General features: G+C 69.6%; 105 protein-coding genes and 2 pseudogenes (1 of these 107 only partly in view). 44 read left to right on the forward strand and 63 right to left on the reverse strand.

Going from position 1 to position 113,253, the window contains the following annotated elements; genetic code table 11:
- Nucleotides 1-601: 601 nt before the first annotated feature.
- Nucleotides 602-1,600, forward strand: coding sequence for a tryptophan--tRNA ligase (gene trpS, locus ACYVO6_RS06635; protein ID WP_461058246.1), 999 nt, complete (start codon nt 602-604; stop codon nt 1,598-1,600).
- Nucleotides 1,601-1,670: 70 nt separating this feature from the next.
- On the opposite strand, the gene proC is transcribed toward trpS, so the two are convergent.
- The 5 genes from proC to ACYVO6_RS06660 form a co-directional block, all read right to left on the reverse strand.
- A complete protein-coding gene (proC, locus tag ACYVO6_RS06640) occupies nt 1,671-2,483 on the reverse strand; it encodes a pyrroline-5-carboxylate reductase (protein ID WP_461058248.1) in 813 nt (270 codons plus the stop codon).
- 267 nt (nt 2,484-2,750) lie between these two features.
- Nucleotides 2,751-3,542 carry an ABC transporter permease gene (locus ACYVO6_RS06645; protein ID WP_461058250.1) on the reverse strand — a complete coding sequence of 264 codons (792 nt, stop codon included), beginning with the start codon at nt 3,540-3,542 and terminating at the stop codon, nt 2,751-2,753.
- On the reverse strand, nt 3,539-4,339 hold the full coding sequence (locus tag ACYVO6_RS06650; protein ID WP_461058252.1) for an ABC transporter ATP-binding protein: 801 nt from the start codon (nt 4,337-4,339) through the stop codon (nt 3,539-3,541). The genes ACYVO6_RS06645 and ACYVO6_RS06650 overlap by 4 nt, the downstream gene beginning before the upstream one ends.
- A gap of 282 nt (nt 4,340-4,621) precedes the next feature.
- The gene (locus tag ACYVO6_RS06655) at nt 4,622-5,401 is read right to left on the reverse strand and encodes a class I SAM-dependent methyltransferase (RefSeq protein WP_461058254.1); all 780 of its coding nucleotides are present in this window, start codon (nt 5,399-5,401) and stop codon (nt 4,622-4,624) included.
- Between the two features lie 221 nt (nt 5,402-5,622).
- A complete protein-coding gene (locus ACYVO6_RS06660) occupies nt 5,623-6,114 on the reverse strand; it encodes an EamA/RhaT family transporter (protein WP_461058256.1) in 492 nt (163 codons plus the stop codon).
- A 125-nt stretch (nt 6,115-6,239) separates the two neighbouring features.
- On the opposite strand from ACYVO6_RS06660, the gene ACYVO6_RS06665 reads away from it, so the two are divergent.
- On the forward strand, nt 6,240-8,474 hold the full coding sequence (locus tag ACYVO6_RS06665; RefSeq protein ID WP_461058258.1) for a serine/threonine-protein kinase: 2,235 nt from the start codon (nt 6,240-6,242) through the stop codon (nt 8,472-8,474).
- Nucleotides 8,475-8,560: 86 nt separating this feature from the next.
- Here ACYVO6_RS06665 and ACYVO6_RS06670 read toward each other — a convergent pair whose 3' ends face one another.
- The 5 genes from ACYVO6_RS06670 to ACYVO6_RS06690 form a co-directional block, all read right to left on the reverse strand.
- Nucleotides 8,561-8,893, reverse strand: coding sequence for an SH3 domain-containing protein (locus ACYVO6_RS06670; RefSeq protein ID WP_461058260.1), 333 nt, complete (start codon nt 8,891-8,893; stop codon nt 8,561-8,563).
- Between the two features lie 144 nt (nt 8,894-9,037).
- Nucleotides 9,038-10,891: a dihydroxy-acid dehydratase gene (gene ilvD, locus ACYVO6_RS06675; RefSeq protein ID WP_461058262.1), complete on the reverse strand. Its 1,854-nt coding sequence runs from the start codon at nt 10,889-10,891 to the stop codon at nt 9,038-9,040.
- Nucleotides 10,892-11,038: 147 nt separating this feature from the next.
- Nucleotides 11,039-11,653 carry a TetR/AcrR family transcriptional regulator gene (locus ACYVO6_RS06680; protein WP_461058264.1) on the reverse strand — a complete coding sequence of 205 codons (615 nt, stop codon included), beginning with the start codon at nt 11,651-11,653 and terminating at the stop codon, nt 11,039-11,041.
- Nucleotides 11,650-12,474 (reverse strand): sugar phosphate isomerase/epimerase family protein, encoded by an 825-nt coding sequence (locus tag ACYVO6_RS06685; protein WP_461058266.1) that lies wholly within the window; start codon nt 12,472-12,474, stop codon nt 11,650-11,652. Before ACYVO6_RS06685 ends, ACYVO6_RS06680 begins: the two co-directional genes overlap by 4 nt.
- Nucleotides 12,475-12,677: 203 nt before the next feature.
- Nucleotides 12,678-13,610, reverse strand: a complete 933-nt coding sequence (locus tag ACYVO6_RS06690) for a Ppx/GppA family phosphatase (protein WP_461058268.1) — start codon at nt 13,608-13,610, stop codon at nt 12,678-12,680.
- Between the two features lie 71 nt (nt 13,611-13,681).
- Between ACYVO6_RS06690 and ACYVO6_RS06695 the strand changes: the two genes are divergently transcribed.
- On the forward strand, nt 13,682-14,599 hold the full coding sequence (locus tag ACYVO6_RS06695; protein WP_461058270.1) for a hypothetical protein: 918 nt from the start codon (nt 13,682-13,684) through the stop codon (nt 14,597-14,599).
- 34 nt (nt 14,600-14,633) lie between these two features.
- Here the strand turns inward: ACYVO6_RS06695 and ACYVO6_RS06700 are convergent, their stop codons facing one another.
- Nucleotides 14,634-16,361 (reverse strand): BACON domain-containing protein, encoded by a 1,728-nt coding sequence (locus ACYVO6_RS06700; protein ID WP_461059298.1) that lies wholly within the window; start codon nt 16,359-16,361, stop codon nt 14,634-14,636.
- Between the two features lie 232 nt (nt 16,362-16,593).
- Here ACYVO6_RS06700 and radA point away from each other — a divergent pair, with 232 nt between their 5' ends.
- Together radA and disA are read left to right on the forward strand one after the other, a co-directional pair.
- A complete protein-coding gene (radA, locus tag ACYVO6_RS06705) occupies nt 16,594-18,003 on the forward strand; it encodes a DNA repair protein RadA (RefSeq protein ID WP_461058272.1) in 1,410 nt (469 codons plus the stop codon).
- Between the two features lie 81 nt (nt 18,004-18,084).
- Complete coding sequence (disA, locus tag ACYVO6_RS06710) at nt 18,085-19,209, forward strand: DNA integrity scanning diadenylate cyclase DisA (RefSeq protein WP_461058274.1); 1,125 nt, start codon at nt 18,085-18,087, stop codon at nt 19,207-19,209.
- 361 nt (nt 19,210-19,570) lie between these two features.
- On the opposite strand, the gene ACYVO6_RS06715 is transcribed toward disA, so the two are convergent.
- On the reverse strand, nt 19,571-20,413 hold the full coding sequence (locus tag ACYVO6_RS06715) for a hypothetical protein (protein WP_461058276.1): 843 nt from the start codon (nt 20,411-20,413) through the stop codon (nt 19,571-19,573).
- A 177-nt stretch (nt 20,414-20,590) separates the two neighbouring features.
- Here ACYVO6_RS06715 and ACYVO6_RS06720 point away from each other — a divergent pair, with 177 nt between their 5' ends.
- Complete coding sequence (locus ACYVO6_RS06720) at nt 20,591-21,184, forward strand: phosphatase PAP2 family protein (protein WP_461058278.1); 594 nt, start codon at nt 20,591-20,593, stop codon at nt 21,182-21,184.
- 22 nt (nt 21,185-21,206) lie between these two features.
- Here the strand turns inward: ACYVO6_RS06720 and ACYVO6_RS06725 are convergent, their stop codons facing one another.
- The gene (locus ACYVO6_RS06725; RefSeq protein WP_189327606.1) at nt 21,207-21,866 is read right to left on the reverse strand and encodes a response regulator transcription factor; all 660 of its coding nucleotides are present in this window, start codon (nt 21,864-21,866) and stop codon (nt 21,207-21,209) included.
- Nucleotides 21,863-23,407 (reverse strand): sensor histidine kinase, encoded by a 1,545-nt coding sequence (locus tag ACYVO6_RS06730; protein ID WP_461058280.1) that lies wholly within the window; start codon nt 23,405-23,407, stop codon nt 21,863-21,865. Before ACYVO6_RS06730 ends, ACYVO6_RS06725 begins: the two co-directional genes overlap by 4 nt.
- A 671-nt stretch (nt 23,408-24,078) precedes the next feature.
- Between ACYVO6_RS06730 and ACYVO6_RS06735 the strand changes: the two genes are divergently transcribed.
- The 5 genes from ACYVO6_RS06735 to cseC all read left to right on the forward strand — a co-directional run bounded on the left by ACYVO6_RS06735 (nt 24,079) and on the right by cseC (nt 28,656).
- The gene (locus ACYVO6_RS06735) at nt 24,079-24,963 is read left to right on the forward strand and encodes an HhH-GPD family protein (RefSeq protein WP_461058282.1); all 885 of its coding nucleotides are present in this window, start codon (nt 24,079-24,081) and stop codon (nt 24,961-24,963) included.
- A 341-nt stretch (nt 24,964-25,304) separates the two neighbouring features.
- Nucleotides 25,305-25,871, forward strand: coding sequence for a SigE family RNA polymerase sigma factor (locus ACYVO6_RS06740; RefSeq protein ID WP_461058284.1), 567 nt, complete (start codon nt 25,305-25,307; stop codon nt 25,869-25,871).
- Nucleotides 25,859-26,518, forward strand: a complete 660-nt coding sequence (locus tag ACYVO6_RS06745; RefSeq protein ID WP_461058286.1) for a hypothetical protein — start codon at nt 25,859-25,861, stop codon at nt 26,516-26,518. The genes ACYVO6_RS06740 and ACYVO6_RS06745 overlap by 13 nt, the downstream gene beginning before the upstream one ends.
- 52 nt (nt 26,519-26,570) lie before the next feature.
- Nucleotides 26,571-27,287 (forward strand): two-component system response regulator CseB, encoded by a 717-nt coding sequence (cseB, locus tag ACYVO6_RS06750; protein WP_461058288.1) that lies wholly within the window; start codon nt 26,571-26,573, stop codon nt 27,285-27,287.
- A gap of 70 nt (nt 27,288-27,357) precedes the next feature.
- Nucleotides 27,358-28,656, forward strand: a complete 1,299-nt coding sequence (gene cseC, locus ACYVO6_RS06755) for a two-component system sensor histidine kinase CseC (protein WP_461058290.1) — start codon at nt 27,358-27,360, stop codon at nt 28,654-28,656.
- 225 nt (nt 28,657-28,881) lie between these two features.
- On the opposite strand, the gene ACYVO6_RS06760 is transcribed toward cseC, so the two are convergent.
- Nucleotides 28,882-30,462, reverse strand: a complete 1,581-nt coding sequence (locus ACYVO6_RS06760) for an MDR family MFS transporter (protein ID WP_461058292.1) — start codon at nt 30,460-30,462, stop codon at nt 28,882-28,884.
- Nucleotides 30,463-30,614: 152 nt separating this feature from the next.
- Between ACYVO6_RS06760 and ACYVO6_RS06765 the strand changes: the two genes are divergently transcribed.
- Nucleotides 30,615-31,196 (forward strand): TetR/AcrR family transcriptional regulator, encoded by a 582-nt coding sequence (locus tag ACYVO6_RS06765; protein ID WP_461058294.1) that lies wholly within the window; start codon nt 30,615-30,617, stop codon nt 31,194-31,196.
- On the opposite strand, the gene ACYVO6_RS06770 is transcribed toward ACYVO6_RS06765, so the two are convergent.
- A complete protein-coding gene (locus ACYVO6_RS06770; RefSeq protein ID WP_461058296.1) occupies nt 31,193-31,876 on the reverse strand; it encodes a M23 family metallopeptidase in 684 nt (227 codons plus the stop codon). The two genes, ACYVO6_RS06765 and ACYVO6_RS06770, sit on opposite strands and share 4 nt — an antisense overlap.
- A 456-nt stretch (nt 31,877-32,332) precedes the next feature.
- Here ACYVO6_RS06770 and ACYVO6_RS06775 point away from each other — a divergent pair, with 456 nt between their 5' ends.
- Complete coding sequence (locus ACYVO6_RS06775) at nt 32,333-35,338, forward strand: NACHT domain-containing protein (protein ID WP_461058298.1); 3,006 nt, start codon at nt 32,333-32,335, stop codon at nt 35,336-35,338.
- A 31-nt stretch (nt 35,339-35,369) separates the two neighbouring features.
- Here the strand turns inward: ACYVO6_RS06775 and ACYVO6_RS06780 are convergent, their stop codons facing one another.
- Nucleotides 35,370-35,774, reverse strand: coding sequence for an ATP-binding protein (locus ACYVO6_RS06780; RefSeq protein ID WP_461058300.1), 405 nt, complete (start codon nt 35,772-35,774; stop codon nt 35,370-35,372).
- 325 nt (nt 35,775-36,099) lie between these two features.
- Here ACYVO6_RS06780 and ACYVO6_RS06785 point away from each other — a divergent pair, with 325 nt between their 5' ends.
- Both ACYVO6_RS06785 and ACYVO6_RS06790 read left to right on the forward strand, forming a co-directional pair.
- The gene (locus ACYVO6_RS06785; protein ID WP_461058302.1) at nt 36,100-36,987 is read left to right on the forward strand and encodes a helix-turn-helix domain-containing protein; all 888 of its coding nucleotides are present in this window, start codon (nt 36,100-36,102) and stop codon (nt 36,985-36,987) included.
- A gap of 11 nt (nt 36,988-36,998) precedes the next feature.
- Entirely contained in the window at nt 36,999-37,193 is a 195-nt protein-coding gene (locus ACYVO6_RS06790; protein ID WP_461058304.1) for a DUF397 domain-containing protein, read from the forward strand.
- 182 nt (nt 37,194-37,375) lie between these two features.
- On the opposite strand, the gene ACYVO6_RS06795 is transcribed toward ACYVO6_RS06790, so the two are convergent.
- Nucleotides 37,376-37,867 carry a helix-turn-helix domain-containing protein gene (locus tag ACYVO6_RS06795; protein WP_461058306.1) on the reverse strand — a complete coding sequence of 164 codons (492 nt, stop codon included), beginning with the start codon at nt 37,865-37,867 and terminating at the stop codon, nt 37,376-37,378.
- Nucleotides 37,868-38,061: 194 nt separating this feature from the next.
- On the opposite strand from ACYVO6_RS06795, the pseudogene ACYVO6_RS06800 reads away from it, so the two are divergent.
- Nucleotides 38,062-38,400 (forward strand): annotated as a pseudogene (locus tag ACYVO6_RS06800) (STAS domain-containing protein); the annotation flags it as partial.
- Nucleotides 38,401-38,480: 80 nt separating this feature from the next.
- Here ACYVO6_RS06800 and ACYVO6_RS06805 read toward each other — a convergent pair.
- On the reverse strand, nt 38,481-39,983 hold the full coding sequence (locus tag ACYVO6_RS06805) for a carboxylesterase/lipase family protein (RefSeq protein WP_461058308.1): 1,503 nt from the start codon (nt 39,981-39,983) through the stop codon (nt 38,481-38,483).
- A 118-nt stretch (nt 39,984-40,101) separates the two neighbouring features.
- Between ACYVO6_RS06805 and ACYVO6_RS06810 the strand changes: the two genes are divergently transcribed.
- Nucleotides 40,102-43,230 carry an NACHT domain-containing protein gene (locus ACYVO6_RS06810; RefSeq protein ID WP_461058310.1) on the forward strand — a complete coding sequence of 1,043 codons (3,129 nt, stop codon included), beginning with the start codon at nt 40,102-40,104 and terminating at the stop codon, nt 43,228-43,230.
- A 190-nt stretch (nt 43,231-43,420) separates the two neighbouring features.
- Nucleotides 43,421-44,065, forward strand: a complete 645-nt coding sequence (locus ACYVO6_RS06815) for an HAD family acid phosphatase (RefSeq protein ID WP_461058312.1) — start codon at nt 43,421-43,423, stop codon at nt 44,063-44,065.
- A gap of 82 nt (nt 44,066-44,147) precedes the next feature.
- Here ACYVO6_RS06815 and ACYVO6_RS06820 read toward each other — a convergent pair whose 3' ends face one another.
- Nucleotides 44,148-46,673 (reverse strand): ATP-dependent Clp protease ATP-binding subunit, encoded by a 2,526-nt coding sequence (locus ACYVO6_RS06820; RefSeq protein ID WP_461058314.1) that lies wholly within the window; start codon nt 46,671-46,673, stop codon nt 44,148-44,150.
- A 433-nt stretch (nt 46,674-47,106) separates the two neighbouring features.
- On the opposite strand from ACYVO6_RS06820, the gene ACYVO6_RS06825 reads away from it, so the two are divergent.
- Nucleotides 47,107-47,769: an SCO3374 family protein gene (locus tag ACYVO6_RS06825; RefSeq protein WP_461058316.1), complete on the forward strand. Its 663-nt coding sequence runs from the start codon at nt 47,107-47,109 to the stop codon at nt 47,767-47,769.
- On the opposite strand, the gene ACYVO6_RS06830 is transcribed toward ACYVO6_RS06825, so the two are convergent.
- The 10 genes from ACYVO6_RS06830 to ACYVO6_RS06875 form a co-directional block, all read right to left on the reverse strand.
- On the reverse strand, nt 47,748-48,083 hold the full coding sequence (locus ACYVO6_RS06830; RefSeq protein WP_461058318.1) for a histone-like nucleoid-structuring protein Lsr2: 336 nt from the start codon (nt 48,081-48,083) through the stop codon (nt 47,748-47,750). The genes ACYVO6_RS06825 and ACYVO6_RS06830 overlap by 22 nt on opposite strands.
- A gap of 239 nt (nt 48,084-48,322) precedes the next feature.
- Nucleotides 48,323-48,895 (reverse strand): amino-acid N-acetyltransferase, encoded by a 573-nt coding sequence (locus tag ACYVO6_RS06835; RefSeq protein ID WP_461058320.1) that lies wholly within the window; start codon nt 48,893-48,895, stop codon nt 48,323-48,325.
- Between the two features lie 9 nt (nt 48,896-48,904).
- Entirely contained in the window at nt 48,905-49,387 is a 483-nt protein-coding gene (locus tag ACYVO6_RS06840; RefSeq protein ID WP_461059300.1) for a BlaI/MecI/CopY family transcriptional regulator, read from the reverse strand.
- Nucleotides 49,388-49,508: 121 nt separating this feature from the next.
- Nucleotides 49,509-49,700 carry a hypothetical protein gene (locus ACYVO6_RS06845; RefSeq protein ID WP_461058322.1) on the reverse strand — a complete coding sequence of 64 codons (192 nt, stop codon included), beginning with the start codon at nt 49,698-49,700 and terminating at the stop codon, nt 49,509-49,511.
- A 49-nt stretch (nt 49,701-49,749) separates the two neighbouring features.
- Nucleotides 49,750-50,370: a hypothetical protein gene (locus ACYVO6_RS06850; protein WP_461058324.1), complete on the reverse strand. Its 621-nt coding sequence runs from the start codon at nt 50,368-50,370 to the stop codon at nt 49,750-49,752.
- A 485-nt stretch (nt 50,371-50,855) separates the two neighbouring features.
- Nucleotides 50,856-51,653, reverse strand: a complete 798-nt coding sequence (locus tag ACYVO6_RS06855) for a type III pantothenate kinase (protein WP_461058326.1) — start codon at nt 51,651-51,653, stop codon at nt 50,856-50,858.
- Nucleotides 51,654-51,662: 9 nt separating this feature from the next.
- Nucleotides 51,663-52,655, reverse strand: coding sequence for a carboxylating nicotinate-nucleotide diphosphorylase (gene nadC, locus ACYVO6_RS06860; protein ID WP_461058328.1), 993 nt, complete (start codon nt 52,653-52,655; stop codon nt 51,663-51,665).
- A gap of 5 nt (nt 52,656-52,660) precedes the next feature.
- Nucleotides 52,661-54,427, reverse strand: coding sequence for an L-aspartate oxidase (locus ACYVO6_RS06865; RefSeq protein ID WP_461059302.1), 1,767 nt, complete (start codon nt 54,425-54,427; stop codon nt 52,661-52,663).
- Between the two features lie 11 nt (nt 54,428-54,438).
- Nucleotides 54,439-55,431: a pantoate--beta-alanine ligase gene (panC, locus tag ACYVO6_RS06870; RefSeq protein ID WP_461058330.1), complete on the reverse strand. Its 993-nt coding sequence runs from the start codon at nt 55,429-55,431 to the stop codon at nt 54,439-54,441.
- Nucleotides 55,428-56,357: a Rossmann-like and DUF2520 domain-containing protein gene (locus ACYVO6_RS06875; RefSeq protein ID WP_461058332.1), complete on the reverse strand. Its 930-nt coding sequence runs from the start codon at nt 56,355-56,357 to the stop codon at nt 55,428-55,430. Before ACYVO6_RS06875 ends, panC begins: the two co-directional genes overlap by 4 nt.
- A 157-nt stretch (nt 56,358-56,514) precedes the next feature.
- Between ACYVO6_RS06875 and ACYVO6_RS06880 the strand changes: the two genes are divergently transcribed.
- On the forward strand, nt 56,515-57,723 hold the full coding sequence (locus ACYVO6_RS06880) for a threonine aldolase family protein (RefSeq protein WP_461058334.1): 1,209 nt from the start codon (nt 56,515-56,517) through the stop codon (nt 57,721-57,723).
- Nucleotides 57,724-57,741: 18 nt separating this feature from the next.
- Here ACYVO6_RS06880 and ACYVO6_RS06885 read toward each other — a convergent pair whose 3' ends face one another.
- The 3 genes from ACYVO6_RS06885 to ACYVO6_RS06895 all read right to left on the reverse strand — a co-directional run bounded on the left by ACYVO6_RS06885 (nt 57,742) and on the right by ACYVO6_RS06895 (nt 60,398).
- Complete coding sequence (locus tag ACYVO6_RS06885; RefSeq protein ID WP_461058336.1) at nt 57,742-58,374, reverse strand: AAA family ATPase; 633 nt, start codon at nt 58,372-58,374, stop codon at nt 57,742-57,744.
- A gap of 70 nt (nt 58,375-58,444) precedes the next feature.
- Entirely contained in the window at nt 58,445-59,116 is a 672-nt protein-coding gene (locus ACYVO6_RS06890; protein WP_461058338.1) for a response regulator, read from the reverse strand.
- Nucleotides 59,117-59,198: 82 nt separating this feature from the next.
- A complete protein-coding gene (locus ACYVO6_RS06895; RefSeq protein ID WP_461058340.1) occupies nt 59,199-60,398 on the reverse strand; it encodes a sensor histidine kinase in 1,200 nt (399 codons plus the stop codon).
- A gap of 118 nt (nt 60,399-60,516) precedes the next feature.
- On the opposite strand from ACYVO6_RS06895, the gene ACYVO6_RS06900 reads away from it, so the two are divergent.
- Nucleotides 60,517-61,653 (forward strand): SAM-dependent methyltransferase, encoded by a 1,137-nt coding sequence (locus ACYVO6_RS06900; RefSeq protein WP_461058342.1) that lies wholly within the window; start codon nt 60,517-60,519, stop codon nt 61,651-61,653.
- On the opposite strand, the gene ACYVO6_RS06905 is transcribed toward ACYVO6_RS06900, so the two are convergent.
- Nucleotides 61,618-62,769: an NADH-quinone oxidoreductase subunit D gene (locus tag ACYVO6_RS06905; protein ID WP_461058344.1), complete on the reverse strand. Its 1,152-nt coding sequence runs from the start codon at nt 62,767-62,769 to the stop codon at nt 61,618-61,620. The two genes, ACYVO6_RS06900 and ACYVO6_RS06905, sit on opposite strands and share 36 nt — an antisense overlap.
- 31 nt (nt 62,770-62,800) lie before the next feature.
- Here ACYVO6_RS06905 and ACYVO6_RS06910 point away from each other — a divergent pair, with 31 nt between their 5' ends.
- Entirely contained in the window at nt 62,801-63,319 is a 519-nt protein-coding gene (locus ACYVO6_RS06910) for a PH domain-containing protein (protein ID WP_461058346.1), read from the forward strand.
- A complete protein-coding gene (locus ACYVO6_RS06915) occupies nt 63,316-64,650 on the forward strand; it encodes a PH domain-containing protein (protein WP_461058348.1) in 1,335 nt (444 codons plus the stop codon). Before ACYVO6_RS06910 ends, ACYVO6_RS06915 begins: the two co-directional genes overlap by 4 nt.
- A 90-nt stretch (nt 64,651-64,740) precedes the next feature.
- On the opposite strand, the gene ACYVO6_RS06920 is transcribed toward ACYVO6_RS06915, so the two are convergent.
- Nucleotides 64,741-66,198, reverse strand: coding sequence for a hypothetical protein (locus ACYVO6_RS06920; protein WP_461058350.1), 1,458 nt, complete (start codon nt 66,196-66,198; stop codon nt 64,741-64,743).
- Between the two features lie 296 nt (nt 66,199-66,494).
- Between ACYVO6_RS06920 and ACYVO6_RS06925 the strand changes: the two genes are divergently transcribed.
- The 6 genes from ACYVO6_RS06925 (at nt 66,495) to ACYVO6_RS06950 (ending at nt 71,590) form a co-directional block, all read left to right on the forward strand.
- Nucleotides 66,495-68,342 carry a phosphatidylglycerol lysyltransferase domain-containing protein gene (locus tag ACYVO6_RS06925; protein WP_461058352.1) on the forward strand — a complete coding sequence of 616 codons (1,848 nt, stop codon included), beginning with the start codon at nt 66,495-66,497 and terminating at the stop codon, nt 68,340-68,342.
- Between the two features lie 106 nt (nt 68,343-68,448).
- A complete protein-coding gene (gene folP, locus ACYVO6_RS06930) occupies nt 68,449-69,327 on the forward strand; it encodes a dihydropteroate synthase (protein ID WP_461058354.1) in 879 nt (292 codons plus the stop codon).
- Nucleotides 69,324-69,854: a nuclear transport factor 2 family protein gene (locus ACYVO6_RS06935; protein ID WP_461058356.1), complete on the forward strand. Its 531-nt coding sequence runs from the start codon at nt 69,324-69,326 to the stop codon at nt 69,852-69,854. The genes folP and ACYVO6_RS06935 overlap by 4 nt, the downstream gene beginning before the upstream one ends.
- 236 nt (nt 69,855-70,090) lie before the next feature.
- Nucleotides 70,091-70,450 carry a dihydroneopterin aldolase gene (folB, locus tag ACYVO6_RS06940; RefSeq protein ID WP_461058358.1) on the forward strand — a complete coding sequence of 120 codons (360 nt, stop codon included), beginning with the start codon at nt 70,091-70,093 and terminating at the stop codon, nt 70,448-70,450.
- Nucleotides 70,447-71,058: a 2-amino-4-hydroxy-6-hydroxymethyldihydropteridine diphosphokinase gene (gene folK / locus ACYVO6_RS06945; protein WP_461058360.1), complete on the forward strand. Its 612-nt coding sequence runs from the start codon at nt 70,447-70,449 to the stop codon at nt 71,056-71,058. Before folB ends, folK begins: the two co-directional genes overlap by 4 nt.
- 46 nt (nt 71,059-71,104) lie before the next feature.
- The gene (locus tag ACYVO6_RS06950) at nt 71,105-71,590 is read left to right on the forward strand and encodes a DUF3180 domain-containing protein (RefSeq protein ID WP_461058362.1); all 486 of its coding nucleotides are present in this window, start codon (nt 71,105-71,107) and stop codon (nt 71,588-71,590) included.
- A 244-nt stretch (nt 71,591-71,834) separates the two neighbouring features.
- Here the strand turns inward: ACYVO6_RS06950 and folE are convergent, their stop codons facing one another.
- The 6 genes from folE to dacB all read right to left on the reverse strand — a co-directional run bounded on the left by folE (nt 71,835) and on the right by dacB (nt 79,614).
- Nucleotides 71,835-72,440: a GTP cyclohydrolase I FolE gene (gene folE, locus ACYVO6_RS06955; protein ID WP_461058364.1), complete on the reverse strand. Its 606-nt coding sequence runs from the start codon at nt 72,438-72,440 to the stop codon at nt 71,835-71,837.
- 148 nt (nt 72,441-72,588) lie between these two features.
- A complete protein-coding gene (ftsH, locus tag ACYVO6_RS06960) occupies nt 72,589-74,637 on the reverse strand; it encodes an ATP-dependent zinc metalloprotease FtsH (RefSeq protein ID WP_461059304.1) in 2,049 nt (682 codons plus the stop codon).
- A 206-nt stretch (nt 74,638-74,843) separates the two neighbouring features.
- Nucleotides 74,844-75,404, reverse strand: a complete 561-nt coding sequence (gene hpt, locus ACYVO6_RS06965; protein WP_461058366.1) for a hypoxanthine phosphoribosyltransferase — start codon at nt 75,402-75,404, stop codon at nt 74,844-74,846.
- Nucleotides 75,405-75,483: 79 nt separating this feature from the next.
- Complete coding sequence (tilS, locus tag ACYVO6_RS06970) at nt 75,484-76,548, reverse strand: tRNA lysidine(34) synthetase TilS (protein ID WP_461058368.1); 1,065 nt, start codon at nt 76,546-76,548, stop codon at nt 75,484-75,486.
- A gap of 172 nt (nt 76,549-76,720) precedes the next feature.
- Nucleotides 76,721-77,848 carry a zinc-dependent metalloprotease gene (locus tag ACYVO6_RS06975; protein WP_461058370.1) on the reverse strand — a complete coding sequence of 376 codons (1,128 nt, stop codon included), beginning with the start codon at nt 77,846-77,848 and terminating at the stop codon, nt 76,721-76,723.
- 197 nt (nt 77,849-78,045) lie between these two features.
- Nucleotides 78,046-79,614, reverse strand: a complete 1,569-nt coding sequence (gene dacB, locus ACYVO6_RS06980) for a D-alanyl-D-alanine carboxypeptidase/D-alanyl-D-alanine endopeptidase (RefSeq protein ID WP_461058372.1) — start codon at nt 79,612-79,614, stop codon at nt 78,046-78,048.
- A gap of 79 nt (nt 79,615-79,693) precedes the next feature.
- Here dacB and ACYVO6_RS06985 point away from each other — a divergent pair, with 79 nt between their 5' ends.
- Nucleotides 79,694-80,185 (forward strand): inorganic diphosphatase, encoded by a 492-nt coding sequence (locus ACYVO6_RS06985; protein ID WP_033321679.1) that lies wholly within the window; start codon nt 79,694-79,696, stop codon nt 80,183-80,185.
- Nucleotides 80,186-80,359: 174 nt separating this feature from the next.
- Nucleotides 80,360-82,012: a threonine/serine exporter family protein gene (locus ACYVO6_RS06990; RefSeq protein ID WP_461058375.1), complete on the forward strand. Its 1,653-nt coding sequence runs from the start codon at nt 80,360-80,362 to the stop codon at nt 82,010-82,012.
- A 151-nt stretch (nt 82,013-82,163) separates the two neighbouring features.
- Here the strand turns inward: ACYVO6_RS06990 and ACYVO6_RS06995 are convergent, their stop codons facing one another.
- The 14 genes and pseudogenes from ACYVO6_RS06995 to ACYVO6_RS07060 all read right to left on the reverse strand — a co-directional run bounded on the left by ACYVO6_RS06995 (nt 82,164) and on the right by ACYVO6_RS07060 (nt 93,353).
- A complete protein-coding gene (locus tag ACYVO6_RS06995) occupies nt 82,164-83,114 on the reverse strand; it encodes a DedA family protein (RefSeq protein WP_461059306.1) in 951 nt (316 codons plus the stop codon).
- Nucleotides 83,115-83,296: 182 nt separating this feature from the next.
- Nucleotides 83,297-83,401: pseudogene (locus tag ACYVO6_RS07000) on the reverse strand (TipAS antibiotic-recognition domain-containing protein); the annotation flags it as partial.
- Nucleotides 83,402-83,415: 14 nt separating this feature from the next.
- Nucleotides 83,416-83,925: a hypothetical protein gene (locus tag ACYVO6_RS07005; RefSeq protein WP_461058377.1), complete on the reverse strand. Its 510-nt coding sequence runs from the start codon at nt 83,923-83,925 to the stop codon at nt 83,416-83,418.
- Complete coding sequence (locus tag ACYVO6_RS07010) at nt 83,891-84,127, reverse strand: hypothetical protein (protein WP_461058379.1); 237 nt, start codon at nt 84,125-84,127, stop codon at nt 83,891-83,893. Before ACYVO6_RS07010 ends, ACYVO6_RS07005 begins: the two co-directional genes overlap by 35 nt.
- Nucleotides 84,108-85,640: a hypothetical protein gene (locus ACYVO6_RS07015; RefSeq protein WP_461058381.1), complete on the reverse strand. Its 1,533-nt coding sequence runs from the start codon at nt 85,638-85,640 to the stop codon at nt 84,108-84,110. The genes ACYVO6_RS07010 and ACYVO6_RS07015 overlap by 20 nt, the downstream gene beginning before the upstream one ends.
- Nucleotides 85,637-86,353, reverse strand: a complete 717-nt coding sequence (locus ACYVO6_RS07020; RefSeq protein WP_461058383.1) for an ATP-binding cassette domain-containing protein — start codon at nt 86,351-86,353, stop codon at nt 85,637-85,639. Before ACYVO6_RS07020 ends, ACYVO6_RS07015 begins: the two co-directional genes overlap by 4 nt.
- Before the next feature lie 107 nt (nt 86,354-86,460).
- Entirely contained in the window at nt 86,461-86,793 is a 333-nt protein-coding gene (locus ACYVO6_RS07025) for a hypothetical protein (protein WP_461058385.1), read from the reverse strand.
- A 67-nt stretch (nt 86,794-86,860) separates the two neighbouring features.
- Nucleotides 86,861-87,091 carry a response regulator transcription factor gene (locus ACYVO6_RS07030; protein ID WP_461058387.1) on the reverse strand — a complete coding sequence of 77 codons (231 nt, stop codon included), beginning with the start codon at nt 87,089-87,091 and terminating at the stop codon, nt 86,861-86,863.
- 585 nt (nt 87,092-87,676) lie between these two features.
- On the reverse strand, nt 87,677-88,405 hold the full coding sequence (locus ACYVO6_RS07035; protein ID WP_461059308.1) for an ABC transporter permease: 729 nt from the start codon (nt 88,403-88,405) through the stop codon (nt 87,677-87,679).
- 86 nt (nt 88,406-88,491) lie between these two features.
- A complete protein-coding gene (locus ACYVO6_RS07040) occupies nt 88,492-89,469 on the reverse strand; it encodes an ATP-binding cassette domain-containing protein (protein WP_461058389.1) in 978 nt (325 codons plus the stop codon).
- Between the two features lie 130 nt (nt 89,470-89,599).
- The gene (locus ACYVO6_RS07045) at nt 89,600-90,241 is read right to left on the reverse strand and encodes a PadR family transcriptional regulator (protein ID WP_461058391.1); all 642 of its coding nucleotides are present in this window, start codon (nt 90,239-90,241) and stop codon (nt 89,600-89,602) included.
- Nucleotides 90,242-90,265: 24 nt separating this feature from the next.
- The gene (locus tag ACYVO6_RS07050) at nt 90,266-90,814 is read right to left on the reverse strand and encodes a DinB family protein (RefSeq protein ID WP_461058393.1); all 549 of its coding nucleotides are present in this window, start codon (nt 90,812-90,814) and stop codon (nt 90,266-90,268) included.
- A 97-nt stretch (nt 90,815-90,911) separates the two neighbouring features.
- Entirely contained in the window at nt 90,912-92,372 is a 1,461-nt protein-coding gene (locus tag ACYVO6_RS07055) for an aldehyde dehydrogenase family protein (RefSeq protein ID WP_461058396.1), read from the reverse strand.
- A 156-nt stretch (nt 92,373-92,528) separates the two neighbouring features.
- Nucleotides 92,529-93,353, reverse strand: coding sequence for a helix-turn-helix domain-containing protein (locus ACYVO6_RS07060; protein WP_461059310.1), 825 nt, complete (start codon nt 93,351-93,353; stop codon nt 92,529-92,531).
- A 355-nt stretch (nt 93,354-93,708) separates the two neighbouring features.
- Here ACYVO6_RS07060 and ACYVO6_RS07065 point away from each other — a divergent pair, with 355 nt between their 5' ends.
- Nucleotides 93,709-94,212 carry an ATP-binding protein gene (locus tag ACYVO6_RS07065; protein ID WP_461058397.1) on the forward strand — a complete coding sequence of 168 codons (504 nt, stop codon included), beginning with the start codon at nt 93,709-93,711 and terminating at the stop codon, nt 94,210-94,212.
- 66 nt (nt 94,213-94,278) lie between these two features.
- Here ACYVO6_RS07065 and ACYVO6_RS07070 read toward each other — a convergent pair whose 3' ends face one another.
- From ACYVO6_RS07070 to rpmG, 5 genes are all read right to left on the reverse strand, one after another.
- The gene (locus tag ACYVO6_RS07070) at nt 94,279-94,500 is read right to left on the reverse strand and encodes a DUF397 domain-containing protein (RefSeq protein ID WP_461059312.1); all 222 of its coding nucleotides are present in this window, start codon (nt 94,498-94,500) and stop codon (nt 94,279-94,281) included.
- Nucleotides 94,501-94,846: 346 nt separating this feature from the next.
- Nucleotides 94,847-95,080, reverse strand: coding sequence for a 30S ribosomal protein S18 (gene rpsR, locus ACYVO6_RS07075; RefSeq protein WP_461058399.1), 234 nt, complete (start codon nt 95,078-95,080; stop codon nt 94,847-94,849).
- A 3-nt stretch (nt 95,081-95,083) separates the two neighbouring features.
- Nucleotides 95,084-96,208: a CobW family GTP-binding protein gene (locus tag ACYVO6_RS07080; RefSeq protein ID WP_461058401.1), complete on the reverse strand. Its 1,125-nt coding sequence runs from the start codon at nt 96,206-96,208 to the stop codon at nt 95,084-95,086.
- The gene (locus ACYVO6_RS07085; protein ID WP_033321691.1) at nt 96,208-96,462 is read right to left on the reverse strand and encodes a type B 50S ribosomal protein L31; all 255 of its coding nucleotides are present in this window, start codon (nt 96,460-96,462) and stop codon (nt 96,208-96,210) included. Before ACYVO6_RS07085 ends, ACYVO6_RS07080 begins: the two co-directional genes overlap by 1 nt.
- A gap of 5 nt (nt 96,463-96,467) precedes the next feature.
- Entirely contained in the window at nt 96,468-96,632 is a 165-nt protein-coding gene (rpmG, locus tag ACYVO6_RS07090) for a 50S ribosomal protein L33 (RefSeq protein WP_003999141.1), read from the reverse strand.
- 62 nt (nt 96,633-96,694) lie between these two features.
- Between rpmG and rpmB the strand changes: the two genes are divergently transcribed.
- From rpmB to ACYVO6_RS07105, 3 genes are all read left to right on the forward strand, one after another.
- The gene (gene rpmB, locus ACYVO6_RS07095) at nt 96,695-96,931 is read left to right on the forward strand and encodes a 50S ribosomal protein L28 (protein WP_165338562.1); all 237 of its coding nucleotides are present in this window, start codon (nt 96,695-96,697) and stop codon (nt 96,929-96,931) included.
- Nucleotides 96,931-97,236, forward strand: a complete 306-nt coding sequence (gene rpsN, locus ACYVO6_RS07100; protein WP_461058404.1) for a 30S ribosomal protein S14 — start codon at nt 96,931-96,933, stop codon at nt 97,234-97,236. The genes rpmB and rpsN overlap by 1 nt, the downstream gene beginning before the upstream one ends.
- 70 nt (nt 97,237-97,306) lie before the next feature.
- A complete protein-coding gene (locus ACYVO6_RS07105) occupies nt 97,307-97,825 on the forward strand; it encodes a hypothetical protein (RefSeq protein ID WP_461058406.1) in 519 nt (172 codons plus the stop codon).
- A gap of 99 nt (nt 97,826-97,924) precedes the next feature.
- Here the strand turns inward: ACYVO6_RS07105 and ACYVO6_RS07110 are convergent, their stop codons facing one another.
- Nucleotides 97,925-99,052 carry a DUF2786 domain-containing protein gene (locus tag ACYVO6_RS07110; protein WP_461058408.1) on the reverse strand — a complete coding sequence of 376 codons (1,128 nt, stop codon included), beginning with the start codon at nt 99,050-99,052 and terminating at the stop codon, nt 97,925-97,927.
- 255 nt (nt 99,053-99,307) lie between these two features.
- On the opposite strand from ACYVO6_RS07110, the gene ACYVO6_RS07115 reads away from it, so the two are divergent.
- Together ACYVO6_RS07115 and ACYVO6_RS07120 are read left to right on the forward strand one after the other, a co-directional pair.
- A complete protein-coding gene (locus ACYVO6_RS07115; RefSeq protein WP_461058410.1) occupies nt 99,308-99,877 on the forward strand; it encodes an RNA polymerase sigma factor in 570 nt (189 codons plus the stop codon).
- On the forward strand, nt 99,870-100,874 hold the full coding sequence (locus tag ACYVO6_RS07120) for a CU044_5270 family protein (RefSeq protein ID WP_461058412.1): 1,005 nt from the start codon (nt 99,870-99,872) through the stop codon (nt 100,872-100,874). Before ACYVO6_RS07115 ends, ACYVO6_RS07120 begins: the two co-directional genes overlap by 8 nt.
- 446 nt (nt 100,875-101,320) lie before the next feature.
- Here the strand turns inward: ACYVO6_RS07120 and ACYVO6_RS07125 are convergent, their stop codons facing one another.
- Nucleotides 101,321-101,671 carry a hypothetical protein gene (locus ACYVO6_RS07125; RefSeq protein ID WP_461058414.1) on the reverse strand — a complete coding sequence of 117 codons (351 nt, stop codon included), beginning with the start codon at nt 101,669-101,671 and terminating at the stop codon, nt 101,321-101,323.
- A gap of 291 nt (nt 101,672-101,962) precedes the next feature.
- Here ACYVO6_RS07125 and ACYVO6_RS07130 point away from each other — a divergent pair, with 291 nt between their 5' ends.
- The 4 genes from ACYVO6_RS07130 to ACYVO6_RS07145 all read left to right on the forward strand — a co-directional run bounded on the left by ACYVO6_RS07130 (nt 101,963) and on the right by ACYVO6_RS07145 (nt 106,208).
- Nucleotides 101,963-102,592, forward strand: coding sequence for a LysE family translocator (locus ACYVO6_RS07130; protein ID WP_461058416.1), 630 nt, complete (start codon nt 101,963-101,965; stop codon nt 102,590-102,592).
- 321 nt (nt 102,593-102,913) lie between these two features.
- Nucleotides 102,914-103,522: a Uma2 family endonuclease gene (locus ACYVO6_RS07135; RefSeq protein ID WP_461058418.1), complete on the forward strand. Its 609-nt coding sequence runs from the start codon at nt 102,914-102,916 to the stop codon at nt 103,520-103,522.
- A 172-nt stretch (nt 103,523-103,694) separates the two neighbouring features.
- On the forward strand, nt 103,695-104,426 hold the full coding sequence (locus tag ACYVO6_RS07140; RefSeq protein WP_461058420.1) for a Clp protease N-terminal domain-containing protein: 732 nt from the start codon (nt 103,695-103,697) through the stop codon (nt 104,424-104,426).
- Nucleotides 104,427-104,519: 93 nt separating this feature from the next.
- Nucleotides 104,520-106,208: a bifunctional 3'-5' exonuclease/DNA polymerase gene (locus tag ACYVO6_RS07145; protein WP_461058422.1), complete on the forward strand. Its 1,689-nt coding sequence runs from the start codon at nt 104,520-104,522 to the stop codon at nt 106,206-106,208.
- A 147-nt stretch (nt 106,209-106,355) separates the two neighbouring features.
- Here the strand turns inward: ACYVO6_RS07145 and ACYVO6_RS07150 are convergent, their stop codons facing one another.
- Nucleotides 106,356-107,204 (reverse strand): glycosyltransferase family 2 protein, encoded by an 849-nt coding sequence (locus ACYVO6_RS07150; protein ID WP_461059314.1) that lies wholly within the window; start codon nt 107,202-107,204, stop codon nt 106,356-106,358.
- A 364-nt stretch (nt 107,205-107,568) separates the two neighbouring features.
- Between ACYVO6_RS07150 and ACYVO6_RS07155 the strand changes: the two genes are divergently transcribed.
- The 3 genes from ACYVO6_RS07155 to ACYVO6_RS07165 all read left to right on the forward strand — a co-directional run.
- Nucleotides 107,569-109,911 carry an ATP-binding SpoIIE family protein phosphatase gene (locus ACYVO6_RS07155; protein WP_461058424.1) on the forward strand — a complete coding sequence of 781 codons (2,343 nt, stop codon included), beginning with the start codon at nt 107,569-107,571 and terminating at the stop codon, nt 109,909-109,911.
- Between the two features lie 225 nt (nt 109,912-110,136).
- Nucleotides 110,137-112,467, forward strand: a complete 2,331-nt coding sequence (locus tag ACYVO6_RS07160; RefSeq protein ID WP_461058426.1) for a WD40 repeat domain-containing protein — start codon at nt 110,137-110,139, stop codon at nt 112,465-112,467.
- Between the two features lie 5 nt (nt 112,468-112,472).
- Nucleotides 112,473-113,253: the 5' portion of a hypothetical protein gene (locus tag ACYVO6_RS07165; RefSeq protein ID WP_461058428.1), read on the forward strand. 1,535 nt of this gene lie beyond the right edge of the window; 781 of the gene's 2,316 nt are visible here — the first part of the coding sequence; the start codon lies at nt 112,473-112,475; the stop codon falls past the right edge of the window.

Raw genomic sequence — 113,253 nt, forward strand, 5'->3', positions numbered from 1 at the left:
ATCTGGCGTTGATTTTTGGCACGCTGTTGAGTTCTCAAGGAACGGACGCTTCCTTTGTACTCACCCTCGCGGGCTTTCCTCCGGGCTTCCCTTCGGTCTTGCGTTTCCGACTCTACCAGACCCTTTCAGGCCCGATTCCCAGTCGAATGTGGGTTGTCTTCGCGGCCGTTCGGGCCGTTCCGACGAGTGAGACTTTAGCGGAATCTCCGGCCCCGAGCTAATCGGGGGTCACGCCCTTTCGAACGCGGATTCCTCATTCCGTAAACACGCATGAAAACGAGCCGACGACGGGTCGTCGATCGTTAGGTGCTTACTGCGGAATGGCTGTCCGGGGACCGACCGGAGTCGGCGCTCACGTCGGACAACTCGGAGAACAGTACGGAGCGGGTTGGGGCGTGTCAACTTGACGCCGGAGAGCACCCCCGAGGGGTAGTCTCGGGCGTATGACGACGCATGCGTGCACCCAGTTGTGGTGGGCCGCCTGAGGGCGGCCGTGCTCACGTATGTACTCAACGGCCGCCGCCTCGGCGGCCGTTCTCGTATCTCCCTCCTGGAGACCCCGGCCGGCGGGCAGCGGCGGTCCTGACCAGGAGGTGGAGAGATGACGCGGATCTTCAGTGGGGTCAAGCCGACGGGGCATCTGACGCTGGGGAACTACTTGGGGGCCGTACGGCGTTGGGCCGATGTCGATCAGCACCGAGCCGACGCGCTGTTCTGTGTCGTCGACCTGCATGCGCTGACCGTGGAGCACGCTCCAGGGCGGGTGCGCAGGCTCAGTCGGCAGGCGGCCACGCTGTTGCTGGCCTCGGGGCTCGATCCCAAGCTGTGCACCGTCTACGTACAGAGTCATGTGGATGAGCACGCGCGGCTGTCGTATCTGCTGGAGTGCGTCGCTTCGGACGGCGAGATGCGGCGGATGATCCAGTACAAGGAGAAGGCCGCGCGCGAGCGGACGCGGGGTGGGAGCGTACGGCTGTCGCTGCTGACGTATCCCGTGCTGATGGCGGCGGACATCCTGGCGTACGGGACGGATGAGGTGCCGGTCGGGGACGACCAGACGCAGCATGTGGAGCTGGCACGGGATCTGGCGGTGCGGTTCAACCAGCGGTACGGGCATACGTTCGTGGTGCCTCGGGCCACGCGTCCGGTGGTGGCGGCGCGGGTGATGAACCTGCAGGAGCCGACGTCGAAGATGGGGAAGTCCGAGGATGTCGGGCCGGGGATCGTCTATCTGCTCGACGAGCCGGATGTGATCCGGAAGAAGATCATGCGGGCGGTGACCGACAGCGGGCGAGACGTCGTGTACGACCGGGAGGGGCGGCCGGGGGTCTCGAATCTGCTGGAGATCCTCGCGGCCTGTGAAAGTGGGAACCCCGAAGGCCTGGCCGGTGTATATGAGTCGTACGGATCTTTGAAGAAGGACACCGCCGAGGCTGTGGTCGAGCTCCTCAGGCCCGTACAGGAGAGGCACAGGGAGTTGTGCGCGGATCCTGCGTATGTGGAGGGGGTGTTGCGGGATGGTGCGGAGAAGGCCAGAGAGATGGCGAGGCCGAGGGTGGACGCGGCGTACCGGGCGATCGGGTTGCTGCCGTCGGCGTGACCGCTGAGTCACTGTGCCCTTGGCGCCGGGTGTCTGGACGGGGGGCCAGCCCCGGCGCCGGGGGGCGGCGTCAGGTGTTGTTGCCTGATGCCAGTTCGCGGCCGCGGTCGCGGGCTGCCTCGATTGCGGCGATGAGGGCGGCTCGTACGCCGTGGTTCTCCAGTTCGCGGATGGCGTTGATCGTGGTGCCCGCGGGGGATGTGACGTTCTCGCGGAGTTTCACGGGGTGTTCGCCGCTGTCGCGGAGCATCACGGCGGCGCCGATCGCGGACTGGACGATGAGGTCGTGTGCCTTTTCGCGGGGCAGGCCGAGGAGGATGCCCGCGTCGGTCATGGCCTCGACCAGGTAGAAGAAGTACGCCGGTCCCGAGCCGGAGAGGGCGGTGCAGGCGTCCTGCTGGGACTCGGGAACGCGGAGCGTCTTGCCGACGGCGCCGAAGATCTCCTCGGCGTGGGCGAGGTGCTCGGCGGTGGCGTGGCTGCCGGCGGAGATGACGGACATGGCCTCGTCGACGAGGGCAGGGGTGTTCGTCATGACACGGACGACGGGGGTGCCCTGGGCGAGGCGCTCCTCGAAGAAGGAGGTGGGGATGCCCGCTGCGCCGCTGATGACCAGGCGGTCGGCGGGGACGTGTGGGGCCAGTTCGACGAGGAGGGTACCCATGTCCTGGGGCTTCACCGTGAGGATCAGGGTGTCGGCGGTCTTGGCTGCCTCGGGGTTGGTGACCGGGGTGACGCCGTAGCGGGTGCGGAGCTCTTCGGCTCGCTCCGGGCGGCGTGCGGTGACCAGGAGGTCGGCGGGGGACCAGCCGGCTCGGATCATTCCGCTGAGCAGGGCTTCGCCGATCTTGCCGGTGCCGAGCACTGCGACTTTCTGGGTCATGTTCGGTTGCCCTCCGGGCGGGGGTGCGTCGTCCAGGGCCCATCCTCGCATCGGGCTCGCGGAGTGGGCCGCCGTGTCCGCTGGGCGGGATGGATGGCGAACCGAGGCGGGCGCTGAGCGGCCTTGCCGCAGGCCGGTGCGGTACGCGCCCCGAGAGGGCCGCAGGCCCCCAGGGGCGCGGGGCTGTGACACATATGCGGCTCCGCCGCGTGGGCGTGACCAGCCACGACGGACCCGCAGCTTCGAACCGCATTTCCAGCGGAGCGCTTACGCCGTGCGGCGGCGGAGGGTGGCGGCGCCGAGGGTGAGGACCAGGAGGGCGCAGGCGGCGACGATCAGGACGTCGCGGATGAAGTCGGCGGTGACGTCGGTGTGCATGAGGACTTCGTTCATGCCGTCGACGGCGTACGACATGGGGAGGACGTTGGAGATGCCTTCGAGGACGGGGTGCATGTTGGGACGGGGAGTGAAGAGGCCGCAGAGCAGGAGCTGGGGGAAGATCACCGCCGGCATGAACTGCACGGCCTGGAATTCCGAGGAGGCGAAGGCCGAGACGAAGAGGCCGAGGGCCGTTCCGAGGAGTGCGTCGAGGAGAGCCACGAGCAGGAGAAGCCAGGTCGAGCCCGTGACGTCGAGACCCAGGGCCCAGACGGCGAGACCGGTGGCGAGGGCGGACTGGACGATGGCGAGGGCGCCGAAGGCCAGGGCGTAGCCCGCGATGAGGTCGGCCTTGCCGAGGGGCATGGCGAGGAGGCGTTCCAGGGTGCCGGAGGTGCGTTCGCGGAGGGTGGCGATGGAGGTCACCAGGAACATCGTGATCAGCGGGAAGATGCCGAGGAGGGAGGCGCCGATGTTGTCGAAGGTGCGCTGGCTGCCGTCGAAGACGTAGCGCAGCAGGAACAGCATCACGCACGGGATGAGGATCATCAGCGCGATGGTGCGCGGGTCGTGGCGGAGTTGGCGCAGGACCCGGGCCGCGGTGGCGGTGGTGCGGGAGGCGTTCAGCGCACTCGTCGGGGCGGGCGCCATCGTCGTACGCGTACTCGTGGTCGTGCTCATCGCGTCGTCTCCTTCTTGCGGCCCGCCGCGACCGCCTCGTCCACCAGGTGCAGGAAGGCCGCCTCGACCGTCTCGGAGTCGGTGCGGTGGCGCAGGGCGTCGGGGGTGTCGTCGGCGAGGATCTCGCCCTCGCGCATGAGGAGGAGGCGGTGGCAGCGCTCGGCCTCGTCCATGACATGGGAGGAGATCAGGAGGGTGGCGCCGCGCTCTGCGGCGATGGAGTGGAAGAGGTTCCACAGGTCACGGCGGAGGACGGGGTCCAGGCCGACCGTGGGCTCGTCGAGGACCAGGAGTTCGGGGGTGCCGAGGAGGGCCACGGCCAGGGAGACGCGGCTGCGCTGGCCGCCGGAGAGGTTGCCGGCCAGGGCGTCGGCGTGGCTGGTGAGGTCGACGTCGGCGATGGCGTGGGTGACGTTCTCGTGCCGTCGCTCGGCGGAGGCGCGGCCGGGGTCCAGGATCGCGGCGAAGTAGTCGAGGTTCTGGCGGATCGTCAGGTCGTCGTAGACGGAGGGGGCTTGGGTGACGTAGCCGATGCGGGTGCGGAGGGTGGGGTGGCCGGCGGGGCGGTCGAGGACGTCGAGGGCGCCGGTGACCTTGGCCTGGGTGCCGACGATCGCGCGCATCAAGGTCGACTTGCCGCAGCCGGAGGGGCCGAGGAGGCCGGTGACCTGGCCGCGCGGAACGGTGAAGTCGAGGTCGCGGAGTACTTGGCGGGTGCCGCGTACGACGTTCAGGGCCTCGGCTCGGATGGCGGGGTTGTCGGGGGGTTCGGACCGAACGGAAGAGTAATTCATCATGTGATGAATAATGCTCCGGTGAGGGTACGGCGTCAAGCGCCGCGGGGGGGGCGCGGGGTGGGGCGAGAGACGGCTGGGTGGGTCGGGTACCCCGGGCGGCGGGGCCGACTGCATCCTGCGGGGAGGTGATTGCGCGCGGGGTCGTGAGGGTGTACATGCCAGGCACGCAGTTCGCCCGCCCTGCCTGGCTCGGCGCTGCGCTGGTGTCCGAGGCCGTATGGGGAGGGCGAGCGTGAGGAGGGGCCGATGACGCTCGGTGGTCGTGGTGGGGCGAGGGGGTGTTCAGGAGGTGATGGCGACCAGCAGCTCTACGTCGTAGACCTCCTGCACAATCCCGTCCGGGAAGACGGCCAGCAGGCGGACCCGCTCCTCGGTAAGAAAGGCGCAGCTGTACTCCTCGCCCCGGACCAGGAAGGCCGAGTGGCTGCCGATGTTGGCCAGGTGCGTGTCGACCGGGACGCGGCGGCTCCAGCGGACCCGGCGGTGCGCGAAGTCGAGGCGCCCGGAGGGGTCGGCCACGCCGGAGTCGCTCGCGTCTTTCTTCCAACGGGCGGCGTCTGCGTCGAAGCGCTGCTGGATCCGCAGCTGCTGCTCGCCGATCCACGGCACGTCGAGGGCGCTGGTGTTCCACCACAGCGCGAGCGCGCCGCCCGGGCGCAGGACGCGGAGCGTCTCTGGGACCGAGCGGGCCGGGTCGGTCCAGTGCCAGGACTGGGCGTAGGTGAGGAAGTCGAGGGAGGCGTCGGTGAAGGGGAGGGTGTTGCCGTTGCCGCGGATGATCGGGAGGTCGGGGAGGGCGCGGCGGAACTGGGCCGCCATGCCGTCGCCGGGCTCTACGGCGACGACGTCGGCGCCGCGGGCGTGCAGCAGGGCGGTCGCTATGCCGGTGCCGGCGCCGATGTCCGCGACGCGGGAGCCGGTGAGGGGGTGGCCGGCCAGGTCTTCGATCGCGTCGAAGAGGGCGGGCGGGTAGGAGGGGCGGTTGGCGGCGTACTGGGCCGCGGCGGCGTTGAAGGAGTGGGCTCGGGTGGGTGTGGGGAGTGGCGGGGGCGTCGTGGGCATAGGGCCATGGTGGCCGGAGGTAGGTGCAGCTGACAGTGAGTTTTCGGTGAGAGATGGAGGGGGCGGTGGCTGGTCGGCGAAAGCTGCGGGCCCTCCGTTGCTGGGTGCTACCCCACTCTCGGCTTCGCTCGAGGGGGACCCCCATCGCGGCGGAGCCGCATGTGTCACAGCTTCGCGCCCCTGAACGGTCGCGGTACCGCGCCGGACTTCGGCGAACCTGCTCAGGAGCGGCGGCGTTTCTTCGTTGGGTTGCCCGTGCGGCGGGTGGTGCGTTTCTCGTGCTGCTTGCGGGCCGTCTCGTATTCCTCACGGTGGAGTTTTTCGCCCGGGGCCTCGGTGAGGGAGCGGAAGAAGTACGCGAGGAGCGAGCCGACGAACCCGATGGCCATCAGGCCCCGCAGGCGCGCCTGCGTCTCCGGGTCGGCCCGCTCGCGGAACCCCTCCCAGGTGCGGCGGAAGGCGATCGCGCTGCACACCGCGAACATTACGACGACGAGCAGGTTCACCAGTCCGCCGACGGCCGCGATCTGCAGCCCTTCGTGGGCGAGCCGCAGCACCAGGCTCGCGGCAGCGGCCGCCGCGAGCGCCCCGACGGCGACCCCGGCGCGGCGCGCCGCGTATCCACCGTCGTGCTGCACCCAGGTCGTGCCGAAGAAGCGGAGGGGTTCGGGCTGAGGGCCCGCGGGGACGCCGGGCCCGGTTTCGTCGCTCATGGGCCGATTATCGTCCCCGCAGCTGGATGTCGAGCCGTCCTCCGACCCGGGCGATGGCCCTGCCGACCGATGGGGACGCTAGTTTGGGTGGGCACGATGTGACGTACGGGGAAGGTGGAGCGGCTGTGCATCTCCGCGCAGGAGATCCGGAGGAGATCGGCGGCTACCCGCTGGAGGCGCGCCTGGGCGCGGGCGGGATGGGCACGGTCTTCCTGTCGCGTACGGCATCGGGCCGACCGATCGCGATCAAGCTGATCCATCAGCAGTTCGCGGGCGACGAGGAGTTCAGGACCCGCTTCCGGCAGGAGGTGTCGGCTGCCCGGCGGGTCAGCGGTGTCTTCACCGCCGCCGTGGTGGACGCGGACGTCGAGAGCCACCACCCGTGGATGGCCACGGCGTACATCTCGGGCCCCACACTGGCCCAACGCATCAGTGCGGACGGTCTGCTGGGCGGAGCCGAGCTGCGCACGCTCGCCATCGGGCTGACCGAGGCACTGCGCGACATCCACCGCGCCGGGGTGGTGCACCGCGACCTCAAGCCGTCCAACGTCGTGCTGTCGCCGGAGGGACCACGCGTCATCGACTTCGGCATCTCGCGCGCCGCCGACCACCAGACGCTGACCATGACGGGCCGGGTCATCGGCACTCCCCCGTACATGTCGCCCGAGCAGTTGCAGGCGCCGCGGGAGGTCGGCCCCGAGTCGGACGTGTTCTCGCTGGGCACGCTGCTGGTCTACGCGGCGACCGGGCAGGGCCCCTTCGACGCCGACAGCCCGTACATGACGGCGTATCAGGTCGTGCACGAGGCGCCGGCGCTGGACCGGGTGCCCGACGCACTGCGCGCGCTCGTCGAGCCCTGTCTCGCCAAGGAGCCGAAGAACCGCCCCTCCGCCGACGAGTTCCTGAAGCAACTGCGTACCCTCCCGAAGGACTTGGGGCAGCCGGAGTCAGAGGGCCTCGCCGGGCCAGGCACGGATACGGACACCCGGCTGCTCTCCGCGCGTCCCAAGGAGCCCACGAAGGACCCCGCGGATCCTGCGGGCGCCCGCGATGGCGGTCCCCTCGTCGGCCGTACGCTGCGCCGCCGCTGGCGCACCGTCGTCGCGTGCGCCGCGGCGGTGGCCGCCATTGCGGGCGGGGCCGCTGTGCTGCAGTCCGGCACCGGGACGACGGCGGGGCAGGACACCGTCCCCGACGGCGACCGCCGGACCGTCAGCGCGTCCGACGCCCAGTTGCCCGACGGGTTCCGGCCGTGGCAGGTGACGGTGCGCGGCGGACGGAACATCCCCGACGAGATGCGCTGTGCGGCGCGGGGCGACTCCGTGTACTGCGGGGGCGGCGGGGTCGTCGCCACGCGGATCAATATCGCGGACGGCACCCGGGTGTGGAGCCGTACGAATCCCGGGGTGCCCGTGCACAACATGCACTTCGTCGGCGTTTCCGGGGACACCGTGCTCGGTTACCGCACCGGGGACGACGGCGGCGCGGAGGAGGTGGTCGCCCTGACCGCCGCGGACGGCGAGGAGCTGTGGTCGGCGCCGCTGGGGAGCGACGCGACCGCTCTCGTCGGGCAGCCCGCCGAGGCCGTGCTGCTGGGCTTCTCGGTGTACGCGGCCGACGCGTCCGAATCCCGGTTGGTGGCCCGCGAAGCCGCCACCGGGAAGACGCAGTGGAGGACGCCCTTCCCGGCCGGTTCCACGTGCACGCCGCTGGTCGCGGGCGAGCGCGTCTACGCGGTGTGCGCCCAGCGGTCCGAGGTCGACGCGCTCGAGGTGACCAACAAGTCCTTCCATACGGTCGACGTCGCGACGGGACGGCTGGGGAAGGCCATGCGGGTCACGGGCGACGTGCTGCCGCTGGGCGGCGCGGCCGACGGCTCACTCGTCCTGCTGGAGGAGCACCGCACGGGCGTCGCAACCGACGGGTTCTCCAAGGTGATACGCCTCGATCCGCGGACCGGCCGGGTCACGTCCGCGGCGCTGCCGAGCCGGTACTCCGGCGCGGTTCCGGGGCTGGCCGGAAACAGCGTCTACTTCTCCGGGACCGCGGGTCTGATCACCGCGGTGGCCCCGGCGACCGGCAAGGAGGTCTGGGCCCGCCAGACGGGCGTGGAGGCCGCGTCCGGTCCGACGGCCTCCGGCGGCGTCCTGCACTTCAGCTCGGCCAGCGGGCGCGTGACCGCCCTCGATCCCGACGACGGCCGCGTCCTGTGGACGTCGGACCCGCAGGGGGCGGGCGGCGGTCTCGCCGACTCCATGACCAGCGGGCGCGTCGTGTTCTCCGGGCGGGCGCTGATCGGGACGGCGAGCGGCAACACGGTGTTCGGCTTCGACGTGCGGAAGCCACCGAGGGCGGGGTGACGCCCCGGCGGCCCCCCACAGCCGAACGGCCGAGCGTCCGGTGTCAGCAGCGCGGCGGTCCCGTGTCAGCAGCGCGGCGTCCGGTGTCAGCAGCGCGGCGCGACGTAGCCACTGCTTCCGGTCCGGACATAGGTGTCGCTGACGTAGCGGCCGCTGCCTACGCGGTCCCAGATGTTGGAGGTCCCCAGCGGGCCCGTGATGTTCTGACCCGGGGTCTGGCAGTAGATGGTGACCCTGGTTCCGGCTGACAGGCGCCCCACGATGGCGTACGAGGTGCTGGGACCGGAGCGCACGTTCACATCGGCGACCACGGTATAGGTGGCCGCTGCCGTCGCCGTGGCGGACAACTCCTCGGTGCCCGTCTCCCCCGCGGTGCCTGCCTGACTCTCGGTTCCTATCCCGGCGAGCTGCTCACTCATTCTGTTCTCCCCCGTTTGCGGACGATACGCGGAGACGTACCGTCACTTGGCATGCTCTGCACACATAAGACGCCCCTCGCAGCGGCACAGTTGCGCTGCGAGGGGCGTCTTTTTACCTACGTCTTACGAGGGGCGTACGGGACGTCAGCCCAGCATCGAAACGTCCCGCACCGCGCCCTTGTCCGCGCTCGTCGCCATCGCGGCGTACGCGCGGAGGGCGGCCGAGACCTTGCGGTCGCGGGCGGCGGGGGCGTAGACACCGTTCAGGGCGGCGCGGCGGGTTGCCAACTCCTCCTCCGGGACGAGGAGGTCGATCGAGCGGTTCGGGATGTCGATGCGGATGCGGTCGCCGTCCTGGACCAGGGCGATCGTGCCGCCGGACGCCGCCTCCGGGGAGGCGTGGCCGATCGACAGGCCCGAGGTGCCGCCGGAGAAGCGGCCGTCGGTGATGAGGGCGCAGGCCTTGCCGAGGCCGCGGCCCTTGAGGAAGGACGTGGGGTAGAGCATCTCCTGCATGCCGGGGCCGCCCTTGGGGCCCTCGTAGCGGATGACCACCACGTCCCCTTCGCGCACCTGCTTGGCGAGGATCTTCTCGACGGCCTCCTCCTGCGACTCGCAGACCACCGCCGGACCCTCGAAGGTCCAGATCGACTCGTCGACGCCGGCCGTCTTCACGACACAGCCGTCCACGGCGAGGTTGCCCTTGAGGACGGCCAGGCCGCCGTCCTTCGAGTACGCGTGGGCGACATCGCGGATGCAGCCGTTCGCCGCGTCCGTGTCGAGTTCCTCCCAGCGCTCGGACTGGGAGAAGGCCTCGGCGGAACGCTTGCAGCCGGGGGCCGCGTGCCACAGCTCCATGGCCTCCTCCGAGGCCGAGCCGCTGCGGATGTCCCACGCGTCCAGCCACTCCTTGATGGAAGGGCTGTGGACGGTGTGGACGTCCTCGTTCAGCAGTCCGCCGCGGTAGAGCTCGCCGAGGATCGCGGGGATGCCGCCGGCGCGGTGCACGTCCTCCATGTAGTACGTCCGCGTCGCCGCGACGTTGGGCGCGACCTTCGCCAGGCAGGGGACGCGGCGGGAGACGGCGTCGATGTCGTTCAGGTCGTAGCCGGCCTCGGCCTCCTGGGCGGCGGCCAGCAGGTGCAGGATCGTGTTGGTGGAGCCGCCCATGGCGATGTCGAGGGCCATGGCGTTCTCGAAGGCCGCGTGGGTGGCGATGGCGCGCGGGAGGACGGAGGCGTCGTCCTCGTCGTAGTAGCGCTTGGTCAGCTCGACGACGGTGGCGCCTGCCCGCTCGTACAGCTCCTTGCGGGCCGTGTGCGTGGCCAGGACCGAGCCGTTGCCGGGGAGGGACAGGCCGATGGCCTCGGTCAGGCAGTTCATGGAGTTGGCGGTGAACATGCCGGAGCAGGAACCGCAGGTCGGACAGGCGTTCTCCTCGATACGGAGGATGTCCTCGTCCGAGACCTTGTCGTTGACCGCGTCGGAGATCGCGTCGATCAGGTCGAGCGTACGGACCGTGCCGTCGACCAGCGTCGCGCGGCCGGACTCCATGGGGCCGCCAGAGACGAAGACCGTCGGGATGTTCAGGCGCAGGGCTGCCATGAGCATGCCAGGGGTGATCTTGTCGCAGTTGGAGATGCAGATCAGGGCGTCGGCGCAGTGGGCCTCCACCATGTACTCGACGCTGTCCGCGATCAGGTCGCGGGACGGCAGGGAGTACAGCATGCCGCCGTGGCCCATCGCGATGCCGTCGTCGACGGCGATCGTGTTGAACTCGCGCGGGATGCCGCCGGCGGCCGTGATGGCCTCGCTCACGATCCGGCCGACCGGCTGGAGGTGCGTGTGGCCGGGCACGAACTCGGTGAAGGAGTTGGCGACCGCGATGATCGGCTTCCGGCCGATGTCCGCGCCCGGTACACCGGAGGCGCGCATAAGGGCGCGTGCGCCCGCCATATTGCGGCCGTGGGTGACTGTGCGGGACCTCAGCTCGGGCATCGTCGCTCGCTCCTTCGGAGAGTTCTGGCAGGTTTCGAGCGTACGCCGGTGCTCCAGGTTCCCGACGCCTCGTCCGGAATACGGGATACGTGTCTCGGTCGGCGGCCGGGGTGAGGGGGCTCCGGAAGCCGTACCGCGAGGGCTCGTTCACGGCCCCGTCAGATGCCCCTGAACCACCGGCGCGATCCGCGCGATGACCTGTTCCGGGTCCGCCGACGCCAGTGGCTCGATCTTGATCACGTACCGCATCATCGCGACCCCCACGAGCTGGGCGGCCGCGAGTTCGGTGCGCAGTTCCGCGTCCGGGACGTCGAGCCGGCCGGCGATGCGGCGCATCAGCTGCGCGGCGACGAGGCGGCGGAAGACGGCGGCCGCGGTCTCGTTGTTCACCGCCGATCGGACGATCGCGAGGAGCGGCGTCCGGGTCACCGGGTTCTCCCAGAGGCCGAAGATGACGCGGGTCATGCGCTCACCGACCTCGTCGAGGGAACCCTCGAGCACTACGTCCCGCACCTTCAGGGCGGGCGCGAAGGCGACCTCCACGGCCGCCTCGAAGACCTGCTCCTTGGTGCCGAAGTAGTGGTGCACGAGGGCGGAGTCCACACCCGCCGCCTTGGCGATGGCGCGTACGGAGGTCTTGTCGTAGCCACGCTCGGAGAACTCCTCGCGGGCCGCCGTCAGGATGCGGTCACGTGTCGCGGGGGCGTCCCCCGACTGCGTACGGGAGGGCCGTCCGCGGCGTCGGGGAGCCGTGTCGGTCATGAGCCGGCGACCCGCAGCGCCGAGGCGAGGTGGAGCCGGGTGAAGGCCAGGGCCTCGGCGAGGTCGGCCTCGCGTTCGGCGCTGGACATGGCCCGGCGGGTGTTGACCTCGATGACGACATGGCCGTCGAAGCCGCTCAGGGCGAGCCGCCCCAGGAGCTCGGCGCAGGGCTGGTGGCCGCGCCCCGGGACAAGGTGCTCGTCCTTCGCCGAGCCCCGGCCGTCGGCCAGGTGGACGTGGCCGAGGCGGTCGCCCATGCGGTCGACCATCTGCATGGCATCGCTGCGGGCCGTGGATGCGTGGCTCAGGTCGATCGTGAAGTGCCGGTAGTCGTCCTTCGTCACGTCCCAGTCGGGGGCGTACGCGAGCATCTCGCGGTCGCGGTAGCGCCAGGGGTACATGTTCTCGACGGCGAACCGTACGTCCGTCTCGTTGGCCATCCGCCAGATCCCGGTGACGAAGTCGCGGGCGTACTGGCGCTGCCAGCGGAACGGCGGATGCACGACGACCGTGGAGGCGCCCAGCTTCTCGGCGGCGGACCGGGCGCGCTGGAGCTTGACCCAGGGGTCGGTGGACCAGACGCGCTGGGTGATGAGCAGGCACGGGGCGTGGACGGCCAGAATCGGGATCTGGTGGTAGTCGCTGAGCCTGCGCAGCGCCTCGATGTCCTGGCTGACCGGGTCGGTCCACACCATGACCTCGACCCCGTCGTACCCGAGGCGCGCGGCGATCTCGAAGGCCGTCGCTGTCGACTCCGGATAGACAGAGGCCGTCGACAGCGCGACCTTCGCATCCGGGATGCGGACCACTGGTTCTGCCACGAGGGACAGAGTACGGGGTGCCTCCGGCGGTTGTGCGGGGGCGGCTCGCCTTAGCCGAAGGGTGCCGGTTTCTTGTCGCTGGGTTCGCCTAATCGCCGTTGGGGTTTGCGCCGCGGGTGCGTGCGGGTTCGTTGTGGCTTGTCGCGCAGTTCCCCGCGCCCCTGTCGGGGCCCCGGCCCCTTCGGGACCAAGGGCCCCTCCTCCTACGCCGAAGCCATGTGATCCAGGCGCCGGAGGATCACTCCCTCCCTCAGTGCCCACGGGCAGATCTCCAGCGTCTCCACGCCGAACAAGTCCATCGCGGCCTCTGCCACCAGGGCGCCTGCCGGGAGTTGGCCTGCTCGGCCCTCGGAGACACCTGGGAGTTCGGCGCGTTGGTCTGTGGTCATGGTGGCCAGCTGGGGGACCCAGTCCTCCAGGGACCTGCGTTTGAGTTCGCGTTGTACGTAGAGGCCGTCTGCCGAGCGGGCGGCTCCCGCGATGCGGGCCAGCTGGCGGAACGTCTTGGAGGTGGCGACCACGTGGTCGGGGGAGCCGAAGCGGCTGAACTCGCCGACCGTGCGGGCGATCTGGGCGCGTACATGCCGACGCAGCGCCTTGACGTCCGCGGGGTCCGGTGGATCGCCGGGCAGCCAGGCGGCCGTCAGGCGTCCCGCGCCGAGCGGCAGTGACACCGCCGCGTCGGGTTCCTCGTCGATGCCGTACGCGATCTCCAGGGAGCCGCCGCCGATATCGATGACCAGCAGCTTTCCGGCCGACCAGCCGAACCAGCGGCGGGCGGCGAGGAAGGTGAGCCGGGCCTCCTCCGCGCCGGTGAGGACCTGTAGTTCGACGCCCGTCTCGGCGCGTACCCGGTCCAGTACGTCGTCGGCGTTGCTCGCCTCGCGCACGGCGGAGGTCGCGAACGTCAGGAGGTCCTCGACGCCCTTGTCCTCGGCCGCGTCGAGCGCCTCCCGGACGACGGAGATCAGTTTGTCGACGCCCTCGGGGCCGATCGACCCGTTCTCGTCGAGGAGTTGGGCGAGCCGCAGCTCCGCCTTGTGCGAATGCGCGGGCAACGGGCGCGCGCCAGGGTGTGCATCCACCACCAGCAGATGCACCGTGTTCGAACCCACGTCGAGGACACCGAGTCTCATGTACGAACGCTACTGCGAGCCGGCCCCCCTGCTGGTCCCCGGAGTGGTTCCCAGCGACTTACCCTGGACACGTGCCAAAGACGAAAAAGGCGAAGACCGACAAATCGGCAGGCTCGGCCACCTCAGCCAAGGGTTCTTCGCAGGCGAAGGCGCCCGGCAAGACCAAGAAGTCCCCGAAGCAGTCTCCGAAGAACTCATCCAAGAACTTCCCGAAGAAGGCCGCTGTCCCGGCGTCCGAGCCGGACGAGAAGGGGCTCGACTTCGCGCGGGCGTGGGTGGAGTTCCCGGATCCGGCCGACGACGAGCAGGTGTTCCGCTGCGATCTGACCTGGCTGACCTCTCGCTGGAACTGCATCTTCGGCAGCGGCTGCCAGGGCATCCAGGCGGGTCGCGCGGACGACGGGTGCTGCACGCTCGGCGCCCATTTCTCGGACGAGGACGACGAGAAGCGCGTAGCAGGGCATGTGGCGAGACTCACGCCGGAGATCTGGCAGAACCACGACGTCGGCATGGAGACCGGCTGGGTCTCGAAGGACGAGGAGGGCTCCCGGCAGACCCGCCCGTACCAGGGCTCGTGCATCTTCCAGAACCGCCCCGGCTTCCAGGGCGGCGCCGGCTGCTCGCTGCACATCCTGGCGCTGAAGGAAGGCCGCGAGCCCCTGGAGACCAAGCCGGACGTCTGCTGGCAGCTGCCCGTGCGACGGACGTACGACTGGATAGACCGGCCCGACGACACGCGCGTACTCCAGATCTCGATAGGCGAGTACGACCGCCGCGGCTGGGGCCCGGGCGGCCACGACCTGCACTGGTGGTGCACGTCGGCGACGTCCGCGCACGGCTCGGGCGAACCGGTGTACGTCACATACCGGCCCGAGCTCATCGAGATGATGGGCAAGGCCGCGTACGACCGGCTGGTGGAGCTGTGCGAGGAGCGGCTGGCGTCCCAGCTGCCGCTGGTGGCACCGCATCCGGCGGATCCGGTTGGCTGACGGGGGTTGTGGGGCGTACCGCGTCCCCTGGGGGCTAGCTTTCCGAAGGGCTCGGGGTGCTGCCGTCGCTCGGTGGCGGGGGCGAGTCCGTGGGTTCCGTGGGGGCCGGGTCCGGCTCGGACGGGGGCGGGCTGGTGGGCGTGGGCTCGGGGGCCGAGGGGGTCGAGTCGCTTGGCGTGGGGCCGGGGGCGGACGGCGCGGGAGCGCTCGGGGTCGCGTCCGGAGCAGGGGCCAGGTGTGACGGGCCCGCCGTTCCGTAGCCGCCGATGAAGACCACCGCGCTCGCGGGTGCGATCGACACCCGCGCGCTCCAGGGGCCGTTCGGCTCGCGGAGATGATCGACGTACACCTTGATCGTCAACGACTCGCCGGGCCGCAGCGTTCCCGACGACTGGCTCAGATAGAGCCAGGAGGCGCCGGTGCGCGCGGACCAGTGGACCGGTGAACTGCCGGATGCCCTCAAGGTGATCAGCGTCGTGTCGCCGCTGGAATCGGCCTCTACGGAGAGGCCACTTTTCTGCTCGCCGGTGACCTGGACGGAGACAGGGACTTCGGACGAACGTTTTCCCTCGCCGGTTCCCCCACTGAGCTGCGCGTCCGGCTTCGCGCTGGCGCTGCCCGCGTTCTCGTAGTCGCCCGCGTGCTCGCCGCCGAGTGCGTCGGGGCCGTGCGCCTCGCTCGCGGTGATCGGACGGCCCGGCGAGCCCTCTCCGGTGAGGGGGGCGCCGCGGTAGGCCACCCACAGGGCGAGTACGGGAGCCGCCACGACGGTGGCGACGACCGTCGTCGTGATGGCACGCGCGCGCAGGCGGTTACGGCGGGCCGCGTCGTCCTTGGGGTCCAGCGGGAAGCCGCGCCGGTCGAAGCGCGGAGTGCCGCCCCGCGCGCGTGGGGCATGCGCCATCGCCATGTGGAGGGCGGCGCGTGGGGCTTCGAGTACGGGGAGCTCGGCGGGCGTGACGTTGGTGCCGGGCCAGGAGCCGGGGATCGCGCGCTCGGCGGTACGGCGGCAGCGCGGACAGTCGTCGACGTGCCGGACCAGTTCGCGGCGCAGGGGCGTGCTGAGGACCAGCCTGTCGCCGGTGAGCCGGGCGACGGCCGGGCAGGCGCCGGTCTCGACGACGGCGAGGGCCGCGCGGGTGCGCTCGACCTCGCAGGCGGCGGCGGCGAGGAGTTCGCGGGCGGCGAGCAGGTCCATGCCGAGGACGGCGGCGACCTCGCGGACGGCGAGCTGGTGCCGTATGGCGAGTTCGAGCGCTTCGCGCTGCTCGGGCGTGGTTCCGGCGGCTTCCGGCCAGGCGAGCAGGGTGAGTTCGCGACGGCGACGGTCTTCTTCGGCGTCCGGCGCGCGCGTCCCACGACGTTTCTGCCGGACGGGCTTGGCCTGCCGGAACTGGCGATTGGGCTGCCGGCTGTTGCCCTGCCGGTTGTCGCCCTGCCGGTCCTTGTCCGTGGCCTCGGCGAGCTTGCGCAGGCAGGCCCAGCGGGCGAGGGCGTACAGCCAGGCCCTGCGCTCGTCGGATGCCTGCACGCCGCGCGGGCCACGGCGCTCGGCGAGCGCGAGGGCGTCACCGAGGGCGGCGACCGCGGCGTCGTGGTCGCAGAGCACTGAAAGGCAGTACGTGAACAGGCCGTCCAGATACGGCTCGTAGCGCGGGGGCGGGCACTGCGCCGACGTACGGACCGCCGCCCGGTCGGGTGCGGCACGGGGCGCCCGGCTCGCGCCGGTGGTGTGCATGGTGGTTTCCGGACTGCGGCTCATCACGCGAGCGACCGTAGGCGCCGGGCGGCGACCCCTTCTCCCTGCGTGAGCACTTTTAATCCATACGGGTGAAACGATCCCCCATAAGGGTACAGGAACCTTCAATTCCGCTGCGCGTTCCGGATCGGTTGCGGCCGGTTTGCGAAGGGTGCCCTGATCTTGGCGACGGGGCCGGAAGCACGTGGTGGTGGGCGGGGACGGCGTTGTCAGTGGTGGCGGTTACGGTTCGTGCATGGCTGCCCGTACGAAGACCGCGAAGGACCGGCCGTCCTACCGCTGCACCGAATGCGGCTGGCAGACGGCCAAGTGGCTCGGCCGCTGCCCCGAGTGCCAGGCCTGGGGGACGGTCGAGGAGTACGGCGCGCCCGCGGTCCGTACGACGGCACCCGGCCGGGTCACGACGTCCGCGGTGCCCATCGGCCAGGTCGACGGCCGCCAGGCGACCGCCCGCCCCACCGGCGTACCGGAGCTGGACCGGGTGCTCGGCGGCGGACTGGTGCCGGGCGCGGTCGTGCTCGTCGCGGGCGAGCCGGGCGTCGGCAAGTCCACACTGCTGCTGGACGTGGCGGCCAAGTCGGCAAGTGACGAACATCGCACGCTCTACATCACCGGCGAGGAGTCCGCGAGCCAGGTCCGCCTGCGGGCCGACCGCATCAAGGCGATCGACGACCACCTGTATCTCGCCGCGGAGACCGATCTGGCCGCCGTCCTCGGCCACTTGGACGCGGTGAAGCCGTCCCTCCTGATCCTCGACTCCGTACAGACCGTGGCCTCTCCGGAGATCGACGGCGCCCCCGGAGGCATGTCCCAGGTCCGCGAGGTGGCCGGCGCCCTGATCCGCGTCTCCAAGGAGCGCGGCATGTCCACACTCCTTGTGGGCCATGTCACCAAGGACGGCGCCATCGCGGGCCCCCGCCTCCTGGAGCACCTCGTGGACGTCGTCCTGAGCTTCGAGGGCGACCGGCACGCGCGCCTGAGGCTCGTACGAGGCGTCAAGAACAGATACGGCACGACGGACGAGGTCGGCTGCTTCGAGCTGCACGACGAGGGCATCACCGGACTCGCCGACCCCAGCGGCCTGTTCCTCACCCGCCGCGCCGAGCCGGTCCCCGGCACCTGCCTGACCGTCACCCTCGAAGGCCGCCGCCCCCTGGTCGCCGAGGTCCAGGCGCTCACCGTCGACTCGCAGATCCCCTCCCCCAGGCGTACGACCTCGGGCCTGGAGACCTCCCGCGTCTCGATGATGCTCGCCGTCCTGGAGCAGCGCGGCCGGATCAGCGCCCTGGGAAAGCGGGACATCTACTCCGCGACGGTCGGCGGCGTGAAGCTCTCCGAGCCGGCCGCGGACCTGGCGATCGCCCTCGCCCTGGCCTCCGCCGCGAGCGACACCCCGCTCCCCAAGAACCTCGTGGCGATCGGCGAAGTGGGCCTCGCGGGCGAGGTCAGACGGGTCACGGGCGTCCAGCGCAGACTCGCCGAAGCCCACCGTCTGGGCTTCACGCATGCGCTCGTACCGGGCGATCCCGGCAAGATCCCTCCCGGTATGAAGGTCCTGGAAGTGGCCGACATGGGGGACGCTCTGCGGGTGCTTCCGAGGTCGCGTCGTCGAGAGGCCCCACGGGACGAGGAGGAGCGCCGGTAGACTTTGCCCAGGTCTCGACCGTCCGTACGAACGAAGTATGCGAAACGGGAGCGCCCCAGAACCTGCGACCGGAGGAGTGCAGTGGCAGCCAATGACCGGGCGGCAGCTCCCGGAAAGTCCGGTGGGAGCTCCGGTGCCGATGGGCTGATGCGCGCCTCGCTGAGCGCCGTGGCACCCGGCACGGGTCTCCGCGACGGCCTGGAGCGGATTCTCCGCGGCAACACCGGCGGGCTCATCGTGCTCGGCTGGGACAAGACGGTCGAGTCGATGTGCACGGGCGGCTTCGTCCTGGACGTCGAGTTCACGGCGACCCGGCTGCGCGAGCTGTGCAAGCTCGACGGCGGCATCATTGTCGACAAGGACATCACCAAGATCCTGCGGGCGGGCGTACAGCTGGTACCCGACCCCACCATCCCCACCGAGGAGACGGGCACCCGGCACCGCACGGCCGACCGGGTCTCCAAGCAGGTCGGCTTCCCCGTCGTCTCCGTCTCCCAGTCCATGCGCCTGATCGCGCTGTACGTGGACGGACAGCGCCGCGTCCTGGAGGACTCGGCGGCGATCCTCTCCCGCGCCAACCAGGCCCTGGCCACCCTGGAGCGCTACAAGCTCCGCCTCGACGAGGTCGCGGGCACGCTGTCGGCGCTGGAGATCGAGGACCTGGTCACCGTCCGGGATGTCTCGGCGGTGGCCCAGCGTCTGGAGATGGTGCGCCGGATCGCCACGGAGATCGCCGAGTACGTGGTGGAGTTGGGCACGGACGGCCGCCTTCTCGCCCTCCAGCTGGACGAGTTGATCGCCGGCGTCGAGCCCGAGCGCGAGCTCGTCGTACGGGACTACGTTCCGGAGCCCACCGCCAAGCGCTCCCGCACGGTCGACGAGGCCCTCTCCGAACTCGACGCGCTCACCCACGCCGAGCTGCTCGAACTGCCCACGGTGGCACGGGCGTTGGGCTACACCGGCTCACCCGAGACGCTCGACTCCGCGGTGTCACCGCGCGGTTACCGGCTCCTCGCCAAGGTGCCGCGGCTGCCCGGCGCGATCATCGACCGCCTGGTCGAGCACTTCGGCGGCCTGCAGAAGCTACTCGCCGCGAGCGTCAACGACCTCCAAACGGTGGACGGCGTCGGCGAGGCGCGGGCACGGAGCGTTCGGGAGGGGCTTTCGCGGTTGGCGGAGTCGTCGATTCTGGAGCGGTACGTCTAGCCGACGGCTGGGCGGGGTGCCTACGGGGGTGGGGTGTTGGGTTCATGGGCGACCGCGGGTCCGTCGTGGCTGGTCGCGCCCACGCGGCGGAGCCGCAAATCGACACAGCCCCGCGCCCCTGAAAAGCCTGCGACTGTCCGCGCCCCGAAAGCACGCGCCCCGGAAGAGCCCGCACCCCCCACGTGCCCGCAGCCTGCCACCGGCGGGAGGGGCCGTGGGCCGGTGCGTCGTATGCCCGTCGCTTAGGTTCTGTCTCAGGCCACCCGCACCCTGTACCAGCAAAGGGCCGTACGCCCCGCCTGCGACGGGCTGACGCACCGGCCCACGGCCCCGACCCACCCACCGGACCCCAGGGGCGCCCCTAGTCCTTCTCCAGGACGAATGACGTCCGGGCCGTTGTCAGGCCCGGAGCCGTGGCCTCCACCAAGTACGTGCCCGCGCTTGCCGAACCCGCCGGGGGCGTCGCGCACTCGGGGGCGCTCGCCTTGCGGTTCCACTCCAGGTTGCGGGTGACGCTGTCGTTCGCCGGGATGCGGTACAGGACGCTGCCGGCGCCCGTCGGGCAGTCGGCCGAGGACCACAACTCGTCGTCGCCGCCCGCCTGAGTGATCGTCAGCACCGCTTCCTTCGGGCCGAGATCGAGCTTGCAGTCGGTGGCGGAGGAGTTCGTGACGATCAGCTCCAGCTCGGGCTGCTCGTCGGGGGAGTACGCGTTCTGGACGCTGCGCAGCGTCAACTGCACCGCTCCGGGCGTGCAGTTGGGAAGGCTCGACCCGGCAGGAACCGTATCCCCGGAGACACCGCCACCCCCGACGCCGGCCGAGCCACCACCGGTACCGCCCGCGCCACCGGAGGAGCCGTCCGCCCCACCGGAGCCCGCGGAGCCACCACCGGAGTCCTCGGACCCGTCGCTTCCTCCGCTCCCCCCACTGCCACCGCTCCCGCCAGTCTCGTCGCCCGACTCGTCGCGTCCGCCCGGGGCTTCGCTGATCGCGGGCCCCGAACTGGTGGGGCCGGGTGTGATGGAGGGCGCGGGGTTCTTGCCGTTGGTCCCGTTCGCGTCGTTGTTGCCGCCTCCGTCGCCGGAGGTGACGATCCAGGTGACCAGCAGCGCCAACAGCGCGGCCAGGGACAGCAGAACGGCCCTCCGACGCCAGTAGATGGAGGAGGGAAGCGGCCCGACAGGATTGCGCAGAGATCCCACGGCGCAAACCTTACGAGAGATCCGCGAGTTCGCTGTCCCCACCCGCCGCCCTGAGCCCCAACTTTTCCGGATCATCATCCTGGACAACGGCCAGGCCCACCCCTGTCTTTCGTCAGGTCGAGGTCCCGACGATCGCAGGATGTGACGACGAACGACCCTCGAATACCGTCCGTGACCATGGACGCCGACCTTTACCGAGAGATCACCGACGCCGCCCACGACACCCCGACGTGGCTACAGCACTTGGCCGAGTTATGGACGGAGGCCGGACTGCTGTTCTACGGCGTCCTCTTCGTCGTCGCCTGGTGGCGTCGGCGGCGGAGCGAACCGGGGGCTTTCGCGATTGCGGTCCTCGCGCCTCTGGCCACGGCCGTGGCGTACGTGTGCAGCGAACTGCTCAAGTCCGCTGTCGACGAGGAACGCCCGTGCCGAGCCGTCGCCGACGCGACCGCCCCACTCGTCGACTGCCCGCCGCACGGCGACTGGTCCTTCCCCAGCAACCACGCCACGATCGCGGGCGCCGCGACGGCAGCGCTCGCGCTGACCTGGCGGGGCATCCTGTGGCTGACGGCTCCGACGGCCCTGCTCATGGCCTTCTCCCGGGTGTTCGTCGGCGTGCACTACCCGCACGACACGGTGGCGGGCCTGGCCCTCGGCACGCTCGTCGCCTTCACCTTCGTACGCCTGACGACGCGTCCGGCGGCACGGGTGGCGGAGGCGATGCGGGGATCGGCGGCGGGGCCGGTGCGGTGGTTCGCGGGCCGAAGCTGAGGGGACGTCACTTGCTCGGCACTTACTCGGCCAAGCCCGCCTCATACGCCACGATCGCCGCCTGGACGCGGTTTCTGACCTCCAACCGGTCGAGAATCGCGCTCACATACGCCTTCACCGTGCCCTCCACGAGATGCAGGCGGGCGGCGATCTCGGGGTTCGAGAGGCCGGCTCCGAGCAGCCCGAGGACTTCGCGTTCGCGGGGAGTGAGCGACGCGACGCGATCACGGGCGGCTGCCTCGCGACTCAGCCGCCGCCCGGCGCCGAAACCGTCGATCACGTGCCGGGCCACCTTCGGCGAGAGGAACGCGGCCCCGTCGGCGACCGCCCGCACCCCCGCGACGAGTTCGTGCGGATCACCGGACTTCAACAGGAAACCCGTGGCACCGCCGCCCAGCGCCCGGGCCACGTACGCGTCCTCCGAGAAGGTCGTCAGGATCGCAACCGCCGTTCCGGGCACGGTCCGTACGATCTCCTCCGCGGCCGCGAGCCCGTCCAGGCGCGGCATCCGGATGTCGAGCAGCGCCACGTCGGGCCGGTGAGCCTGCGTCAGCGCGACAGCCTCGCGTCCGTCGGCGGCCTCCGCGACGACCTCGATGCCGCCCCCGCCTCCGGCGTCGAGGATCGCCTTCACACCGGCGCGGACCATGGCCTCGTCGTCGGCCAGCAGTACGCGGATCACCGCACCCACTCCTCCTTCTCCTCCTCAGGCACCTGTCCGGCCGAACTGCCTCTGGGGACCACGTCCTTGGCGACCAGCCGCCCCCTGTCGTCGAAGCACAGTCTGAAGTGTTCGACGGGGACGAAGAGTTCGCCGCTCGCGCGGTAGTAACGGCAGTCGGTCCCCTTCGGCGCGGCGGGGGCGCGTTCCACCGGTGGGTCGCTCACCGTGCGGTCGGGCAGTACGTGTTCGGCCTCGTCGAGCGGGGTTCCGAGGCGCAGTTCGGCGTAGTCGCCGGGCTTCAGGATCGAGTGCGTCTTCGTGTACGCGTACCAGGCGAAGGCTCCGCCGAGGAAAACGGCTCCAGCGGCGACGGCACCCGAGAACGCCAGGAGCACGCGGCGACGGTCATGCGCGGGCGGGCTCGGTGGGAAGTACGCGACGGCCTCCTCGCCCGGAACGATCGGCGCGGCAGGTACGTACGCCACGACCCGGAACCCCTCCCCGTACGGCCCCGCCTCGAACCGACCACCGACACCCTCGACCGCCGTCCGCAGCCCCAGCAACCCCGTACCCCCGGACGACGACGAACCCCCTTCCGTGGACGCCGCCCCGTTGACCACGCTCACCTCCGTACCGTCGGCCTCTCGCCGCACCGCGACGGTGACAGCCGCGCCGGGCGCGTGCCGGGCGGCGTTGGTCAGGGCCTCGCGTACGACCCGGTGGACGATCCGCTCGACGAGCGAGTACGCACCGGCCGGCCCCGTCCCCTCCCAGTGCACCCGGAGGCCCGACTCCGCCGCCCGCGCCACGAGTTCCTCGACACTCTCGTCGGCCGGGGTCAGCGGGGCCGGCTCGTCGTCCTCCTCCCTCAGCAGGCCGATGATGCGGTGGAGCCGTTCCGTGGCGTCGGAGGCGGCCTCGCGGAGGTCGGCGACGGCCGTGCGGTGGTGCTCCGCGAGGTCGGGGGCGAGTTGGAGGGCGCCGGCGCGCAGGGCGATCAGGCTCAGTTCGTGGCCGAGGGAGTCGTGCATGTCCTGGGCGATACGGGCCCGTTCGCGCAGTCGCGCCCGGTCCTCGGCGAACCGTTGCTCCCGCTCCAGTTGTTCGCGGCTCTGGCGCCAGTACCGGCCGCCGAGCCAGGGGAACACGACGCCGAAGAGCAACGTGCCGATGAGTACGGGGTATTGGGCCGCCGGGTCGACTCCTCGTACCGCGATCTGGAACGTGCCGAGGACGCCGACCGCGCCGAATGCCGTCAGTGCGGGGCGGGTTTGCTGTGCGTGCCGGCCGAGTAACAGGGCGAAGGCGGCGAGGGCTGGGCCGTACGAGAGGGTGAGCAGGGCGGGTTCCGAGGCGAGGCTGAGGGCTGCGGTTGCCGCGAAGGCCGTCAGCGGGCTTCTGCGCCGTATCGCTACGGCTGCGGCCAGGGTTGCGATGCCCGCGAGTTGCTCCGCCGGGGTACGGGGTTCGTTCAGGCCGATGCGGTCGACTGTGACGACCGGCACGGCCAGTGCCGCCCACAGCAGGGCGTCCGCGGCCCTCCTCCGACGACGTTCCATTTCCCCGACGCTACAAGCGGGCGGGCGGCTGCCGCCCCTGCCGATCGTCAGGGGTTCCGCCGCCGCGGGGGCTGGGCTGAAGGGTTTTTCTTCCCCAACCCCGCCCCTTCCCGAAACGGGGGGGGCTGCCGCCCCCGGGCCCCGCAGTCGGCCTGACGGCCTCGTCCTCAAGCGCCGGACGGGCTGGTTGTGCCTGGGCGGTGGGTGGGGCGCCTATCGGGGTGGGGCGTTGGGATCGTGTGCGGCTGCGGGTGCATTGTGGCTGGTCGCGCAGTTCCCCGCGCCCCTGAAGGGGCGCGTCCCTGGAGCCGCCAGCCATCATGTTCACCAGCCACCACGTGCCCGCAGCTTCCCACCGGCGGGAGGGGCCGTGGGCCGGTGCGTCGTATGCCCGTCGCTTAGGTTCGGTCTCAGGCCACCCGCACCGTGTACCAGCAAAGGGCCGTACGCCCGGCCTGCGACGGGCTGACGCACCGGCCCACGGCCCCGACCCACCCACCGGACCCCAAGGGGCGCGGGGAACGGCGCGACCAGCCACAACGCACCCGCAGCCGCCCAACCGCCGGAGGCACCCCGCGGGGAACGGCGCGACCAGCCACCCACAAACCCGCACAAGACAACGAACCCATTCCGCCCAACCGCCGGAGGCACGTGGCAGGATCGGTGCCGTCATGACTGCGCCCACCGAAACCCTCCACACCCCCGTAATCCACTGGTTCGAAGAACACGCCCGCGACCTCCCCTGGCGCCGCCCCGAAGCCGGCCCCTGGGGCGTCATGGTCAGCGAGTTCATGCTGCAACAGACGCCGGTCAACCGCGTGCTGCCGGTCTACGAGCAGTGGCTCAAACGCTGGCCCCGCCCCGCCGACCTCGCCAAGGAGTCCCCGGGCGAGGCCGTCAGGGCCTGGGGACGCCTCGGTTACCCACGGCGCGCACTGCGCCTGCACGGAGCCGCCACCGCCATAGCGGAGCGCCACGGCGGGGACGTACCCACGGATCACGCGAAGCTGCTCGCCCTGCCCGGCATCGGCGAGTACACAGCCGCCGCCGTGGCCTCGTTCGCGTACGGGCAGCGCCACGCAGTCCTCGACACGAACGTGCGCCGCGTGCTCGCGCGAGCCGTCACCGGCGTGCAGTACCCCCCGACCGCCACCACCGCCGCCGAACGCAAGCTCGCCCGCGCCCTGTTGCCCGAGGACGAGCACACGGCCTCGCGCTGGGCCGCCGCCTCCATGGAACTCGGCGCGCTGATCTGCACGGCGAAGAACGAGAGCTGCGTACGGTGTCCGATCGCGGCCCAGTGCGCCTGGCGCCTGGCCGGCAAACCCGCGTACGAGGGCCCGCCGCGCCGCGGCCAGACGTACGCGGGCACGGACCGCCAGGTGCGCGGCCGGCTCCTCGCGGTCCTGCGCGACACGCCCGGCCCGGTCCCGCAACCGGTCCTCGACCGCGTCTGGGACGAGCCCGTCCAACGCGCCCGCGCCCTGGACGGCCTGGTCGCCGACGGCCTGGTCGAACCCCTCCCCGGCGGCCTGTACCGACTCCCCCTCACCTGACGCGTACCACCTCTCCCCCCTCAATCGATCTCAGCCGACCCACAGGTTCCGCAAGGCGAATCACAGGTTCCCCTCAGCCCACTGACACACAACGCGGCAACACCCCCGGTAACCCCGGCAGGCAAATCACCTCATTCACACCCAATCCCCCGCGCCTCTTTACTCCCGCCCTACTTCCGTTACACAACCGACGGACAGCCGAGCGCTCGCCGCAGGCTCGCTCGGACAACCCCGTGACAAGCCCTCCGTAGCTTCATTGGCGTACCGCGAACCAGCGGCACACGAAGCGGAGTACAGCCGACAGCAGGCAGGTCGGAAACGGGGATCGGAGGCGGTTGGACATGGCGCACGGCGAGGTGCTCGAGTTCGAAGAGTACGTACGCATCAGGCAGGACGCGCTGCTGCGCAGTGCCCGCCGCTTGGTGCCGGACCCGGTCGACGCCCAGGACCTGCTCCAGACGGCGCTGGTCCGCACGTACGGCCGCTGGGACGGAATCGCGGACAAGCGCCTCGCGGACGCCTATCTGCGCCGCGTCATGATCAACACGCGTACGGAGTGGTGGCGGACCTGCAAGCTGGAGGAGGTCCCCACCGAGCAGCTGCCGGACGCGAGCGTGGACGACTCGACCGAGCAGCACGCGGACCGTGCGCTGTTGATGGACATCCTGAAGGTGCTGGCTCCGAAGCAGCGCAGTGTCGTGGTGCTGCGACACTGGGAGCAGATGTCCACGGAAGAGACAGCCGCCGCCCTCGGTATGTCGGCCGGAACGGTCAAGAGCACGCTGCACCGGGCCCTGGCCCGGCTCCGCGAGGAGCTGGAGAGCCGCGGCTATGAGGGGCGCGCGCTCGAACCGGGCAAGGCGGGCAGGGACAAGGCGGGTAAGGAGCGGGAGCGTTGCGCGGCCTAGGCACAGGCCCGGACACGGAGCCCTCACGGGCCCGTGGGGCGCTGAAGGCGGCGATCACGGCAGTGGCCGTGATCGCCGCCATCGGCCTGTTGGTATCCGCCTGCGGGACGGGTGGCACCGGCGCCCGGGACGAGGGCCCGGCCCGTTCCGACTCGGTGTCGGTGGGCGCCGCGACGCCCTCCGCCTCGCCCTCCACGGCCGCGCCGAGCGTGGACGCGGTCCGGCTCCTGCGGGCCGACCCGGAGGTCAGCGCGGCGGTCAAGCGCGATCTGCGGCCGTGCGTCGCCGACGAGTACCCGGTCGACGTCTCGTACGGCAAGCTGACGGGCGGGTCCGCGAACGACATCGTGGTCAACGTGCTGACCTGCGGCGACGCTGTCGGAGTCGGCTCGTATGTGTATCGCGAGCAGGGCGATGAGTACAAGAACGTCTTCAAGGCCGAGGAGCCTCCGGTCTACGCGGAGATCGACCGGGGCGACCTGATGGTCACCCAGCAGGTGTACGAGAAGGGCGACTCGGTGGCGCTCCCGTCCGGCGAGGAAGTGATCACGTACCGCTGGACCACGGACCGCTTCATAGAGCGGGACCGCCAGCACAACGACTACAGCAAGGTGGGCGGCGAGACGCCGACCCCGGCCGAGGACTGACCGACAACTGACTCTGACCGACAACTGACCGACGGAGAACTGAGAGCACCGGATGGCAGAGCAGACCCACGTCCTGTTCGTCGAGGACGACGACGTCATCCGCGAGGCCACCCAGCTCGCGCTGGAGCGCGACGGCTTCGTGGTCACCGCCATGCCCGACGGACTGGCCGGCCTGGAGGCGTTCCGTGCGGACCAGCCCGACATCGCGCTCCTCGATGTGATGGTGCCGGGCCTGGACGGCGTCTCGCTGTGCCGCCGGATCCGTGACGAGTCCACGGTCCCGGTGATCATGCTGTCGGCCCGCGCCGACTCCATCGATGTCGTACTGGGCCTGGAGGCGGGCGCCGACGACTACGTCACCAAGCCCTTCGACGGGGCCGTCCTGGTCGCCCGTATCCGCGCGGTGCTGCGGCGCTTCGGGCACGCGAGCGGGCAGCGGGCCGCCGCCGAGGCCGAGCGTTCCTCGTCCGTCGACGGCGGTGTGCTGTCGTTCGGTGACGGCGAGCTGGAGATCGACACGGAGGGCATGGAGGTCCGCAGGGGCGGTACGCCGGTGGCGCTGACGCCCACCGAGATGCGGCTGCTCCTGGAGTTCTCGTCCGCCCCGGGGACCGTGCTTTCGCGCGACAAGCTGCTTGAGCGGGTGTGGGACTACGGCTGGGGCGGCGACACCCGCGTCGTCGACGTCCATGTGCAGCGGCTGCGTACGAAGATCGGCCAGGACCGGATCGAGACGGTCCGCGGTTTCGGCTACAAGTTGAGGGCCTGACCGGATCATGCGGGGGACGAGCAAGAATCCGAGCGGGACTCCGGAACGCCGCCGGAGATTCACGCGGCCGATGCTGCGTACGGGCCTCAGGTGGAAGCTCAGCGCGGCGATCGCCGCGGTCGGGGCGCTGGTGGCCATAGCTCTGAGCCTGGTCGTGCACAACGCCGCCCGGTACTCGATGCTCTCCAACGCGCGTGACCTGGCGGACGAGCGTGTGCAGATCGCGCAGCGGAACTACGAGACCTCCGGGCGGGCCAACTTCCCCGGCATCAAGATCGACGATCCGGACCTGCCGAAGGACCTGCTGGCGAAGGCCACGGCCGGCCGGCGGGCGACCTATGTGGCGGACGGACCCAGCGGAGTGCCCGACATCTGGGCCGCCGTACCGCTCAAGGACGGCCGGATCCTGTCGCTGCACACGGGGTTCACCGACCGCAGTGCCGCAGTGCTGGACGACCTTGACGAGGCGCTGCTGATCGGTTCGATCGTGGTCGTCTTCGGCGGCTGCGCGCTCGGCGTCCTCATCGGCGGCCAGCTCTCGCAGCGGCTGCGCAAGGCGGCCACGGCGGCCCGGCAGGTCGCGCGGGGCGAGACGGACGTACGGGTGCGGGACGCCATCGGCGGAGTCGTACGCGACGAGACCGATGACCTCGCGCGGGCCGTGGACGCGATGGCGGACGCGCTCAGCCGACGCCTGGAGGCCGAGCGTCGGGTGACCGCCGATATCGCGCACGAGCTGCGTACGCCGGTGACCGGGCTGCTCACGGCGGCCGAGCTGCTGCCGCCGGGGCGGCCGACGGAGCTCGTACGGGACCGGGCGCAGGCGATGCGTACGCTCGTCGAGGACGTCCTTGAGGTGGCGCGGCTGGACAGCGCGTCGGAGCGGGCCGAGCTGCAGGACATCCTGCTGGGCGAGTTCGTGGCCCGGCGGGTGGCGGCGCGGGACGCGGACATCAAGGTGCGGGTGGTGCACGAGTCGCAGGTCACCACCGACCCGCGGCGCCTGGAGCGGGTTCTCATCAACCTGCTGGTCAACGCCGCCAAGCACGGCAGGCCGCCCATCGAGGTCACGGTGGAGGGCCGGGTCATCCGCGTACGCGACCACGGGCCCGGCTTCCCCGAGGAGCTGCTCGCCGCCGGGCCGAGCCGCTTCCGCACCGGGAGCAAGGACCGGGCGGGCCACGGCCACGGCCTTGGCCTGACCATCGCGGCAGGCCAGGCCCGGGTGCTCGGCGCGCGGCTCACCTTCCGCAACGTACGCCCCGTGGCTGCGCCGGAGGACGTGCCCGCGGAGGGGGCGGTGGCGGTGCTGTGGCTGCCGGAGCACGCGCCGACGAATACGGGGAGCTATCCGATGCTGCCGGAGTAGGGCGTCTGTGCGGCACCCCGCTTCAGCACTTCCTCGGGGCTGCGCCCCTGGACCCCGCTGGGGGCTGCGCCCCCCAGACCCCCATCGGCCTGAACGCCTCGTCCTCAAACGCCGGACGGGCTGAAATCAGCCCGTCCGGCGTTTGAGGACGAGGGGGCCGGGGGCTGGCCCCCGAAACGGGGTCCGGGGCCAGGCCCCGGGACGGGTAAGGGCGGCGGGGCGAAATCAGACGGTCTCCGCCACCGTCCCCTTCGCCGAAACGTCGTCCCCCGCGTCCTCTCCCGCCTGCTGCGCCGCCCCCTTCAACGGCACCTCCTTCACGAACACCGCCGCCACCAGAGCGACAACAGCCACGACCGCCCCCAGCAGGAACGCCGTATGCGTACCGGAGGACACCGCATGCTTATAGGCCTCCTGAGCCGCCTCCGGCAGCCTCGCCATACTCGCCGCATCCAACTGCGCCGACTGCTCGGTGACCGCGGACCCCACTGCCCCGGCCCGCTCGGCCATCACATCCTGGACCCGGCTGTTGAACAGCGCCCCCATGATCGCGACCCCGAAGGACGCCCCGAGCGTACGGAACAGGGTCGTGGAGGAGGACGCGACGCCCATGTCCTTCATCTCGACGCTGTTCTGCGAGACCAGCATGGTGATCTGCATCAGACACCCCATGCCCGCGCCAAGGACCGCCATATACACACCGGACGTGACCCGCGACGTATCCGTGTCCATCTGCGCGAGCAGGAACAGCCCGACGACCATCAGCACACTGCCCACGACCGGGAACACCTTGTACCGCCCGGTGTTCGTGGTCACCCGCCCAGCGACCATCGACACGATGAGCATCGCCCCGAGCATCGGCAGCAACAGCAAGCCGGAGTTCGTCGCGGACGCCCCCTGCACGGACTGCTGATACAGCGGCAGGAACAGCACGGCCCCGAACATCACGAACCCGGTGATGAAGCCGATCACCGACATCAGCGAGAAGTTACGGCTGCGGAAGATGTGCAGCGGCATCACCGGCTCGGCCGCCTTGGTCTGCACGAAGACGAAGCCCACCAGCGCCGCGACCCCGATCGCGATCAGCTCCATGATCACGGCGGAGCCCCAGGCGTACTCGCTGCCACCCCACGTGGTGACCAGCACGATCGCGGTGATCCCCACGGCCAGCAGCCCGGCACCCAGGTAGTCGATCCGAGCCTGCGCCCGCTTCTTGGGCAGATGCAGTACGGCACTGATGGCGAGGAGCGCCACGGCGCCGAGCGGCAGGTTGATGTAGAAGGACCAGCGCCAGCCCCAGTTGTCGGTGATGGTGCCGCCGACGAGTGGACCGCCGATCATGGCGAGCGCCATCACGCCGGCCATCATGCCCTGGTACTTGCCGCGTTCCCGGGGCGGTATCAGATCGCCGATGATCGCCATGACGCCGACCATCAGACCCCCGGCACCGAGCCCCTGTACGGCCCGGAACCCGATCAACTGCCCCATGTCCTGGGCCATACCGCTCAGGGCCGACCCGATCAGAAAGAGCACGATCGAGGTCATGAAGACGCCCTTGCGCCCGTACATGTCGCCGAGCTTGCCCCAGATCGGGGTGGAGGCGGCGGTCGCGAGCGTGTACGCGGTGACGACCCACGACAGATGCTCGAGTCCGCCCAGTTCGCCGACGATGGTCGGCATGGCGGTCCCGATGATCATGTTGTCGAGCATCGCGAGCATCATCGCGATCATCAGCGCGCCCAGGACGACGCGTACGCTCCGGGGTTGCTTGCCCCCGTCGTCCACCACTGCCTCGGTGTCCGCCATTGTCCCCACTCCCCTGATGACCGCCCCGCTACTTACTTGCCGACCGGCAAGTTGACTACACTCGGAACGTAGGTCCGCAACTAGCCGGGCGTCAAGTAAGTTTTTCTTTACCCGCCTCTTTACCCACCTATGAAGCGCTAGGAGCAGCCACGATGGGCGCCAGCAGGCAGCAACGGGGACACACCCGCCAGCGCATCCAGGACGTGGCCCTCGAACTCTTCGCCGAGCAGGGCTACGAGAAGACGTCCCTGCGGGAGATCGCGGAGCGGCTGAACGTCACGAAGGCGGCGCTCTACTACCACTTCAGGACCAAGGAAGACATCCTCATCAGCCTGTTCCAGGATCTGACGAAGCCGATGGACGAGCTGATCGAGTGGGGCAAGCAGCAGCCGCGCACCCTGGAGACGAAGCGCGAGATCCTCAACCGTTACAGCGAGGCCCTCACCGAGGCGGCCCCCCTGTTCCGCTTCATGCAGGAGAACCAGGCGACCGTGCGTGAGCTGCGTTCCGGCGAGGACTTCAAGGACCGCATGCTCCGCATGGTGGACCTGCTCAGGGAGCCGGACGCCACGATGACCGACCAAGTCCGCACCGTCACCGCGCTGTTCTCCATGCACGCCGGGATGTTCGCCCTGCGGGACCTCGAAGGCGACCCCGAGGAGAAGCGCAAGGCCGTCCTCGAGGTCGCCACCGAACTGATCACCCAGGCCAACACTCCCAAGGAGTCCGCTTAGAGAGTGACGCCCTTGGTGCGCAGGAAGCGTACGGGGTCTATCGCGGAGCCGTAGTTGGCGGACGTACGGATCTCGAAGTGCAGGTGCGGACCGCTGGAGTTGCCGGTGTTGCCGGAGAGCCCGATGCGCTGACCGGTCGCGACGATCTGGCCGGCCTGCACCTCGACGCGCGACAGGTGGGCGTACTGCGAGTAGGTCCCGTTGCCGTGCCGGATCACGATGGCGTTGCCGTACGCGGGCCCGTCACCGGCGCCGTTGCCGCCGGCCTTGACGACGGTGCCGCCGTGCGTGGCGAAGACCTTGGTGCCGGAGGCGACGGCGAAGTCCTGGCCGGAGTGGGTCGAGTTCCACAGATTGCCGGCCTGGTTGAAGCTGGCGGAGAGCTTGTACTTCTGGACCGGGTCGACCCAGGAAGGCTTCGAGGCCTTCTTGACGGCGGCCTTCTTCGCGGCCTCGGCGACCTTGGCCTTCGACGCCGCCTCGCCCTGAGCCGCGGCCTGCTCCCGCACGGACGCCGCAGCGCTCCCCTGCACCGCCCCGGCGCTCGCCCCATTACCGGCGGCGACCGCGACCCCGGCCCCCAGCGCGACCGACACCCCCAGCCCGGCGGCCATGACAGCCGCCCGGGCACGGAGCGGGGACGTACGGAGAACGTGGGACTTGGTGATGCGCTGCGACATGGGGACTACCTCCGGAGGGATGGGCACGAACGCACCCGGCGCGCTGTCGATGCGCCGGGTGAGGTCCCTTGGTAACCCGCGATCCCGCTGTCCCACAAAAGGCTCATCTACGACTCAAAGTCGTACTTGACTCCGAAACTTCCACCTTCTTGACACGAACACCATCCCGTATTGAATCCTCCGTGTTTTCTACTGGAAGTCTGGTTTAACCCCACTTCACAGCCATCCGCTTGCGCCCGAACACGCCCCTCCGAGCCAGGTCCGGCCGACACCGAGGCGCCCACCCACCCCTCGACCCAAAGGTCCGTTTTGCCCCATCGCGCGTCACCACTACTCGCCCTAGTACCGGACAAATCGCCTGTGCGTCATGTCACCGATCGGCAAGATCCAGACGCTCTGGGATGTGACGCGCACTACGCTGAGCGGTCTGGTTCACGGCTCTCGGGGGGACGTCGCATGGATCCCGCGGTCATCGGCATGCGCCTGGCGTCAAGCGTGGTCGCTCCGCTGGTGAAGAAGCTGTTCCTAAGGGATGGCCCAGGCGCAGGGCTGGTCGACAGGCCCGTACGGCTGTCCGCGCTGGTGTCCTTCCGGGGCGAGCAGCGGACGCTGACGGAGAAGGACGTACGCAGGCTCGCCGCCTCTCTCGTACGGGAAGCGCTGGATTCGCCGGGCGAGCGCCCGTTCCCTGCAGACGAGGACACTGCGGTCACCGACGCCCTCGCCGACATGCTGCTTGCGCTGGGCGATCTGGACATGGACGACGTCCAGGCCGTGAATGTCGGCTACCGCCAGCTGGCCCGCAATCTGCACAGCCGCGCACCCACACGGGGACTGTCCGCGGACGCCTCCTACTTCCTGGACTCCCTCACGGAATGGGCCTGCGTCCACATCATCAACTTCTTTACCCAAAGATCCACCTTCGTGGCCCGCACACTGGTGGAGCAAAGCCGGGGTCAGACCGAACTCATCACCAAGCTGGATGAGTTGATCACGCGCACACCTCGGCAGGACGCCAGGGACACGGCCTTCGAGCGCCGTTATCTGTCACACATCGCCAAGAAGCACAGCAAGCTGCTGATCTATGGCATCGACCTGGTCAACTCGCCGGGGCGGTGGCCGCTTGACGCAGCGTATTTGAGTCTGGAGGCGACGGCCCAGGAGACATCGGAGATCAACGCCTTCTTACTCAGAGATGTCGAAGCAGGCCGCAATGCCGCAGAAGCGACTCACGCGGCAGCTCTCGCAGAACAGCAGGCCACTTCCCCCGACGAACGATGGGCCGCCCAGCGCAAAGCGCAGGATCTGGTCGCCGCCCTCGAGATATCCAGGGCCCGCTTCGCCGCTCTCCAGGGCCCCCAACCCGCCGACCAGGCCCTGACCCATCACGAACGCATCCTCCTGCGTGGCGAAGCTGGCTCCGGCAAGACGACCCTCGTCCAGTGGCTGGCCGTCTCCACCGCTCACCGGGACCTCGACGGACGCATGGCATACCTCTCAGGCCGCATCCCCTTCGTGCTCCCGCTTCGCACCCTGACCCGGCACGGCGAGCGCCTCCCCGCCCCCAAAGACTTCCTTGCGGCAGTGGGCTCGCCGCTCACCGGGGAGCAACCGGCCGGCTGGGAGGCCCGCGTGCTCACCACCAGCCGCGGCCTCGTCCTGATCGACGGCATCGACGAGGTCCCTGAAGGCGAGCGGGAGCGTGCCCACACTTGGCTGGCAGACCTGATCGACGCCTACCCGGGCAACCGCTGGCTGGTCACGTCCCGTCCGCCGGCCGTACGCGAGAATTGGCTCGCCGACGAGGGCTTCACCGAGTTCACACTCACGCCGATGCGGCCGGGAGACGTCGCGTCGTTCATCAGGCGCTGGCACAGGGCCGCGCGAACGGGCCAGCACGAGGAGGACGCAGGCATCGCCTCCTACGAGACCCAGCTCCTGCAAGCGGTCCGGGCCAAACCGGACCTAGGCCGCCTCGCCACCAACCCCCTGATGTGCGGCCTGATCTGCGCCCTGCACCGAGACCGCCGCGGGTTCCTCCCGCTCGGCCGCAAGGAGTTGTACGAGGCCGCGCTCACCATGCTGCTGGCCCGTCGCGACCGGGAGCGCGGCATGTCGGGTCCCGAGCTCAGGGAGGAGCCCCAGCTCCAAATCCTCCAGCGGCTCGCGTACTGGCTCATCAAAGACGGCCGCACGGAGATGGAGCGCGAGCGCGCGCTCGCCGAGATCGACAAGGCGCTCCCCGCCCTGCCGGAGATGGCCGCGCTGGGCAACGCCGAGACCGTACTGACGTACCTGGTCAACCGAAGCGGACTGCTGCGCGCGCCCTCCGCCGACACGATCGACTTCTGCCACCGCACCTTCCAAGACTTCCTGGGCGCCCGTGCGCTTCTGGACGAGGGCACTTTCGGGATGGTCTGCAAGCATGCGGCGGACGATCAGTGGGAGGACGTCATCCGCATGGCGGTGGCTCAGGGCCGTCCGCGTGATCGGGTACAGATCCTGCGCGAGCTGCTGCGCGACGGTTCTGTGCGGGCCCGGCTGCTGGCAGCGTCTTGTCTGGAGCAGGCCGCGGAACTGGATCCGGTGGTGCGTGCCGAGATCGAGCAGGGTGTCGCTCGGCTGGTCCCGCCCCCGAACCTGGAGTCGGTCCGTGAACTGGCCTCGATCGGTCCCCTCATCCTCGACCTCCTGCCCGGCCCCAAGCAGCTAGCGGGTATGCATGAGCAGAGGGATGCCAATACCCACGAGCTGGCACACCTGTGTGTCATCACGGCCTCCCTGATCGGAATCGACGCGGCGATCCCATACCTGGCACGCTTCAGCAAGCACCCTTCCTGGGAGGTGCGCAAGCAACTCGCCGGAGCCTGGCACCGGTTCGACACGGAGACGTACGGCCGTGAGGTCATCGCCCGCCTCCGCTACGACGACCTATACCTCGTCGCCTACTCCCCCGCGGAACTCCGCGCCCTGCGCGACATGGGCGGTCGCCCCTGGATGCAATTGGAGGGCGACTTCCCAGCCGAAGCGCTCTTGGCCGACCTGGACCCCGAACAGCTCAGCCGCCTCGACCTGCGCGGAACCGTCTCCGACATGTCCGCACTGGCTCAGTTCTCTCGACTGAAGACCCTCTACATCACGGACTGCCCGGACGACGCCCCGCTGACAGGGCTGCAAGAGCTGCCGGAGCTGTACCAGCTGGGGCTGCGGGCACAGCATGCCGCCGCGGCCGCCCGAGCGGGCCTCGTCCTCCCCCAGGTTGGCACCCTCTACGTCTACGACCTCAAAACTGACGTACAGCTAACGCCTCTCCCACATGCTTTCCCGTCCCTCGATATCCTCCGTGTGTTCATTCAGCCGGGACACGACCGCCGCGTGAACCGCGATCGCCTCTCCGCCCTGTTCCCGAACACCTCAGTACGCGTGACCGATTTGGCACGCCAGGACACCAATCACGAGTAGCAGCTCGGCGGTCAAGGCCCCGTGACCGCAGTCAACTCGCCTCAGGCTGCGCCCGCCCGCAGTCGAGCCGAAACCACACCCCCTTCCCCGGCTCGACTTCGGTTACCCCGAACCCATCCGCGAGCGAGGCCACGAGCAGCAGCCCGCGCCCGCCCTCCGCGTCGCCACCAACCCGCCCCTGTGGACAGGGGTGCACTGGATTCCGGTCGTACACGGCGACGCGAACTCCCCCATACTCGACGGTGGTTCTAATGTGCACCTCGCCCCGCACGTGCTGATGCACGTTGGTCACCAGCTCGGATGTGCACAGGGCAGCGGTATCAGCTAGCTCCCCGAGCCCGAGGGTCTCCAATGTGGAACGTACGAAATCCCGGCAGACCTTGGGCGAGGTCACGATGGCAGGGGTGAACAGGGTGTAAGTGAGCGGAAGTTCCATGGCTGACGCCTCCAAGGTGGTGTGACACGGACGCAGGAATCTGGACTAGAAGGACTGCCTCGTCGACCGACGCCGGCCGCGGTGTCTCTGCCGCCCCATGGGCGCGCCCCGCCCGGTACGGGGTCGCTGATCAGCGGTGCACTTCCGCGACACGGCGTCCGTGTACGCATACGTCGACGCCGAGGCTTCCGACATCACTGCGTGAGCGTCGCCGCACTCAACGTAGCGAATGCAGGGTTACTTGTTCAACCTGAACTTCAACCTTGCTGGACCCTGCGCCCTCACCCCGGCAAACTGATCCCCACCTCATCGAGGAGAGACCGCGTTGGCTTTGCGTACCCGCCCCACCGCCCGGCAGCTACGACTGGGCGCCGAGCTCAAGAAGTTGCGCGAGCAGGCCGGAATGACCCTGAACGAGGCCGGAGCCGTCATCGGGATGGGTCGCGTGCACCTCACCCACGTCGAGAGTGGCCGAACTCCCCTCGCATCTGACCGCATGCGTACCCTCTGCACGACATATGGGGTCACTAGTTCAACCTACGTCGAGAGCCTCGTGAGCCTGGCCGAAGCCAGCGGCAAAGGCTGGTGGAGCTCCTATCGGGACCAACTCCCTGCTTCGGCCCTCGACTTGGCCGAGCTGGAGGAGGCCTCCACCGAACTCCGCTCGTACGAGTCACTGTTCCTGCCCGGGTTGTTCCAGGTGTCGGCGTACACCCGCTCCATCTTCGAGGCGAGCGATGCCGTGCGCACCACAGCCGAGATCGAAGCCGCGGTGCACTTCCGTCAGGAACGTCAACGCATCCTCACCGCCGACCAGCCCGCTCACCTTCACGCTGTGATCCACGAAGCCGCGCTCCACATGCGCTTCGGCGGCACATCAGTCATGCGCGAGCAACTGCTGAGGCTCGTCGAACTGGCCGAACTTCCCCACGTGACCATCCAGTTCGTGCCGTTCACCGCCGTCGCGGTCTCGGCGCTGACCACGCCGTTCTGCCATATCGCCTCGCACGGCGGCGAGCTCGAGACCGTACTCATGGAGCACCCGGCGCAGTCGATGTTTCTGCACGGCACCGACGAAGTCACCAAGTACCGCCGCCAGTTCGACCGCCTCAGCACCGCAGCCCTCCCACCCATCGACGCCACGGTGATCCCGGTAAGGCACGCGGCCAAGGACTCACTCAGCCTCGTACAACACATCCTGTACACCCTCTAGGGAGCACCAGCATGTCCGCCCTCGACTGGCAGAAGTCATCCTTCAGCGGCGACCAGGCCAACTGCCTCTACGTCGCCGCCACCCCCGCCGGCACCGTCCACCTCCGCGAAAGCGACACCCCCGACACCATCCTCACCACCACCCCCACCGCCCTGGCCGCCCTCATACGAACACTCGCTCCAGCCTCACCCGTTCGGGTGACATGAAACGGTTCGCCCCCGCGTAAAGATCACCGTGCGCAAGCCTCACCTCATGCACGAGAACGTCGAGGCCCTGCCCTCCTGGCACAAGATGGCCCGCACCCGGCCGGAGCCAAATAGTGCAGCAGCCTGCTGCACTATTGCCGTGGGGCCACCCGCAGCTTCGAACCGCGTTCCCATCGGAGCGCTCAGCGCTGCGACGACCGCATTGCTTCACCGGATCGTTCGGACGCCGCTGCCCCGCTCCCTGCTGTCACACCAGCAACCTGCTCCGCCACCGCCCCGATCTTCGCCAGCCGAGCCAGCGTGGGCCTCGACAGAACCTCCCCTATGTCATGCAGGGCCACGATCAGCTCGTCGACCCCGTCCAAGGGCGCGTCCTTGCCCGCGTACAGGAGGATCCCTCGGTACTCCTCGGGCGAGATGGTCCGGCCCGGCAGTTCGATCTGCTCCGCTTCCGCGAGGAACAGCGCGGGGACCGAGGTGTCCAGGGCCAGGGCGATGGCGGTCAGCTCGGCTGCCGTGAAGGCGCGGCGGCCCCGTTCGGCCTGGTGGACGGCCTGGCGGCTCCAGGGGCGGTCGAGATACTGGCCCATCGCCTCGCCCAGTTCCGTCAGCGACAGCCGTCGCGCCTCCCTGAAGCGTGCGATCTGCTTTCCGATGGCCTCTTCGACCCGCACCCGTGCTCCCTCGCGTCATCCCCCACAATCCGCAACGTCATCCTTCATGATGACAGCGAAAGTCCACCATTGACAAGGCTCACTACTCGTCCTAGCGTAGTTCCACACGACTCGCTGTCATTCCACGCAATGACGCCGCAGCGACTGCACAGTGACCACTCGATGACGACCCAACGCCCACACGGGAGACCGACGTGCGTGATTTACACCTGAACTCCCTCACCGCCGGCGGCAACTGCGCCGTCCTCCAGGTCGCCGGCGAAATCGACGTCTATACGGCTCCGACGCTGCGCGGAGGCATCATCGATCTCCTCGACAAGGATGTCGTCCACGTCATCGCGGACATGCGAAACGTCGATTTCCTGGACTCGACCGGCCTGGGCGCCCTCGTCGGCAGCCTCAAGCGACTGCGCACCCGCGAAGGCTCACTCAGGCTCGTGATCGACAGCGACCGTATCCACCGCATCTTCCGGATCACCGGACTCGACCGCGTCTTCTCCATCCACTCCTCGCTCCATGAGGCGATCACTGCCGACGGACACTGGCGAGCGGCCGTAGAAGGCGGCGGCCACAGCATCGAAGAGTGGTGCCGACAGCACGAGTTGCTCCCGGACTAGCCCTCCAGCGGCAACGCCCCAAACGCATGCCCCCGCCAAACCCCCCGCGACCCCTCCTCCGGATACGCCGCCACAGCCGGACTCGTATCGAAGAGCTGGACGAGCCGCCGCTCCAGGTCGTACGCGGGCCAGCCGGGCCCCTCGCCCGACGCGAACCCCGTCCACGCGGAGCGGAAGCGCGCGGACAGCTCCTCCGCCTCCGCAGGCGGCGTCTCGCCGAGCAGCATCGCGGGCAGACCCCCGCTCAAGTTGCCGAACACCAGCGGCACATCCAGCCCATGGCAGGCGCCGAGCCCTCCGCCCATACCCGGCGCGGACCACGTCAGCTCGTAGAAGTGCGCACGTCCACCCGCCTCGACCTGCGCCTCGGCCAGCCGCAGCGACGGCATACGGAACAGCCAGTCGGAGTTGACGAGTTCGTACAGTTCCTCGGGGCCGGCGTCCGGGAACGCGGCCCGGTACGCATCCTCCCTACCGGGAGCGAACACCCCCAGCGCCACAGCCGCCTGCTCCTCCGTCACCTCACCGAGCATCCCGCCGAGCGCCATGAACAGCCGGAACTCGTCACGCGTGTGCCCGACGACGAGCTCGGTCTCCCGCCCGGCCCCGGAGGCCAGCGCCTGCCACGGGTCGACCGGCAGAACCTCTCCGTCGACGACCGGCGCGACCGGTATCGACGTATGCGCCACCGGCCCCCACCGCTCCGCGAACCGGTGCATGGAAGCACCCACCGCATCCGCCGCGGCGGGCAGCCGACTCGGCGCCACCGAGCCCAGCTCGGCCACCGTCGGCCGCAGCCCCAGCTCATCGGCGAAAGCACGGGTGAAATCGGCCGCGAGCTCGGCCGAGAAGAACGTACCGGGCACACTCTGCGCGACAGCCCGCCGAAAGAGCCCGGCCGCGCGCGGCATCGCCAGCAGCGCGGCCACCGATCCGGCCCCCGCGGACTCGCCGAACACCGTGACCTGGTCCGGATCGCCGCCGAAAGCCCGGATGTTCTCGCGCACCCACTCCAGCGCGGCGACCTGATCGAGCAGCCCCCGGTTGGCCGGCGCCCCCTCGATGAGCCCGAACCCCTCGATCCCCACCCGGTAGTTGAGCGTCACCACGACCACGCCCTCGCGCGCCAGCCGCCCGCCGTCGTACTCGGGCAGACTGGACATCCCGATGCTGTACGCACCCCCGTACAGCCACACCATCACCGGCAGCCCGGCACCCGAACCCGGGTCGGACGTCCACACGTTGAGCGTCAGCCAGTCGTCACCCGTGTCCTGGGACAGCGCGTCCATTCCGAACGCCGACGCCTGCGGAGGCGGCGGCCCGTACGCCACAGCTTTCCGTACGCCGTCCCAGCCCCGAACGGCCCGTGGCGCCCCGAACCGCAGCGCACCGACCGGCGGCTGAGCGAAGGGAATCCCGCGGAACACCGCAAGCCCCGCCTCCCCTTCCCCTCGCAGCACCCCTGCTGTCGTACGGACTTCGGGTTCGTCGGCGCTCATCGCGGCTCCCTCTGAAGGCAGGTCGGACACCGCGGATCCTCCCGCGACCGTGCCTCCGGAGCCAATGCATTTACCAGCTACGCTGATCACCCACCCGCCATGCCCTCGGGGGAGCGACATGGAACCAGCGTCCGTAGGCGTCCGGTTGGCGTCGAGCGTGATCAGCCCGCTCGTCAGAAAGCTGTTCGTGACGGAGGGTCCGGGAGCGGCCCTGGTCGACAAGCCCGTACGCATCTCGGCGTACGTCTCCTTCACCGGCGAGAAACGGTCCCTGACCGAGAAGGACGTCACCAAGCTCGCCGCCGAGCTGGTCAAACGCGCCCTGAAGAGCGGCGAACGCCCCCTCCGCGCCGACGAGGAGCAGGCCGTGGTCCACGCACTGGCCGACACCCTCCACGCCCTCGGCGACCTCACCATGACGGACGTACAGGCAGTGGAGCTCGGCCACTCGGGCCTCGCTCTCCACCTGCGCCAGGCCGCCGGAAATCCCGACCGTGACCTCGCCTTCGACTCGGCGCTCTTCTACGAGCGACTCCTCGACACGGCCTGCCTGCACATCCTGCACTTCTTCACGCAGCGATCGACGTTCGTACCCCGCACGCTCGTCGAGCAGACCCGTCGCCAGGTCGAACTCATCGCGAAAATAGACGAGTTGCTGGCACGGACTCCGCTTCCCGGCAGAGCAGACGAGGTCTTCGAACAGCGCTACCTCGCATACGTGGCGACCAGACACAGCCAACTCACCATCTACGGCATCGACTTGGCCAACTCCCCCGATCGCTGGCCCCTGGACGCCGCGTACCTCACACTCCAGGCCCTGCGCCCCACCGACGACCAGGAGCGGGAAGGCGGCGGCTATATCGCCTCGACCGGCAGCCCGCTCCCTGCCGAAGAGGCCTTCGCCGACCACGACTTGGTCCTGCTGCGCGGCGTGGCGGGCTCGGGCAAGACGACGCTGGTGCAGTGGCTCGCCGTGACGGCGGCGCGGGGCGAGCGCGGGGACCGCGTCCCCTTCGTACTGCCGCTGCGTACGCTCGTCCGCCGCGCCGACGGACTGCCCGCGCCCGCCGACTTCCTGGCCGCTACCCGCGTCCCCTTCCACGGCGCGGCCCCGGACGGCTGGCCGGACCGGGTGCTGACGGCGGGCCGCGGGCTGCTGCTCGTGGACGGTATCGACGAGATCCCGGAACCCGACCGCGAGCGCACCCGCCGCTGGCTGCGCGACCTGATCGACGCCTACCCGGGCAACCAGTGGCTGGTCACCTCGCGCCCCTCGGCCGTACGCGAGGACTGGCTCGCCGCGGACGGCTTCACCGAACTCGCCCTCTCGCCGATGAACCCCACCGACGTGGCCGCGTTCATCGAGCGCTGGCACACGGCGGCCCGCATCGACGCCCCCGACCCGGAACGCCTCACCGCGTACGAGACCTCCCTCCTGGAGGCCGTACGCACCAAGCCGGACCTGGGCCAACTCGCCACCAATCCCCTGATGTGCGGCCTGATCTGCGCCCTGCACCGCGACCGGCGCGGCTATCTCCCGCACGGGCGGCAGGAGTTGTACGACGCCGCTCTCTCCATGCTCCTCGCACGCCGCGACCAGGAACGCGACATGATGCCCGAGGCGCCGAAGGACGGCATCCGGCTCACCGAACTCCCGCAGATCCAGCTCCTCCAGCGCCTGGCCTACTGGCTGATCCGCAACAACCGGCTGGAGATGGACCGCGAGCGCGCCGAACGGATCATCGCGGACGCCCTGCCGTCCCTGCCGGCCGTCGCGAGCCAGGGGGACGCCCCCGCGATCTACCGCTATCTCCTCATCCGCAGCGGACTCCTGCGCGAACCCGCCCTGGGCACCGTCGAGTTCGTCCACCGCACCTTCCAGGACTACCTCGGCGCGAAGGCGGCGGTGGAGGACGGCGACTTCGGGCTCCTGGTCCGGAACGCGTCCGACTCCCAGTGGTCGGACGTGATCCGCATGGCGGTGGCCCATGCGCGGCCTCGCGAACGGGCCGTATTTCTGGACGACTTGCTCAACTCAGCCTCGGCCGACCACATCGGCCGCGGCGCCCGTGCCCGCATCCGGCTCCTCGCCCTCGCCTGCCTCGAACACGCCACCGAACTCGACCCGAAGGTCCGGGCCGCCGTGGAGGAACAGGCGGCCACGCTACTCCCACCGCGTACGACGGAGGAGGCCAAGGAGCTGGCCTCCGTGGGTCCGTTCGTCCTGGAGCTGCTCCCCGGCCCGGAGGGCCTGTCCGATGCGGAGGCCAGGGCAGTGGTGGTCACCGCCTCGCTCATCGGCACGGACGCGGCCGTCCCGGTCCTGGCCCGCTTCCGCACGCACGCATCCCTCTCGGTGCGCGCCCAACTCTCCTGGACCTGGAAGCGGTTCGACACCGAGCAGTACGCTGCCGACGTCATCGCCCATCTACTGCCGGACGAGCTCAACTTCGTCGCCCACTCGATCGCCCAGCTGCGCGCCCTGCACTCCCTCGGCGGCCGACCCCAAGTACAGGTCATGGGGGACATCGAGTCGGCGGAACTGAGCTCCTGGCTCGTGCCGGACGAAACACGCCAGCTCGCCCTGCGGAACAACCAGAAGCTGCGCGACCTGAGCTTCGTTTCGCGGCTGAGCAGGCTCGACTACCTGGACATCAGCAGGAGTCCGTACGTGGACGACCTGGCGCCCTTGGCCGAACTGCCGCTGAAATGGCTGGCACTGGACGTTATGGAGGGCCTGGAGAGGCCGGAGGCGCTGGCCGCGCTTTCGGCCTCGGCCACCCTACGCGATTTCGACATCGGCGTTCCTCTCCACGGCGATTCCGTCGATGCCGCACTTCCCGAGCTACCGCTGACGTATCTGCGATTCACCAAGAATGCCCTCGAGTTCACCGGACTGCGCGGACTGCGTCATATGCGCTCGGTGAAGACGTTGAGCCTGGCTCGTCTCTTCGAACCGCTCACCCCCGAGGACTACCAAGAGGTCGCACTGCTCCCGGAGCTGACGCAATTGCGCCTCAACTGGACCGCGGTCCCATGGACCGAGGGACCCGTCCTGCCAGGCATTAGGCACCTTCACTTCAACAATTTCACCGGAAACGAAGATCTCTCGGCGGTACCGGCTTTGTTTCCAGGGTTGGAGTCGGTCTCATTCCTCCTCGCCCAGGAGGCGACGGAGGTCCCGGAGCACGTCCTCGCGCTCTTGCCCGGAACGCACACCGTCCGGAAACACCACATCGCGCAGTAGCCCGGCGCAGCCCAGCACCGACCCCTAGCCCAACTCCACTTGGGCACCCTACAGTTACCAGCCGGTAATACCTTGGCCTCCCTGTGGCCTCACACGCCCGTGACGATGCAGCGCGACCCATGTCCCGCAGTGCTTCGCGCAGCGCTCCGCGCGGTGCTCCAACGCGATTCAGACGCGAGAGGAACCCCCCATGACAGGAAGAAGCTTCAAGCGCCTCATCGGCGTGACCGCCGCCGCCACGGCCGTCGCGGCGGCCCTGATCACCCCGGCCGCCGCCGCGAGCCCGGCAGCGGCACCGGCCGCGGCCACCACCGCCACCACCGCCGCGGCGGCGGCGGCCGACGTCGACTACGACACCTGGCAGAAGGACTGCCAGGCGGTCATGGACGAGGCACTCCCGTACCTCAAGCAGCGCATCGCCGACGCCGCTGCAGGCGAGAAGCAGGCGATCGTCTTCGACATCGACAACACCACGCTGGAGACCGACTTCGGCTTCAGCTACCCGTCGCCGGCCAACGCGCCCGTCCTCGAAGTCGCCAAGTACGCCCAAGACCACGGCGTCGCCCTGTTCTTCGTCACCGCGCGCCCGGACATCATCGCCTCCGTGACCGACTACAACCTCAAGCACGTCGGCTACAAGGTGTCCGGGCTCTATGTCCGCAACTTCGGCGATCTCTTCAGGGACAAGGCCGAGTACAAGACCGCCAAGCGCGCGGAGATCGAGGCCAAGGGCTACACGATCATCGCGAACATAGGCAACACCCCCACCGACCTCTCCGGCGGCCACGCGGAGAAGACGTACAAGCTGCCGGACTACGACGGGCAGTTGTCGTAAGCACCCCATGGGCATGCGAAGGGGGCCGGTGCTTACAAAGCACCGGCCCCCTTCTTCGACTCTCGGCTCAACCCCCGGAGGGTCAGGCCTCCTTGCTCAGGTTGGGACCAGCCCCACCAGCGGCCTGCTCGATCGGCGGGACGTCCGGCAGCGCCGCCTTCTCCTCGCCGCGGAAGGTGAAGGTCTTGGTCTCGCCCTCGCCCTCCGTGTCGACGACCACGATGTGACCGGGACGCAGCTCGCCGAAGAGGATCTTCTCCGACAGGCTGTCCTCGACCTCACGCTGGATCGTGCGACGCAGCGGACGCGCGCCGAGCACGGGGTCGTAACCCTTCTTGGCCAGCAGCTCCTTCGCGGACTGGGAGAGCTCGATGCCCATGTCCCGGTCCTTGAGGCGCTCGTCGACCTTGCCGATCATCAGGTCGACGATCGCGAGGATGTCGGCCTGGGTCAGCTGCGGGAAGACGACCACGTCGTCCACGCGGTTGAGGAACTCGGGGCGGAAGTGCTGCTTCAGCTCGTCCGAGACCTTGTTCTTCATCCGCTCGTAGTTGGACTTCGTGTCGCCCTGGGCGGCGAAGCCCAGGTTGAAGCCCTTGGAGATGTCCCGGGTGCCGAGGTTGGTCGTCATGATGATGACCGTGTTCTTGAAGTCCACGACCCGGCCCTGGGAGTCGGTCAGGCGACCGTCCTCCAGGATCTGCAGCAGCGAGTTGAAGATGTCCGGGTGGGCCTTCTCGACCTCGTCGAACAGGACGACCGAGAACGGCTTACGGCGGACCTTCTCCGTGAGCTGACCGCCCTCTTCGTAGCCCACGTAACCGGGAGGCGAACCGAAGAGACGGGAGACCGTGTGCTTCTCGCTGAACTCCGACATGTCGAGGGAGATCAGCGCGTCCTCGTCACCGAAGAGGAACTCGGCGAGCGCCTTGGACAGCTCGGTCTTACCGACACCGGACGGACCGGCGAAGATGAACGAACCACCGGGACGCTTCGGGTCCTTGAGGCCCGCGCGCGTACGCCGGATCGCCTTCGAGAGCGCCTTGACGGCGTCCGTCTGGCCGATGACCCGCTTGTGGAGCTCGTCCTCCATGCGCAGCAGGCGGCTCGACTCCTCCTCGGTCAGCTTGAAGACCGGGATGCCGGTGGCGGTCGCGAGGACCTCGGCGATCAGCTCGCCGTCGACCTCGGCGACGACGTCCATGTCGCCGGCCTTCCACTCCTTCTCCCGCTTGGCCTTGGCGGCCAGGAGCTGCTTCTCCTTGTCACGGAGAGAGGCGGCCTTCTCGAAGTCCTGCGAGTCGATCGCGGACTCCTTGTCGCGGCGCACGCCCGCGATCTTCTCGTCGAACTCGCGGAGGTCCGGCGGCGCGGTCATCCGGCGGATACGCATCCGGGAGCCGGCCTCGTCGATCAGGTCGATCGCCTTGTCCGGCAGGAAGCGGTCCGAGATGTACCGGTCGGCCAGCGTCGCGGCCTGGACGAGGGCCTCGTCCGTGATGGACACACGGTGGTGCGCCTCGTAACGGTCGCGCAGGCCCTTGAGGATCTCGATGGTGTGCGGCAGCGACGGCTCCGCGACCTGGATGGGCTGGAAGCGGCGCTCGAGCGCGGCGTCCTTCTCCAAGTGCTTGCGGTACTCGTCGAGCGTGGTGGCACCGATGGTCTGGAGCTCACCGCGGGCCAGCATCGGCTTCAGGATCGAAGCGGCGTCGATGGCGCCCTCGGCGGCACCCGCACCGACCAGCGTGTGCAGCTCGTCGATGAACAGGATGATGTCGCCGCGGGTGCGGATCTCCTTGAGCACCTTCTTCAGGCGCTCCTCGAAGTCACCGCGGTAACGGGAGCCGGCGACCAGCGCGCCCAGGTCCAGGGTGTAGAGGTGCTTGTCCTTGAGGGTCTCGGGCACCTCACCCTTGACGATGGCCTGCGCCAGGCCCTCGACGACGGCGGTCTTGCCGACGCCGGGCTCGCCGATGAGCACGGGGTTGTTCTTCGTACGACGGGACAGCACCTGCATGACCCGCTCGATCTCCTTCTCGCGCCCGATGACCGGGTCGAGCTTGGACTCACGAGCGGCCTGGGTGAGGTTCCGGCCGAACTGGTCGAGGACCAGGGACGTCGAGGGGGTGCCCTCGGCAGGCCCACCTGCGGCGGCGGTCTCCTTGCCCTGGTAGCCGGAGAGCAGCTGGATGACCTGCTGCCGCACCCGGTTGAGATCTGCGCCCAGCTTGACCAGGACCTGGGCGGCGACGCCCTCGCCCTCACGGATCAGGCCGAGCAGAATGTGCTCCGTGCCGATGTAGTTGTGGCCCAGCTGAAGGGCCTCGCGGAGCGACAGCTCCAGGACCTTCTTGGCACGGGGGGTGAAGGGGATGTGCCCGGACGGGGCCTGCTGCCCCTGCCCGATGATCTCCTCCACCTGCTGGCGGACCGCCTCGAGCGAAATCCCGAGGCTCTCCAGGGCCTTAGCGGCGACACCCTCACCCTCGTGGATCAGGCCCAGGAGGATGTGCTCGGTGCCGATGTAGTTGTGGTTGAGCATCCGGGCTTCTTCCTGAGCCAGGACGACAACCCGCCGCGCGCGGTCGGTGAACCTCTCGAACATCGTTAATCGCTCCTCAGAGCGGTCAGGCAGTAAGGGGACGCTCCCCTCCCTGTCCTTCCGCAGCTTAGTCCCGCAAGCGGGGACCGCTCATTCCATCTGCCGACACCCGTCCCTGGCCTCCCAATCGCCGAACGCCGACATCTGCTCCAACTCAAGCGTGCGAGACGATGTTCCCGCAGGCCAGGCAGATACCCTCACCATCTGTACGCCGATGGCGAACGTGAGATGCCCGAGCCTTGCGTGTCGCCCCTTCCCACTAGGGATGTCTTACCCGTACGCACTGACAGTCCATGCCGCGCGCACCCATTCCCTCCGCTATGGGCGAACATCCTTGCGCTGCCGAGCGCTTCCACACGCCCCCGTTTTGGACACTCGGCGCGCACATGCGAACACTCGGCGTAACTCGAAGCCTGTTCCGGCGGTTGCTTCTGGCATGGCCCACCCGTCTCCCGACCACCGCCCCTCATCGAGGCTCCCCCAGACTCCGTCCGGGGGTACCCCCAGCGCGCCACACCCACTTGTCGCCGCTCTTCTCCCTCGCAGGCCACTGGACACCGACGATCAGGTGCGCCATTGGTACGAGAACGAACTGGGCTGGGCGACCGTGCCCGGACCTCCCGTCGAGCTGCTGACGGGCCTGCGCTTCGACGTCCTGGAGGTGCCCGCGGAGGCGGGTTACGCGGCGCTGAGGCATCTGGTGCCGGGTTCTCCGGTGGCCATGCGGGCGGACCGGATGCGGCTGCTGGTGGCCGCGGGAAGCGCGGACGAGCTGCCGGGGCTGCTCGACTGGCTGGAGTGGGGATCTCTCGCGCTGGATCTCAGGGCGATCGGCGCGGGCGGGCGCATCGAGGCGCCGCTGCCGCGAAGTACACGAGGCACGCGAAGCAGCGCGGTGGACGGCTCGCAGGGGGCCGCCGTCTGGCTGCGGCCCCCCGAGCCGGACTGCGAGGTGGAGCCTGCGTTGCCGACCCTGTCGGCGCTCGGCGGGGGCGGTGGGGGCGCCCCCGATCTCGTACGACTCGTGGACACGATGGCAACGCAGTGCCACCGGATCCGCCTGCGGCAAGGTCGCTCTCAGGCGTTGGCCTTCTCGTAAGCCTCGCGAATGGACGCCGGAACACGGCCACGGTCATTGACCTCGTATCCGTTCTCCTTCGCCCAGGCGCGGATCTGCGCGGTGTCCTGACTCCCACCGGAAGCGACGCGCGCCTTGCCACGCCCGCCGGAGGCGCGGCCTCCGGTACGACGACCGCTCTTCACGAAGGGCTCGAGAAGGCCGCGGAGCTTGTCCGCATTGGCAGTCGTGAGATCGATCTCGTACGTCTTGCCGTCCAGCGCGAACGTCACGGTCTCGTCCGCCTCGCCGCCGTCGAGGTCGTCGACAAGAAGGACCTGAACCTTCTGTGCCACCGGATTTCCTTTCATCGATAACTTCAGGGCCGAGGGTCCGCGGCGGATGCCGCTGTTTCATGCCCCCTGTTATATGCACTACTGCAGTACGTCCGAAAGCAAACCGCTTTTGCTGGAAAAACACAAACCCCTGGGAGAGACCGGGAGAGACCGACCCGACCCGAGAAGACCGAAAACGTACGCGTTTCGGACATAGAGCCCCCGGGCAAGGGGTGCCGGGCGTATTCCTTCGCCGACGATCACAGATGCAGAAGCATCCGGCTGTTGCCCAAGGTGTTCGGTTTCACTCGTTCGAGACCGAGGAACTCTGCCACGCCCTCGTCATAGGAACGCAGTAGCTCGGCGTAGACCTCGGGGTCGACGAGTGTCTCACCGATCTCCACGAAGCCGTGCTTCGCGAAGAAGTCGACTTCGAAGGTCAGGCAGAATACCCGGCGAACGCCGAGCCAGCGGGCGGTTTCCAGCAACTTCCCCAGCAACTGATGGCCGACGCCGGCGCCCTTGAGCGCGGGATCCACCGCGAGAGTACGGACTTCCGCGAGGTCTTCCCACATCACGTGCAGTGCGCCGCAGCCGACCACCTCGGACCTTGGTCCGGCATCACTCGACCCGGCATCACTTGAGACGGCATCCCGTTCCGCGACCCAGAACTCCTGGATGTCCTCGTAAAGCGTCACCGTCGCTTTGTCGAGCAGGATGCCGCCGCGGACGTACGCGTCAAGGAGGCGGCGTACCGCGGGGACGTCGCTGGTCCTGGCGCGGCGGACAGTGAGGGCTTTACCGGTGGTGACTTCGGGCTGCTCTGCTGGCATGACCGGACGTTATCGCCCGGTGTCACCCTTGGTGGCAGCGGGGTTCTCGCCCGTGGTGCTCTGGCGGGTGGAGGTTTCGCCGGGGGCGGTTTCGCCGGTCGTCGATTCACCCGAGGAGGTTTCGCGGGCCACGCTTTCGCCGGTCGTCGTTTCGCCCGTCGCGGTTTCGGGGCCTTCCACGATGCGGAGGGCGTCGCGCAGTGCCGCCCGCTGTTCCGGGGACATCATGCCGAAGAAGGCGACGAGTGCGGCGGCCTGGTTGTCGCTCTGTGACCAGGCTTCGTTCATCAGGGCTGCCGCGTAGGCGGCGCGGGTGGAGACCGCCTCATATCGATAGGCCCGGCCTTCCGCTTCGCGGCGTACCCAGCCCTTCTGATGGAGATTGTCCAAAACGGTCATCACCGTGGTGTACGCGATGGACCGTTCCTGCTGAAGATCTTCCAGGACTTCTCGAACGGTCACCGGGCGGTTCCACTTCCACACCCGCGACATGACCGCGTCTTCGAGTTCTCCCAAGGGGCGAGGCACGCTCAGTACCCTAGTGGGATATTTCAGTCGCGGCATAACAGACGCGACCCTGATGGACATTTGGCAACAAAAGGGGCGCACGAGTTCAGACGTCGGTGGTGCGATCGCGGTCGCCGGAGGCCTGACGGGTGTTCTCGGCGCGCGCGAGGGCGGCGTCGACGACCGCGTCCTCCTTGGCCTTGTTGGCGCCGCCCTGGGTCTTCACGATCGTCACGATCAGACCGGTGAAGAACACAGCCATCACTACGGGGGGCAGAAGCGCGGAGACGTAGTCCATGCCTTTCAGAGTAGCCACGGTGCCGGGGCGGGCGGATCGGGGGCGTGGCCTAGACGGCCGTGAGCTGCTGTGGGGGCTTGGCCGGTGGGGTGGGCGGCTTGCGCCTGGGCGGGAAGACCTCGCCCGGGGTGGGGATGGGGCGGTTCGGGTGTGCGGGCTTGGGGGAGCGCTGCGGTTCGGTCTTCGGCTGGGGGGCGGGCTTTTCCGCCGGCTTCTTTTCGGGGTCCTCGGCGTCTGCACGCGCGCGCGTGCAGACGTTTGCGGCGAGGCCGCCGGGGAGGGCCGTCAGGTGGAGGCGCTGCGCCGCGCCGTTCCCGCGAGCCAGGAGGGTGGCCGCCGCGGAGTTGCCGCGCAGGGCGCGCAGGGCGGAGAGGTCGTCGGGCTCCAGGCTGTACCCGGCGCTGAGCGCCTCCTCCAGGAGCGTCAGGTACCTGGTTGCGGCGCCGGGCAGCGCCGCGCGGTAGCGGGCGAGGTCGGCCATCAGAAAGGCGCGCAGCCGGGCGCCCTCGCGGGCCGCCTCGTCAACGGACTCGGCCAGGCGGAGACATTCCTGGACCTCCTCGGCCGAAACGGGCGTGGGGTGAAGGGCGAGGGCGAGCGCACGGCGGAGCACACGCAGCTCCTCCGCACCGAACGCCATGCCGCCGCGGGATCCGTAAGGCGTGGGCATGCGGCGACGATACGCGCTAATCAGAAAAAAATGGGACAGAACGCCTCCGGCGGTTGAGCCGGTTGGGTTCGTGGGTTGGTGCGGGTGCGTGGTGGCTGGTCGCGCCGTTCCCCGCGGGGTGCCTCCGGCGGTTGGGCGGCTGCGGGTTGAGTGTGGCTGGTCGCGCCGTTCCTCGCGCCCCTTGGGGTCCGTGGGGGTGCGGGGCCGTGGGCCGGTGCGTCAGCCCGTCGCAGGCGGGGCGTACGACCCGGTGTCGGTACACGGTGCGGGTGGCCTGAGACCGAACCTACGCGACGGGCATACGACGCACCGGCCCACGACCCCTCCCGCCGGAGGGAAGCTGCGGGCGCGTAGTGGCTGACGGCTCCGGGATCGCCCCGTTAGGGGCGCGGGGAACTGCGCGACCAGCCACCACGAACCCCGCACTCGCCCACGAACCGAACCCACCACCCCCGTAGCCCCCGCCCAACCGCCGGAGGCAAACGTCACGTCCGCGAGACGTTCCGCTCGTACACCAGCCGCAGCCCGATCAACGTGAGCCAGGGCTCATGCTCGTCGATCACCGAGGACTCGCCCAGAACCATCGGCGCAAGCCCACCCGTCGCGATGACCGTGACATCGTCCGGGTCATCAGCCAGCTCGCGGGCCACCCGGCTCACGACCCCGTCCACCTGGCCGGCAAAACCGTAGATGATGCCCGACTGCATCGCCTCGACGGTGTTCTTGCCGATCACGCTCCGCGGCCGCGCCACCTCGATCTTGCGGAGCTGGGCCCCCCGCACGCCGAGCGCCTCGACCGAGATCTCGATGCCGGGGGCGATGACACCGCCCACGTACTCCCCGCGCGCACTGACCGCGTCGAAGGTCGTCGCCGTACCGAAGTCGACGACGATCGCCGGGCCGCCGTAGAGCTCGACGGCGGCGACGGCGTTGATGATGCGGTCGGCGCCGACCTCCTTGGGGTTGTCCATCAGGATCGGTACGCCCGTCTTGACGCCGGGCTCGACGAGGATGGCGGGGACGTCGCCGTAGTAGCGGCGGGTCACCTCGCGGAGCTCGTGCAGGACGGAGGGGACGGTGGCGCAGATCGCGATGCCGTCGATGCCGTCGCCCAGTTCGTCTCCGAGCAGCGGGTGCATGCCCATCAGGCCCTGGAGGAGTACGGCGAGTTCGTCGGCCGTGCGGCGCGCGTCCGTCGAGATGCGCCAGTGCTCGACGATGTCGTCGCCGTCGAAGAGGCCGAGGACGGTGTGGGTGTTGCCTACGTCGATCGTCAGCAGCATGGCCCGTACCTACTCCGCCGCTCGTAGGTCGAGGCCGATGTCCAGGATCGGCGAGGAGTGGGTGAGGGCGCCCACGGCGAGGTAGTCGACGCCGGTGCGCGCGTACGCCGCCGCGTTGTCCAGGGTGAGGCGGCCCGAGGCTTCCAGGTACGCGCGGCCGTCGACGAGGGCCACGGCCTCCTCGCACTCGCCGGGCGTGAAGTTGTCCAGGAGGATGAGGTCGGCGCCCGCGTCCAGGACCTCGCGGAGCTGGTCCAAGGTGTCGACCTCGACCTCGATCGGTACGTCCGGGAAGGTCTCGCGTACGGCCTTGAAGGCCTGGGCGACGCCGCCCGCGGCGACCACGTGGTTGTCCTTGACCAGGGCCGCGTCCGAGAGGGACATGCGGTGGTTGACGCCGCCGCCGCAGCGCACCGCGAACTTCTCCAGGGAGCGCAGTCCGGGCGTCGTCTTGCGGGTGTCGCGTACGCGTGCCTTCGTGCCCTCCAGAACGTCCGCCCACGCGCGCGTGGCGGTCGCGATGCCGGAGAGGCGGCACAGGAGGTTCAGAGCGCTGCGTTCGGCCGTCAGGAGGTCGCGGGTGCGGCTGGTGATGCTCAGGAGCTTCTGGCCGGCCGCCACGCGGTCGCCGTCGTCGACGTGGCGCTCGACCTCGAACTCGTCTGTGCAGACCACCGAGACGACCGCCTCGGCGATCCTCAGGCCCGCCACGACGCCCGCCTCACGGGCGGTGAAGTCGGCGGTGGAGACGGCCTCTTCGGGGATGGTCGCGACCGTGGTGACGTCCACGCCGTGGTCGAGGTCCTCCTCGATGGCCAGGTGCGCGATGTCCTCGACCTCGACGGGGTCGAGCCCGGCGTCGGCGAGGAGTGCCGCGAGGGCCGGGTCGAGGCCGCACTCCAGGGGGTCGATGTCGTACTCCTCTTCGGCACCTTCGGCACCGCAGCCGCAGCCGTCGCCGCAGCCACCGCCGGTGAGGAGGGGAAGGTCGGGGGTGCTCACTACTGTCACTGCTCCTGGGGACTGGGTGTCGGCCGGGGCTGCCGGGTCGGGGGGAAGTCTGCTGTGTCGGTGGTGTGTACGGCGAGGGTTCGGTCCGGATTCAGCCGTACGACGATGTGGCGGGACCAGTCGGTGTCGTCGCGGTCGGCGTGGTCCTCGCGCCAGTGGCAGCCGCGGGTCTCCTCGCGCAGGCGGGCGGCGGCGACCAGGACGCGGGCCACGCACAGGAGGTTGGTGGCCTCCCAGGTGTCGACGCCGGGCTCGGCCGTCTTGCCGTTCTCGGCGAGCGCGTCGCGCGCGTCGGAGTGCAGTTGCTCGAGGCGGTCGGCCGCGGTCTCCAGGGACTCGGCGGACCGCAGGACGCCGGCGCCGTCGCTCATGACCCGCTGGATCGCGAACCGCGCCTCGGGGTCGAGGAGCGGGTGGACGGGCTGCTCCGGGTAGGCGACCGGCGCGGGCACGCGCGCGTAGAGGCGGTTTTCCTCGTGGCGCGTGGCGATGTCGGCGGCGATGCGCTCGGCGTAGACGAGGCCCTCCAGGAGGGAGTTGGAGGCGAGCCGGTTGGCGCCGTGCACACCGGTGCAGGCGACCTCCCCGCACGCGTACAGGCCGGGGACGGTCGTACGGCCCTGGGAGTCCGTGCGGACGCCTCCGGAGGCGTAGTGGGCGGCCGGGGCGACCGGGACGAGCTCGGTGACCGGGTCGATGCCGTGGGCGCGGCAGGCGGCGAGGATCGTGGGGAAGCGGTGCTCCCACATGCTGGCGCCGAAGTGCCGGGCGTCCAGGTACATGTGCTCGGCGCCCTGCTCCTGCATGCGGCGCATGATGCCCTTGGCGACGATGTCGCGGGGCGCCAGCTCGGCCAGTTCGTGCTGACCCTGCATGAAGCGCACACCGTCCGCGTCGACCAGGTGGGCACCCTCGCCCCGTACCGCTTCGGAGACCAGTGGCTGCTGGCCCTCGGCGTCCGGGCCGAGGAACAGCACGGTCGGGTGGAACTGCACGAACTCCAGGTCGCTGACCTCGGCCCCGGCGCGCAGGGCGAGCGCGACGCCGTCCCCGGTGGACACGGACGGGTTGGTGGTTGCCGAGAAGACCTGGCCCATGCCGCCGGTGGCGAGGACCACGGCGGGCGCGTGAACGGCTCCCACGCCGTCGTGCTGGCCCTCTCCCATGACGTGCAGCGTGACGCCCGCGGTGCGGCCGTCGGCGTCCGTCAGCACGTCCAGGACCAGGGCGTTCTCGATCGTACGCAGTCCACGCGCGCGTACCGCCTCGACGAGCGCCCGGGAGATCTCCGCGCCGGTCGCGTCGCCGCCCGCGTGCGCGATCCGGCGGCGGTGGTGGCCGCCCTCGCGGGTGAGCTCCAGGTCGCCCTGCTCGGACTCGTCGAAGTGGGCGCCGGTCGCGATGAGGCGGCGTACGGCGTCAGGGCCCTCGGTGACGAGGAGGCGTACCGCCTGCTCGTCACACAGGCCCGCGCCCGCCACCAGCGTGTCGTCGAGGTGCTGCTCGGGGGTGTCGCCCTCGCCGAGGGCCGCCGCGATGCCGCCCTGCGCCCAGCGCGTGGAGCCGTCGTCGAGCATGGCCTTGGTGACGACGACGGTCCGCAGCCCGGCGGCGTCGCAGCGCAAGGCCGCGGTGAGTCCGGCGACTCCGGAGCCGACGACCACGACGTCGGCGGCGATGAACCAGCCGGGGGCGGGGGCGGTCAAACGGGGGCGAGCGCGGAGCGCTCTCGTTCGAGAGTGGTGGGAGACGGGCGGGCGTATGCCTGTGCTGGTCACGAGGCGGCTCCGAAGGTCAGCGGAATGTTGTCGATCAGCCGGGTCGTCCCGACCCGGGCGGCGACGGCGAGGACCGCCTCGCCGGTGTAGTCGTCCGGGATCTCGGTGAAGTCGGACGGGTCGACCAGCGCCAAGTAGTCCAGGGCGAGCGGGGGTTGCATACGGGCGGCGTCGTCGAGGACGAGGCGGGCGGCGGCCCGGACCGCGGCGGGACCCCCCGGGACCGCTTTGGCGACGGCGTGCGCGTCGGCCGCGGCGCGGGACTCGCCGAGCGCGCTGAGGGCCTCGGCACGCGCGCGCGTGGTGGGCACTTCACGGGCACGCGCGCGCAGGGCCTCCTGTGCGGCGTGCCGGTCGCTGCCCGCGAACAGGGCCTGGGAGAGGGCGAGCGCGGTGCGGCGCTCGGCGGCCGAGAGGTAGCGGTTGCGGCTGGACAGGGCCAGGCCGTCCTCCTCCCGCACCGTCGGTACGCCGACGATCTCCACCCCGAAGTTCAGATCGCGCACCATGCGGCGGATCAGGGCGAGCTGCTGGGCGTCCTTCTGCCCGTACAGCGCCACATCGGGCCGGGTGAGGTGCAGCAGCTTGGCGACGACGGTGAGCATGCCGTCGAAGTGCCCGGGCCGCGCGGCACCCTCCAGGCGCTCGCCCATGGGGCCCGCGCTGATGCGGACCTGAGGCTGGCCGCCCGGGTAGACCTCGTCCACGGAGGGGGCGAACACGACGTCCGCGCCCGCCTGTTCGGCGATCTTGACATCGGCGTCCAGGGTGCGCGGATAGCGGTCGAGGTCCTCGCCCGCGCCGAACTGGAGGGGATTCACGAAGACCGTGACGACGACCTCTCCGTCGCCGCCCGCTATCTCGCGGGCGGTGCGGATCAGGGTGGCGTGGCCCTCGTGCAGGGCGCCCATGGTCATCACGACGGCGCGGCGGCCGGTGCGCACGCGCGCGTGGAGCTCGTCGGCGGTGCGCAGCAGGGCGGTGGTCATCGGGCGTCTCCCTCAGTGCCGTCGGTCCCGTCTGCCAATACCCCGAGAAGGTCCTCGGCGAGCTCCGGCTTCAGCAGTCCGTGGGCCAGGGCCCGGTCGGCGGTCGCGCGGGCCATCGCCAGATAGCCGGGGACGGTCTCCGGGGCGTGCTTGCGCAACTCCGTGACGTGCGCGGCGACCGTGCCCGCGTCGCCGCGCGCGACGGGTCCTGTGAGGGCCGCGTCGCCCGACCTGAGGGCGTTGTCGAGGGCTGCACCGAGCAGCGGGCCCAGCATCCGGTCGGGGGCCTCAACTCCCGCCGTACGCAACAGCTCCATGGACTCGGCGACCAGGGTCACCAGGTGGTTGGCGCCGAGGGCGAGGGCCGCGTGGTACAGGGGACGGGCGGCCTCGGCGATCCACTCGGGCTCGCCGCCCATCTCGATGACCAGCGCCTCGGCGGCCAGCCGCAGCTCCTCGGGCGCGGTGACCCCGAAGGAGCACCCGGCCAGCCGCTGTACGTCCACAGGAGTGCCGGTGAACGTCATCGCGGGGTGCAGCGCCAGCGGCAGCGCACCGGCCCGCAGCGCGGGGTCCAGGACCTTCGCGCCGTACCGCCCGGAGGTGTGCACGAGCAGCTGCCCCGGCCGTACCGCCCCTGTCTCGGCGAGCCCCTCGACCAGCCCCGGCAAGGCGTCGTCCGGGACCGTCAGGAGCACCAGGTCGGCCCGCTCCATGACCTGCGCGGGCGTCACCAGCGGTACGTCGGGCAGCAGTTGCGCCGCACGTCGTACGGAGGCGTCGGAGACTCCGGATACGGCCACCGGCCGATGCCCGGCGAGCTGGAGCGACGCGGCAAGAGCGGGCCCCACGCGGCCGGCACCGACGACGCCGACGGTGAGCCGCGCGGGGCGGTCCTTGGGGTCTGGTTGTGGGACTGTACTCACTCGACGGCGGCCTTCCGTTCCAGTCCGCTCGGGGTACCGGACGATTTCTCGTCATGTTAACGCGATCGGTTCCGGGCCCGTTTTGTTGTCCACAGCCTGTGGGAAATTGTGGGAAATTCGCATGCCGGGCCGACACCGGGCCCGGCATGCTCCAGGGATGAGTGATTCGGCGGAGCAGGAGCAGGAGCAGGACAGGGATCAGTCGGCTGAGCAGGGCGAGGAACAGTCCGCGGAGCAGAAGCGGGCGCGGCGCTGGGCCGCCGCGCGAGGAGCCGAACGGACACTGTGGCGGGCCGGTTTCCATTTCACGGTCGGCCAGCGACTGGCGCGGCTGACGGATGCGGCGCCCCAGGTGTACGACCTGGACCAGCCGGTGGACATGTACGGCGACGGGATCGTCGAGACCGTGGAGGAACGGGTCGCCGGCCTCCTCGGCAAGGAAGCCGCCGCATTCTTCCCCTCGGGCACGATGGCCCAGCAGGTCGCCCTTCGCTGCTGGGCGGGCCGTACGGGGAACACGACCGTGGCGATGCATCCGCTCTCCCACCCCGAGCTGTACGAACGGCATGCGTTCAGCACGGTCAGCGGCCTGCGGATCGTCCATCCGACGCATGAGCCACGGCTGCCGTCCGCCGCCGAGATACGCGACCTGGAGGAGCCCTTCGGGGCGCTGCTGCTCGAACTGCCCCTGGTGGGGGCCGGTTTCGTCCTGCCCACCTGGGAGGAGCTCTCCGAGATGGCGGAAGCGGCGCGCGAACGGGACGCCGTCGTGCACTTCGACGGAGCCCGCCTGTGGGAGTGCACCAAGCACTTCGGCCGCCCCCTGGACGAGATCGCGGGTCTCGCGGACAGCGTTTACGTGTCGTTCTACAAGTCGCTCGACGGAATCGGCGGCGCCGCCCTCGCGGGCCCGAAGACGCTGATCGAGGAGGCGAAGGCCTGGCGGCACCGGTACGGCGGGCAGATCCTCCAGCAGTTCCCGACGGCCCTGTCCGTGCTGATCGGCCTGGACAGGGAGCTGCCCCGGCTGCCGGAATACGTGGCCCACGCGCGCGTGGTCGCCGCGGCGCTGCGCGAGGGATTCGCCGCCGCCGGGGTCCCCTGGGTGCGCGTCCACCCGGAGGAGCCGCACACGCACCAGTTCCAGCTCTGGCTGCCGTACGAGGCCGATGCCCTGACCGACGCGGGAACGCTCCAGGCTGAGGAGACGAAGACCTCGCTGTTCCCGCTGCTCTGGTCACGGGGTGGCCCGGGCCTGGCCTACACGGAGGTCACGGTGGCCGGGCCGGGGCTGGAGTGGAGCGCGGAGGACGTCAAGACAGCCGTAGCCGACTTCGTGGCGCGGCTGCCCGGCTCAGCGGCCTGAACAGCCGCAGCGGCGCACTCAGTCGAACCGTATGTGCTTGACCCCGACCCGTATCTGCCGCAGCCGCGTCCGCAGCGCCCCCTCCTTGTTCGGCCTGAGCGTCAGCCCCGCCAGTACGGCGATCCGGTCGGCGGTCTTGGGGACCGTCGTCTGGTCCGTCCACAGGTGCTCGGCGAACTCCGGCTCGCGCAGCCGCTCCAGGCAGTGGTCGAGCTGCTCCACCGCCCAACTCTCCCTGCGCAAGGGGGCGTCCTTGCCGGCGACGTGCTGGAGGAGCTGGCCGAAGCCGCGCTCGCGCAGTCGCTTCAGGACGGTCTCGCGCTCGGCGAGGAGCGTGAAGTGCCGTACATCGTGGCCCTTTTCGCGCAGTCGCCCGACCGTCTCGTCGAAGTAGCCGAAGTCCGTGACGGTCATGGGCGCGATCACCACGCCATCGTGCTTGGTGAGGGCGAGGTCGAGCACCTCGACGACGCCCTGCCGCCAGGACACCAAGTCCTGGAAGTTTCCGCGCAGTTCGGGCGGCAGCGTGCGGCGCAGCCCGAAGCCGATGTGTTCCGGGTCGCAGATGACGCTGCCGGGCAGTCGGCGCTGGATCTCGTGTGCGGTCTGTGTCTTGCCGCCCCCGAAGGGGCCGTTGATCCACAGGAGCATGCGCAGAGACCTTAGTGGCCGCCGGTTACGCCTCGGTCACGTTCCGGCCGAACACCCGGCCGAGCACGGCTCAGCCCTGCCCACCCGCCCGTACAAGCCCCGTCTCGTACGCCAGAACCACGACCTGTACCCGGTCCCGCAGCCCCAGCTTGGTGAGGATGCGCCCCACGTGCGTCTTGACCGTTGCCTCCGAGAGGACGAGCCGGGCCGCGATCTCGCCGTTCGACAGGCCCTGTGCGACCAGGATCATCACCTCGCGCTCGCGGTCGGTGAGCCGCTCCAGCCCCTTGTTCTGGGGCTCCTTGCCGGCGCTCGGCAGCATCGGCGCGAACCGGTCGAGGAGACGGCGGGTCGTGGACGGCGCGACCACCGCGTCACCGCTGTGCACGGAGCGGATGGCGGCGAGGAGTTCGCCGGGCGGCACGTCCTTGAGCATGAAGCCGGAGGCGCCCGCCTTCAGCCCGGAGAAGGCGTACTCGTCGAGGTCGAAGGTGGTCAGGATCAGCACCTTCGGCGGGTCGGGCTCCGAGCAGATGCGGCGGGTCGCCTCGACGCCGTCCAGCTTCGGCATGCGTACGTCCATCAGAACCACGTCGACGTCGGTCGAGCGCAGCACCTGGAGGGCCTCGACACCGTCGCCCGCTTCCGCGACGACCTCCATGTCCGGCTGGGCGGCGAGCACCATCCGGAACCCGGTGCGCAACAGCACCTGGTCGTCGACGAGCATCACGCGGATCGGCATTCCTGGGTCCTCCGGTCAATCATGGACGGGCGGTGTGTGGGCGGGCGCTGCGTGGGCGGTCGACGGGTGGGGCGTGCACGTGTCAGTTGGCGGGCTTGAGCGGGAGCAGTGCGCTGATCCGGAAGCCGCCGCCCGGGCGCGGCCCCGCGTCCAGGGTGCCGCCGACCATACCGACACGTTCACGCATACCGATCAGACCGTGTCCCCGGCCGTCGACGCCGCCGTCCTCGTACAGCTCGTGCGGGGCGCCCTTTCCGTCGTCCTCGACGAGCAGCCCGAGGCCGTCGTCGAAGTAGACCAGGCGCACGCTCGCGCCCGCGTTCGGCCCTCCGTGCTTGCGCGTGTTGGTGAGCGCCTCCTGCACGATGCGGTACGCGGTGAGCTCGACGCCGCTCGGCAGCGGTCGCGGAGTGCCCTCGATCTTGTAGTCGACGGGGAGACCGGCCGTACGGACCTCCTCGATGAGGTCGTCGAGCTGGTCGACGTCGGGCTGAGGGACGTACTCGCCGCTCTCCTGGTGCTCGCCGGTGCGCAGCACGCCGAGCAGCCGGCGCATCTCGGCGAGGGCCTGACGGCCTGTTCCTGAGATCGTCTCCAGGGCCTTCTTGGCCTGGTCGGGGGCGGTGTCCAGGACGTACGCGGCACCGTCCGCCTGCACCACCATCACCGACACGTTGTGCGCGACCACGTCGTGCAGCTCGCGGGCGATCCGGGCCCGCTCGGCGGCGACCGCGACCTTGGACTGGGCCTCGCGCTCCTTCTCCAGCCGGGCGGCGCGCTCCTCCAGCTGCGAGAGGTAGGCGCGGCGGGTGCGGACCGAGTCGCCGAGGACCCAGGCGAGCGCGAAGGGCACGGTCTGGAAGATCACTATGGCGATGCTGCCCCCGATGCCCTCCTCGGCCGGCCAGCGCAGTTGTGCCACGGGAGCGGCGCACAAGCCGGCGGTCAACGCGATCCGGGAGGCCCAGCGGGCGCCGTCCGCCGCGACCGTGTAGATGATCACCAGGAAGGCGAAGTTGGCGGGCAGCGTCCCGACGTCCGCGATCAGCTGCGCCAGGCCGAGCACGAGCGCCAGGATCAGCATCTTCTCCGGCATACGGCGGCGCAGCGCGACCACCAGGCTCAGCAGGATCATGATCGGAACCGTGACGGCCGGGAGATCGGCCCCCTGGGCCTCCTCCGTGATCGATCCGCCCAGCACCGAAATCCCGAGCAGGAGGACGGCCCAGAAGCTGTCGACCCACGTCGGGTGTCTGCGGAGGAGTTCATAGAGGCGCTGCACGTAACCCAGCGTAGGGAAGGGTGCAGTGTGCAGGGGTCAACCGGAGGGCCGATCCGCGACCACCGCACGTACTCCCCAAGGTGGAGACCTGCCGATTCCCGGCGCTTAGCCTGACGCTGTGGGACAAGCGGTGAGACAAGACGCACACGAGGCATCGGGTGGGTGGCGCGGGTGGCGGCAGGCGGCCGAGGAGGCGCTGTACGGGCCTTCAGGTTTCTATCGCCGGCCTGAGGGGCCCGCGGGTCATTTCCGTACCTCTGTGCACGCCTCGCCGCTGTTCGCGGGGGCCGTGGCCCGGCTCCTGTGCCGGGTCGACGAGGCGCTCGGTCGGCCCGCCGAGCTCGCGTTCGTCGACATGGGCGCGGGCCGCGGCGAGCTGGTGACCGGCGTCCTGAAGGCGCTGCCCGCCGAAGTGGCCTCCCGCGCGCGCGGGTACGCCGTCGAACGCGCCGACCGGCCCGCCGCTCTCGACCATCGGATCGAGTGGCGCGCGGAGCCTCCGGCGGGGGTCACCGGGCTGCTGTTCGCGAACGAGTGGCTGGACAACGTCCCCCTGGACGTGGCCGAGGCGGACGTCGACGGGGTGCTGAGGCTGGTCCTCGTACGGGAGGACGGCACCGAGTCGCTCGGGGAGCCGGTCTCCGGAGCGGAAGTGGAATGGCTGGCGCGGTGGTGGCCGCTCCCTGGAAATCAGCGTCCCGAAGCAAACGAAGCAAATCAGCATCCCGAAGGGCTGCGTGCCGAAATCGGCCTCCCCAGAGACGCCGCTTGGGCATCCGCCGTGGCCACCCTCGACCGGGGTCTCGCCGTGGCCGTCGACTACGCCCACCGCGCGGACGCGCGCCCACCCTTCGGGACGCTCACCGGTTTCCGTGAGGGCCGCGAGACGGCGCCCGTGCCGGACGGGTCCTGCGACATCACCGCGCATGTGGCCCTGGACGCGTGCGCACTGCCAGGAGCGCGTCTGCTGACCCAGCGGGACGTCCTGCGCGCCCTGGGCGTGAGCGGCGGCCGTCCGCCGCTGTCGCTGGCCTCCACGGACCCGACGGCGTACGTACGGGCCCTCGCCGGCGCGGGCGAGGCCGCCGAGCTCACCGCTCCCGGCGGGCTGGGCGACTTCGGCTGGCTCGTGCAGCCGGTGGGAATTCCGAACCCGCTGCCCGACCCTCTGCCCGGCGAAAACAGCCCTCTACAGAGAGCACGGAGAGCCGGGGAAGCCCTACTTGTCGATGTCCCCGACCACGAAGAACAGTGACCCCAAGATCGCCACCATGTCCGCGACGAGCGTGCCCGGCAGCAGCTCGGTGAGTGCCTGGATGTTGTTGTACGAGGCCGAGCGCAGCTTCAGCCGGTACGGGGTCTTGTCGCCCTTGCTGACGAGGTAGTAGCCGTTGATGCCGAGCGGGTTCTCGGTCCAGGCGTACGTGTGGCCCTCCGGGGCCTTGAGCACCTTCGGGAGCCGCTGGTTGATCGGCCCGGGCGGCAGCTCCGCGAGCCGGTCCAGACAGGCGTCGGCGAGGTCCAGGGAGTTGTGGGTCTGCTCCAGGAGGACCTCGAAGCGGGCCAGACAGTCGCCCTCCTGCCGGGTGACGACCTTCAGGACGTCGCCCAGCTCCCCGTACGCCAGATAGGGCTCGTCGCGGCGCAGGTCGAAGTCGACGCCGGAGGCACGGGCGATCGGACCGCTCACTCCGTAGGCGTGCACCGTCTCCGGGGACATCCGGCCCACGTCGCGCGTACGCCCGCGGAAGATCTCGTTGCCGAGCACCAGGTTGTCGTACACGTCCATGCGCGAACGGACGTCGGCGACGGTTGCACGCGCGCGTGAAGCCCATCCGGCGGGGAGGTCCTCCTTGAGACCGCCGACCCGGTTGAACATGTAGTGCATGCGCCCGCCGGAGATCTCCTCCATGACGCCCTGCAACTCCTCGCGCTCCCTGAAGGAGTAGAAGACCGGAGTGATTCCGCCCAGCTCAAGCGGGTACGAACCCAGGAACATCAGATGGTTGAGGACACGGTTCAGCTCTGCGAGGAGCGTGCGCATCCACACCGCGCGGGCGGGGACCTCCATGCCGAGCATGCGTTCCACGGCGAGGACGACACCCAGCTCGTTCGAGAAGGCGGAGAGCCAGTCGTGGCGGTTGGCGAGCACGATGATCTGGCGGTAGTCGCGCGCCTCGAAGAGCTTCTCCGCGCCGCGGTGCATATAGCCGATGACCGGCTCCGCATGCTGGATCCGCTCGCCGTCCAGCACGAGCCTGAGGCGCAGTACACCGTGGGTGGACGGGTGCTGGGGGCCGATGTTGAGCACCATGTCGGTGCTCTCCGCGGCGCCGCCGATGCCGACCGTGGTCTCCGACGTAGGAGTCATGGGAACAGTGTCTCGTACGTACGCTTGCGGCATGGAGACGGGGAGTACGGGGATCATGGGCGCCACCGGGAACACCGAGTCCGAGCCTGAGCCGGTGTGGACCGGCCTGCCGCCGGGACTGCTGCGGATGCGCCGGCTGCTGCTCGTCGTCTGGCTGGTGCCGCTGACGCTCGGTACGGGGCTGCCGCTCGGCCTGCTCGCCGGGCCCGGCTGGGCGGCCTTCGCGCTGCTGCCGCTGGCGCTGCTGCTGTGGGGCTGGCCGATGCTGGGACGCAACTGGGAGTCCTGGCGGTACGCGGAGCGCGCGGACGACCTGCTGATCAGCCGGGGTGTGCTGTGGCGTGAGGAGACGGTCGTGCCGTACGGGCGCATGCAGTTGGTCGAGGTGAACTCGGGTCCCGTCGAGCGGCATTTCGGGCTGGCGAGCGTGCAGTTGCACACGGCCGCCGCGGCGACGGACGCGCGCATTCCGGGCCTCGACCCGGCGGAGGCGGAACGGCTGCGGGACCGGCTCACGGAGCTGGGCGAGGCCAGATCGGCGGGGCTGTGACGACATCCGGCGTCGAGCGCGGCGTACGCCAGAACAAACCCGTGACGGAGCGGCGGCTGCATCCGGTGACGCCGCTGCGCCGTGCCTGGGCGCCGATCGCCGTGATCGCCGGCTGGGCGGTGCACGACCCCGACCAGACGCAGCGGCAGCTGACCCGGCTGACGACCTCCACCCTGCTGATCGCGATCGCCATCGTCATTCCGGCCGCCGCCCTGTACGGCTTTCTGACCTGGTGGTTCACCCACTTCGCGGTGACCGACACCGAACTGCGCATCCGTACGGGCCTGTTGTTCCGGCGCTCCGCGCACATCCGGCTCGACCGGCTCCAGGCCGTCGACGTCACCCAGCCGCTGCTGGCCCGTGTCGCGGGCGTCTCCAAACTCAAACTCGACGTCATAGGGACCGACAAGAAGGACGAACTCGCCTTCCTGGGCCAGGACGAGGCCCGTGCGCTACGGGCCGAACTCCTCGCCCGTGCCGCCGGTTTCGCCCCCGAGACGGCGCACGAGGTGGGCGAGGCGCCGGTCCGTCAGCTGCTGCACGTACCGGCCCGGGTCCTCGCCGTGTCCCTGGTGCTGACGGGCGCCACCTGGGGATCGCTGGCCGGCGCGCTCGTCGTACCGCCGCTGGTGTGGTGGGCCTCACACAGTGTGTGGACGGTCCTCGCGGTCGCGCTGCCGCTGCTCGGTGCGGCGGGCGCGAGCAGCGTGGGGCGCTTCGTCGGCGAGTACGACTGGACCGTGGGCGATTCCCCGGACGGGCTCCGTATCGACCACGGACTGCTCGACCGTACGCACGAGACGGTGCCGCCCGGGCGCGTACAGACCGTCCGCATCGTCGAACCGCTGCTGTGGCGGCGGCGCGGGTGGGTCCGGGTCGAGCTGGACGTGGCGGGCTCGTCCAACTCCGTGCTCGTACCGGTCGCTCCGCGCGAGGTCGCCGAGTCGGTGATCGCGCGGGTGCTGCCGGGGGTGACCGTGCCGGGTGCGCTGTCGCGGCCGCCGCGCCGGGCGGGCTGGTGCGCGCCGTTCTGGTGGCGGGGTTACGGGCTCGCCGTCACCGACGCCGTCTTCGCGTCCCGGCACGGGCTGTTGCGCCGCAGCCTCGCGCTCGTTCCGCACGGCAAGGTGCAGAGCGTGCGCCTGGAGCAGGGGCCGTGGATGCGCTTCAAGGGGCTGTCCCACATCCACATAGACACCGGCGCCAACAAGACGGTGAGGGCCCGGCTGCGGGACGCCTCTCAGGCGGCGGAGCTGCTGTACGGGCAGGCGGACCGGTCGCGTACGGGGCGGCGGGAGGCTCGGCCGGATCGGTGGATGGCCGGAAGTTGAGTGGTTGATGGCCCGAGTCGGGCCGGTGGACGGCTGAGGGCAGTGGCGTGTTGCGTTGCCACTGCCCTCATGAGCTGTTGCCGCCGAGGTTCAGGAAACCGCGCTCCGCAGTTCCGCCACGTCGATCTGCTCCGTCTCGTCGTGCGCGGTCAGGTCGATGACCTGCTGACCGACGCTGCGGGACTCCTCGTCCGCGGGCTTGAACTGCGCCTCGGACTCGGCCTTGTGGAGAGCGAGCGCCTCCTGGCCCACCACGTCGGCGAGATCCTCGTTCTGCACGGCCTCCAGGGCGGCCTCGGACGCCTCCTGCTGCGTACCGAAGAAGTCGAAACCGCCCTCTACGGAGGGCCGCCGTACGGGAGGAGTCGGAGCGACCGCCACGGCCTTGGGCACGGTGAAGTGCCCGGAGCCGAGCGCGGGCTTGAGGGCGGGCTTCAGAGCGGCCGCGGTGGTGTCGGACTCGGCGGGCGCCGGTGCGGTCGCGGCGGCCGTGCGCTCATGCCCGCCGACCGCCTCGGGCTTCCCCTGCGCCGCCTCGCCCTCCGTCCCGGCCTCGCCCGTCGCGGGTGCCTTCTTACGAGCGCCGCCCTTCGGTGAACCGCCCGGCGTGGGCCCGCCCTTACCGGGACCGCCCGCCGGAGGCGCACCCTTCGGCGCACCGGCCTTCACGGGGGCACCCTTGGCCGAACCACCCTTCGCGGGGCCGCCCTTCGGCGACTTGCCCGGCCCGGGCTCGTCCGTCGCCACCGAACTGCCCTCCGTGGAGCCGCTCTTGGGGGACTCGCTCTCTACAGGCGCGTCCTGAGCCGAACCGCTCTCCGTGGAGCCGTCCACCGCGGACGAACCGCTCACGTCCTCCGAAGCGTCCGCCGCCGAACCGTCCTCCGCGGCCTCGCCCTTCGCCGCCCCGTCCGCCCAAGGTTCGCCCTCGGCCACGTGCGCGGTAGCCGCCTCCGCCAGCCGGTCCAACGCCGCGTTGGCCTTCGCGTAGAGCACCGCAGCCGCGGCACGGGCGGCCGGAGCAGGCTTCTCGGTCGCCTCGGCCACCGCGTCCGCCGAAGCCGCCGCGGGCAGGGCGGCACGAGCCGGAGTCGTCGCCTCTATGGCGAGGCGACGGCGGCTCTCCAGGACGCTGGCCCGCTCCGTCTCCGCCGTGGCGTACCGCCGTAGCAGGGCGGCGTGTTCGTTGCGCAGGCCCTGGAGCTCCGCCCGCTTCTCGCGGAGCCGGTGCTCCAGCTTGGTGCGCAGCTCGCGCGACTCGTCGAGGTCGGTCTCGAGCTCGGCGACGCGCTCCTCGTGGCGCCACTCGTCGCTCGCACGCGCGCGCGTGAGGTCCGCGACGCGCTTGCCCGCGGACACGTCCCAGTGGCGCATGACGACCGCACCCACGACAGCCGTCGCCGCGGCGCCCGCGGCCAGCCCGCGAAGCACCCACGCGTCCGAGAACAACCAGGGCCCGGCGGCACAGACGAGCGAGACGCCTGCGATCGCCGAGGGGGGCAGCAGCCGGTGCAGAGGTGGGGAATGACGGTGACGTCCACGTGGCATGGCCAGAAACTTACCGCGCGTAGGCGAATCTTGGAGCCCCGCCCCGTAAAAACCCAGCCACTCCCGAGGATTGACACCACCTCGCCACTCAGCGGTCACTCCAAACAGTCACTCCAGTGACAACAGCACCGCGCAGAGGATCGCGTATGTACCCGCACTCTTGAGACGCGCTTTTGACACGCTTTTCCGGAACCGGATGAACCAGGCCGCTCCTGACACCGTCCTAGAGGGCGCAATGTCGCTGGATGCCGTAAATGGCACTGGTTTCGAGTTCTCTCGCAGAAGTACGGGTTGCGATGTCTGTAACGGTTGAAGGGGAAACGTCGGCCAAGGTTCCGGGCTACCGGAGGGGCCGACTGCGGCGCGTACTGAGCGGTCCACGCCCCGAAGCCGTCCCCGCCCTGGTCGCCAGAGCCTGCACCCTCGTAGGGCTCCTGGACATCGCGGCGGGCGTCTTCCCGCGCTTCCGGCACAGCCGCATGCACACGCTCGCCGAGGTGCTGCCCGGCGCGCTGGGCCCGTTCGCCGCCGCCCTGTCGCTCAGCGCGGGCGTCCTGCTGCTGCTCCTGGCCCACGGTCTGCGCCGCCGCAAGCGCCGGGCCTGGCAGGCCGCCGTGTTCCTTCTGCCGGTCGGTGCCCTCGCGCAGCTGACCTACCGGCACTCCCTCATCGGCATCCTCGTCTCCCTGGCGCTGCTGGCTCCCCTGCTGCGGCATCGCGGTGAGTTCGCGGCGCTGCCCGACCCCCGCAGCCGCTGGCGCGCGCTCACCAACTTCTTTCTCATGGGCGCCGGTTCACTGCTCCTCGGCCTGGTCGTCGTCAGTGCCCACCCGGACCGGATGGTCGGCTATCCGAGCCTGGCGGACCGCATCACCCATGTCGTATACGGCCTGTTCGGCTTCGAGGGCCCGGTCGGCTATCAGGGCGATACGTCCTGGACGGTGGCCTTCTCACTCGGCGCGCTCGGCCTGCTGACCGCCCTCACCACCATCTACCTGGCGTTGCGCCCCGAGCACCCCGCCGCACGCCTCACCGAGGACGACGAGGCGCGACTGCGGGCACTCCTGGAGAAGCACGGCGGCCGTGACTCGCTCGGCCACTTCGCGCTGCGCCGCGACAAGGCGGTCGTCTTCTCGCCCAGCGGCAAGGCGGCGGTGACGTACCGCGTCGTCTCCGGCGTGATGCTCGCCAGCGGCGACCCGATCGGCGACGTCGAGGCCTGGCCCGGCGCGATCGAGCGCTTCATGGACGAGGCGAAAACCCACTCCTGGACACCCGCCGTCATGGGCTGCTCCGAGAAGGGCGGCGAGGTCTGGACGCGGGAAACCGGCCTGGACGCCCTCGAACTGGGCGACGAGGCGGTGGTGGACGTCGCGGATTTCTCCCTGGCCGGGCGCCCGATGCGAAACGTGCGCCAGATGGTGAAACGCATCGAGCGGGCCGGTTACGAGACCCGGGTACGGCGCGTCCATGACCTGGGCGGCGGCGAACTGGACCGGATACGCCGCGCCGCTCAGGACTGGCGCGGCACGGACACCGAGCGCGGCTTCTCCATGGCACTGGGCCGCATCGGCGACCCGGCCGACGGGGACTGTCTGCTCGCCACCGCTCACAAGCCGGACGCCGAGCCGGGGCCGTACGGCGATCTGAGGGCCGTACTCCACTTCGTCCCGTGGGGCACGGACGGCGTCTCCCTGGACCTGATGCGCCGCGACCGCGCGGCCGATCCCGGCATGAACGAGCTCCTGATCGTGGCCGCGCTCCAGGCGGCGCCCCGCCTGGGCGTGAAGCGCATCTCGCTCAACTTCGCGATGTTCCGCGCGGTCCTGGCCCGCGGCGAGAAGATCGGCGCGGGCCCGGTCCTGCGCGCCTGGCGCGGACTGCTGGTCTTCCTCTCCCGCTGGTTCCAGATCGAGTCGCTCTACAAGTTCAACGCGAAGTTCCGCCCCCGCTGGGAGCCCCGCTTCGTCGTCTACCGCTCTTCCCGTGACCTCCCGCGCATCGGCCTGGCGGCCCTGCGGGCGGAGGGTTTCGTGGACCTCCCCCTGCCGCGGGCCCTGCGCCGCAGGACGCCCCCGCCGGCGCCGTGCACACACCGGCTGCCGGAAACCCGCCTGCCGGAACACGGCGTAAGAGCGGCCTAGAGCCGGCCTGAGCGAGGTCCCACTCCCCCCAAGCCCCGGGACCTCGCTCAGGCCACCACCCCCGTAGACGAACCCAGCCCCCAACGCGGAGGCCTACGCTGGGCATATGAGCAAGAACAACGGGCGAGGCCAAGTGTCCGGGCTCCCGGCATGGGACCGGTGCGCCGTCATGGGAGTCGTGAACGTAACCCCCGACTCCTTCTCGGACGGCGGCCAGTGGTTCGACACGACGGCAGCCGTCAAGCACGGCCTCGACCTGGTCGCGGAGGGCGCCGACCTCGTCGACGTGGGCGGCGAGTCCACCCGCCCCGGCGCCACCCGCGTCGACGAGGCCGAGGAACTCAAGCGCGTCATCCCGGTCGTCCGCGGCCTCGCCTCCGAAGGCGTCACCATCTCCGTCGACACCATGCGCTCCTCCGTCGCCGAACGGGCCCTCGCGGCGGGCGCCGCACTTGTCAACGACGTCAGCGGCGGCCTCGCCGACCCCGCGATGATCCCGGTCGTCGCGGACGCCGGCGCCCCCTTCGTGGTCATGCACTGGCGCGGCTTCCTGGAGGGCGGAAACATCCAGGGGAGGTACGAGGACGTCGTCTCCGAAGTCATCGACGAGCTCCACGCACGCGTGGAGGCCGTTCTCGAGGGAGGCATCGCCGCGGACCGCATCGTCGTCGACCCGGGCCTCGGCTTCTCCAAGCAGGCCGAACACGACCTGACCCTCCTCGCCCACCTCGACCGCCTCCTGGACATCGGCCACCCCGTACTGGTCGCCGCGTCCCGCAAGCGGTTCCTCGGCCGCGTACTGGCAGGCCCGGAAGGCGCCCCGCCGCCCGCCAGGGAACGCGACGCCGCCACCGCCGCCGTCTCCGCGCTCGCCGCCCACCAGGGCGCGTGGGCGGTCCGCGTCCACGAGGTGCGGGCCACCGCCGACGCGGTCCGGGTCGCCCGGGCCGTGGAAGGCGCCCGGGCGGCAGAGGGAGCCCAGTGAGCGCACCCCGCACCGACGTCGAAGAGGTCGCCCGCGTCAACACCGCCTTCTACGAAGCGATGGAACGCGGCGACTTCGAAGAGCTGTCGACGCTCTGGCTGGCCCCCATGGACATCGACGGAGCCGAACACACCGCGGACACGGATCCCAAGGACCCCGACGAAACCGCCGACCAGGGCGCCGAGGTCTCCTGCGTCCACCCCGGCTGGCCCGTACTGACCGGCCGCGGCGAGGTGCTCCGCTCGTACGCGCTGATCATGGCGAACACCGAGTACATCCAGTTCTTCCTGACGGACGTGCACGTGTCCGTCATCTCCGACACCGCCCTGGTGACCTGCACCGAGAACATCCTCAGCGGTGGCCCGCCCCCGGAGGACAGCGACGAACTGGGACCGCTCGTGGGCCAGCTCGTCGTCGCCACGAATGTGTTCCGCCGCACATCCGACGGCTGGAAGCTCTGGTCGCACCACGCCTCCCCCGTACTGGCCGAATCCGGCGAGGAAGAGACCGACGACTCCGCCTCCTGAGTGGGTAGGGGCCAAGTAGTGGTTGGGATCGCGGGCCCCTGGGTATGGGCGGCTACCAGCCCGTGAGCTGCCGTGTCCTCCCAGAAGAACAGTCGATGAACCCTCCTGGCATGCGCCCGACGCCGAGTCCCCGTGACCGGGCGTTGTCGGTGTCCGCAGGTAGATTCGACTGTGGCTGGTGTATCGACCGCATATGGCGGTGACCGCCGTTACCGACGATTGCAGGAGTGATTCGCGTGGATCGTGTCGCGCTGCGCGGCCTCAAGGCCCGCGGGCACCACGGTGTCTTCCCCAAGGAACGCGTGGAGGGCCAGACCTTCATCGTGGACCTCTCGCTGGGCCTGGACACCCGGCCGGCCGCGGCCGACGACGACCTGGCGAAGACCGTGCACTACGGCATCGTGGCCCAGGAGGTCGTGGCCGTCGTCGAGGGCGAGCCCGTGGATCTCATCGAAACGCTCGCCGAGCGCATCGCCCGGACGTGTCTGAAACATGACGGGGTCCAGGAGGTCGAGGTCTGCGTCCACAAACCGGACGCGCCGATCACCGTCCCCTTCGACGACGTGACCGTCACCATCACCCGGAGCCGAGTATGACTGCCTCGTTGACCGAGGGTCAGAGCGACCCGACCGTACAGCCGGTGCCCGCCTCCGTCGTGGAACGCGTGGACGCCGCCGACACCACCCTGCACAACCCGAAACGTGCCGTGCTCTCCCTCGGCTCGAACCTCGGCAACCGCCTGGAGACCCTCCAGGGCGCCGTCGACGCCCTGGAGGACACGCCCGGCGTACGCGTCAAGGCGGTCTCTCCGGTGTACGAGACGGAGCCCTGGGGCGTGGAGCCGGACAGCCAGCCGACGTACTTCAACGCGGTCGTCGTCTTGCGTACGACGCTCCCCCCGTCCTCCCTGCTGGAGCGGGCACACGCGGTCGAGGAGGCCTTCCATCGCGTACGGGACGAGCACTGGGGGCCCCGCACGATCGACGTGGACATCGTCGCGTACGCCGACCTGGTCTCCGACGACCCGGAACTGACCCTCCCCCACCCGCGCGCGCACGAGCGGGCCTTCGTCCTCGCCCCCTGGCACGACGTGGAGCCGGACGCCCAGCTCCCGGGTGTCGGGCCGGTGGCCGGGCTTCTGGCCGCCGTCCCCCGCGAAGGTGTCGCGCCCCGCGCCGACCTGGAACTACAGCTGCCCGACTAGTCGTTAAGGTCTACCGGACCATCTCCGGTTGCGACGAAGGGGCATCGTGAAAGAGCTGCGCATCAGGACACTGGCCGGCGTGTTCGTGGTCGCCGGCGTGCTGTCCTGGGCGGGCGCCCGCTTGTGGAACGCGGTGGGCACGCTGCCCCGGGTCCCCCTCGCCGCCCCCATCGTCCTGGCCCTGATCGCCGTGGTCCTCCTGGCCACGGCGCTCTCCCTGAGGGCCCGCCTCAAGGCCCAGCGCGAGCGCCGCCCCGGCGCCACGGGGGTCGACCCGCTGCTGGCGGCCCGAGCGGTGGTCTTCGGCCAGGCCAGCGCCCTGGTGGCCGCCCTGGTCGCCGGCATGTACGGCGGCACGGGCGCCTTCCTCCTGGAGTCCCTGGACATCCCGGCCCGCCGCGACCAGGCCATCTACGCCGGCTTCTCGGTCCTGGCAGGCATCGCCGTCATAGCCGCGGCCTTCTTCCTGGAACGAGTCTGCAAACTCCCGGAGGACGACGAAACAAACGGCAACGCAGCCCCGGCGGCGTAGTGCCGCGCGGGCCCCACCCCGGACTACGCCCACGTAAGGGGCGCAGCCCAAGGGGCGCGGGGCTGTATCAATGTGCGGCTCCGCCGCGGGGCGCGACCAGCGCCCCGTAAGGGGCGCGGGGCTGTATCGATTTGCGGCTCCGCCGCGCGGGCGCGACCAGCTCCAACGCACCCGCAGCCCGAATACGACACCAACCAGGCAGACGCTCAGGAACCCCGCCCCAAGCGGAGCGCTCAGCGGAGGCTCACCGAGCCAGGATGAGGCTCATCGCCTCGGCACGCGTCGTAGCATCCCGCAACTGCCCGCGCACAGCGGACGTCGTCGTCTTCGCGCCCGGCTTGCGTATGCCGCGCACCGACATGCACATGTGCTCGGCCTCGATCACGACGATCGCACCCCGCGCCTCGAGGATCCGCATCAGCGAGTCGGCGATCTGCGTGGTGAGCCGTTCCTGCACCTGCGGCCGCCGCGCGAACACCTCGACGAGCCGCGCCAGCTTCGACAGTCCGGTGATCTTCCCGGTCTCGGCCGGGATGTACCCGACGTGCGCCACACCGTGAAACGGCAGCAGATGATGCTCACACAGACTCACGATCTCGATGTCCTTCACCAGGACCATCTCGTCGTGCCCCAGGTCGAACGTCGTCGTCAGCACATCCTCGGGCTCCTGCCGCAACCCGGCCAGCAGCTCCCGATACGCCCGAGCCACCCGCCCCGGCGTCTCCCGCAGCCCCTCCCGGTCCGGATCCTCGCCGACCGCGATCAGCAGCTCTCGTACGGCGTTCTCGGCGCGCTTCTCGTCGAACTCGCCGATCACACCCTCGACGTCCAGCCTCACGGGGTCGATCATCTGGTGCCTCGTTCCTGTGCCTACCACGCGTACGGAACACGCGTCTCGCATACGGGCATACGGAAATGCCGCGCCCCCCAGGCTAGACCAGGGGGGCGCGGCATCCGCTCCGGGCCGGATGAGGAGACCGGGGCAGGGTGGTTCAGGCTCAGCTCTCGGGACGCTCCTCCGGAGCCGGAGCCGGCTCGGCCACCGGAAGCGCCGCCTCGGCGGCAGGGTTCGACTTCGCGGTGATCGCCGGCGCCGCGCCGTTCGTCCCGCTCGTCAGCGACAGCTCCCTGGGGGAGAGCACCGGCGGGCGGGTGGACGGAGTGCGCCTGGCGGAGCCGGTCCACGCGGGGCGGGCCGGACGCTTGACGATCGGGGCGAAGATCTCGGCGATCTGCTCCTTGTTCAGCGTTTCCTTCTCGAGCAGCGCGAGGACCAGGTTGTCCAGGACGTCGCGGTTCTCGACCAGGATCTCCCACGCCTCGTTGTGCGCGGTCTCGATGAGCTTCTTGACCTCTTCGTCGACGAGCGCGGCGACCTCTTCCGAGTAGTCGCGCGGGTGACCCATCTCACGGCCCAGGAACGGCTCGGTGTTGTCACCACCGAACTTGATCGCACCGAGGCGCTCGGTCATGCCGTACTGCGTGACCATCGCGCGGGCCGTTGCGGTGGCCTTCTCGATGTCGTTCGCAGCGCCCGTGGTCGGGTCGTGGAAGACGAGCTCCTCGGCCGCGCGCCCGCCCAGCATGTATGCCAGCTGGTCGAGCATCTCGTTGCGGGTCGTGGAGTACTTGTCCTCGTCCGGCAGGACCATCGTGTAGCCGAGAGCACGGCCTCTGGAGAGGATCGTGATCTTGTGGACCGGATCGGAGTTCGGTGAGGCCGCCGCGACCAGGGCGTGACCGCCCTCGTGGTACGCGGTGATCTTCTTCTCCTTGTCCGACATGATCCGGGTCCGCTTCTGCGGGCCCGCGACCACACGGTCGATCGCCTCGTCCAGCATGTGGTTGTCGATCAGCTTCTGGTTGCCACGCGCGGTGAGCAGCGCTGCTTCGTTCAGCACGTTCGACAGGTCGGCGCCGGTGAAGCCCGGCGTACGACGCGCCACTGCGGACAGGTCGACGTCCGGCGCGACCGGCTTGCCCTTCTGGTGGACCTTGAGGATCTCCAGACGGCCCTGCATGTCGGGGCGGTCGACCGCGATCTGGCGGTCGAAGCGGCCGGGGCGCAGGAGGGCCGGGTCGAGGATGTCGGGCCGGTTCGTGGCGGCGATGAGAATCACGCCGCCCTTCACATCGAAGCCGTCCATCTCGACGAGCAGCTGGTTCAGCGTCTGCTCGCGCTCGTCGTGACCGCCGCCCATACCGGCACCGCGGTGCCGGCCGACGGCGTCGATCTCGTCGACGAAGACGATCGCCGGGGCGTTCGCCTTGGCCTGCTCGAACAGGTCACGGACCCGGGAGGCACCGACACCGACGAACATCTCGACGAAGTCGGAACCGGAGATCGAGTAGAAGGGAACGCCCGCCTCGCCCGCGACAGCACGCGCGAGCAGCGTCTTACCCGTACCGGGCGGGCCGTACAGCAGCACGCCCTTGGGGATCTTCGCCCCGACGGCCTGGAACTTCGCCGGCTCCTGGAGGAACTCCTTGATCTCGTGGAGCTCCTCGACGGCCTCGTCCGAGCCCGCGACGTCGGCGAACGTCGTCTTCGGGGTGTCCTTGGTGATGAGCTTGGCCTTGGACTTCCCGAAGTTCATGACTCGGGAGCCGCCGCCCTGCATCTGGTTCATCAGGAACAGGAAGACGACCACGATGAGGACGAAGGGAAGCAGGGAGAGCAGGATGCCCACGAACGGGTTCTGCTTGGACGGCGAAACCGTGTAGCCGTCCGTGATCTGCTTGTCCTCGTACTTGGTCTGAAGTGTGTTGGCGAGGTTCACACCCTGGTCGCCGATGTAGCTCGCCTGGATCTTCGAGCTGCCCTCGACCTTTTCGCCGTCCTTGAGCTCGACCTTGATGATCTGCTCGTCGCCGGTGGTCAGCTTGGCCGACTCGACCTTGTTGTCATTGATCGCCTGGACGACCTGGCCGGTGTCCACCGTCTTGTGGCCGCCGGACGAGCCGACGACCTGCATCAACACGACCACGGCAAGGACGGCCAGCACGATCCACATGACCGGCCCACGGAAGTATCGCTTCACGTCCATCCATACGGAGCGGTGCCGCCCCGTCCCTCCTGCCATAGTGAGTTTGATAAGACTGTTCTTCGGACGGTACCCCAGCATTGTCACCCGAAGCCGCACGGTCCGGCTGACAAACCCGTCTACGCATGCTCCAACGGCGCGGAACCCGCAAGGGTTCCCGGACCGTCTTCCTCTGCTACGTGGGCTTCGCCACTGTCTACGAGAGTGCCTCAGCCACCGTAGACATGAGGCGCGAGCGTACCGACGAACGGCAGGTTCCGGTACTTCTCGGCGTAGTCGAGGCCGTAGCCCACGACAAACTCGTTCGGGATGTCGAAGCCGACCCACTCCACGTCGATCGCGACCTTGGCGGCCTCCGGCTTGCGCAGCAGTGTGCACACCTTGAGCGACGCGGGCTCGCGCGAGCCGAGGTTGGAGATCAGCCAGGACAGCGTCAGACCGGAGTCGATGATGTCCTCGACGATGAGGACGTGCTTGCCCTTGATGTCGGTGTCGAGGTCCTTCAGGATCCGCACGACGCCGGAGGACTGCGTACCCGCGCCGTACGAGGACACGGCCATCCAGTCCATCGTGACGGGGGTGGAGAGCGCGCGCGCCAGGTCCGCCATGACCATCACGGCGCCCTTGAGGACTCCGACGATCAGCAGGTCCTTGCCCGCGTACTCCGCGTCGATCTTCGCGGCCAGTTCGACCAGCTTGGCGTCGATCTCTTCCTTGGTGATGAGCACCGACTTGAGGTCGGTGCCCATGTCTTTCGCGTCCACCCGCATCACTTTCGGTCGTCCCGCATGTATGGCGGCCACTCGGGCCGCCCACGACCCGCGCAAGGGGCCGGCGGAAGACCCGGATTCAGCCTTGCCGAATCACCAGTCTGCCACCCTGCCGCTGGGCGACGACTTTGCCCGGGAGATTGATGGCTCCCTGACCGCGCCAGCCGGTGATCAGCCGGTCGAGCTCTTCGATGTGCCGGGCGAACAGCGAACCGGCGGGCGCCCCGGCCTCGATGGCGGCGCGGCGCAGGATACGGCGGCGCACGGCGGGCGGCAGGGCGTACAGCTTGGCGCACTCCAGGAGGCCGGCGGCGTCCCGCACGGAGGCCTCGGCCTGGCGGGCCCACGCGTCGAGAGCGTCGGCGTCGTCGCGGGACAGCTGTGCCGTACGGGCGAGGGCTTCGACGACGCCCTTGCCGAGGGCCTTCTCCAGGGCGGGCAGTCCCTCGTGGCGCAGGCGTGACCTCGTATAGGCCGGGTCGGAGTTGTGGGGGTCCTCCCAGACGGGGAGCGACTGGACCATGCAGGCCTTGCGGGCGGTCTGCCGGTCGAGGTGCAGGAAGGGGCGGCGGTAGCGGCGGGTGGCTCCCGGCCCTCCGGAGACCGCGGCCATGCCGGACAGGGAGCGGATGCCGGAGCCGCGGGCGAGGCCGAGCAGTACGGTCTCGGCCTGGTCGTCGCGGGTGTGGCCGAGCAGGACCGCGGCGGCGCCGTGGCGCTCGGCGGCGGCGTCCAGGGCGGCGTACCGCGCGTCGCGGGCGGCGGCCTCGGGTCCCCCGCCTCGGCCGACGGACACCGCGATGGACTCGGCCGGGTCCAGGCCGAGTTCGGTGAGTCGTACGACGACTTCCTCGGCGCGCAGATCGGAGCCGGGCTGCAGACCGTGGTCAACGGTGATGCCACCGGCGCGGATGCCGAGTTTGGGGGCTTCGAAGGCGAGGGCGGAGGCGAGCGCCATGGAGTCGGCGCCGCCGGAGCACGCCACGAGCACGAGCGGCGGGGGCGACTGCTCGTGCGCGGTGTCGGCGTGCGTGGGGTCGGGTTGCGCGGTGTCGGGGTGGGCGGGCGTCTGGTCGGTGAGGATGTCGTGGAGGACGCGGCGGACTGCCAGGCGTATCGCCGCGACCGCTGGATGGGGACCCATGTCCGGTTCCCTTCATGAAATTGTCGGGGGTGAGCCCGAGCTTCGGTCACGCAGAGTGCCTAGATGGTGACAGAAACGGGCCGTTCCCCGAGCATTGCACGCCTACCCATGCCCCACGGTCCCTCGGACGGGTGATAGCGGGGGCGCTCACCTGTCCTCGGCCGGATTCAGTTCACGACTCTGCCTTGCGGTGCACCCGCGCAACCCAGTCCGCCGGTTTGGAGATCTCCGACTTGGTGGGGAGCGTGTTCGGCGAGGTCCACACGCGGTTGAACCCGTCCATGCCCACCTGGTCCACGACCGCCCGTACAAAACGCTCCCCGTCCCGGTACTGACGCAGCTTGGCGTCCAGGCCGAGCAGCTTGCGCAGCGCCAGGTCGAGGCGGGAGGCCCCGCGCTGGCGGCGCTGCTGGAACTTCTCGCGGATCTCGGCGACGGACGGGACCACGGCGGGCCCCACGCCGTCCATCACGAAGTCCGCGTGGCCCTCCAGGAGGGACATCACGGCGGTCAGCCGGCCGAGGATCTCGCGTTGGGCGGGCGTCTGGACGATCTCGACGATGGACCGTCCGCCGTCGTCGCCCTCCTCGCCCTCGGGACGGCTGCCGGCGAGCGTCTGGGCGGCCTCCCGGATGCGTTCGAGGACGGTCATGGGATCGACCTCGGTCTCCTCCAGGAAAGACTGGATTTCACCCTCGAGGTGGTCGCGCAGCCAGGGCACGGCCGTGAACTGCGTCCGGTGCGTCTCCTCGTGCAGGCAGACCCAGAGCCTGAAGTCGTGGGGCTGTACGTCGAGTTCGCGCTCCACGTGCACGATGTTCGGGGCGACGAGGAGCAGCCTGCCGCCGCCGTTCTCGCCCGCCGGGAGCTCGCGGGTCGCCGGGGCGAAGGTCTCGTACTGGCCCAGCACCCTGGAGGCCAGGAAAGACAGCAGCATGCCCAGCTCGACGCCGGTGACCTTGCCGCCGACGGCGCCGAGGACGGCTCCGCCGGGAGTGCTGCCGCGACGTTCCTGCATCTTGTCGAGCAGCGGTTTGAGGATCTCCCGGAACCCGGCGACGTTCGCCCGGACCCAGCCCGGGCGGTCGACGACGAGGATGGGGGTGTCACGCAGGTCCTCGCTGCCCATCTGCGTGTACTCGCGGACGTGCTGCTCCGACGCCTTCGCATGTCGGCGCAGCTCCGCGACGACGGCCCTGGCCTCGTCGCGACTCACCTCTGGGCCCGGCCTTACGAGCCGGGTCGCGGTCGCTACCGCGAGATTCCAGTCGACCATCTCGGCACCACCGATGCTCGTCATGCCCTCAACCGTACGTGAGCGCTGCCGCTGGGTGCAGGGTGTGGGGTTCCGTGGGGGTTCCTGGTTGCAGCTCGGCTGCGGGTTGTGTGTGGCTGGGCGCGCCCACGCGGCGGAGCCGCATATGTCACAGCCCCGCGCCCCTGAGGGGGGGTCCGGCCCTGACGGGCCGTGCGACCCCCCTCAGGGCTGCAGCCCCCTCAGCCGCCGCAGCCGCAGCTCGCCAGCGCCGACGCCGCGCCGTCCAGTGCCTTCTGCGTTGCCGCCGGATCCGTCGGGCGGTCCGAAGACGTCAGGAAAGCGAAGGCCAGTAGGCGGCCCTCGGAGTCCACCACCGTGCCCGCCAAGGTGTGTACGCCCGTCAGCGTGCCCGTCTTCGCTCGTACGACTCCCGTGCCGGGCTGGTCCGTGTAGCGGTTGCGGAGGGTGCCGGTGAAGCCCGCTACCGGGAGGCCGGTGAGGGCGGGGCGGAGTTCGGGGTGGTCGGGGGCGCCTGCCTTGGCGAGCAGGGCGGTGAGCAGGTCCGCGGTGAGTCTGTCGGCTCGGTCCAGGCCGCTGCCGTCCGCGAACTGGGCGCCTTCCACGGGCAGTCCGAGCTTCTTCAGCTGCGTACGGATCGCCGTGGAGCCGCCTTCGAAGCTGGCCTGTTCGCCGGAGGCGAGCGCGGTCTGGCGGGCCAGGGCCTCGGCGATGTCGTTGTCGCTGTTGGTCAGCATCCGCTCGACCAGGGCGGACAGGGGCGGGGACTCGACCTTCGTGAGAGGCTCCGCGCGGCCCGTCGCCTTGGAGGGGCCGAGGGACTTGGTCTTGATGCCGCGGTCGTTCAGGAGGGCCGCGAACTGCCGGGCCGCGTCCGCCGCCGGGTCCGTGCTGCGGTCCGCGGGGCCGGAGGACGAGTCGTCGAGGCGTCCCTCGTCGGTCATCAGGGCGGTGACCGGCGCGAGGTTGGGGTTGTTGGGACCGATGGGGTGCAGCGCTGGGCCGTCGTACAGCGTGGTGTCGTACGAGAGGGTCACCGCGTCCAGCTTGCGGGCCTTGAGGGCGCGGGCGGTCACGTCGGCGAGCGTACGCAGACTGGCGTTGCCGTTCGTCTCCTTGCGGGCGGTCAGCGTGGGGTCGCCGCCGCCGACGAGGACGAGTTCCTTGGTGTCGGGTTCGAGGGCGGTGCGGGTCGCGATGCGGTGGTCGGCGCCCGCTGCGGAGAGGGCCGCGACGGCGGTGGCGATCTTCGTGGTGGAGGCCGGCGTCAGCGCCTCGTCCGCGGCCCTGCCGTACAGCCGCTTGCCGGTGGCCACGTCGACGACCGCGGCCGTACGTTCCGAACCCAGCGAGGGGTCGTCGAGCAGTGGGCCGAGGACATCGGCGAGGGCCTTCTCGGTGGGCGAGGAGACGGAGCCGGTCGTGCGCCCGAGGCCGGCGAGCACGGAGGGGGCGCTGGGCGCGGGACGCGGCGCCTTCTCAGACGTACCGGATCCAGGGCCGGATCCAGGGCCGTGATCTGCGCCACCTACCCCCTCCCGCGATGCCGCCCAGTCCCGCTCGGCCGTACGCTGACCGCTGGAGTCCCAAGGGCCGGCCGCGGTCACCACGGTGGCCGCCAGTGCGAGGCCGAGGAGGGCGGCGCCCGCCGTGAACTGCACGGTGGTCAGCCGTGCGAGCCACGGCCTGACGGCTTCCCCGGCCCGTACGAGCCCCGGCCGCACGGCTCGCGCGATCCGCTCCACATGCGGTCGCGCGGCCCGCCAAGCCTTCAGCTCCGGCACGGACACCAGCCCCTTTCGCGATCACACACCTGCGTGAGGGACACTTAACCACCAGACGTATGTGTTGATCATGGAGGAGCCACCGGTGGAGTTCGACGTCACGATCGAGATTCCGAAGGGTTCGCGGAACAAGTACGAGGTGGACCACGAGACCGGTCGGATCCGCCTGGACCGTCGACTCTTCACCTCGACCAGCTACCCGGCCGACTACGGCTTCGTCGAGAACACCCTCGGGGAGGACGGCGACCCGCTGGACGCCCTGGTCATCCTGGACGAGCCGACCTTCCCCGGCTGCCTCATCCAGTGCCGCACGATCGGCATGTTCCGTATGACGGACGAGGCCGGCGGCGACGACAAGCTGCTCTGCGTCCCCGCGCACGACCCGCGCGTGGAGCACCTGCGGGACATCCACCACGTGTCGGAGTTCGACCGTCTGGAGATCCAGCACTTCTTCGAGGTCTACAAGGACCTGGAGCCCGGCAAGTCCGTCGAGGGCGCCAACTGGGTGGGCCGCACGGACGCCGAGGCCGAGATCGAGCGCTCCTACAAGCGCTTCAAGGAGACCGGCGGCCACTGAGGCCAAGTGATCGACCGGCGGGCCGCGTGACCCAATGGGTGACGCGGCCCGTTCGTGTGCTCGCGCTGAGGCGTTCTTGCGCTGAGGCGTTCTTGCGCTGAGGCGTACATCAGAGATACGGCGTACGGAGGACCCGTACGAGAACGGACGTATCAGAAACGGACGTATTGAGAAGTGGGGCGGGAGCTGGTGGCCGAGCCGGACTGGGAGGACCGTAAGCCGCAGTCGGACGAGGCGAGGAGTGCGTTCGCGCCGCCGAGCGGGGTGGCGTCGGCGTTCGAGGACGAGTCGCATACGACGTCGGAGTTCGCGATCCCGGAAGGGCTCGCGCCGCCCGAGCCGCCGTCCGCCGAGCCGGAGGGTTCGGCGTTCAACGCCCCGCGTACGTACCGGGCTCCGGCCTTCACCCCGCCGACCGGCATCCCCGTGGTCAGGCTGACCAAGGAGGTGCCCTGGCAGGACCGGATGCGCACGATGCTGCGTATGCCGGTGGCCGAGCGGCCCGTCGCCGAGCCCGCCCAGCGCACGGAGGAGGACGACGGCCCGGCCGTCCCGCGGGTGCTCGACCTGACGCTGCGTATCGGCGAGCTGCTGCTCGCGGGCGGCGAGGGCGCCGAGGACGTGGAGGCGGCGATGCTCGCCGTCTGCCGTTCGTACGGCCTGGACCGCTGCGAGCCGAACGTCACCTTCACCTTGCTGTCCATGTCGTACCAGCCGTCCCTGGTGGACGATCCGATCACGGCCTCGCGGACGGTACGCCGCCGGGCCACCGACTACACGCGGCTCGCGGCCGTGTACCGGCTCGTCGACGACATCAGTGACGACGAGACCGAGGTCTCCCTGGAGGAGGCCTACCGGCGGCTCGCGGAGATACGACGCAACCGGCACCCGTATCCCGGCTGGGTACTGACTGGTGCCGCCGGGCTGCTCGCGGGCGCGGCCTCCGTGCTCGTCGGTGGTGACGCCGTCGTGTTCGTCGCCGCCGCGCTCGGTGCGATGCTCGGCGACCGGCTCGCGTGGCTGTGCGCGGGGCGCGGGCTGCCCGAGTTCTACCAGTTCACGGTGGCCGCGATGCCTCCGGCCGCGATCGGCATCGCGCTCACACTGGCGAATGTCGACGTGGCGTCGTCCGCGGTGATCACCGGTGGGCTCTTCGCGCTGCTGCCCGGGCGGGCGCTGGTCGCGGGCGTCCAGGACGGACTGACGGGCTTCTACATCACCGCCGCCGCGCGCTTGTTGGAGGTCATGTACTTCTACGTGGGCATCGTCACCGGGGTTCTGCTGGCGCTGTACTTCGGGGTGAAGCTGGGCGCGGAGCTGAATCCGGACGCCGCCGTGAGCAGCTCCCAGCAGCCCGTGGTGGCGATCGTCGCCTCGATGCTGCTGGCGCTGGCCTTCGCCGTACTGCTCCAGCAGGAACGATCCACCGTGCTGATGGTGACCCTCAACGGTGGAGTCGCCTGGTCGGTGTACGGCGCGATGCACTACCCGGGCGGGCTCTCGCCGGTCGCCTCCACGGCTGTCGCGGCGGGCGTGGTGGGCCTGTTCGGACAGCTGCTGTCGCGCTTCCGGTTCGCTTCCGCCCTGCCGTACACGACGGCGGCGATCGGGCCGTTGCTGCCCGGTTCGGCGACGTACTTCGGGCTGCTGTCCATCGCCCAGAACGACGTCGACGCCGGCCTTGTCTCGCTGTCCAAGGCCGCGGCCCTCGCGATGGCCATCGCGATCGGTGTGAACCTCGGCTCGGAGATCTCCCGGCTGTTCATGCGGCTGCCGGGGGTTTCGACGGAGGGGCGGCGCGCGGCCAAGCGGACACGTGGTTTCTGAGGGCGCCTTATAGCTCGGGGCTACTGGTTCGCTGGCGGCTGCGGGTGCGTTGTGGCTGGTCGCGCCCACGCGGCGGAGCCGCAAATCGATACAGTCCCGCGCCCCTTGGGGGGCCTCCGGCCCCCCGGGTCGCGCCACTGTCCTGGCCCGCTCAGTTCTGCGGGTAGTCCTGACCCTGGCCGTACGGGTAGCCCTGACCCTGCGGGTACTGCTGGCCCTGCGGGTACTGCTGGCCCTGGGGGTATTGCTGCCCCTGCGGGTACTGGGCGGCATAGGGCGGCTGGCCCTGCTGCTGCCCGTAGCCCTGATCCGAACCGTACGGGGGCTGCTGTTGCGGCTGCTGCTGCGGGTAGCCGCCGTATCCCTGGTCCTGACCCTGGTGACCGTACGTCTGGTCCTGGTGGGCCGGCGGTACGCGGCGCAGCTGGGTCGTCGCGTCATCCATCGCGGGCGTCGCCTCCGGAGCCTGGGGCGGGTTCTTCTTCGACTTTCCGCGTGCCTTCAGGATCTCGATGATGATCGGCAGCACGGACAGGAAGACGATCAGGATGAGGATCGCCTCGATGTTCTTCTGCACGAAGTCGATCTCGCCCAGCCAGGAGCCAAGCAGCGTGACGCCCGCGCCCCAGAGGATGCCGCCGAGGATGTTGAACGTGAGGAACGAGCGGTACCGCATGCCGCTGACGCCCGCGATGATCGGCGTGAACGTCCGCACGATGGGCACGAAGCGGGCCAAGACAAGGGACTTGGGCCCGTACTTCTCGAAGAAATCGTGGGCCTTGACCACGTTCTCCTGCTTGAAGAGACGGGAGTCCGGGCGCTTGAACAGCGCGGGCCCGACCTTCTTGCCGAACATGTAGCCCGCCTGGTCACCGAGGATTGCGGCGACGCAGATCAGGATGACGGCCGCCCACAGCGGGAAGTCCAGCTGGTCCGAGGCGATCAGCAGCCCCGCCGTGAACAGCAGCGAGTCACCCGGCAGGAAGAAGCCGATGAGCAGGCCCGACTCGGCGAAGACGATGATCAGCAGTCCCCAGATGCCGAACGTGTCGAGCAGATAGTCCGGATCCAACCAGCTTGGTCCAAGGGCAAGCGTCACGATCCGGGCTCCTGAAGGGTGAAGGAAGGTGCAGACGGTTCTGCATCGGGCAACCAAAGCTATCAACGCAATGCGTCTACGCCGGGTTCCACCGACCCTTCCAGGATGCGCTGTGAGACAACTGGGACAAGCCTGGGAGCTCTCACCGTGGTGCCGGCCCGGGGAGTGACCCCGGGCCGGCCCTCCTACGCGTGCCGCGCGGCATTCGCAAGGATCGCCTCGCGGAGGTGGACCGCGAGTCCCGGCTTCGCGGCGTCTACGGACGCGGTGAACCGTTCGTCGGCGACGTGTCTTCTGGCTGTCGTCATGTCGCGCGGAAGCTGTGCCAAAGGGCCCGGCCGTCGCCGAAGAACGGCAGCAGGAACACGATGTGCGCGAGGTACCACCAGGCCAAGGACCGGTCGAGTCCGGGGAGCCACAGGAGAGCGCCCACCGCGATACAGGCAGACGGTCCGGCCAGGGCCACGACAGCTGTCTGCCACGCTGTCATGACGCCTTCCGGGATCACCGACGTGCGCCATGCTGTCCGCTCGATCGTGATGTGAGTGACCGTGCGGATCCGTTTGAGGACGAGAGCGTGTGCCGACTCGTGCAGGGCGAACGGGGCCACGAGGCCCAGGGTGGCTGGTTTGACCAGCACTGTCCACGCCATCTCGGCCGGTACCGGATCACCGGAGCGCGCCCTCCAGGCCAGAGCCACGGCCAGGAGGACACCGGCGAACGCCAGCAGTGGCCACACCTGGGCGGCCACCGTCCAGCCAACGGTGCGGATCTTCAGGTCAGTTGCCGGGCATCTCGTTGAGGAGCTGGTCACGGCGCTGCTTCAACCCCCGGTAGATGATCTGGACCATCGTCAAGGCGACGGTGAGTACGAGGAACAGGGCGATGACCGGGACCGGGTTGTCGACGCCGGTGGTGATGCTCGTTGCCCCGTTGGCCTTGTCCACCGTCTCGAAGACCAACGACCCGAAGAACGCTTTCCGTTCGCCGACGTCGTCACTTCCCGTTGAGAACATGAGGGTGAGCAGGGTCGCCGCTACCGTGACCAGCGTGAGCAGCGCGGCCCCTATGGCGGCCTTCACGACCGACCGTGCCTTGAGCATTCCTTCTCCTCGACTCGCTTGTGTGGATTCCTTGCACCGCGTACCAGACGAACGCGACGGCCGCCCCGGCAAGGCAGGCCATCACCGCCCAGGGCGGGAGATTGAGCAGGCCCAGCCCGATCACTGACAGGCCCAGAACGATGGCGACCACGGACAGCCCCAGGAACACGGAGAACGGATTGTCCTTCTCCGCCGGGAACACGATGCTGATACACGTGGTCATGACCGCCCCGCCGAGACAGCTCGCCAGAACCGTTGCGCTGGAGAGAAACCGGTCCGGGTAGATCGCCGCCGTGACCGCGAGAGCGGGCACGGCGAACACCGCGAGCAAGACCAACTGCGCCCTGATGAGCCGTACGTAGACCCGCCAGGCCGACGCCTGGGTGCCGGGCAGCATCCGCAACGGCTGGGTGGCGGTGAACTGATACAGGCCACCGAAGGACAGGGCAGCAAGCCCCCACATCGGGTTCATCGAGGGCTTGGCCAGCAGGATGTAGACGAAAACCGCGACCGCCATCGCGGCGGCGGCAACGGTCTGTGCGCTGCGCAGCAGACACCAGTCATAAGGTCCCAGAACGCCTCGCAGCCGTACGCTTCCGGGAAGTTTCAGGTAGCGGGACTGGCGTACATGCTGGTTCGGGGAGAGCGCGAAGGCCAGGGCCGTGAGCACGGCCGACAACGCCACCGCGGCGGCCAGAGTCAGCCAGGGCCCGTGCTCGTTCCACGCCCAGGACACCGACGTGGCCCACGTGTACTCAGTCCGCTTGTCCAGATACGCACCGGAGATGTCCTGGACCATCGGTACCATCTGCGCGGAGTAGTAGGCCAGCGCCGCGAACAGGACAAGCACGTTGAGGATGCCCGCCATCCGGCTGAGCCCTATCAGCATCCACATCCGGGTCAGCAGCTGGTACAGAACAGACAGCACCAGGTAAGTCAGGACGACCGGCAGGATGACCGATGCCGTTATGTATCCGGTCGCGGACGGGCCGAGGAGGATCAGCGCGCTGACACAGAGGGAGACCAGGCCGGCAGCGGCCACGATGGCGGTCATCGCCGCTTCGTACATGAGGAACGCCGTCGAGCGTTCCCGGTTGGTGACCGGTAGCTGATAGCTGAGCTGGAGCATCCCTTCGGCGTTGATGAACAGCACCTTCACCAGCAGGAACGCGATCTGTACCCACAGTAGGAGGGACACCGTCGAGGTGTTGAACATCAGCCGCCACACGGCGGCTTCGGTGGCCAGGGGGCGCAGGAAGAAATAGGCGGCGGTGCACATGACGCCCAGGAGCAGGACGGCCGCCGCCATGACGAATACTCTGACCGGGGTGGACTTCAGGACTCCGGCCCGCAGTACCCGGCGGCGGAAGAAGACGAGGAGCATCTGAGCCAGGACCGCGGACTGCCTCAGCCGTACCGCCGTCACCGCTGGGACGTTTCGAGGTAGTCGAACACCATGGCGGCCAGCGATCCGTGTTCTTCGACCAGATCCTTCGTCGGCTCGTCGTACACCACGTGGCCCAGGTCGAGGAAGAGGGTGCGGTCGGCCAGGCGTTCCAGCACGGCGAAGTCGTGCGTGCACAGAAGGATCGAGCGGCCCCCGTCGCGAACCCGCCGGAACTCTTTCTCGGCGAGGTGCAGCGCTTCCAGGTCGATGCCGTTGAGGGTCTCGTCGATGATGGTCAGCGGCCGGCGCATGACGAGCGCGGACACCAGCTGCGTCTTCTTACGCATGCCGTGGGAGTAGTCCTCGATGAGATGGTCGTAACGGCCCTCCATCGAGAACTTACGGAACAGGCCGATGACCTCATCGTGGTCGACATCGAGGTCGAACAGTTTGCCCATCATGGAGATGTACTCGCGGGCGGTGAGGAACTCGGGCAGGTAGTCGTTGCTGGACAGATACATGCCCAGCTGCTTCGCCTCGGGCCGGGCGTGCTCATGGCCGCCGATCCGGATGGCCCCGGACTGAAGGCGTACGAGGTCGAAGATGTTCCTGATCAATGTGGACTTGCCGGAGCCGTTGGGTCCGACGAGACCGACGATCGTGCCTTCCTCGACCGTGAACGACACATCCGACAGGACGTTGACAATGCCGTCATAGGAGTAGCTGACGTCGTTGACATTCAGGAGAGACACTGTCGCGTTGATCCTTTACCGAGTCGGTCAACCAGGGAGGTGCCCAGGAAGCCCGGGTACTTCCGGGCGAGCTTCCTGGGCACCTGGCAAACACAGCCGTCAGGCGGCTACACGCATTCGGCGCTGACCTTCAGGCCGAAGTTCTTGAAGGACCAGTTGCCGGTGAAGCTCTTGTCCTTCTTCACCACACACCAAATGACCAGGCCGGCGAAGATGGTGGCACCCAGGGCGAGGATGACAGCGGTGAAGATCAGGAACCAGGCGTCGTAGCGGACGAGGCCCTTGTCGACCTTCGTTCTGATCGACGTGATGGCACGTGCGGGCGCCGTGGTCGCAGCCACGTACGCGCCGATCGACGCGTTCGTGTAGGCGCTGACGGCCTTCGCCTGTACCGATTCGTCAGCAGCTATGGGTTCCCGTACCAGAGTTGACGCAGACACAGTTGTGCTCTCCTGTGGTTGGGGTGATGTTGACTCGGTGAAGGTGTCATGCGCCTGACGAGGGACGCTAGTGTCCTGAAGGGCACCCCGCGGAGCACTTCCTGAGTATCGCGATGACGGCTGCTTCCGCCCGCGACGCGATCTCCAGCTTGATGAAGACGCTGGTGACATGCTTCTTCACGGTCCGTTCCGTGATGCAGAGACGGTCGGCTATCACCGTGTTCGACTGGCAATCACCCAGCGCGGCGAGGACCTCGCGCTCGCGCTCCGTCAGGAGAGACAGGTCTACGTCACGCACCCATGACGGGATACTGAACTCGCCGCAGCAGGCGCGAGTCTCTTCATGATCATTATTTCTGTCTGATGGCTGTCTCAATTTCGATCCCCCGTGACGACGGTCAACCGCCCGTTCGTTCAACTGCACATGACCCGGGCGGTTTGGTCAGAACCGCTGGCTAGTGGCAGCGGTCACCTTAGGCATGGCGTGAACAGCGCGGCAAGATAGTGACGTTGGGCCGGCACCCATGCGACGCCGCAGGTTAAGCCCGGCGGAATCATGGACGAACTGCATGCATGTGAGTCATCTGCGTGGAGTTTCCACGAAGCGGAATGATGAGCGCCGTATTGCGTGTGCAACCGGTGGCCGAAACGCGATGGGTCCATGGCTCCGCCTCAGGCGGCCACTCTCAGCCGTCCCACATCCGTTGACGCACGACACGGATGCGGCGACGGGGTTCCACCACTGAGGCGCCCGACCAGGCCGCAGGAACGTTGCCTCCTCGCTTTCCCCGTCGAAATCGACCTGCACGGCTTGCTCGAAGCCTGACAACGACCTCCCAGGACGATGGGGCCCCGTCGTCCGACGGGGCCCCATCTCCTTTGCCTACCGGCTGAGCCGCCCGAATCTCCGCACCGCCAACGGGAAGAACACCGCCAGCAGGGCGAGCGGCCAGATGATCGCCGCCCAGACGTGGCCGGGCTCGCCGCCGGGGCTGCCGAGCAGTTCCCGTACCGCTGTGGCCGTGTGCGACATCGGGTTCCACTCGACCACCGTTCCCAGCCAGCCCGGCATGGACTCCGGGACCGCGAACGCGTTGGACAGGAAACCGACCGGCCAGACCAGGATCTGCACGGCCTGCACCAACTCCGGCTTTCCGGCCACCATGGCCAGCTGGATGCCGATCCACAGCATTGCGAACCGGAACAGCAGCAGCAGCCCCACGGCCCCCAGGAAGGACCCGAACGTGCCGTGCGCACGCCAGCCGAGCGTGTACGCGACTCCGATCAGCACGGCCAGACCCACCGCCGACTGGAGCATGTCGGCGGCCGAACGGCCCACCAAGACCGCCCCGTTGGTCATCGGCATCGACCGGAAGCGGTCGATCACCCCCTTGTTGAGGTCCTGGGTGACGGCGATCATCGTGGCCTCCAGGCCGAAGGCCATCGTCAGCGCCAGCATCCCGGGCACCAGGAAGTCGATGTAGTCGCCCTCGACGCCCCGTCCGCCGCCGACCAGATAGCCGAACATCACCAGCAGCATCACGGGGAACACGAGCCCGACGACCATCTGTACCGGTTGCCGCGCCCAGTGGGCGAGTTCGCGCCGGGTCATGGTCCAGCAGTCGGTGAGGACGTACGCCCACGCCCCGCCACGGCTCGTCTCGTACGTCGCCACGCGGCTCTCTTCGTACGTCGTACTCACACGGCCTCCTTCACAGCGTGGTCGCGGTGGTCGTCTCCTGTGGGGTCGCCTCCCGTGAGGTGCAGGAACACCTCGTCCAGCGTCGGCCGCCGCAGGGCGATGTCCTCCGCCTCGATCCCGGCCTCCTCCAGGGCGCGTACGGCCCCGGCGAGCGCCGCCATGCGGTCGGTGACCGGGGCGCTGAGGAGGCGGCGGTCGGCGTCGACGGAGATCTCGGCCTTCTCGAAGGGCAACAGGGCGACGGTGGCGCCGAGTTGGCCGCCGTCCCGCAGGACCACGTCGATCCGGTCGCCGCCCGTCTTCGTCTTCAGCTCGTCCGCCGTGCCGTCCGCGATGACCCGGCCCCGATCGACGACCGAGATGCGGTCGGCGAGCTGGTCGGCCTCCTCCAGGTACTGCGTGGTGAGCAGTACGGTCGTGCCGCCGCCGACCAGGGAGCGCACCGCGCCCCACACCTCCGCGCGGCCCCGCGGGTCGAGCCCTGTCGTCGGTTCGTCCAGGAAGAGCACCTCCGGCTCCGTGATGAGGGAGGCGGCGAGGTCCAGTCGGCGCCGCATGCCGCCGCTGTACTGCTTCACCGCCTTGCGGCCCGTGTCCGCGAGACCGAAGCGCTCCAGAAGCTCGTCGGCCCGCACGCGCGCGTGCCGGGCGCCCAGGTGGTACAGGCGCCCGAACATCTCCAGGTTCTGCCGTCCGCCGAGTTCCTCGTCGAGCGCGGCGTGCTGGCCGAGCAGGCCGATGCGCCGCCGTACCCGGCCGGCCTCCCGCACGACGTCGTACCCGGCGACCTCCGCACGCCCCTCGTCCGGCCGCAGCAGCGTGGTCAGCACGCGCACCGCGGTGGTCTTGCCGGCACCGTTCGGCCCGAGCAGACCGTGGACGGTGCCGCTCCGCACCGCCAGATCCAGCCCGTCCAGGGCCGCCTTGTCCCCGTATCGCTTCCGCACGCTCTCGACGACGATCGCGTCGGTCATCCGGCTCCCTTCGGTTCAACTTAGTCAAACTTGACTAGTAGCTTGCCGGTGAAGGGTATGCCCACCGAACCAATTAGTCAAACTTGATTAATCCCAGCCGGCTGAGCACGCTCGACCCCACACGCCCGACTCAACGCGCGTCCCCCGGATGCCGCTCCCCCGTCGCGTACGGATTCTCCTGGCCCTCCGCGAGCACCCCCACGAACGCCTCCCCCTCGCCCGCGAAGGTGTACGCCCCGCCCCGGATCCGCTCGATCAGGCCGCGGGTCCACTCGGCGCCCGTGTCGGCCGAGTGGACCCAGAAGTTCATGATCTCGCCGATGTGGCCGAGCTGTGCGGGGCCGTCCTCGGGCGTGTAGTACTCGGTGACGGCCTTGCGCCACTCCTCTATGGCGAGCACCCGTTCCTCGAGGAGTTCGAGGACCTCCTCGCGGTCCAGGTCGACCATGAAGCCGAGTGCGGCCGAGAGCACGTCCGGCCTCTGGTCGTACGCGGTCAGGGACCCGCGGAGCAGCGTGAGGAACTCCTCGGTGCCCTTCTCCGTGATCTCGTACTCGGTGCGCGGCGGGCCGCCGGCCGTGGAGGGCGCGATCTCGTGCGCGTGCAGCAGGCCCTGCTTCGCCATCTGCTTGAGCGCGTGATAGATCGAGCCCGGCTTGGCGTTGGACCACTCGTGCGCGCCCCAGTACTCCAGGTCGTTGCGCACTTGGTAGCCGTGGGCCCGGCCGTGCTGACGGACGGCACCGAGAACGAGAAGACGGATCGCTGACATGGGGCCAGCGTAGAACCGCGGGCGTCAGCCCCAACTCGTGCCCTGCTCCAGGGCGACGAGCTCGAAGGCCGTCTTCCCGTCCAGGGACTCGCGGATGATGTCGGCGTGACCGGCATGCCGGGCGGTCTCGCGAATCAGGTGAAGTGCGAGCCAGCGCATCGAGACTCGCCCCTCCGGCGGGAACCAGGGTGCCTCCGGCAGCGGAAAGGTGTCGTCGAGGCTGGGCACCGACCGGATGAACGCCTCCGTCTCGGCCGCGACCTTCTCCCAGTACGCGAGCTGCGACTCGACCGTCTCGTCACCCGCGAGCTGGAAACACTCGTGCCAGTTCGACTCGTCCCGGTGCACCGCGGGGGCCTCCTGCCTGGCCCGCGCGATCCACCCCTGCTCAACCTCGGCAACATGCTTGACCAGCCCCGCGAGCGACAACTCACTGACACTGGGCCGCGAAGCCGCCTGCTCCTCGCTCAGCCCGAGCACCGCCCGGCGAATACCCCCACGCTGCTCCTCCAGAAAGGAGAGCAGCGCCCCACGCTCATCGCCCTGCGCCTCTACGGCTACGTGAGCAACCATGACCGGCCGCCTTTCGTCGGTACGTCCTCTTGCCTGACACCGACGAAGCTATGGGCTATGTAGGTCAGGCCCTGTCCGCTAGAGGCCGCCGAAGGGCTCAGAACGGAAAGAAACTCCGCCCATGCTGCACAGAGATCCACTTCTGCGTCGTGAACGCCTCGATCGTCGCCTCGCCGTTCAGGCGGCCGATGCCCGAGGACTTTTCGCCGCCGAAGGCGACCAGGGGCTCGTCGTGGACGGTGCCGTCGTTCACGTGGAACATGCCTGTGTCGATCTGCTGGGCGAAGGAGACGCCGCGCTCGATGTTGGCGGTGTGCACGGCGCCGCTCAGGCCGTACGGGGTGTCGTTGACGAGGCGTACGGCCTCCTCCTCGCCGTCGAACGGGATGAGAAGCGCGACCGGGCCGAAGATCTCCTGCTGGAGGATCGCCGAGTCAGCGGGCAGGCCCGTCAGGACGCTCGGCTCGACGAGGTTGTCGGTGGTGGAGCCGTGCACGAGTGCGGTGGCGCCCTCGGCGATCGCCTGGTCGACGGCGCCCGAAATGGCGTCCGCCTGCGAGGAGTTGATGACCGGGCCGATGACCGTCTGCGGGTCGCGCGGGTCGCCCGCCTTCAAGGTCTTCACCTTGGCGACGAACTTCTCGGTGAACTCCGCCTCGAGCGAGCGGTCCACGAGCACCCGGTTGGCGGCCATGCAGACCTGGCCCTGGTGGACGTACCGGCTGAAGACGGCCGCGTCGACCGCGTAGTCGATGTCGGCGTCGTCGAGGACCACCAGGGCGCTGTTGCCGCCGAGTTCGAGGACGGCGCGCTTGAACTGCGAGGCGCAGACCGTGGCGACGTGGCGGCCCACCTTGTCGGAGCCGGTGAAGGAGATGACCTTGGGGATCGGGTGCTCGATAAAGGCGTCGCCGATCTCCGCGATGTCGGTGATCACGACGTTCAGCAGGCCGGCCGGTAGCCCCGCGTCCTCGAAGATCTTCGCGACCAGGGAGCCACCGCAGATCGGCGTGTTCTGGTGCGGCTTGAGGACCACGGCGTTGCCCAGCGCCAGGGCGGGCGCGACGGACTTCAGCGACAGCAGGAAGGGGAAGTTGAAGGGGCTGATCACACCGACGACGCCGACCGGGACGCGGTAGACGCGGTTCTCCTTGCCGTCGATCGGCGAGGGGATGATCCGGCCCTCGGGACGCAGCGCCACATTGATCGCCTCGCGCAGGAACTCCTTGGCGAGGTGGAGTTCGAAGCCCGCCTTCAGATGCGTACCGCCGAGCTCGGCGATGATCGTCTCGGTGATCTCCTGCTCGCGGTCCTCGATGATCCGCAGAGCCTTCTCGAACACGGCGCGCCGCGCGTACGCGTTGGTCGCCGCCCACTCCTTCTGGACCCGGGCAGCGGCCTTGTAGGCCTGATCCACCTCGTCGACCGTGGCTATGGTGATCGACGCCAGCTTCTCGCCGTCGTACGGATTGAAGTCGATGATGTCCCAGGACCCCGTCCCCGGACGCCACTCTCCGTCGATGTACTGCTGAGCCAGGTCCGTGAAGTAGGACGACATGTGCCCCTCAATCCCTTACTGCCGGGGCGGATCCCGCCGATGGCAGACACCCGCAGACACCCGATCCGTGTCAAGGCTGATCACACGTCATCGTACTTGTGTTTCAAGGGACTTGAAGGGACTTGGAGAACCCTCTGGGAGAACCTGTGAAGACTTTCAGGACAGTTGCAGCAGGCCCCGCAGCACGTCCCGGCTCTCGTTCGGCGCCGGGCTGTCGTCCTGGAGCTGCTGCATCGCCTTCCCGTACTGGGTGACATCCTCCTGCTTGTCCAGATACAGCGCGCTGGTGAGCTGCTCCAGATAGACCACGTCGGACAGATCGGACTCGGGGAAGGTGAGCACCGTGAAGGCGCCGCTCTCGCCGGCGTGCCCGCCGAAGCTGAACGGCATGACCTGAAGCCGTACGTTCGGCCGCTCGGACACCTCGATCAGATGCTGGAGCTGCCCCCGCATCACTTCCCGGTCGCCGTACGGGCGTCGCAGTGCCGCTTCGTCGAGTACGACATGGAAGTCCGGGGCGTTCTCGGACACCAGGTACTTCTGGCGCTCCATGCGCAGCGCCACCCGCTTGTCGATGTCGGTCACGCTCGCGTTCTTCATGCCGCGCTGGACGACCGCGTGCGCGTACGCCTCGGTCTGCAACAGGCCGTGCACGAACTGCACTTCGTACGACCGGATCAGGGACGCGGCGCCCTCCAGGCCGACATAGGTCGGGAACCAGGTGGGCAGCACGTCCGAGTAACTGTGCCACCAGCCCGCGACGTTGGCCTCCTTGGCGAGGGAGAGCAGTGAGTTGCGCTCCGACTCGTCGGTGATGCCGTACAGCGTCAACAGATCCTCGACGTCACGCGTTTTGAAGCTCACCCTCCCCAGCTCCATGCGGCTGATCTTCGACTCGGAGGCCCGGATCGAGTATCCGGCCGCCTCTCGCGTGATCCCCCGCGACTCCCGCAGTCGCCTGAGTTGCGAGCCGAGCAGCATGCGACGTACCACCGATCCCGACTCTTGCGCGCTCACGTTCGTCAACCTCCCCAACCGTCTTCAGGGGCCGCAGTCTGCCACTAAAACACTCCACGGTGTACTCGTTCGGTTACACAAACGGCAAGACCTACAGAGCAGTTGCACAGGAAGTGGCAAGGAGAAGACCAGCCAGAGGGAAGCCAGGCGAAGAAAACAGCAAGAAGATGGCGGAAAAAATGAGCAAGAAGTGGTACGTCAAGGTCTAATTCAGGCGCGTGCACGTGCATCTGCCCTTGCATCTGCCGTAAGCATTCGGAACCATGGTCCCGCGCCACCGCTGCATCGCAACGACCGCGAATTCCCGGGAGTGCCTCGCATGGGGATGAATGGATCGACCATGCTCGAGCCGTTACGGCAGGGGCTTCCGCCGCTGGATCCCGCGGCCGTGTCCAACGCCGCTTCTTGTGCTCTGCCCGCCCGCTACGAAGCGGTGCGCGACGCACGGAAGTTTACGCGTGGAACCCTGGACGAGTGGGACATAGGCGACCGCTTCGACGACGTGTGCCTGGTCGTCTCCGAACTCGTCACCAACGCGCTGCGGCATGCGCTGCCCGCGGACACCCCGCGTCGGCCCGAGCCCGAGCAGGGTCCGCCCGTGCGGCTGCACTTGATGCACTGGACCGAGAGACTCGTGTGCGCCGTGCGCGACCCCAGTCACGACAGTCCGGTGGCGCGCGACTCGGACGACTTCTCGGCGGAGTCGGGGCGCGGCCTGTTCCTGGTGGACTCGTTCGCCGACAGCTGGGGGTGGCACCCGCTCGCGGGCACGCTCAACGGCAAGGTCGTATGGGCGCTGTTCCGGCTCCAGCCGGCCGGCTGAGGAACCGCGGCGTTTTTTCGCGCCGCGGTTCTACGCGCGTTACGGTGCGTGAGAGGGCGATCGCCCTCAGCTGCCCGCCACCAGGTGGTCGAACTCGCCGTCCTTGATGCCCAGGAGCATGGCCTCGATCTCGGCGGGCGTGTAGACGAGCGCGGGCCCGTCCGGGAAGCGCGAGTTGCGCACCGCCACCTCGCCTCCGGGCAGCCGGGCGAACTCCACGCAGGAGCCCTGCGAGTTGCTGTGCCTGCTCTTCTGCCAGGCCGCCCCATTCAGCTCCGTGGCAGCCATGCCGTTGTACACGTCGTGGTCCACAGGTCGCTCCCTGGTGGCGCAGTTGGCGTCTTGGTGCCAGTGATGCAGCGGTCAACTGACCCGGATCATAGCCCTCTTCACGTGCGGATGCATGGGCAGATGCACGTGCACGCGCGGTGGTCCTGCGGTTACAGCTCCACGCATCGTCCGGGCGGCGTTCATCCGGGCCGAACTACTCGAAATCCCTCGCACATAGGAAGAGACGTATGCCACGCCATTCGTGTTCCATTGAACGGCCGTCAATCTGACCGGCCGTCAAAGACAGCGGCCCTCCGCCGGCGGCAAATACCGCTGGTGGAGGGCCTGCTGGGGTGGGGCGGAACTACCGTGACGCGTACGGCAACAGCGCCATCTCCCGTGCGTTCTTGATCGCGCGAGCCAGCCGCCGCTGTTGCTGAGAAGAAACCCGGGTGACGCGGCGACTGCGGATCTTGCCCCGGTCCGAGATGAACCTCCTCAGGAGGTCGGTGTCCTTGTAGTCGATGTAGGTGATGCCTGCGGCGTCCAGGGGGTTGGGGCGGGACTTCTGGGGCTTGCGTTCGGGCTTGCGGGGCATGGGTCAGACCTCCAGGAGGGTGTCGAAGGCGGGCGGGAGCTGTTTCCAGGCGGTGCGGCCCGCCGCGTACTCCGCGTCGGTCAACAGGCAGGATTCGAGGAGCCGTTCAAGACCGTCGCGGTCCAGACCCGGGGATGTGAAGACCAGGTGCTGGCAGCAGTCGCCGTGCTCCGGGTGCCAGTCGAGGGCCGCCGCGGCGCGGCGCACCGGCGGCACCATCTCCCAGGCCGCGTCCGGCAGGGAGGCCAGCCAGGGGCCCGCGTTCTCGACGCACAGGGCGCCCCCGGCCGCGTCCCAGTGCAGCAGCGTGTCGGGCCGGTCGGCGAGCCAGAACCGCCCACGGCTACGGGCCGCCGCACAGGTCACGTCCTCCAGTGCCGCGTACAGCCGCTCCGGGTGGAAGGGACGCCGACGGTGCCATACGAGGGTGGATACGCCGCACTCGTCGGCCTCGGTCGGCAGCAGCGCACAGGCCGGGTGCTGGGCGGCAGCGGCGGCTTCCACGTCGAAGCCGGCCAGTGCGGCACCCGCCAAGTCACCGTGGCCGAGCGGGACTTGGCGGGCGGTCGGATGGAGCTGGGCCAGCAGCGCCCGGTCCTCGTCGTCGGCCGCTTCGGACTCAGCGACGGCGAGCACGGGCGCGTACTCCAGCTGACGCGCGAACGTGTCGGCGATGGTGCGCTGGTCGGTGGCGGCAGCGGCGAGGCCCGCCTCCGCGAGGTCGTCGCCGTTGCCGAGATACGGCAGCACCAGCGCGGGGTCGACGGCAGTGATCACGCCGGTCAGCCGGAGCCCGGCGCCCGCGACGACCTCGGCCATCGCCTTGGGCTCGACCGACTCCCACAGCTCGACAACCGCGAGCCGGGTCGTCCCGTCCTCCGCGAGCCGCTCCAGCTCCGGCACCAGGTCCTCGCGCAGCGCACAGCACGCGCAGTCGTTGACGAGCGGCGCCTCACCGATCGACACCGGGCCGCCGCTGTTGCGGATCGTGCGAACGACCGTGCCCTGCACGGCCGTCGCGAGGTCATGGTGCAGCGCGACGGCCCCCGGAACGTCCGCGAGCAGCCGGTCGACGGCCGCCCTGCGGGCATCGGCGTGCAGTCCGCCGACGATGGCGACGGACAGCATCAGCCGGCCTCGCGCTTGCCGTACCGCTTCTCGAAGCGCTCCACACGGCCCGCCGTGTCCAGTACGCGGGCCGTCCCCGTGTAGAAGGGGTGGCTCACGTTCGAGATCTCGACGTCGACGACCGGGTAGGTGTTGCCGTCCTCCCACTCGATCGTCTTCTCGCTCGTCATGGTCGAGCGGGTCAGGAAGGCGTAGTCGGCGGCACGGTCGCGGAAGACGACAGGGCCGTACGCCGGGTGAATCCCCTCACGCATCGGGATCAGCGCTCCTCTCGGAAGTCGACGTGGCGGCCCACGACGGGGTCGTACTTGCGCAGGGTCATCCGGTCGGGGTCGTTACGCCGGTTCTTGCGCGTGACGTACGTGTAGCCGGTCCCGGCCGTGGACCGGAGCTTGATGACCGGACGGAGTTCGTTGCGTGCCATGTGGCTAGTATATGAAAACGGATCCCGTTTCCAATAACAAGGAACCAGAGAGGTACGTCACCATGTCCGCCCACTGCATGCTGACCGGAGCCCAACCGGGCTTCGGCAACACCATTTCCCACTCCCATCGGCGTACGTCCCGCCGCTTCGACCCCAACATCCAGAGCAAGCGCTACTGGCTGCCGAGCGAGGGCAGGCACGTACGGCTGAAGCTCAGCACGAAGGGGATCAAGACCGTCGACACGATCGGTATCGAGGCGGCCGTGGCCAGGATTCGTGCCCGTGGGGTGAAGGTCTGATGGCGAAGAAGAGCAAGATCGCGAAGAACGAGAAGCGCCAGGAGATCGTCGCGCGGTACGCCGCCCGCCGGGCCGAGCTGAAGGAGATCATCCGCCGGCCGTCCTCCTCTGAGGCCGAGAAGCTCGCCGCCCAGGAGGAACTGCGCAGGCAGCCGCGCGACGCCAGCGCCACGCGCGTACGCAACCGGGACAGTGTGGACGGACGGCCGCGCGGGTACTTGCGCACCTTCGGGCTCTCGCGGGTGAATCTGCGTAAGCAGGCGCACGCGGGTTTTCTGCCCGGTGTGCGCAAATCGTCCTGGTAGACGGTCCTGCTATACGCACTGGTAGCTTGCGGTCGACCAGCTTCTTTTGGCCCGACCCTTGGGGGCTTCAGTGACTTCGGCGACCTTCTCGCGCAGGCAGGCGCGGCTCGCGTCCGTGGCGGCGGGGCTGGCTGCCGCGCTCGTCCTGACCGGGTGCAGTGGCAGCGACGACGGGGGCGGGGACGAGGCCTCGTCGCCCCAGCCGAGCGCGGCGGCGAGTTCGGCTGACGCCGACGGGGGCTCCGGTGATAGCTCCGGTGGGGGCGCTGCCGAGGCCGATGGCTTGGAAGGCAGCTGGGTCACCACGAAGGACGGCAAGCTCGTCGCGCTGATGATCGACGGTGCGAAGGCCGCGCTGTTCTCGACGGGCGGGTCCATGTGCAGTGGGACCGCCGGGGAGACGTCGGGCACCCAGAAGATCGCCCTGAAGTGCAGCGACGGCAACGAGGACCGGGCCGCGGGCGTGATCGACTCCGTCAACTCCTCGACCATGAAGGTCACATGGGAGGGGTTCGGCGAGGAGACGTACACGCGGTCGGAGGACGGGAAGTGGCCTGAGGAGTTGCCTACGGCCGACTTGGGCTCCTGAGTCCGGGCCTTCTTCTGATGTCGCTGACGGTCCGTGGAATCCAACCCTTCGGGTTCCGCGGGCCGTTCGGCTTTCCGGGGTTCGGTTTTCCGGGTGCGGTCAGGGCAGTTGCTGATGCGGTTCTACTTGGGCCCGGTCTGCCGCTTCTGCGCCCTGGGTCCAGCCCGCCGCGTCGTTGACCCCGCGCACGCGGGTCATGGTCGTCTCCGGGAACATGCGGTCCGTTCGGTCGCTGACCGCGGCCTCGCGGGTGGCGAGGACCGGGAGGAGGTCCGGGGTCACCTGGGTCTCGGTGGCGGACGTCAGGCGGGTGGCGATGCGGTGGGCGTACGCCGCCAGGAACGACTGGCGGAAGGTCTTCGTACGGCGGCGGCCGGACGCGCGGGCGGCTGCCTCCGCCTTCGTCATCGCGGCGGTGGCCTGCACGAGCAGTGAGGTGTGGAGGAGTTCGACCGCCTCCAGATCCGGCTCGAAACCGACCACCGTGGAGAAGCCGAGGGGTTCGTTCCATACGGCGCGGCAGCGGTTCGCGGCGGCGACCGCATCGAGGAGGGTGGCCTTGGCCGTCTCGTACGGCGGGTCGATCCCGATCCGGCACGCGCCGGGCGCGTCCGCGGCGGGGGCGTGCGCCGCGAGCAGGGCCTCGTCGATGCTGTGCCGCGCCATCAGCTCCTGCGCCTTGCCGGTGAGCGCCTCGGCCTCCTCCGGGAAGCCAGTCGCCTCCGCTTTGGCGAGCAGGGCGCGGATGCGGGGGAGCATGCGGGACTCGGGCGTTTTGTGGGGTGCCTTGTGGGGTGGCTTTGCGATCGGGTCGTCGAGCGGTTCGAGGGGTGGCAGGCGGAGGAGTAGCCGGTACAGCTCCAGTACGGCGGTCGCGTACGAGAAGCGGTCCGTTCGTACGGTGCGGGGGTCCAGGTCCTCGAGTTGGGCCGCCCATCGCCGTCCGCGCGGCTGCTTCTGGCGGGCCTCCGCGCTGAGGATCAGGCCCGACACCAGGCGTACGTGTGTCTCGTCCAGCTCGCGTCGCACGATCCGTACGACATCGGCGGGCTGCCAGCCGCGCCGCCAGGCCGTGGCGATGAACTCCTCGCCGCGCAGGGCGAGTTCGGCGTCCGCCGAGGGGTCGGCGGCGAGCAGGGACGCGGCCGTGTCGAGGGTCGTGTCGGTGTCGGCGTAGAGGGCGGTCTTGAAGGCGCGGTCCACGGTGCCGGGCGTACTCGTACTCACGGGTCGATCGTGTCACGGCTCTTCGGGGTGGAGGGCGCCCCGCAGGAGCAGCGCGTGTACGAGGTGATCGCGGGTCGTCGGCCGGTAGCGCCAGGTCAGGGGCCAGGTGAGGCCGTTGAGGGCGGGGACCGGGATGTACGAGACGCGGTTCGGGCCGGCGGTGAGGCGGGTGACTCCGTCGCCGCAGCCGACTTGTAAACCCTCTGCCCCTGTAAGAAGCGGCCGGTGCCGGACACAGTCAGGGGTGGAGGGGATGTGGACACCAACGCAGACGAGCAGCGATTCACCGAGCTGTACCACCGGCACCGTGCTGACGTGGAGCGCTACATACGCCGCCGACTGCTGACGGACGAGGTCGCGGACGTCGTGTCGGAGGTGTTCCTCACGGCGTGGCGCAGACTCGACGAGATACCGCGTGCCAAGGCCCTGCCCTGGCTCTACGGCGTGGCCCGGCGGACACTCTCCAACGTCCACCGCGCGGACCGGCGCCGAGGCAGCCTGGTCGAGCTGCTGGCGTCTCAGCCACTCCGGCATGCCGACGACCATGCCGAGTCGCCGATGGACGGCATGGAGCTGGCCCGGTCCTTCGAGGCGCTCAGTGATACCGATCAGGAGGTCTTGCGCCTCTCCGTCTGGGAGGAACTCCCCGCCCGCCAGGCAGCGGCCGTGATCGGCTGCACCGCCGCAAGCTTCCACGTGCGCCTCCACCGAGCGCGCTCCCGGCTGCGGCAGCACCTGGCGAACGCGCGAGCAGCCGAACAGGACAACGGAGATCTGCCCGCGCAGCGGGCCACTCGGACGAGTTTCGGGAGAGCTGATGCGTGACACCGACAAGGCGCTGCGGGCTCTGGATCCGGCCAGGCTGACCAGTGAGAACGAATCCCCCGCACTGACGCAGGCCCGATTGAGCTCAATCGTGAGCACGCCACGCCCTGTCCTCGTCGCTCGGTCCCGCCGCCCTGGGCGCTGGGTGCTGGCCTGCGCCGCCACGGCAGTGGCGGCAGCCATCGGCCTCGTCGTCGCGGACCCGTTCGGTACGACGGCCCAGCCGGCCTACGCCGTCACGCCTGCGCCACTGGCGTACCAGCACAGCGACCGGTCTGCCGACCAGGTCCTCGAGGAGATCGCCCGGCGTATCGAAGGCCTTCCGGACGACCGGCCTGTGTCCTGGTCGGCCGAGCACTTCGTGTCGGAAGGCTGGTGGTTGTCCACTCGTGTCGACGGCGTACAGGTCACCTCCGCGGTGATTCCCGAATACCGCGAAACGTGGGAGAAGCCGGACGGCTCCAGGCGCTGGACCGCGCGGACACTGCCGCCTCAGTTCCAGAACGACGAGCAGCGGAGGGTGTGGGAGGCTGCCGGAGCTGTCGGCGACGGTTCTGAAAAGTACTCCGGTACGAGTGAGCCTCCGAGGGAGGCTTCCGAAGAGCCACTGTCCACTCCCGCGGGAATGAAGGCCTGGCTGGCCACAGGGCAGACCTCACTGAGCCCCGGCCTGACCTTCGAGGTGGTGCCCGAGCGATTCATGGACCATGTGTTCTCCCCAGCCCAGCGGGCTGCTCTGTTGCGGGTCCTCAAGAACACAAGAGGGATCTCCTACGAGGGAGAAGTGAAGGACCGTGCCGGCAGGGCGGGGCAGGCGTTCTCCCTGGTATCCGGATTCGGCGGCCTGCCCAACAAACGGACGCTGGTCTTCGACCCGTCCACCGGATCTCTCCTCTCTTATGAGGAAGAACTCACCGGTGACCCAGGCGCACTCAACGTGAGGACTCCGGCAGTAATCGGCTACATGACGTTCCTCAAATCCGAACGCATCTCGTAGACCTTCGAATAGATAGCGGAGGCGGTCACACTCCCCCCGCTACAAAATCGAGTCTTCGAAGTTGAGCGGTGCGGGATGTCCACGGAAATCGGGGGCAAGACGGGCGGGACGGGCGTCCGACTCAGAGAGAATGCCTGCGCCAAAACGGTGCACACTTTCGCCTTCCCCGCTCACTTGCCGCTCACATGAGCGCCCGGGTGGCATTTCTTCTCCTCGTGCTCACTGTTTTTGCACGAGGGTCATGGTGCAGAGGTCTGAGCACGCACAAAGCCGCCGCACAGCGACGACGGCGGTGGCAACTACGTCGAGACGGCACCGATGAGGTCGCTCGGGATATGAGGCGCTTCAGTCGCCAAGAGCTTGAGAGGCACAGGCAGAGCGCCGCTCACCTTGCGCGGGCGAGCGGCGCTCTCGCAGCAACCCGTAGTGCCGAATTCATGGAGAAGCTAGTTGCGGACCGTACCGCTGGAGTCTGGCGCTCTGCGCTTGGCGTCCACGTGGAACCACTCGATCAAGTGAGTTTCAAACAGCATGGCCGCAAATTCTGGGTCCCATCCCGAGCTCAAGTCCGGCATTATCCGCTGGCTGCGGATGAACGTGACCTGGGGAACGGAGTTCATCGTGAAGGTTGCAATTACCCAAACGCCGTCCTCGCGATGTTCGAGAACCAGGTCGCGAAGAGTTCCGGGGCCCTCTTCGGAGGCAAGCTGGTTGCGGATTTTTTCTTCCGCAGAACCCTGGAATCTGGCGAGCCACTCTTGCGGTGGCAGTCCACCGTGAGGCTCTTGATCTGCCAAAACCCTGCCTCCTCCTCGAAGATCACTCCATGAAGGCCGTGATGATCCCTACCGGGCGCCCATCCCGGCCTTCCACAGTTGCCGGACTCCAGCGTCTTGTCGATGAACCCGTCCAGGGAAGTGTCGTTTGGCCCAGAGCAGTACGCCCGACCGGCGACGGGCGGAGGCGTCGGCACACGACCCCGACCCATCCACCGGTAGAAGGCGCAACACTGCCCAACCGCCGGAGGCACCCGTCTCAGTCCGTGAAATTCGGTCGCACCCCGTAAGGGCAACGAAAAGCATGCACGCATGGTCGACACTTCCCTCTACGCAGCGTTTCTGGTTGCCGCACTCGCGTTGGTCGTGAGCCCGGGGCCCGACATGATGTTCATCGTGGCGATGGGCGGCCGTGGTGGCCCGGTCGCGGGGGTGATGGCGGCTGCCGGGGTGGCCTTCGCGATGCTGGTGCATGCGGTGGCCGCGATGCTGGGGCTCTCGGCGCTGTTCACCACCCTGCCGACGCTCTACCACGTACTTCGCTGGGTGGGAGCGGCGTATCTCCTCTACCTAGCGGTCAAGGCGTTCCGGGACCGCTCCGTACCGGTCGAGGAGGGCGGCACCCTCGGGCCGGGCCGGCGGCGCGCTTTCTGGCAAGGCGCGGTCACCAACCTTCTCAACCCGAAGGTGATTCTCTTCAATGTGGCGTTCCTGCCGCAGTTCGTGAACCCCGAACTCGGCCACGTCATGGGGCAGTTCCTCGTCCTCGGCGTCACCCTGGTGGTCATGGGGTTCGCCTTCGACGCCTCGGTGGGTCTGCTCTCCGGGCGCCTCTCCAACCTGCTGCGCCGCAGCCGCCGGGTGGCCCGGGGCCTGAACATCTTCAGCGGGACGGTGTTCACGGGGCTCGCGGTTCGACTGCTCGTGGCTTCACCGAAGTAGCAGGCCCCGGGCAACAACCGCGAACTTCAGCGTCAACGGCGCGGTCCACGGTGCCGGGCGGGCTCGTACTCACGGGTCACCGTCTACCGGGCCGTGCTCGCCACGCTGGCCGAGCACGGCCCGCGCCGTCCGCCCTCGTACCGCCCCCGTCGGACGCCCCCTCCGACCGGGAACTCCTCAACACCCGCCTGAGTACGGCCCTGCACTCCTGCCTGGGCCTCGAGCCGGCCTGCTCCAACTGTTCCCACAAGGCCGAGAGGAGCCCGTACACGCCCGGGTACGCTGAGTAGTGGATGGCCTGCTTCGCAAGAAAGGCGCATCATGACGGTGATGCTGGAACGACCGACGATAAGCGGCACCGAGTCCCCCAGCTTCGAGGGCATGCTGGACGTCCTCGACGAGCTGCACGTGCCCGACGGCTACAAGGCCGAGATCATCAAGGGGAACATCGTCTTGTCGCCATGGTCGAAGGGGTACTACACCCGCGTCATGAACCTGGTGTGCAACCAACTTGAGTCGCACCTCCCCGAAGGCCACGTCATCAGTCAGGCACCTCTGCTGTTTGTTTTCCCCGGGGTCGGGCGCGCGTATGGACCTGATATCCACGCTGCGCACGAGCAGACGCTTGAGACTGAAAGCAACCACCTGGACGGCGAAGGCCTCTCCTTCGTCGCCGAGCTGACCTCGGCCTCGACCCGCGACGACGACCTGACCGACAAGGTAGAGGTCTACGGAAAGGCCGGTGTCCCCGTCTACTTGGTCCTCGACATGCAGGAGGAGCAAACCACCGTCCTGTGGACCCCTTCCGCCAAGGGGTACGAGGCGCACATCACTGTGCCGTTCGGCGAGAAGCTCCAGATTCCCGCCCCGTTCGATTGCACCCTCGACACCGCGGGATTCCAACGACCGAAGAAGCCGAAGGCCGACTGACGCGCCGAAAAGCCAAAGAGGGGCACCCGGCCGGGTGCCCCTCTTCCCATATCCAAGAGCCGGTCCGTCAGAGGAACGAGTTGATCTCGCCGCAGCCACCGGGTGGCCGGGGCCCCGAAGGTGGCGTCAACTCAAGGTTGACACCACTTCACTGTCAACCTACGGTTGACGCATGACCGAGAACTCACCCGCCACCACATCCGTACGTCTCGACGACCTCATCGAAGCCATCAAGAAGGTCCACACCGACGCGCTGGACCAACTCCAGGACGCGGTGATCGCCGCGGACCACCTCGGCGACGTGGCCGACCACCTGATCGGTCACTTCGTGGACCAGGCCCGGCGTTCGGGCGCGTCCTGGACGGATATCGGCAAGAGCATGGGGGTCACCCGGCAGGCGGCCCAGAAGCGGTTCGTGCCGAAGGCCGAGTCGGACCTCGACCCCAGCCAGGGTTTCAGCCGCTACACGCCACGGGCCAGGAACGTGGTAGTCGTCTCCCAGGAGAAAGCCAGGACCGCGGGCAACGACCAGATCCGCACCGAGCACCTGGTCCTCGGCCTGATCGCCGAACCGGACGGCCTCGGGGCGAAGGCGATCACCGCGCAGGGCGTCACCCTGGACGCCGTGCGCGAGGCCGCGACCGCCGCCCTCCCGCCGCGCGCCGAGAGCATCCCCGCACTCATCCCCTTCGACGGCAGCGCCAAGAAGGTCCTCGAACTGACCTTCCGCGAGGCCCTGCGCCTCGGCCACAACTACATCGGCACGGAGCACATCCTGCTCGCGCTGCTGGAGCACGAGGCCGGCACGGGCCTGCTCAGCGGGCTCGGCATCGACAAAACGGCGGTCGAAGCGAACATCGCGAAGGCGCTGGAGAAGATCCGCCAGTCCCTCCAGGAGGAATGACCGGCCGCGACCGCAGCCTGTGCCCGGCGCTGAACACGGCCCTGAACTTGCAGGTCAGGGCCGTTGTCAGACCCTCCTGCAAAACTTGCGGTCATGACTGGCCGGTGGGCTCTCGCGCCGACCGAGGACGGCGGCGCGGAGCTCGCCCCCCTCGGCCCCGACGGGCTGCCCGCCGGACCGCTTCTGCGCGAGCCGGACCTCGCCGAGTCGGTACGGTCCCGGCCCGACGTCGCCCGCTGGGTGTGGCGGTCGACGGCCGAGATCTACCCCCGCCTGCTCGACGCGGGCGTCCATGTAGAGCGGTGCTACGACATCGAGGTCGCCGAGAACCTCCTGCTCGGCCACGAGGGGCGGCTCGGCGAACCCCGGTCGGCGGCAGCCGCGCTGGCGAGGCTGCGCGGCGGCCCCGTACCGCCGGATCCACCGCAGCGTTCCGCCGAGCCGGGCTCGCAGTCCTCCCTCTTCGAACCGCGCCCTGTACACGTACCGCTGGAGCAGCTCATAGAGGTGTACGCGGACCAGCAGCGACGGCACGACGCGACAGCCCTCCCCGAAAGAACACGCCTGCTGACCGCCGCCGAGTCGGCGGGCACGCTGGTGGCTGCCGAGATGAACACGTCCGGGCTGCCGTGGAGCGCGGACGTGCACCGCGAGGTGCTGCACGAACTGCTCGGCGAGCGGTATGCGGGCGGGGGCGAGCCCCGGCGTCTGGCCGAGCTGACGGACGAGGTGTCGGCGGCGTTCGGGCGGCGGGTGCGGCCCGATCTGCCCGCGGATGTCGTCAAGGCCTTCGCGCAGGCCGGGGTCAAGGTCAGGTCCACACGTCGGTGGGAGATCGAGTCCCTCGACCATCCGGCCGTGAAGCCGCTGCTGGAGTACAAGACGCTGTACCGCATCTGGGTCGCCCATGGCTGGTCGTGGCTGCAGGACTGGGTGCGGGACGGGAGGTTCCGGCCGGAGTATCTGCCGGGCGGGACGGTCACCGGGCGCTGGGTGACCAATGGCGGGGGCGCGCTGCAGATCCCCAAGGTGATCCGTCGCGCCGTGATCGCCGACCCGGGCTGGCGGCTCGTCGTGGCGGACGCCGACCAGATGGAGCCGCGCGTACTGGCCGCGATCTCGCGCGACCCGGGCTTGATGGAGGTCGCGGGACGGGAGACCGACCTCTACCAGTCCGTCTCCGACCGCGCCTTCTCCGGTAACCGCGACCAGGCGAAGCTCGCGGTGCTCGGCGCGGTGTACGGCCAGACGTCCGGGGACGGCCTCAAGAACCTCGCCGCATTGCGCCGCCGCTTCCCCGGGGCCGTCGCGTACGTCGACGACGCGGCGCGGGCGGGCGAGGAGGGGCGGCTTGTGCGTACGTGGCTGGGGCGGACGTGTCCTCCGGCGGCGGGCGGCGCCGACTCGGCCGAGGAGGCGGGGATTCCGCAGGACGAGCCGCCTGTCGAGGCCGCCGACGCCGACGAGTGGGTGCCGGGTTACGCCTCCACCAACTCCCGCGCCCGAGGCCGCTTCGCCCGTAACTTCGTCGTCCAGGGCAGCGCCGCCGACTGGACCCTGCTCGTCCTCGCCGCCCTCCGCCGCGCCTGCCGGGACATGGCCGCCGAGCTGGTCTTCTTCCAGCACGACGAGGTGATCGTGCACTGTCCGGCCGAGGAGGCGGACGCGGTGGTGGAGGCGATACAGGAGGCGGCGGACCTGGCGGGCCGGCTGACGTTCGGCGAGACGCCGGTGCGGTTTCCGTTCACGACGGCGGTGGTGGAGTGCTACGCCGACGCCTAAGCGCTCCGCTGGGAGGACGGTGATGCCCTATCGATGTGCGGCTCCGCCGCGGGCGCGGGCCGGTGGGGGCTGGTCGCGCAGTTCCCGCGCCCCTTACGGGGCGCGGTACCGCACCGGGCTTCACCAAGGCCGCCCAGGATGGCGGCCTCAGATGACCGGCGGTCGCCCCAGCCGTGCGAGATGCCACACGGTTCGCCAGCGCATCGGCCGTCGTTCGCCGCCCGGCTCCCTCAGGCCCTCAACGAAGCCGCCGAACCAGGCGCGCAGGCCGCCGATGGAGCGCGTACGCAGGAGGGTCAGCGCGATCCAGACGCCCAGGTGGACGGGGATGAGCGGGAGGGGCAGCCGGCGCCGGGTCAGCCAGACGCGGTTGCGTGCGGTGACCCGGTGGTAGATGGCGTGGCGCGCGGGCGAGGTCTTGGGGTGCTGGAGGAGCAGTTCCGGTACGTATCGGATGGTCCAGCCGGCGTCGGCGGCCCGCCACGCCAGGTCGGTCTCCTCGTGCGCGAAGAAGAACTCCGCGGGCCAGTCGCCGATCTCCGCGAGCATCTCCATCGAGAGGGCGTGCGCGCCCCCGAGGAAGCCGGTCACGAGTCCGCCGCGCAGCGGGTCCTTGGCGCCGAGCCGGGGCACATGGCGCCGCTGGGTCTCGCCGTGCTCGTCGGCGATGCGGAAGGCCACGATGCCCAGGCGCGGATCGGCGGCGTACAGGTCCCGTACCTTGCTGAGGACATCGGTGTCGACGAGCAGTCCGTCGTCGTCCAGCTCGACGACGACGTCCACGTCGCCGAACTCCCGCAGCCGCCGCAGCGCGACGTTCCGGCCGCCCGGGCAGCCGAGGTTCTCGTCGAGCTCGATGGTGGTGACCTCGCAGGGAAGTCCGGTGAACTCGGGCAGGGGGCAGCCGTTCCCCACGATCACGACTCTTGCCGGCGGGAGGTCCTGCTTGGCCACCGAGACCAGCAGCGCTTCGACCTCCACGGGTCGATTCCCCATGGTCACCACGGCAACGGCGATCCGCGGTTCGACCGGCACGACACCCACCCCACTCACTCGACAACGGGAACGATGCTAGCCGTTAACGGTAAGGACGTCTTAAGTACACCTTGAGTTGGAGCTTGTGCCGGCAGACAGGAGCGGGCAGGAATCCGGGCTCCCCTTCGTGGTACGTACGCCGATGAAGATGCGCTCACGGCGTGCGGCCTTCGTGCGGTCTTCGGTGCATTCGATCCACACGCGGGTCCGACTTGTCCGTTCAGTCCTGAGCGCGCACGCTGAGGACTAACAAGGACAGTACTGACATGTCTGACATGACTGGCGCATGACTGGCGCGATTGAGCGAAGCGCGAAGTGAGCGACGATGGACACCGCCACAGCCACCATCAGCCCGCAGGGCATCGTCACGGGCTGGAGCGAAGGAGCTCGCCGGCTGCTGGGTTACAGCGCGCCTGAGATCGTGGGGCGTACCGCGGCCGATCTGCTCGCCACTGTGGGACTCTCCGGCGCCACCGGTTACGCGCTGGCCAGTTCACGGGAGTGGAGCGGCACGGCGGCCCTCCGCCACCAGGACGGTCACCGCCTCGATCTGACCCTGTACTCCGCCCCCTCGCTGGACCGGAACGGCGAGACGCAGGCGTTTCTCGTGACCGCCACCACGGAGGCGCCCGAGTCGGCGTACCACCGCGAGGTGGTGGAGTGGGCGTTCACCCAGTCCTCGATCGCCATGTCCGCCCTCACCAAGGATTCGCGCGGGTGGCACGTCGCCGCGTCGGGGCAGCACACCGACCAGTACCCGAACGAGGGGAACGAGGCATTTCTGCGGTCCGTCGACCGGGTCGCCGAGCAGGCGACGCCGATGCGTTACGAGGGCTGTACGCCGGCGCCGTCCGCCCTCCGGCAGCATGCCTGGGTCACCGAGATGTGGCCCGTCCGGGATCCCGCCACCGGCCGGGTGTGCGGGGTCGGCACCGCCACCTTCGACAGCAGCGAGCAGCACTGGGCGCGGCAGCGGCTGGCCCTGCTGAACGAGGCGGGCACCAGTATCGGCACCACCCTGGATGTGACCCGTACCGCCCAGGAACTCGCCGATCTGGTCGTGCCCCGGCTCGCCGACTTCATCAGCGTGGACCTGCTCGAATCCGTGACCCGCGGGGAGGAACCGGTCGCGGGACCGGTCGACACGGACGTGGTGCTGCGGCGGATCGCGCACGCCTCCGGCTCCGAGGAGAGGCCCGAGGCGGCGGTCGACCTCGGCGAGGCCGACACCTACCCCTCGTTCTCGCCTCCGGCGCGCTGTCTGGCCACCGGGCGGGCGGTGCTCAGCGGGGCGGACGATCCCGACTTCGTACGGTGGATCGGGCAGAGCGAGGCCAGGAGCGCGAGCGTACGCGGGCACGGTTTCCACTCGATCATGGCGGTTCCGCTGCGGGCCCGCGGGATCACGCTCGGGGTGGCCGTCTTCGCCCGGAGCCGGTCCTCGGAGCCGTTCGCCCAGGACGATCTGGTCCTCGCGGAGGAGCTGGCGGGACGGGCGGCCGTCGGCGTGGACAACGCGCGCCGTTACACCCGCGAGCGCACCAACGCGCTCACGCTGCAACGCAGCCTCCTGCCGCGCGAGTTCCCCGAGCAGGCGGCCGTCGAGGTCGCGTTCCGTTATCTGCCGGCCGGTTCGGGGGTCGGCGTGGGCGGCGACTGGTTCGACGTGGTGCCGCTGTCCGGGACGCGGGTCGCGCTGGTCGTCGGGGACGTGGTCGGACACGGGCTGCACGCCGCGGCGACCATGGGGCGGCTGCGTACGGCCGTGCGTACGCTCGCGGATGTCGATCTGCCGCCGGACGAGCTCCTCACCCATCTCGACGACCTGGCCACCCATCTCTCCACGGACGACGACACCATCCCCGAGGGCCTGCCGGACCCCAGAGACTTCGGCGAGATCGGCGCCACCTGTCTGTACGCCGTCTACGATCCGGTCTCGCGCATGTGCACCCTGGCCAGCGCCGGCCATCCGCCGCCCGCCGTGCTGCTGCCCGACGGAACGGTCACCCTGGTCGAGCTCTCGCCTGGGCCTCTTCTCGGCGTGGGCGGGCTGCCCTTCGAGTCCACCGAGATCGAACTGCCCGAGGGTTCCCTGCTCGCCTTCTACACCGACGGACTCATCGAGGCCCGCGACCATGACGTCTGTGCCGGTCTCGACCGGCTGTGCCAGGCCCTCGCCTCCCCCGTGCCCTCGCTCGACGTCACCTGCGACGCCATCCTCAAGGCGCTGCTGCCCGACAGCCGCGCCGACGACGTGGCCCTGCTTCTCGCGCGCACCCGCGCACTGCACGCCGACCAGGTCGCCGTCTGGGCCCTGCCGTCCGACCCGGCGATCGTCGCCGCCGCCCGCGCCCAGACCTCCCGCCAACTGGCGGCCTGGGGGCTGGAAGAGGCGGCGTTCATCACCGAGCTGGTGGTGAGCGAACTGGTCACCAACGCCATCCGGTACGGAGCGGTCCCCATCGGCCTGCGCCTGATCCGCGACCGCGCCCTCATCTGCGAGGTCTCCGACGCCAGCAGCACGGCTCCCCATCTGCGCCGCGCCCGCATCTTCGACGAGGGCGGCCGAGGCCTGCACATGGTCGCCCAGCTCACCCAGGGCTGGGGCACCCGCCAGACCGCCACGGGCAAGACCATCTGGGCCGAACAACCCCTCCCGGCCAGCTGAAGATGAGCGAGCGAAGGGTCGAGCCGGCCCCCGGGGGTGACGAAGCCGGCTCGGGCTCCGGCGGTGGTCGTACCCACACCCTCGGGCTGTTCCATCCGCCCGTCGGCCGGGATCGGCGGTACACCGGGATGCAGCTCGACTTCATCGGTGGGAGGCCGGGCTCCGGGACCGGTCCCGGAGGTCCTGTACGACGCTGGTGGGGCTGTGGGGCCGGGAGGAGGGCGGGTGAGCGCGATGCGGCTGTGGTCCGCCTCCTTGCTGCTGCTTCTGTATCTCGGGGAGCGGTCCCGGCTGGGCTCCTGGTCCCTGGAGACCGTGCTGCGCGCGGCGGACTCCGGTAAGCCGGCGGCCGTACGCGCCCTCGAACGGGCCATCAGTTCCAAGGGACCCGAAGCCGTCTGGTCGGCCTGGCTGCGGCCGTCGGAGTCGGTGTCCGGAACGCCGCCCCGACGCTGGGACTCCCCCGTCCTGGCGGAGTTGGGGGCCGATGCCTCGACGATTCCCGGCTGGGTCGTCAACTTCGCGTGGAAGACCTGGCTGGACGAGGCGGACGCAGCGCTGTGGTCCCTGCTGGAGCAATGGAAACTCCCCGCCAGGGCCGGGGCCGGTTACAGCACGCGTGTGCTCAGCCGGCTGGCGCTCGGCGACGACGAGGTGTCGGTGGATGCGCGTCTGCTGGTCGACACCGCCCTTCGCTTCGACCACCCCATCGGCGAGACGGCCCGTAACCACCTGCTCGCGCAAGGCGGTCCGGAGACCGTCGACCTGTACTGCGCGGCAGCCGTGGACTCGCGCGAGGCGACGGCGTTCTGCATCGCGCACCATCTCGCCCCGGCCCACGAGGTCAAGCGCGTCGTGTTCTTCGTACGCACCGGACAGCAGGAGCAGTACGAGGCGCAGGACCCCGACGGCACTCTCCTCGGCCTCGCCTACCGCGGCGCATCGGCGGAGGAACGGGCGGAGCTGCGGCGCGCGATGACCGCCCTCAGCGGTATCGACACGCTCCGGGTCCTGGCCGGGCAGCGTAACGAGCGGCAGGACTTCGTCGCCCTCAGCGAAGGCGAACGCCGTTACCTTGTACGGCAGTTGAGGCAACGGGGCGACTGGGAGCGGCTGTGGCGGCTGGTCCCGCTGATGACCTTGCCCGAGGCCGTCGCCACGGTCCGGGTGTTCGGCAGATGGCGGCCGTCCGTCGCGGAGGACCACGAACTCTTCGAGGTACTGCGGACCGCGAACCCGGCGGTCGTCAACGACGGGCTGAGCGCCGTGTCGTCCATGCCGTCGCGCATCGAGCCCATTCCGGTCACGCTCGGCGGTGACCCGACGACGTTCGCCGTCCACGACCTCGACTTCTCCTCGGACGGGAGGCAGATCGCCTACGTCGCGAGCATCCAGGACCGCCACTTCGTGACGGGAGTCGTGGACCTCCGCAGGAAGGAGGTCTCGCGGCTGCACACCGAATTCCGGCATCGCCTGACCCACGTCGCGCATGTGGGCCCGGACACCGTCGTCGTCGCCGAGGACTACTCGAGGGCGGTCGGGCCGGCGGACGGTAAGAAGCTCTACCACGTCGATCATCGCGGGGCGCGGGCTCTCGATTTCCAAGCGAACCGTTACTGCGGTCTGGAGCGCATCGCCGGGGAACAGGCCTTCATGGTGGGTGCGCTGCGGCGGTCGTCCGGCCCGGATATGGAGTTCCAGGTGTTCGTCGGCGAAGGTGACGGGCCGCTCGCCGAGAGCCGTGTGCCTCGCCGGATGTCCGGGGTCCATCCGTGGGTCACCGCTGTGCACCCCGACGGCCGGCTGATCGCGGCCCTCGGCCCGGACGACGTCGTGGTCACCGACCTCGCCGACGGGAGGGGCAACAGGCTCTACTTCGGCCGCTCCGTCGTCGGAAAAGAGGCTCACGGCTGGGACGCGGCCTTCTCGCCTTCCGCTCTGGTCCGCATCGATCTCTCCGGCGCTGTGTGCGTGTGGCACGACCCGCTCACCACCGGGCAGACACCTGCCATACCCCAGGGCTGGGCCAGGGCCCGCACCTGGTCCGGCGAACGGCTGCCGACCGGCCTCGCCTGGTCACCCGCCCTGCACCGGTTCCTGACGGTCAACGACGGGCACTTGGAGATCCTCGCCGTGCCGCCGACCGCCGACACCCCCATGCCCCGCGAGCTCATACACGAGCGGATCGAACTCGTCGGCACCGGTCGCGTACAGCCGCCCTGTGCACGCCTGTCGCCCAAGGGCAACGTCCTCGCCGTGGCGGGCGAGGGCACCACCGTCAACCTGTACGACCTCACGCCCCAGGACTGGGTCGCCTCCAGGACCATGGGCTCCCTACGACGCCACGACCTGGCGGAAGTGACGAGGCTCCAGCAGTACCCGGACCTCGGCCACACGGCCCGGCAGGCACTGGATCTGCTGTCGGCCTGCCTGGTCCACCGCTTCCGGCACGACATCGGCATCGGGGACGAGGTGGACACAGCGATCCTGTCCGACCACGACATCGCGCTCGGCGGGGACGGACACCTCTCCCTCGGCGGGGACGGAACGGAGTGAGGCCGATGCGGCTACGGATCGCTGTGCTGATGCTGCGGCTACCGCTCGGGCGGGCATCCCGGTGGCGCCTCAGCTCTCTGGTGACCGTGCTGCGCGCGGCCGACTCCGGTACGCCGACGGCCGTACGCGCTGTCGCGGATGCCCTCAACTCCCCTGGCCCTGAGACGGTTTGGCGGACCTGGGCTGAGCCGCCGGTGGCCGGGCCGAACCGGCGGCGGTGGGACTCCCCGCTCGTGGCAGAGCTGCTGGCCGATTCGACGCCTGTTCCCGATGTGCTCGTGGACGCGGCTTGGCGCGACTGGCTCGATGTCCACGAGGCCAAGTTGTGGTCACTGCTGAGGCGTTGGAACCGCGCAGCAACGGCCTCCGAGAGCGAGAAGGTACGCGTCCTCAGCCGTTTCGCGCTGGGCGACGAGGACGTGGCTGTCGACGCGCGGTTGCTCGCCGATGCCGCCACCCGCTTCGATCACCCCATCGGTGAGCGGGCGCGGGCCCGGCTGCTCGCACCGGGTGCCCCCGAGGCCATCGACCTGTACTGCACGGCGGCGCTCAACTCGCCGGAGGCGGCGGCCTTCTGCGCCGAGAACCACCTGGCGCCCACCGATCAGGTCCAGCGTGCCGTCTTCTTCGTACGGACCGGTCAGCACGAGCAGTACCGGGCGCTGGATCCTGAGGGGGCGTTGCTGGCGCTCGGGTATCGGGGCGCCTCCGCCGAGGAGCGCTCGGCGTTGCGGGAGGCGATGACCGCACTCGGCGGCATCGACGCGCTGCGGGTGCTGGCGGGCC

Source organism: Streptomyces pseudoechinosporeus (assembly GCF_054783935.1).

Coding starts and splice junctions, on each gene's coding strand:
- trpS (WP_461058246.1), top strand. CDS start 602: ATGACGCGGATCTTCAGTGGGGTCAAGCCGACGGGGCATCTGACGCTG.
- proC (WP_461058248.1), bottom strand. CDS start 2,483: ATGACCCAGAAAGTCGCAGTGCTCGGCACCGGCAAGATCGGCGAAGCC.
- ACYVO6_RS06645 (WP_461058250.1), bottom strand. CDS start 3,542: ATGAGCACGACCACGAGTACGCGTACGACGATGGCGCCCGCCCCGACG.
- ACYVO6_RS06650 (WP_461058252.1), bottom strand. CDS start 4,339: ATGATGAATTACTCTTCCGTTCGGTCCGAACCCCCCGACAACCCCGCC.
- ACYVO6_RS06655 (WP_461058254.1), bottom strand. CDS start 5,401: ATGCCCACGACGCCCCCGCCACTCCCCACACCCACCCGAGCCCACTCC.
- ACYVO6_RS06660 (WP_461058256.1), bottom strand. CDS start 6,114: ATGAGCGACGAAACCGGGCCCGGCGTCCCCGCGGGCCCTCAGCCCGAA.
- ACYVO6_RS06670 (WP_461058260.1), bottom strand. CDS start 8,893: ATGAGTGAGCAGCTCGCCGGGATAGGAACCGAGAGTCAGGCAGGCACC.
- ilvD (WP_461058262.1), bottom strand. CDS start 10,891: ATGCCCGAGCTGAGGTCCCGCACAGTCACCCACGGCCGCAATATGGCG.
- ACYVO6_RS06680 (WP_461058264.1), bottom strand. CDS start 11,653: ATGACCGACACGGCTCCCCGACGCCGCGGACGGCCCTCCCGTACGCAG.
- ACYVO6_RS06690 (WP_461058268.1), bottom strand. CDS start 13,610: ATGAGACTCGGTGTCCTCGACGTGGGTTCGAACACGGTGCATCTGCTG.
- ACYVO6_RS06700 (WP_461059298.1), bottom strand. CDS start 16,361: ATGAGCCGCAGTCCGGAAACCACCATGCACACCACCGGCGCGAGCCGG.
- radA (WP_461058272.1), top strand. CDS start 16,594: ATGGCTGCCCGTACGAAGACCGCGAAGGACCGGCCGTCCTACCGCTGC.
- ACYVO6_RS06720 (WP_461058278.1), top strand. CDS start 20,591: ATGGACGCCGACCTTTACCGAGAGATCACCGACGCCGCCCACGACACC.
- ACYVO6_RS06730 (WP_461058280.1), bottom strand. CDS start 23,407: ATGGAACGTCGTCGGAGGAGGGCCGCGGACGCCCTGCTGTGGGCGGCA.
- ACYVO6_RS06735 (WP_461058282.1), top strand. CDS start 24,079: ATGACTGCGCCCACCGAAACCCTCCACACCCCCGTAATCCACTGGTTC.
- ACYVO6_RS06740 (WP_461058284.1), top strand. CDS start 25,305: ATGGCGCACGGCGAGGTGCTCGAGTTCGAAGAGTACGTACGCATCAGG.
- cseB (WP_461058288.1), top strand. CDS start 26,571: ATGGCAGAGCAGACCCACGTCCTGTTCGTCGAGGACGACGACGTCATC.
- cseC (WP_461058290.1), top strand. CDS start 27,358: ATGCTGCGTACGGGCCTCAGGTGGAAGCTCAGCGCGGCGATCGCCGCG.
- ACYVO6_RS06760 (WP_461058292.1), bottom strand. CDS start 30,462: ATGGCGGACACCGAGGCAGTGGTGGACGACGGGGGCAAGCAACCCCGG.
- ACYVO6_RS06765 (WP_461058294.1), top strand. CDS start 30,615: ATGGGCGCCAGCAGGCAGCAACGGGGACACACCCGCCAGCGCATCCAG.
- ACYVO6_RS06770 (WP_461058296.1), bottom strand. CDS start 31,876: ATGTCGCAGCGCATCACCAAGTCCCACGTTCTCCGTACGTCCCCGCTC.
- ACYVO6_RS06775 (WP_461058298.1), top strand. CDS start 32,333: ATGGATCCCGCGGTCATCGGCATGCGCCTGGCGTCAAGCGTGGTCGCT.
- ACYVO6_RS06780 (WP_461058300.1), bottom strand. CDS start 35,774: ATGGAACTTCCGCTCACTTACACCCTGTTCACCCCTGCCATCGTGACC.
- ACYVO6_RS06790 (WP_461058304.1), top strand. CDS start 36,999: ATGTCCGCCCTCGACTGGCAGAAGTCATCCTTCAGCGGCGACCAGGCC.
- ACYVO6_RS06805 (WP_461058308.1), bottom strand. CDS start 39,983: ATGAGCGCCGACGAACCCGAAGTCCGTACGACAGCAGGGGTGCTGCGA.
- ACYVO6_RS06810 (WP_461058310.1), top strand. CDS start 40,102: ATGGAACCAGCGTCCGTAGGCGTCCGGTTGGCGTCGAGCGTGATCAGC.
- ACYVO6_RS06815 (WP_461058312.1), top strand. CDS start 43,421: ATGACAGGAAGAAGCTTCAAGCGCCTCATCGGCGTGACCGCCGCCGCC.
- ACYVO6_RS06820 (WP_461058314.1), bottom strand. CDS start 46,673: ATGTTCGAGAGGTTCACCGACCGCGCGCGGCGGGTTGTCGTCCTGGCT.
- ACYVO6_RS06825 (WP_461058316.1), top strand. CDS start 47,107: ATGGCCCACCCGTCTCCCGACCACCGCCCCTCATCGAGGCTCCCCCAG.
- ACYVO6_RS06835 (WP_461058320.1), bottom strand. CDS start 48,895: ATGCCAGCAGAGCAGCCCGAAGTCACCACCGGTAAAGCCCTCACTGTC.
- ACYVO6_RS06840 (WP_461059300.1), bottom strand. CDS start 49,387: ATGTCGCGGGTGTGGAAGTGGAACCGCCCGGTGACCGTTCGAGAAGTC.
- ACYVO6_RS06845 (WP_461058322.1), bottom strand. CDS start 49,700: ATGGACTACGTCTCCGCGCTTCTGCCCCCCGTAGTGATGGCTGTGTTC.
- ACYVO6_RS06850 (WP_461058324.1), bottom strand. CDS start 50,370: ATGCCCACGCCTTACGGATCCCGCGGCGGCATGGCGTTCGGTGCGGAG.
- ACYVO6_RS06855 (WP_461058326.1), bottom strand. CDS start 51,653: ATGCTGCTGACGATCGACGTAGGCAACACCCACACCGTCCTCGGCCTC.
- panC (WP_461058330.1), bottom strand. CDS start 55,431: ATGACCACCGCCCTGCTGCGCACCGCCGACGAGCTCCACGCGCGCGTG.
- ACYVO6_RS06880 (WP_461058334.1), top strand. CDS start 56,515: ATGAGTGATTCGGCGGAGCAGGAGCAGGAGCAGGACAGGGATCAGTCG.
- ACYVO6_RS06885 (WP_461058336.1), bottom strand. CDS start 58,374: ATGCTCCTGTGGATCAACGGCCCCTTCGGGGGCGGCAAGACACAGACC.
- ACYVO6_RS06890 (WP_461058338.1), bottom strand. CDS start 59,116: ATGCCGATCCGCGTGATGCTCGTCGACGACCAGGTGCTGTTGCGCACC.
- ACYVO6_RS06905 (WP_461058344.1), bottom strand. CDS start 62,769: ATGACTCCTACGTCGGAGACCACGGTCGGCATCGGCGGCGCCGCGGAG.
- ACYVO6_RS06910 (WP_461058346.1), top strand. CDS start 62,801: ATGGAGACGGGGAGTACGGGGATCATGGGCGCCACCGGGAACACCGAG.
- ACYVO6_RS06920 (WP_461058350.1), bottom strand. CDS start 66,198: ATGCCACGTGGACGTCACCGTCATTCCCCACCTCTGCACCGGCTGCTG.
- ACYVO6_RS06925 (WP_461058352.1), top strand. CDS start 66,495: ATGTCTGTAACGGTTGAAGGGGAAACGTCGGCCAAGGTTCCGGGCTAC.
- folP (WP_461058354.1), top strand. CDS start 68,449: ATGAGCAAGAACAACGGGCGAGGCCAAGTGTCCGGGCTCCCGGCATGG.
- folK (WP_461058360.1), top strand. CDS start 70,447: ATGACTGCCTCGTTGACCGAGGGTCAGAGCGACCCGACCGTACAGCCG.
- folE (WP_461058364.1), bottom strand. CDS start 72,440: ATGATCGACCCCGTGAGGCTGGACGTCGAGGGTGTGATCGGCGAGTTC.
- ftsH (WP_461059304.1), bottom strand. CDS start 74,637: ATGGACGTGAAGCGATACTTCCGTGGGCCGGTCATGTGGATCGTGCTG.
- hpt (WP_461058366.1), bottom strand. CDS start 75,404: ATGCGGGTGGACGCGAAAGACATGGGCACCGACCTCAAGTCGGTGCTC.
- tilS (WP_461058368.1), bottom strand. CDS start 76,548: ATGGGTCCCCATCCAGCGGTCGCGGCGATACGCCTGGCAGTCCGCCGC.
- ACYVO6_RS06975 (WP_461058370.1), bottom strand. CDS start 77,848: ATGACGAGCATCGGTGGTGCCGAGATGGTCGACTGGAATCTCGCGGTA.
- ACYVO6_RS07010 (WP_461058379.1), bottom strand. CDS start 84,127: ATGTTCTCAACGGGAAGTGACGACGTCGGCGAACGGAAAGCGTTCTTC.
- ACYVO6_RS07035 (WP_461059308.1), bottom strand. CDS start 88,405: ATGACCCGGCGCGAACTCGCCCACTGGGCGCGGCAACCGGTACAGATG.
- ACYVO6_RS07040 (WP_461058389.1), bottom strand. CDS start 89,469: ATGACCGACGCGATCGTCGTCGAGAGCGTGCGGAAGCGATACGGGGAC.
- ACYVO6_RS07045 (WP_461058391.1), bottom strand. CDS start 90,241: ATGTCAGCGATCCGTCTTCTCGTTCTCGGTGCCGTCCGTCAGCACGGC.
- ACYVO6_RS07050 (WP_461058393.1), bottom strand. CDS start 90,814: ATGGTTGCTCACGTAGCCGTAGAGGCGCAGGGCGATGAGCGTGGGGCG.
- ACYVO6_RS07055 (WP_461058396.1), bottom strand. CDS start 92,372: ATGTCGTCCTACTTCACGGACCTGGCTCAGCAGTACATCGACGGAGAG.
- ACYVO6_RS07060 (WP_461059310.1), bottom strand. CDS start 93,353: ATGCTGCTCGGCTCGCAACTCAGGCGACTGCGGGAGTCGCGGGGGATC.
- ACYVO6_RS07065 (WP_461058397.1), top strand. CDS start 93,709: ATGGGGATGAATGGATCGACCATGCTCGAGCCGTTACGGCAGGGGCTT.
- ACYVO6_RS07070 (WP_461059312.1), bottom strand. CDS start 94,500: ATGGCTGCCACGGAGCTGAATGGGGCGGCCTGGCAGAAGAGCAGGCAC.
- rpsR (WP_461058399.1), bottom strand. CDS start 95,080: ATGCCCCGCAAGCCCGAACGCAAGCCCCAGAAGTCCCGCCCCAACCCC.
- ACYVO6_RS07080 (WP_461058401.1), bottom strand. CDS start 96,208: ATGCTGTCCGTCGCCATCGTCGGCGGACTGCACGCCGATGCCCGCAGG.
- ACYVO6_RS07085 (WP_033321691.1), bottom strand. CDS start 96,462: ATGCGTGAGGGGATTCACCCGGCGTACGGCCCTGTCGTCTTCCGCGAC.
- rpmG (WP_003999141.1), bottom strand. CDS start 96,632: ATGGCACGCAACGAACTCCGTCCGGTCATCAAGCTCCGGTCCACGGCC.
- rpmB (WP_165338562.1), top strand. CDS start 96,695: ATGTCCGCCCACTGCATGCTGACCGGAGCCCAACCGGGCTTCGGCAAC.
- rpsN (WP_461058404.1), top strand. CDS start 96,931: ATGGCGAAGAAGAGCAAGATCGCGAAGAACGAGAAGCGCCAGGAGATC.
- ACYVO6_RS07120 (WP_461058412.1), top strand. CDS start 99,870: ATGCGTGACACCGACAAGGCGCTGCGGGCTCTGGATCCGGCCAGGCTG.
- ACYVO6_RS07130 (WP_461058416.1), top strand. CDS start 101,963: ATGGTCGACACTTCCCTCTACGCAGCGTTTCTGGTTGCCGCACTCGCG.
- ACYVO6_RS07135 (WP_461058418.1), top strand. CDS start 102,914: ATGACGGTGATGCTGGAACGACCGACGATAAGCGGCACCGAGTCCCCC.
- ACYVO6_RS07140 (WP_461058420.1), top strand. CDS start 103,695: ATGACCGAGAACTCACCCGCCACCACATCCGTACGTCTCGACGACCTC.
- ACYVO6_RS07145 (WP_461058422.1), top strand. CDS start 104,520: ATGACTGGCCGGTGGGCTCTCGCGCCGACCGAGGACGGCGGCGCGGAG.
- ACYVO6_RS07150 (WP_461059314.1), bottom strand. CDS start 107,204: ATGGGGAATCGACCCGTGGAGGTCGAAGCGCTGCTGGTCTCGGTGGCC.
- ACYVO6_RS07155 (WP_461058424.1), top strand. CDS start 107,569: ATGGACACCGCCACAGCCACCATCAGCCCGCAGGGCATCGTCACGGGC.